The organism is Actinomadura sp. NBRC 104412 (assembly GCF_030269515.1).
GTDB lineage: Bacteria > Actinomycetota > Actinomycetes > Streptosporangiales > Streptosporangiaceae > Spirillospora.
The window spans coordinates 337,552-450,365 of the sequence record NZ_BSTM01000001.1; the positions used below are offsets into that span (position 1 = coordinate 337,552).

Below are 112,814 nucleotides of genomic sequence, written 5' to 3' on the forward strand. Positions count from 1 at the left end.
CCAGCCGAGGCGGACGGTGGCGGTGTCGCGTCCCTCCCCCACGTCCTGCTGGAGCGGCGGGTCGGGGGCGGGTTGGTCGCTGCGCTGCCACTGGTAGGCGATCCGGCCGGGCTCGCCGTTGGTCGTGATGGTCCCGGTCACCTCCACGTGCGCGTCGCACCCCGCCTTCGCCCGGTCGGCGCGGACGCTGACACCGGTGACGACCAGCTCGGCCGGACGGTCGCGCAGTACGGTCCAGGCGGCGGCGCCGCCGATGACGGCGAGGCTCAGCAGGATCGTGGCCAGCGACAGCGCGCGCCTTCTCCTGCGGCGGCGCCTGAGGGTGCGGGACGGCGGCGGCGTCCAGGTGGTCCGCCAGTCGCCGGGCAACGAGCCCTCGTCCTCGGGCTGCCCGGGGGTCGTCGGCTGCCCGGGGGTCGTCGGCTGCTCGGGGGTCGTCGGCTGCTCGGAGACGGCCGTGCCCGGCTGGGTCGTCCCGTCCTGAGGCGCCTGTCCGTGGGGTGTGCCCGTGGCCGGGGCCGTGTGCGCGGCCGGGAGGGGCAGGACGGGCCGGTCGATGCGGGTACGCACCATGTCGCCCGACGCGTTCACCCCAAGGAGTTCCAGCAGCCGTGCCGCGGAGGGCCGTTCGGCGGGATCCTTGCTCATCGCCGCCGCCACGGCCGCGCGCAACGTCCCGGTCAGCCCGGTGAGGTCCGGCGTGTCCTGCATGATCCGCATCGCCATGTCGGGCAGCGTGCCGCCGCCGAACGGCCGGTCGCCCGTGGCGGCGAAGAGCATCACGCCGCCCCACGCGAACACGTCGGACGCGGGAACCGGACGGCCTTGGAGCTGTTCGGGGGCCATGTAGGCGGGCGTTCCGAGGATCCGTCCGTCGCGGGTGAGGCGGGTCACGTCCGCGGCGCCCGCCACCCCGAAGTCGATGACCCTCGGCCCGACCCGCGACAGCAGCACGTTGGCCGGCTTGAGGTCGCGGTGGATGATCCCCGCGCCGTGGATGCCCACCAGCGCCGCCGCGACGCTGACCCCGAGCTGGTCCAGGTCGGCGCCGCGCAGCGGGCCGCCGGACCGCACCGCCTCCTCCAGGGTCCGGCCGTCGATGAACTCGGTGACCAGGTACGGCTCGGGGGCGTCCGGGTCGGCGGCGAGGACCTCCGCGGTGCAATATCTGGGGACCCGCATGGCGGCACCGGCCTCCCGCCTGAACCGCTGGCGGAACTCCTCGTCGGCGGCCAGCTCCTCCCGCACGACCTTGATGGCGACGAGCGCGCCGTCCCGGGCACGGCCGAGGAACACCCGGCCCATCCCGCCCTCGCCGAGCGAGCCCACCACCTCGTACGGGCCGAACGCCGCCGGGTCGCCCGGCTCCCGTGGCCAGGCCGCGGCCGGCAGGTCCCCTGCGCTCATCCGGCCTCGGCGGTCAAGGGCTGGACGGCCGACTCCACCTCCTGCTGCGGGGGCATGGTGGACGGAACCGGCTCGGGCTCGGGCTCGGCGGGCTTGGGCTGGGACGGCTCGGGCGCGGGCTCCTGCGGCTGCGGGTCCGGGCCTGACGGGGACGGCTTCGGCTTGGCCGTTCCCGTGTCCCCACCTGGGGCGGGTCCGGTCGCCGGGGCCTTGCCCGTCCCGTTCTCGGTACCGGAGCCGTCGCCTCCATCCGTGCCGGTGCCGGTGAGGGTGATCTCGACGGCGTGTCCGCCCTCGTCACTCGGGATGATCATTCTGGCGGAGTGGGCGCCCGCGCTCTTCGGGGAGAACGTCACCCGGTAGAAGCACGGACCGCTCGTGCCCTCGGGCGGGCAGTTCGTCAGCGTCACCGAGAACTGCCCGGCGCCGCCCTCGACCCGCATGGCCGCCTCGTTGTCGCAGATCAGCCACGGGTAGGAGAACTCGCGCTGGACCGAGCGTCCGACCGGCACCGCACCGAGACTCTCCGTGCGGCTGATCGGGACGCAGTCGGCGGGGACGGGGCCGGTCAGCGGGACGGTCACCGCGGTCGCCCCGTCCTGCGCCGGGATGACCAGGGCGCCGGTGGCCGTGGACCCGGCCGTCGCGGTGTAGGTGACGGTGACCGTGCAGGACGTCCCGGACGCGGGCGGGCAGGTGGTGGAGGAGATCTTGAACGCGGAGGCCGCGGGACCCGTGATCCGCATCCCGGACGCGGTGTAGCAGCCGCTCCACTGGATCGGGATCGTCTTCGACGCGGTGCCGCCCGTGGTCACCGGGCCGATCGTCTGCGCCGCCTGCGTCACCTCCGGGCAGGGCGGCGTCACGGGCGGGGGCGGCGGGGTGCCCGGAGCCGGACCCTCCGGTGCCCCGAAGGTCCCCGGGCTTTGCGATGGCTCCGCGCCCTGGGGCGTCTGCGTGGCCTGGGGCGGGCCGGTCGGCTGCGGCAGCTCGGTGGCCTGTGGCGGCTCCGTGGGCGACTCGGCCGGGGAAGCGGATGGGCTGGGCGTGGGCGTGCCCGACGGGGCCGTGACGGGAACGGTCGGCGCCGCCGACGGGCTCGGCTTGGTCAGGGCGATCGGATCGCGGGAATCGTCCCCCACACCGGCCAGGACGATCGCGGTGGTGGCGCCCGCGACCACGACGAACGCCGCCGCCCCGGACAGGATCTGGAGCTTGGAGAGGTTCTTCGCGGTGTGCCGTCCACCCCGCAGGAGGTTGCGGACGGTGCTGCGGCCCAACGCGCTGCCCGCGACCGCGCTGCCCGCCGTGCCGGTGGCCAGAGCCTGCGGGAACAGCGCCGCCAGCGCCAACGCGGCGCCCGCCAGCATGACCAGGGCACGGCGCTCCCAGTCCTCGCCGTACTCGGCCACCGCCGCCGCCTCCAGCTCGCGAAGGAACTCGGCGGCCGTCGCGGGACGGGCCTTGGGGTTCTTGGCCATCCCGTGCGCCACCAGCTCGCGCAGAGGCACGGGCACGGCCCCGATCGGCACCTGCGCGCTGGTGTGCTGCGCCATCAGCGCCATCGGGTTGTCCCCGGTGAACGGAGGCCCGCCCGCGACGCACTCGTAGAACACGCAGGTCGCCGCGTACACGTCGGTGGCGGGCGACGCCGGCGCCCCGGTCCACTGCTCGGGCGCCATGTACGCGGGCGTCCCGGTCAGCGAGCCCTGCCCGGCCGGGGTCGCCAGCCCGAAGTCGATCAGCTTGCTGGTGCCGTCACGGCGCACGATCACGTTCGAAGGCTTGTAGTCGCGATGCACGATGCCGACCTCGTGCGCCGCCGCCAGCCCCAGCAGGGACCCCTTCAGGACCAGCAACGCGGCCTCGGGTTCGAGAGAACCGTGCTCGCGCAGCAGCCTTTTCAGTGAGACGCCCTCGACCGCTTCCATGACCATCGCCACGCCGCCGGGGCCTTCGACGAGTTCGTATAAGCGGGCCACATGCTCGTCGTCGACCGCCGCCATGAGACGGGCCTCGTCACGGGTCGGCACGCGGTTCCCGTCCGCCGCCGCGTATTTGATCGCGACATAGCCGCGGGTGCCGTCGCGCCGGGCCAGCACCACCCGTCCCTGCGCCCCCGAGCCCAGCTCCCCGACCTCGGTGTACCCGTGCAGTCGCCAGCCGTTCATCCGATGTCCCCCTGCCCCGTGAAGGGTCGCGCCTGAACTCGCCGAATCGCTGGGAGCGGGCCATGGAGAGCCGCGAACAACGGCGATGACCAGTCCAGCGCCGTGGGGTTGGGCGGTCAACCCCGATGGGCAGGACTTCGAACCGACGACCGCTTTCGGCCGCCCGTGGTAACGGAATGTCCACCGCTTCGGTCGTGATCAATCACGCATTTTCGGCCACGCGATCATCACCGCGGGGTGCGCGCTGAAGCTCACGCCCTCACTCGTCGAGGGCGTGAGCTTTTCCTGGCGGATGGCCCGGGTCACCCTGTCGTGCACCTCACGCAGGCGATCGGGATCGACGTCGGCCCGGTCCACGAGCCGTTGGAGCAGCCGCTGGAGGGTGTGAAGCTGCCTCCGGTTGAACCCCTCGGTAACGGGCGCTACAGCCATCACACGGAGAAGGTCTTCACCGGAAAGGAGGTCGAAATCTTCACCCAACTGCTTCAGGACGAGGTCGCCGTACCGTTCACTCCGCCCTTCAATGAAGATGAAGGCATCTTTATATGTCTGAACCCTTTCCTCCACGTCCTCCACAGGAGCCAGAAGCAACTCCAGAAGGCTTTTAGCGGTATGTTCTATTCTAGAAGAAGAAGAGTCGAAAACAAACCCTCCACCGACCATCCCCGGGTCGATATATTTTAGATAGGGCAGCAAGGCCACCAGAAGATTGAGCTCCGAGGCTCTAAGGCCGAAGAGAACCTCTCGGGAGTACCCTCCCGCATCGACCGGGATCACCACATCCTTCTCTTCGCCCAGCAGCCGCGAGAGGAACGGATGCAGCGTTCTGACCCTGACACGACCGACATCATCCATACTCAGTGTCAGTAACTTGGTTTCGTCATCTCCCGGATACCCAGGTGTGAAGGTGCGTGTCAGCGATATCCATTCTTCGTCTCTGAACTGCGACTCCCACAGGTTGATGCACGAATTCCACCGGACGTGCGATTTGTTCGCGTCGCCGGTGCAAAACAATTCGTTTCCGGTCAGCGGCCGATCGGCCACGACAGCGCAGAGAAGGAGCAGGTTGGCGCTGTACACGGCGTATCCGCGCGGCGCGAGAGCATGGACGGGACGGTAGTCGCCGAAGGTGTTCCCGGTGCGGGTCTCCAGGGAGCCGGCGAAAAGCTCGCAGAGATACTTCAGCAAGAGATCCCTCTTGTCCGCGGGCACCCTCTTCGCGATCCCGTACCGCAAGAACGGGGCGATATTGGTCCGGGTGGTGAGCACCGCGAACGAAAGCAGCGCGTGCAGGAAGGCGTCATCGGGGCGGCGGTCCAACCGGTCACGCAGCCGCGCGAACTCCAGTTCCTCCGCGAACTGGGCCAGCTCACGGGCGACCAGGCGCGCCACCAAATACTCGCCGAACGTGGCATGCAGGAACTCGTAGGTCTTCAGGCGCTGTTCGTCGCGCAGCGCCTGCGCGCGGTGGACGAAGAAGAACCCGCCGATGACGCTTTCGGCCGCCGACAGGGAACGGCGGAAGTCGCCGGTCTCGCGAGCGGCCACGGGTGTGACCACCTTCAGCGCGTTCAGGTCATCGTTCAAATCCTCCTGAGTCACCCATTGGCGCCCCCTGTTGAACATCGCGAACGCGGTAACGGCGAGTTTGCGTAGTTCGTTCTCGATCAACCGGGTGAGCTCGGCGTCCTCCAGGTCCTTGTCGCCCTTCTGTACCTCCCGCTTGGCGAAGGAGACAAGGAGCCGTTCGTAGAGTTCGGCCTCGTCGAGGTGGCCGCCGGCCTGCCGGAGTGCGTTGGCGTCAGCGTCGTACAGCGCGAGCATGAGCAGCAAGAGGGGCTGGCTCGCCAGATCGGGGACGGCGCGCACGTCGTCGGGCGACAAGGGCTCAAGCCCATGGTCGGCGAAATACCGCTCGTTGCACCGGTTCCAGATCTCGGTCCAGTGGTCCACCTGTTCGGGGCTGAACGGTTCGAGGCGGAGCACCGGCGTCTCCTTCGGCACCCGCGCGCGGTCCGCAACGGCGGTGCGGCTGGTGACGATGACCGCCACCGGGCGTCCGCGTTCGGCCTGGCGCTCCTGGAAGTCGACGATCTTCTCCAGGTAGCCGTTCTGGCTCACGCCGGTCGCCTGGAGCAGTTCGTCGAAGCCGTCCATCATCACGACAGGAAGCGCGCCCTGGGCGACCTGCACGAGTTCGGGCCAGGGCATCGTCTCGTCCAGGGCGTCTCTGATCGCGTGCTCGATCTGCCCCAGCGGCTCGCTGTCGGCGGGGACGGTGCGCAGTTCGACCCTCAGCGGCAGGAAGTCGCCCGGTGGCAGCCGCGCGGCGAGCATCTTGGTCAGCACCGACTTGCCCGCGCCCGGCTGGCCGAGGATCAGCAGCGGCGCCTGCGTGGCCTGCGGCAGGGTCAGATACCCGGACAGGAAGTCGTTGAGGTCGTCGCGGCGCGCCACCTCTTCCCAGGCCGATTCGTCCGCGGGACGACGGTCGCCGCTCCCCGAGGGCAGCAATTTGAAGCCGGGGTTGACGTACGCCTGGCCGAGCATCGGGATCGCGAGGCCCTCGGGGACCTCGTCCGCGGAGACGATCTTCCGGGAGAGCGCGGCCCGGCTCTCGCGGATCAGGGCGTCGAGACGGTCGGACGGCGTGCGTCCCGAGGCGATCCGGACGAGCCGGTCCTGGAGGCCGGACAGGCTCTCCTGGAGGCGGCGCACGGTTTGGCGCGTGGCCTCGTGCTCGGAGAGGTTCACCCAGCATTCGACCTCGGGGAAATCCGCCACGAGCTGGCGGAAGTACTCCTCGTAGCGGCGGCGGGCGGCGGCGGGAAGCGTCTTTTCCAGCTCGTGTCTCACCAGACCCCGCTCCGTCGCGTTCCAGCGGCTCCACAGCTCAAGGCCGGAGACCAGCGAGATCAGATCGGCGGAGAAGCGCCGGTAGAACTCCTCGATCTGGACGAGCAGCGTTTCGTGCGGGTTCTGCGGGGAGGGCAGGGGAAGCTCGGCGGCGATCAATTGCTCCACCCAGTGGCCGATCGGGTCCCGGTTGACCAGCCTCTCCCGATCCCGCTCGTCCAGGGATCGGGCGACGCGGAGGTTCAGGTCCCCCAGGGCCTCGAAGTAGGAGGTGACCACCACGACGCCGTGCGCGGCGATGAGGCGGTCGGTCCGGTCGTACCTGGCCAGGCCCTTGACCCGGTCGCGCAGGTTCCTGATGAACGAGTCGGCCAGCCTGGACGCCTCCATGCGCGCGTCCAGCAGGTCGAACGAGCCCGTGCCCAACAGGGCGATGGCGGAGACCTTGTCGAGGAGGCCGGAGAGAGCGCTCTCGCCGCCGAGCAAGGCCACTGCGTTGCGGTAGCTGTACGTCCGGCGCACGCACGCGATGATACGGAGCCGCCGCACGTCCCGAAGCGGGCTTGCACGAAGCGGCCGGGCGGTCGCTGGGAAGCCGGGCAGGGCTCACCAGAGCGCGGCGAGCTTGGCGGCCGTGACGCGCAGCGCGGGGGCGAACGAGACGAGCCGTTCGGTCGGCACCATGAACGTCACCGTCGAGATGCTCACGCCGCCCGCGACGGCGCCGCCGCGGTCGAACACCGGCGCGCCGATGCAGCGGATGGTCTGCTCGTTCTCCTCGTCGTCGATGGCGTAGCCGCGTTCCCTGATGCGTGCCAGCTCCTCGTCCAGGCGGGCCCGGTCGGTGATGGTGCGGTCGGTCCTGGCGGGCATGCCGGCGCTGGCGAGGATCGCCGCCAGCTCCTGCTCGGGCAGGTGGGCCAGCACGCATTTGCCGATGGCGGTGCTGTGCAGCGGCAGCCGCATGCCCACCCGCGAGGCCATCCGGTACGGCTGGTCGGCCTCGACCTTGTGCACGTAGACGGCGTGGTCGCCGCCGCGCAGCGCGAGGTGGACGGTCTGACCGACCTCGGCGGACAGGTCCGCCAGGATCTCCCCGACGCCCGCGCCGCCGACCGCCCTGACCTCCTCGGCCAGCGCGAGCATGCGGGTGCCGGCGCGGTAGGTCCCGTCGCCCTCGTTCGCGATGAAGCCCAGCTCGTTGAGCGCGGCCAGGATGCGGTGCGCGCTGGCCTTGGGCACGCCCGAGTCGGCGGCGATGTCGGCCAGCCGCCGTGGACCGGTTCCGGCCACCGCGGCCTCCAGGACGTTCAGCGCCTTGCTCACCGCGTTGCCCGCCGAGGACGAGCGTCCGCCCCGCCGCTGCTCATCGGCATCGGAACCCGGGCGGTCATCGATCCGATCTTCGCCCATTGACAGCGTGCACCCCCAGACTTAATGTTCCGGTTGTTTTATAACACGAGATGCCGTTTCACGTAACAGAACGCAGCACGAGATAGCACGAAGCTTGGGGAGCCGATGTTGGGGAACCAGCCGACCGACGGGAGCCTGCCCGTCCACAACCCGGGGAACGGGGCGCTCCTGGGCGAGATGCCGGTCCTCACCGAGGAACAGGCGCGGCAGGCGGTCGAGGCGGCGCAGCGCGGGCGCCGCGCGATGGCCGCGACCCCGGCGCACGAGCGGGCCCGCATGCTGAACGCCGTCGCCGACGGCATCGAGCGGCGCGCCGCCGAGCTGGCCGTGACGCTGGCCGCCGAGAACGGCAAGCCGATCCGGCAGACCCGCGAGGAGGTCGCCGCCGCGATCCGGATCTTCCGCGGCTTCGCCGGCGAGGCGACCCGGATCTTCGGACGGCAGATCCCGCTGGACACCGTCCCCGGCCTGGAACGGCACCTGGCCGTCACCGTGCGGGAACCGCTCGGGGTGGTCGCGGCGATCGTCCCGTTCAACTACCCGGTCGAGCTGTACGCGCACAAGGCCGCGGCGGCGCTGGCCGCCGGCAACGCGGTGCTGGTCAAGCCGCCCGAGAAGTGCCCGCTCACGCTGATGGAGATCGCCGGGATCGTGACCGAGGCCGGTGTGCCCGCCGAGGCGCACCGGCTCGTGCCCGGCGGGCCGAAGCTGGCCCGGTTCCTGGCGTCCACGCCCGGCGTGCAGATGATCAGCCTCACCGGCAGCACCGCCGCCGGACGCGCCCTGTCCGAGCTGGCCGCCGGAACGCTCAAGCGCACGCACCTGGAGCTGGGCGGCAACGACGCCCTGATCGTGTGCGCGGACGCCGACGTGGAACGCGCCGCCGAGGCCGTGGTGCTGGGGCGGCTCGCCCGCGGCAACGGCCAGATCTGCTGCGCCGTCAAGCGGATCTACGCCGAGGACGGCGTGTACGACGCGTTCGCGCAGGCGCTGGAGGCGCGGGCGCGGGAACTGCTCCTCGGCGACCAGCTCGACGAGGCCACCGACGTCGGGCCGCTCATCACCGAGCCCGCCGCGATCGCGGTGGCCGAGGCGGTGGACGCGGCGGTCCGCGGCGGCGCCAAGCCCGTCGTCGGCGGCCCGCGCGACGGCGCGTTCGTCCCGCCGACCGTGCTGGTGGACGTCTCGCCGGAGGAGGAGGCGGTGGCCGAGGAGATCTTCGGCCCGGTCGCGCCGCTGCTGCGGGTCGGCGACCCGCTGGAGGCGGTGGAGCTGGCCAACGCGTCCCCGTACGGGTTGCAGGCCGCGATCTGGACCCGCGACGTGCAACGCGCGTTCGGCCTGGCGAGCCGTCTGGAGGTCGGCGGCGTGGTGATCAACGGCTCCACGGCGCTGCGCGCGGAGAACCTCCCGTTCGGCGGGCCCAAGCTGACGGGTGGGGCGCGGGAAGGGCTGCACGACACGCTCCTGGAGATGACCGAGCAGAAGACCATCATCGTCATGGACGCCCTGTCATGAGGCTGGAACTCAAAGGTCTGCGCAAGGGTTATGGCGGCGTCGAGGTGCTGCACGGCGTCGACCTGACCGTCGAGGGCGGCGAGGTGCTGGCGATCGCGGGCGCGAACGGCGCGGGCAAGTCCACCCTCATCAAGGTGCTGGCGGGGGCGGCGCCGCTGGACGGCGGGGAGATCGTCCTGGACGGTGAGCCGCTGCGGCTGCACAGCCCGCAGGACGCGCACGACCGCGGGTTCCGCACCGTCTATCAGGAGCTCAGCCTCGTCCCGCAGATGACGGTGACCGAGAACGTGCTGCTCGGCGCGCTGCCCACCACACGCGGCATGATCGACTGGGGCGCGGCGCACGCCCGTGTCCGGGCGCTGCTGGACGAGATCGGCTTCACCGACATCGACCCCCGCGCCACGGCCGGGAGGCTGTCGGTGGCGCGCCGGCAGATGGTCGAGATCGCCAAGGCGCTGGCCGGCGAGCCCCGGCTGCTCGTCCTGGACGAGCCGTCGGCGGTGCTGGCCGGGTCCGATCTGGACCGGCTGTTCGACCTGATCAGGGTGCTGCGGAAGCGCGGGGTCGCGGTGCTGTACGTCTCGCACCGGCTGGCCGAGGTGATGGAGATCGCCGACCGGATCACCGTGATCAAGGACGGCAGGGTGGTGGAGACCCTGGAACCCGCCCGTACCAGCGAGGACGAGATCATCACGCTGATGGCCGGGCGCCGGCTGGAGCAGATCTACCCCGACCGCGAGCCCGCGCCCGGCGCGCCGCTGCTGTCCGTGCGCGATCTCGGCCGGGACGGGGCGTTCGGCGGGGTGTCGTTCGACCTGGCCGCCGGCGAGATCGTCGGGATGTTCGGGCTGGTCGGCAGCGGCCGCAGCGAGGTCGCGCGCTGCCTGTTCGGCGCCGACCGCCCCGACACCGGGACGATCGAGCTGGACGGCAGGCCGGTCGGCTTCCGCACGCCGAGCGAGGCGATCGCGGCCGGGGTCGCGCTGGTCACCGAGGACCGCAAGGACACCGGACTGGTGCTCGGCATGAACGTCGCCGACAACGCCACCTTCGCCACGATGCGGCAGGTGAGCCGGCACGGCCTGCTGGACCCCGGCCGCAGGGACGGCACCGTGCGGCGGATGATCGAGCGGCTGGACATCCGCCCGCCGCGTCCGACGATGCCGGTCGGCCGGCTCAGCGGCGGCAACCAGCAGAAGGTCGTGCTTGCCAAGTGGCTGCTCACCCGGCCGCGCGTGCTGATCTTCGACGAGCCCACCCGGGGCGTCGACATGGCCACCCGCGTGGACATCTACCGGATGATCGACGAGCTCACCCGGGACGGCGTGGCCATCCTGCTGATCTCCTCCGACCTGGCCGAGGTGATCGGCGCCACCGACCGCGTGCTGGTGATGCGCGAGGGCCGGCTGGTCGCCGAGGTCCGCTCGGCCGACACCACCGAGGACGAGGTACTGGCGCATTCCGTGGGGGTGGCGGCATGAGTGAAGTGAAGACTGTGGCGGGCGCTCAGGATGAGGCGGGTGCCGCCGTGCGGAAGGGGCTGGGCGGGCGCGTCCCGTACGCCAACCTCGGGCTGGTCGCCGCGGCGCTGATGGTGATCGTGGTCTCGGGTGTCACCAACGACGCGTTCCTGACCGAGGGCAACCTCACCAACCTGCTGCGGCAGATGGTCACCACCGGGCTGCTGTCGCTGGGGATGCTGATCGTCATCCTCACCGGCGGGATCGACCTGTCGGTCGGTTCGGTGGTGGCGCTCACCGGCATCCTGTCGGCCGGGCTGGTGGAGGGGCTGCCGCTTCCGGTGGCGATCCTCGCCGCGATCTGCGTCGGCGTCCTGTGCGGGGCGATCAACGGCACGCTGATCGCCCGGTACTCGCTGGCGCCGTTCGTGGTGACGCTGGCGGCGATGACCACCTTCCGCGGGCTCACCTATGTCTACTCGCGGACGCCGATCACGCCGACGACGCCCGACTTCCTCACCCTCGGCGCGGAGAACCTCGGCCCGGTGCCGATCGCGACGATCATCACGCTGGTGCTGTTCGCGCTGGGCTGGGTGCTGATCAACCGGACGCCCGCGGGGCGGGCGCTGCTGGGCATCGGCGGCAACCGGGAGGCGGTGCGGCTCGCGGGCGTCAAGGTGCAGCGGCACATCGTGCTGGCGTACGCGCTGTCGGGGCTGTGCGCCGGGGTGGCCGGGGTGATCCTCGCGTCCCGCGTCGGCATCGCGCAGCCCAGCGTCGGCCAGGGCTTCGAGCTGGACGCCATCGCCGCGTGCGTGATCGGCGGCGCCAGCCTGGCCGGCGGTCGCGGCACCATCGGCGGCACGCTGGCCGGCGTGGTCCTGCTCGGCCTCATCGACAACCTGCTGAGCCTGTACGACGTGCAGAGCTACTGGCAGCAGGTGCTCAAGGGACTGATCATCGCGGTCGCCATCCTGGCCCGCCGTGGCGAGCGCCAGGAGACCTAGCGCCGCCCCCTATCCCACCCTTTCACCACCCCTGACCGGAGGAACGACCATGAGAAGAATCGTCGGCTGCGCGCTGGCGGGTGCGCTGGCCCTGACGTTCGCCGCGGGCTGCGGCGGCTCGGACGACGAGTCCGGTAGCGGCGCCAAGAAGCAGATCACCATCGGTGTCGCCAACTTCAGCCTCCAGGCCCCGTACTTCATCGCGATGTCCAAGGCCATCGAGACCGAGGCCAAGACCTACACCAACGTCAAGCTGATCACCACCGACGCGCAGGGCGACGCCAACAAGCTGACCAGCGACATCAACAACCTGCTCACGCAGAACGTCGACGGCGTCATCATCTCCGGCGGCCCGCTGAACGCCGCGCCCGCCGCGATGAACGCCATCAAGCAGAAGGACGTCCCGTCGGTCCTGGTGGACCGCAAGTTCGCCGGCGGCCAGTACACGAGCTGGATCGGCCCCAACAACACCCAGGGCGGGCAGAACGACGGTAAGTACATCGTCGACCGCCTCAAGGGCAACGGCACCCTGGCCATCATCAAGGGCGGCCCGGCCGACAACACCATCGGCCTCGACCGCACCAACGGGCTGAAGAGCGTGCTGAAGCAGTCGCCCGGCATCAAGGTGATCGAGGCGCCGGACTTCGGCGGCTGGAGCTCCGACGGCGGCCTGAAGGTGATGGAGAACCTGCTCGCCCGCAACAGCAAGATCGACGCGGTGTTCTGCGAGAACGACTCGATGTGCCTGGGCGCGCAGAAGGCCATCGGCGACGCCGGGCGCAGCGACGAGATGTTCCTGGTCGGCGTGGACGGCCAGAAGGAGGCGCTGCAGGCCATCAAGAACGGCACCAACTACGCCGCCACCGCGGTGAACAACGCCGACACCATCGGGCGCGCCGGGCTCAACCGGATGATGGCGATCCTCGGCGGTGCGACGCCCCAGAAGGACACGCCGCTGGAGGCCCCGGTGGTGACCAAGGACAACGTCGCGCAGTACCACAACCCACGGAGCCTTTTCTGAGCGGGGACAAGCCGGTCATCGTCGCCGTCGGCGAGGGGCTGCTGGAGGTCGGCGTGCGGGGCGACCTGCCGCCGGACTACCTCGGCCGCGGGTTCGGCGGGGACGTCGCCAACGTGGCGGTGATGGCCGCGCGGATGGGTGCCACCGCGCGGCTCCTCACCCGGGTGGGTGAGGACGCACCTGGCCGGCTGCTGATGGATTTCTGGCGGCGCGCCCGCGTCGACGTGGACCGGGTCACCGTCGACGCCTCGGCTCCCACGGGCGTGTACGTCAACGCGGTGCGGGCCGGTGAGCACCGCTTCCACTACTACAGGTCGAACTCGGCGGCGTCGCTGCTCGGAGAGGAGGACGTGGACGGGGGCCTGCTGGAGGGCGCCGACGCGCTGCACACCAGCGGCATCTCCCTGGCGATCTCGGGTTCGTCCGCCCGTGCCGCCGAACGGGCGGCGGACCTGGCCCGGGAGCGGGGCGTCACCGTGACGTTCTGCGTCAACCACCGGCCGTCGCTGCGGCCCGACCCGGAGCGCGGCCTGCGGTTCGCCCGCGCCGCCGACATCGTGGTCCTGTCCGGTGAGGACGCCCGCGCGCTGCTCGGGACGGGCGAACCGGACCGGGTCCGGGACGCGCTCGGGGACGGGCCGAGGGAGATCGTGCTGACCGACGGCGCGGCCGGCGCGCTCGTCCTGACCGACGGCGCGGAGCACCGGGTCGCCTCTCCCCCGGTGCGGGTCGTCGACACCGCCGGCGCCGGCGACGCGCTGACCGGGACGTACCTGGCCCGGCGGCTGGCCGGCGCCCGTCCCGCCGAGGCGCTGGAGACGGCCGTGATCGCGGCGGCGCTGTCCTGCCGGTATCCGGGGTGTGCGCGTTCGTATCCGACCGCCGACGAGGTCGCGCGAGTGGCCGCCACGGCATAACCCATCGAACCCACCACCCGCTGGGTCCGTCCGTCATGGCCGGACCCAGGGCGAAGCCTTGTCAGATTCTCCCGTTCACCCCCCAAGGAGGAGGATTCACATGCGCAAGCGCACCATTCCCATCCCGACAGGCCGACGCAGGACGGTGTGCGCCGCCCTCACCGTCGGCGTCCTGGGCGCCACAGCGCTGAGCGGCGCGATGCCGGCCAGCGCCGACCGCGGGGGGCACGGCCCGCATCCCGGCTGGAAGCTGCTCTACTCGGAGAACTTCACCAAGCCGCTGGGCGACGCGCCGTGGATCCGGGAAGCCTACGACGATCCGTTCGACACCGTCATGGACGACAACGGCGAGTGGTACCGCAACGACTACGGCCCGGTGTGGGAGCAGCAATTGAACTCCTTCGCCACGTACCGCAAGGAGTTCCGGGTCGGCAAGGACGGCTGGCTGACCGCGTCGCTGTCGGCCAGGGACTGGAACAAGGACGGCCGGATCGAGGCGCCGCCCTCCATCACCAACCGGACGCTGCCCAACGGCCGGAAGGTGGCGGAGATCAAGGTGCCCGACCACACCGGCGGCGCGATCTTCCGGCCGACCAACAAGCTGCCGGAGCGGTACCGGGTCGAGTACAAGCTCACCACCGTCGACTTCGGCGGCAAGCGCAACGGGACCATCGAGTACGACGGCCGGATCAACGGTTACAGCAAGGAAGGCTGCAAGACCCAGCACCCGTGGGGCGAGGGCTCCGACAGTCCGGGCTGGGAGGGCGACGCCTCGGCCCCGTACTGCGAATGGCAGGACGTGCGCGCGGGCCGGTACGGCTACAACGGATTCCACTACATGGCGATCGTCGACTTCGCCAATCCGGCACCGCGCAACAACCACTTCTGGCATTACCGCCGCAAGGTTCTGATGGACGGGTTCGCGCAGCATCCCGACCGGGTCGGCAACGGCACCGGCGGGCGGGTCTGCAACTCGAACACCGGCGAGTACTACAACTACCGCGACAGCAGTTTCAACACCGTCAACATGTGGATCAGCGGGCTGCCGAACTGGCGTCCCGGCAAGGGCGGCCTGGCCGGCAACTCGCAGTGGTTCATGACCAGTTGCTCGGGCGGCGTGGCCGAGCAGCAGCTCTCCTCGGCGGCCGAGCTCCAGCCCGAGCTGATGCCGAACACCGAGTACACCTTCGCGATCGAGCGTGACGCCACCGGCTACACGCTGGAGGCGGCCGGCAACTTCGCCCGGGTCGGTTACAAGAAGCTGCGCTTCCACCGCCCGTTCATCGTCGGCAACGCGCCGATCTGGCATTACAACCAGAAGCCCAGCGAGTACGACGGGCGGTTCAACAACACCCTCGTCCAGAACGACTACAACGGCACCCGGGAATGGCCCGACCAGTGGCCCGCCGGGTCCGGTTACCCCGACTACTTCGTCATCGGCGACCTCTACACCAACGTGTACGAGGGCAGCGCCAGCCTGACCGACATCCGTCTCTACGTCCCGAAGAAATAGGGAGCTGAAGAAACACCCATGAGAACGATGAGCAGAAGCCGGATGCGCGGCGCCTCGCTGGTGACCGCGCTGGCCCTGGCCGCGACCGGGGGGACCGCCGTCGCGCTGCCCGCGCCCGTGCTGGCCCAGGCGAAGCCGTCCGAGCACTCCGCCAAGCCGTCGCTGCGCGTCACCAAGGTCTCCGCGCGTGACGACAAGTCGATCGACATCACGTTCAACAAGGCGCTGGGCGACGACATCCGCCAGTTCACGGCCGCCAACACCGCGTACGCGGGCCAGTACATCACGCTGGACGGCCGGCCGCTGTCGCAGATCGCGGGCACCACGGTGCGCCCGGTCGACACCCCCGACCGGCGCACGCTGCGGGTCGTCCTGGGCGGCGACACCCGCCTGGAGGACCGCACCTACAAGATCCGGTTCGACGGCGGGCAGGACACGCTCGCCGACCTGTTCTTCCGCGCCGCCGACGGTGGTGTGCTGCCGGGGACGTCCACGGCGGAGATCCCCTTCCGCGGGACGGCCAGGGACGCCGCGCCCGTCGCGGTCTCGTCCGCCGCGATACGGGACGCCCGCACCGTCGAGGTCACCTTCGGCACCAGCATCTGGTCGGGCATGCCGCGCGGCGCCTACAGCCAGACCGACATCGCGCTGAAGGACGGCGACACGACCGTCCACCCGGTGTACGTGGAGCACGTGCCGGGCACCGACCAGCGCACCTACCGGCTGTTCTTCGGCGCCGACCTGGACCGGGACGCGGCGTACCGGCTGAGCCTGGCGCCCGCGCTGCGGCTGACCGGCAGCGCCGGCACGGCCGCCGAGGCGGTGGAGTCGGACGTCCGGGCGGGCGGGGGCGCGTACGCGCCCCCGCGGATCGCCGGGGCCACGGCCGGCGAGCAGGGCGACGAGATCACGATCCGCTTCACGCGGCGGATCGCCAAGGTGCGCAGCGGCGGCGAGGACCTGGCCGTCAAGGAGACGGTCACGGGCATCAGCGGCGCCACGCTCACCGACGACGAGGTGCGCGGCTTCCTGCGGTTCCCCGGCCTGACCACCGACCGGGGCGTTCCCTTCGCGCAGGCCCTGCGTTCGGACGCGGCGTACTTCCCCGACGCCACCACGCTCGTGGTGCGGCTGGACAGCGGCCACCGGCTCAAGCCGGGCGGCCACGGCTCCGTCGCGGTGACCAAGGGCGCGCTCATCGACGTCACGGGCGCGGCGAGCACGTCCACCGGCGACACCCGCGTCGCCATCCCGGGCCGGTTCAAGAAGCCCGGGGACGACTTCGACCCGAAGGCGCCCGACTACCTGAAGGTCGACACCCACGCCACCACCGTCTTCCAGCGGTACGACTACACGGTGAGCGAGGACGGCGTCTCGGTCCGGCGCGAGGGCGTCTTCGACAAGGTGGTCGGCCAGACCATCAAGACCGTCGTGGTGGAGAACAAGTACGTCAAGGCGACGTTCGCGCCCGGGTACGGCGCCCGGCTGCTCTCCATGATCTACAAGCCGACCGGGCACGACCTGTTCTACCTCAACCCGGTCGGCACCCCGTACGGCCACTCCAGCACGCCCCCCGGCACCCCGGGCAACTCGCCGTTCTACCAGAACTGGCTGATGGTGTGGGGCGGGGTGTTCCCGACGCTCACCGAGGCGGAGCACGGCAAGTACTGGAACGTGCCGTGGGACTTCAGCATCGACCGCCGCAAGAACAGGTTCGCCATCACCATGACGAACACCGACACGGTCGACTACCCGTACAAGCCGCCCCGGTACGTCTACGGCGCCACGGGCATCAAGACCTCGGTGACCTACGCGCTGGACGCCAGGCGGCCCACCGTCGACATGACGGTCAGCCTGCACAACCCGGGCGACCAGGACCGCAAGTTCGAGTACTGGACGTGCACCACGCTGGCGCCCGGCGAGGACACCTACGACGGCTCGCCCACCATGTCGATCGTGTCGCCGGTCAAGAAGATCTACCGGGACCCCGGCTACCGGTGGATGGAGGGCAAGGAGGAGCCGGCCGGGCAGCCCGGTGACGGCATGCTCAAGTTCGACAGGCTCAAGAAGATGTCCGAGTGGGACCGCAGCGGCATCGCCTACGGCCAGGACCTGGCCACGATGCCACAGGGCGACTGGTGGGGCGTGGTCAACCACGAGAACAGCGAGGGCGTCGTCCGCGTCGGCGACAACAAGAAGACGCCCGGCCTGAAGCTGTGGGAGTGGGGCCAGAACTCCTCGTTCGACACCAACCCGTACAGCAAGGGCAACTCCGCCCGCCCCTACATCGAGCTGTGGGCGGGAGCGTCCGACAAGTTCTTCAGCCCCGCCACGCTGAAGGCCGGGCAGACGCTCTCGTGGACCGAGACCTACCTGCCGACGATGGATTTGGGCGACATCACCAACGCCACCGCCCACGGCGCGGCAGACGTCAGGGTCGACGCGTCCGGGAACGTGCGCGGGCGGGTGTTCCCGACCGACATCGGGCAGCGCCTGCGCGCCACCCTGGTGGACGTCTCCACGGGCCGGACGATCGACACCGAGAGGTTCACCGCCGGCGCCCACACCGCGGTGAAGCTGGACGGCACAGTCGCCCCCGGCGGCCAGGCCAAGCTGATCCTCACCGACGACGATGGGAGGACGCTGCTGACGGCCCAATCCGGCCTGTGATGTGAGATCCGGTGGAGGGCGGCCCGGGGCGACCGGAGGGGCCGCCCTCCACGCATGTCAGCCCTCCTGGACGCCGGGGCGCCGGTCCTCGACCACGTAGGTCGCGCGGGTCGAGACCGGGGCTCCGGGCCTGGTGACGTACGGCAGCACGCGGAAGTCGCTCCTCCAGCGTTCCCGGTCGAGGTTCACCCGGATGTAGCCACGCTGGGCGTTGAAGAACTTCAGGTGCGGGTTGGCGGACAGGAACAGACGACCGAGGTCGTCGATGTCGGCTCCGTCGCCGCCGCTGGTGACGGACGTGCCGACGAACTCGGCCCCGACGGTGGGCGAGTCCGGGTCGTCGAAGTCCTCCTTCAGGTCGGCGGCGTAGTTCTGGTGGCGGTCGCCGCTGATGACGACGAGGTTGCGGGCACCGCCCTTGTGGGCGGCGGCCAGCACCTTGTTCCGGTCGGCCGCGTAGCCGTCCCAGGGGTCGAGCCACACGTCGGTGCGCTCGCTCGGGTCCCAGTCGGTCTGGGCCATCGGGACCTGGTTGCCGAGGATCTGCCAGCGGGCCCGCGACCTGGCCAGGCCCTTCAGCAGCCAGCGGCGCTGCTGCTCGCCCAGGATGGTGCGGGCCGCGTCGAACCGCTCGTCGCAGGAGTTGCTGCGGCCCGTCCCGTTGCCGTACGAGCACGCCTGGATGTCGCGGTGACCGCGCGTGTCGATCATGGTGAACTCGGCGAGCCGTCCGTAGGCGATCCGCCGGTGCAGCCGGATGTTCGGCCCGGCCGGCAACTGGGCGCGGCGCAGCGGCAGGTTTTCGTAGAACGCCTGGAAGGCGGCGGCCTTGCGGGCGGCGAACTCGGCCGGGTCGGGGTTGGGGTTCCGCCCGGCGATGACCGTGTCGGCCGCCCAGTCGTTCACCACCTCGTGGTCGTCCAGGGTGTGGATGAACGGGACCTGGGCGTGCGCCCTCTGGAGCGGCTGCTCGCTCTTGTAAAGGGAGTACTGGAGCCGGTAGCGGTCCAGCCCGAAGGTCTCGGTGCCGAACTGCGGCGGCACGGTCACCCCGCGCCGGTTGTTGTTGGTGATCTCGTACTCGTAGATGTAGTCGCCCAGGTGCACGATGAGGTCGAAGTCCTCGTCGACCATGTGGTCGAAGGCGGTGAAGTACCCGTCCTGCCATGCCTGGCAGGACGCGATGCCGAAGTTCAGCTCGCGCGGCAGCGACCCGGCGGCGGGCAGGGTGCGGGTGCGCCCGACCGGTGAGATCTCCCCCGCGGCGCGGAAGCGGTAGAAGTACTCGCGGCCGGGGGCGAGCCCGGAGATCTCGGGGTGGACGGAGTGCCCCAGGTCGGGGGTGGCGACGGCCGCGCCGCGCCGGACGACCTTCCTGAAGCGCTCGTCGCGCGCCACCTCGTACTCCACCTTGATCCGGCGGTCGGGCATCCCGGCCTTGCCGTCGGGGGCCAGCGGGTCGGGCGCGAGCCGCGTCCAGAGGACGAAGCCGTTGGGGGACGGGTCCCCGGAGGCGATGCCCAGCGAGAACAGGCCCGACTTACGCAGCGTGTAGGCGTGCGCGGCGGTTCCGCCGAGCGCGCCGGTGCCGAGCAGGACGGCGGCCGCGCCGGCCCCGCCCCAGCCCAGGAACCGGCGCCGCGACATCGGCTCAACGTGTAAGGACATGCGGACCTCCGTACATCTCAGGGTGGCCGCGGAGATCATAGCGTTGGCAATGCGAAAATTCACGGCTTGTCTTGGGAACATCGCACTGGTACATGTGAACTTTGGCCGAACTGCTCAGAAACGCCGGATCCGCTCCGGATCGACCGCAGCGCGCAACCCGCGCCCAGCGCCAGGAGGACGGCCATCGCGGCGGTCATCCTCCACAGCCCTGTGGACGAGGACGGCGCGGCGAAGTACACGCTGCCGAGCCCCGCGACGCTGATCACCCCGGCCAGCATCGGGCCCGTGGAGTTGAGCGCGGACAGGGCGGAGGCCAGGCGGGCGTCCACAAAGGACGAGACGCGGGCGATCAGCGGGCTGTACCCGGCGGCGTGTCCCGCCCCCGCCAGCAGGAGCAACGGGACGGAGCCGACACCGGGCCAGCCGCCCGACGCCCGCCACACCAGCAAAGACGCGCCGGCCGCGAACGCGACCGGGCCCGCGACGGGCAGCGCGTTCCCGACCGCTTCCGGAAAGCGGTTCCAGGTGAGGCTGAGCGACCCGAACCCCACGGCGTACGGGACGAACGCCAGGCCCGCCTCCAGCGGAGTGAAACCCAGGCCCGACTGGAGGTGCACCGTCAGGCACAGCAGGAAACCGGTGTAGCAGCCCATGATGATCCAGCAGGCGGCGAGCCCCGGTTTCACCCCGCGAGGCCGCAGCACCGCCAGGTCGAGCAGCGGATGGCGGTCTTGGTCGCCCCGCCGTTTCTCGTACCGGACGAACAGCGCGAGCAGCACCGCTCCGCAACCGAGCGAGACGCGCGCCCAGAGAGGCCATCCCGCGTCCGGGCCGAAGATCAGCGGGGTGGCGGTCGCGGCCATCGCCACCGTCAGCAGCCCCACGCCCGGCAGGTCGAGGCGCGGCCTGGCGTGCCCGCCGTCCGGGTCCTTCAGGACGCGGGATCCCGCGACGAGCAGCACCACACCGACCGGGAGGTTGATCAGGAAGGCAGGACGCCAGCCCAGGCCGAGGAGATCGGCGCCGACCACCAGGCCGCCCGCGAGTTGGCCCAGCGCGACGCCGAGCGCGAGGACCATGCTGTAGAGGCCGATCGCGCGGCGCCGCGCGGCCCCGTCCCAGGACGCCTGGATCAGTGCGAAGACCTGCGGGACCAGCATCGCCGCCCCGGTGGCCTGCGCGACGCGCGCCAGCACGAGGACGGGCGCGTTCGGCGCCAGCCCGCACAGCAAGGAGGCCGCGGTGAAGCCCGCGAGGCCGTACAGGAACGCGCGGCGGTGCCCGATCACGTCGCCGATCCGGGCGCAGGTGACCAGCAGCACCCCGGTCGTGAGCAGATAGCCCGACACGATGAGCTGGATCGCCGTGCCGCCCGCGTCGAGTTGCTCGCGGATCGCGGGCGCGGCCACCGACACGATCGAGCCGTCCATGGACGCCATCGCCTGCCCGGTGAGCAGCACGGCCAGCATCCGGGCCGAGCCCAGGGCGGAGGTTCGGGTGGTGGGCATGGGCCGCAGCATGCGGGCCGCGGCGCCGCCCGGTCTTGAAGAAATATGCGGATAGCCGTGGACAAGGGCATAGATAAGGTACGACTCGTGCGTTCAAGCCATGCCCTGATCACGACCCCGGAGGTGGCCGTCCACGAGGTCGTGTGCCGAGACGACCACACCGGCTGGTCCGAACCCGAACCCGCGGGCGGCGCCCAGATCGTCTTGGTGCGGCGGGGCCGGTTCAGGATGGACGCCGAGGGACGCACGCTCGCCGCCGACCCGACCACCGGCTACCTGCAAGGACCGGGCGCGATCCAGCGGTTCGCGCACCCCGCGGGCGGCGACGTGTGCACGTCGATCTCGCTGAAGGGGCACGCCCTCACCGCCGAGCCGTGGCTGGACGACGCGGTGCGGTCGCCCACGTCCCACGAGATCCGCGTGGACGCCCGCCTGGAGCTGGCGCACCGGCTCCTCCTCCGCGCCGATGCCGGTGGCGTGGACGAGGCGGTCCTCACCCTGCTCGACCTGGCCCTTCGCGGCCAGCGGCGCCGTACCCCGTCCCCCGGTCCAGGACGGGCGGAGCTGGCCCGGCTGGCGCGGGAGGCGATCGTGGCCGGCGAGCCCGGCAGCGACCGGCTGGTCCCGCTGGCCCGGTCGCTGGGGACCTCGCCGTCCCATCTGAGCCGGACGTTCCGCCACCACATCGGGATGAGCGTGACCCGGTATCGCAACCGGATTCGGATCAGCCGCGCCCTGCAACGCATCGAGGCGGGCGAGACCGACCTCGCCCGCCTCGCGTACGAGCTCGGCTTCAGCGACCAGGCCCATTTCACCCGGGTGCTGCGCGCCGAGCTCGGCCGGACTCCGGATCAGGTGCGTTCGCTGCTGGTGGGGGACGGGAAGGCGCGGCAGGCGTTGCGGCGGCCGAGGAGGTAGCCGATGACGCCGGCGGCCACGGCGACCGCGGCCGGGACGGCGGCGCGGCGCAGCAGCGGCAGGACGACCGTCGTGCCGACGTCCAGGGTCTGCTCGGTCTGCTCGGCGGGCGCGACGGCGCCGTCCCTGATCAGGGCTTCGAGGCGGGCGGTGAACTGGTCGATCAGCATGGTGCTGACCTCGGACAGGAGGCTGCGGCCGAACTGGGCGGCGCGGCCGCTGATCGCCAGTTCGGTGCTGACCTCCACGCGGGTGCCGCCGTCCTCGGGACGCAGGTGGGCGGTGACGGTCGCGGCGGCGGTGCCGCTGCCGCGCTCCTCGCGTCCGCGCGCCTCGATGACGCCCCGGTGGTCGATGTCGTCGTGTTCGACGAAGCGGGCGGTGCCGCGGTACTTGGCGGTGATGGGGCCGATCTTGGTGGACAGGCCGCCGCGGTACTCGCCGTCCACGACCTCGTCGAGGTGCGCGCCCGGCAGGCACGGGGCGATCCTGGGCAGGTCGGTCAGCAGGGTCCACGCCTCCTCGACGGGGAGGGGGACATGGAAGGCGTTCTCAAGTCGCATGCGGGTCGTCTCTCAGTGTGCGTCCGGCCAGTACGGCGCGGGGGTGAGGATGCGGCTGGTCATCTCGGCCACGATCGGGCCGTCCGCCTCGGACTCGGCCTTGACCCGCTTCCAGTCCGGGTCGGCCTGGAACGCGGCCCAGGCCGATTCCCGCGTCCGCTCGTCCGGGAAGCGCAGCAGGTAGACCAGGTGGCCGGGGTCGTCGGCGGCGTGCCAGAACCCGGTGACCTCCAGGCCGTGCCGGGCGAACAGGCCGAGGGTGTGGTCGGCGAAGCGGGCGTTCAGCGCGTCGGCCGAGCCGGGTGTGGCCTTGTACTCGCGCAGCTCGTAGATCATGACGCCTCCTGGGCGGCTTCGGTGTCGGGGACGGTGGCGCGCCGGTACGCCTCGGCGACCGCGCGGGCGAGCAGCGTACCGGCGACATCGCGGCGGTACGCGCCGGTGGCGTGCAGGTCGTCGCTCGGGTCGAGGGCGGCGCGCAGGGCGTCGGCGGCCTCGGCCAGGCGTTCTTCGGAGGGTGGCGCGCCGGTGAGTACGGCCTCGGCGGGGTCGGCGCGGTAGGGGGTGGGTGCCACCCCGGTGACCGCGATCCTCGCGTCGGTGATCGAGCCGTCGTCGGCGGCGGTGACCTGGGCGGCGACGCCGACCAGGGCGAAGTCGCCGCGGCGGCGGCTCACCTCCTCGAAGGCCGCTCCGGTGCGGGGCGCGGCGCGGGCGAAACGGATCTCGACCAGGAGCTCGTCCGGTTCGAGGGCCGTCATCAGGTTGGCCACGAAGAAGTCGCGGGCGGCGATCTCGCGACGGCCGCGCGGTCCGGCCGCGACGAAGACGGCGTCCAGGGCGCGGGCGGCGGCCGGCAGCTCGGCGGCCGGGTCGGCGTGCGCGAGGCTGCCGCCGACCGTGCCCCGGTTGCGGATCGGCGGGTGGGCGATGTTGGGGAACGCCGCCGCCAGCAGCGGGGCGTCCGCGGCCAGCCCGGGTGAACGCTCTGCCCGCGCCTGCCGCACCATCGCGCCCACGACCAGCTCCGACGAGGTACGCCGCAGCTCGCCCAGCGCGGCGATCCCGCCGAGGTCGATGACGTGCTCGGGGCGGGCCAGCCGGAAGTTCAGCAACGGGAGCAGGCTCTGCCCGCCCGCCAGCACCTTGGCCTCGGCGGAGTGCTCGGCGAGCAGCGCGATCGCCTCGCGGGTCGTGGACGGGCGGTGCAGCTCGAAGTCGACCGGCTTCATGTGAAGAGCTCCGCCGCGGTCCGGCCGAGGATGGCGGCGCGGTCCTCGTCCTTGAGGTCGGCCGCTGCGACGACCTCGCGCGGGGCCAGGTCCCCGATGGGGAACGGGTAGTCCGAGCCGAGCAGCACCCGGGCCGCGCCCGCCTTGGCCACCAGGAACTCCAGGGTCAGCGGGTCGAAGACGACGCTGTCGAAGTAGAGCCGGGCGAACGACTCCAGCGGGTCGGCCGTGGTGTCCGGGTGCAGCGCGTGGTTGCGTGTGAGGCGTCCCAGGACGTACGGGAGGGCGGCCCCGCCGTGCGCCACGACGATGCGGGCTCCCGGGAACCTGGCCGGGATGCCGGTGTAGAGGAGCCGGGCCAGCGTGACCGTGCTGTCCTCCAGCCGGGCCAGCCCGTTCACCAGGCCGAAGTCCTGGTAGCGAGCCCCGGCTCCGGCGAAGCCGGGATGCAGGAAGATCACGGCACCGGTGTCGTCGGCGGCCTCCCAGAACGGGGTGTAGGCGGGATCGTCCAGCTCCCGGCCGCCCGCCCGGGTGGCGATCATGATGCCGGGCAGCCCGGCGCGGCGGCAGGCCACCAGCGCGGCGGCGGCCCGCTCCGGGTCCTGCAGCGGAACGGTGCCGAGCGCGGTCAGCCGCTCGTCGGCCGCCGCGATCTCACCGACCGCCGAGGTGAGCAGCTCGGCCCAGGCGGCGCCCTCGGCGGCGGGCAGGTCGTACCCGAAGATGTCCAGCCAGCCGCCGATCACCTGGCGCTCCACGCCCTGCTCGTCCAGCCAGCCGAGACGCCGGTCCAGGTCGATCAGGCCGGGCGCGATCGGCCGGGTCGGCGTGCCGCCGGAGAACGCCACGGTGTACGTCGCCTCGTGCGGCCGGACCTCGACGCCGGGGAACCGCTCGCGCCCTGCGGCGAGGTCGTTCAGCAGCGCGCGCGGCGCGGCGTGCGCGTGGACGTCGATCACAGCGGTCATGCTTCTCCTCGGGATGTGGCCGTGGCCCGCAGCGCCGCCCACACGTCGCCGGGCTTGATCGGCAGCGAGTGGACGGGCGGCGCGCCCGCGGCGGTCAAAGCGTCGTTCACGGCTCCGGCGACGGCGGCCGGCGCGCCCATGTAGCCGGACTCGCCCGCGCCCTTCTGGCCGAGGGTCGTGTACGGCGAGGGCGTGCAGTGCTCGGTGTCGACGATCTGGGGCACCTCGTGCGTGCTGGGCAGGAGGTAGTCCATGAACGACTGGGTGAGCGGCTGCCCGTCCGGGTTGAAGGCGAACTGCTCGTACAGCGCGACGCCGATGCCGTGGGCGGTGCCGCCGTACACCATGCCGCGCACGACGTCCGGGTTGATGACCGTGCCGCAGTCGTGCGCGATGTAGTAGCGGTCCAGGTCGACCTTGCCGGTGCCGGGGTCGATGGACGCGAGCACCAGGTGCACCTCGAAGGAGTAGGTCGGGTAGAGCTGCACGGTGCCGTCCGGCTTGGCCAGCGTGCCCGATCGCGGCGTGTGCGCGACGTGGACGACCTCCAGGCCGGGCTGCATGCCGTCCGGCATGAGGTGCTGCTTGCGGTGCGCGATCGCGACGATCTCGTCCCAGCCCAGGCGCCGCTCGGGGGCGCCGCGGACGACGACGTCGCCGCGGTCGTAGTGGACCTCGTCCACAGCGACGCCGAGGTTGTGCGCGGCGATGGCGCGCAGCTTCCCCTTCAGCTCCTCGCTCGCGCCGCGGATGGCCCGGCCGAGCACGATGGTCATCCGGCTGCCGACCGGGCTCTGGGACGGCAGCCCGGTCAGGGAGTCGGCCCGCACCACCGCGATCGAGGAGGGGTCGCGGCCCAGCTCCTCGCCGACCAGCGTGGCCACCATCGTGTCGTGCGACTGCCCGGCGGAGGACAGCGCGACGATCGCGGTGACGGCGCCCTCGCCGTCCACCCGCAGCCGGCAGCCCTCGGGGAAGGTGGTCTTGTCGTTGGACGGGTTCATCACGTTCTCGAAGATCGCGTTGCCGCCGCCCGGTTCCAGGCAGGACGCGACCCCGATGCCGGCGAGCCGCCCGGCGGCGCGCAGCTCGTCCCGGCGCGCCTCCAGCGCGGGCAGCCCGGCCAGCGCGACGGCCTTGTCCATGACCGCCGGGTAGTCGCCGGAGTCGTACTCGGTGCCGCTGGGGATCCGGTACGGGAACTCCTCCGGCCGGATGAAGTTGCGGCGGCGCAGCTCGATGCGGTCCATGCCGAGGTCGCGGGCGGCCTGGTCGACGGCCGCCTCGATCGCGTAGTTCGTCGGGGACTGCCCGAAGCCGCGCACCGCGACCTGGCCGGTCTTGTTGGTGACCACGGCGGTGGCGTTGTAGGACACGCTCGGGATCCGGTACGGGCCGACGATCGCGCCGATCGGCTTGGCGAGCTGTAGCGGCGACCGTCCCGGGTAGGCGCCCTCGTCGTCGATCACGTCGATGCGGATGCAGGTGAAGACCCCGTCGGCGGTGTAGGACAGCTCCACGTCGAAGATGCGGTCGGGGCCGTGGAAGTCGCCGCCGTGCATGTTCTCGGCGCGGTCCTCGATCAGCTTGACCGGGGCGTCCAGCCGCCGCGCCAGGTACCCGACCAGCACGCCGTGCTTGATGCCGCGCTTGACGCCGTAGCTGCCGCCCACGTCCACGTCGAAATGCACGCGGACCTGGTTGGTGGGGATGCGCAGCGAGCGGGCCAGTTGCTCGGGGAACTGCGGCATCTGGATCGACGCCCACACGTCCAGGAGGTCGCGGTCCCGGTCCCATCGCGCGACGACGCCGAAGGTCTCCAGCGGCACGGTCGAGTTGCGGTTCCAGCGGGTGCGGACGCGGGACGTGCCGTCGGCGCGCGCCCGGTCACCGTCCACATCGCCCCAGCGGAACTCGCGGTGCGCCATGACGTTCGTGCCGTGCGCCTCATGGACGAGCGGAGCCCCGTCCTGCGCGGCCTGCTCGGGGTCGAGCACGGCGGGGAGCGGCTCGTAGTCGACGTACACCCGCTCGGCGCCGTCCTCGGCCTGCGCCCTGGACTCGGCGACCACGGCGGCGACCCACTCCCCCGCGTACCGGGTCTCCTCCACCGCCAGCGGACGCCATTGCACGTCCGGGACGTTGAGGTACTGGCGCAGCGGCTCGGTGTCCTTGGCCAGTTCCTCCCCGGTCAGGACGGCGACCACCCCGTCCACCTCCAGGGCCTCGGACACGTCGATCCCGGTGATGCGGGCATGCGCGTGCGGGCTGGTGACCAGGCCGACATGGAGCGTTCCCGGCGGGGTGATGTCGGCGACGTACCGTCCCCGCCCGGTCACGAACCGCCGGTCCTCCCGAATCCGCCCGGGCTTGGACACATACCTGTGGCCGCTCATCGGGGACCCGCCGCGGCGGCCTCGGCCGCCCGTTCGACGGCCTCGCGGATCTGGACGTAGCCGGTGCAGCGGCAGATGTTGCCGCCCAGCGCGTCGTCGATCTCCTCCCTGGACGGGTTCGGCCGCTCGTCCAGCAGCGCCTGCGCGGCCAGCACCATGCCGGGCGTGCAGTACCCGCACTGGAGGGCGTGGGCGTCGCAGAACGCCTGCTGCACCGGGCTCAGCCGGCCGTCCGGCTCGCCCACGCCCTCGATCGTCGTCACCGACCGCCCGTCGGCCTGCACCGCCAGGACGATGCACGAGCGCACCGGCTCGCCGTCCAGCAGCACGGTGCAGGCACCGCAGACGCCGTGCTCGCAGCCCAGATGCGTCCCGGTCAGGCCGAGCGTGTCGCGCAGCAGGTCGGCCAGGCTGGTCCTGGCCGCCGTGACACAGCGGCGCGGCTCGCCGTTGACGATCGGCTCGATCTCATGGCGGCTTCCCATTCAGCTCCCCCCGATGCGGTCGAGGAAGCCCTCGACCAGTCGCGTGAACTCCGCCGGGTTCTCCAGGTTGGACAGGTGCCCGGCCTCCGGGACGGTGCGCAGCTCGGCGCCCCGGATCCCGGCGGCGATGCGCTCCGACAGCGGGCGCGGCGTCTTGGCGTCCCGCTCGCCCCACAGGACGAGCGCCGGGGCCCGTACGGCGGCCAGCCGGTCGGTGATGCGGACGCCGAAGCAGCCCGCGCAGACGGCGGCGTAGCGGTCGGCGTCCATCCCGGCGATCGCCTTCCGCACGGCCTCGGCGCCGTCCGGCGGCGGCGTGCGGGTGAAGGTGTCGGCGACGTAGGAGTCGGCCAGCGCCGCCATGCCCTGCTCGCGCGCCCGCCCGGCCAGTGCCGCGATCCTGGCCTCCGTCACCGCGGGCTCCAGCTCGGTGAAGCCGTCCGCGACGACGATGCCCGAGACCCGTTCGGGACGGGACGAGGCGTAGGCGATCGCCTGGATGCCGCCCAGCGACACCCCGACCAGCGCGGCCCGGCCGACCCGCGCGTCGTCCAGCACCCGGTCGAGGTCATCGGCCCAGGCGGAGGGCCACTCGCCGTCCGCCGGCACGCGCTCGTCCCAGCCGGACGCGCCGTGCCCCCGGCTGTCGGGGACCAGCACCCGCCGGCGTTCCGACAGGACCGCCGCCTGCTGCCGCCACATGCGTCCGTCGGCGCCGAGGCTGTGCAGCAGCACCACCGCCTCGGCGGACCTGGGTCCCAGATCCAGATAGCTCAGGTCGGGATGGCCGCCCGTGGTACGCGGCTGGTTCACACGGCTCCCTTCTGCGTGTTCTCTACGGGCCCCGGGCTCTCCGGCGCCTCGGGTGTCATCGCGGTGAGGACGCGTTCCCGCAGCTTCTCCAGCTCCTCGGGCGACGGGTCGGCCGGGACGGCGACGTCGTCGGCGAGATGGCCGGGCGGGCGCATCACCAGGATCCGCTCGCCGAGCGTCAGCGCCTCGCCGAGCGAATGGGTGATCACCACTCCGGTCTTGCCGTTGGCGCGGACCAGCTCGACGAACTCGGCGCGCAGCGCGGTCGCGGTGATCTCGTCCAGCGCGGAGAACGACTCGTCGCACAGGATGATCTCCGGATCGACGGCGAACGCGCGGGCCAGCGACACCCGCTGCCGCTGGCCGCCCGACAGTTGGTGCGGGTAGGCGTCCTCGCGTCCCGCCAGGCCGAGCCGCGACAGCCAGTCGCGGGCACGCGCGTCCCAGTGCTCCTTGGGAATCCCGGCGAACTTCATGCCGACCTTCACGTTCTGGAGGGCGGTGCGCCAGGGCAGCAGCCGGGCGTCCTGGAACACCACGGCGATGCGCCGCCGGAACCAGTCGAACTCGGAGTGCGGGTCGTGGCCCTGCACCCTGACGGTGCCGTCGGTGGGCGGGAACAGCCCGAGGATCAGGTTGAACGTCGTGGACTTCCCGCAGCCGGTGACGCCCACGATGGAGACGATCTCGCCGCGGCGGATGCCGAAGCTGAGATCGCGCACCGCGTGATGCCCGGGGAAGACCTTGTTGACCCGGTCGAACTCGATGATCGTCGCGGACATCGGCGTCAGCCCTCCACTCTCGGGGCCGCGGCGGAGGTCGCCGGGCGGCCGCTCGCCTCGCTCGGGAGGCCCACCCGGGGCCGGTAGCGCAGCACCCAGGACTCCAGCAGCTCCACCACGGCCTGGATGATCAACATGCAGACGGCCAGCAGCAGCGTCCACGACACCACCGAGGCCATGTCGAACAGTTGCTGCGCCGACAGCAGCTGCGCGCCGACCCCCACGGTCGCGCCGACCAGCTCGGCGATCAGCACCATCCGGATCCCGAGCCCGAGGTTGACCTTCCACGCGGTGAAGACGCCGGGGGTGATGGCGGGCAGCGTGATCTCACGGAACAGCGCCCACCGGCCGGGCCGGAACGAGCGCGCCATGTCGCGCAGCTCCGCCGGGATCGCCCGGTAGGAGTCGTAGGTCTGCAACGCGAAGCCGGGCAGCGTCACCAGCACCATGACGAACCAGACCCGCAGCTCCACGTCCGCGAACCAGATCACCGCGATGATCACCCAGGACAGCGAGGGGATGCCCTGGACGAACCGGATCAGCGGGAGCAGGTAGCGGGCGGCCGCCGAGCTGGTGCCCATGGCCAGGCCCAGCGCCAGCCCGACCGCGAACGCCGCGGCCAGGCCGACGCCGACACGGGCCAGGGTGGTCAGCAGGTTCCGCAGCGACTCCCAACTGGTGAGGATGCTCCACATCTCCTGGGCGACGCTGGGAATGGTCGGCACGGTGTACTCGGCCGTGAACCGGGACGCGAGGGCCCAGATCCCCAGCAGTACCGCCACAAGGATCGGCAGGCTCGGGTCGCGGAACCGGCGCCACGGCGAAGGACGCTCCGCGACCGGCCCGGCGGCTCCGGGGCCGGACCCGGGCTTCGGTGAGGTGGAGACGGTGGTGGTGGCCATCAGAGCCCCCTGTGGACGACGGTGGACGGTGGGGTCTTCTCGAGGTATCCGGTCTCCCGGCCGGCCCGGAACACCGCGGCGATGCCGTCGGTGAGCGCGGAGGCGGGACGGACGCGCAGTCGCAGCCGCTGCTGGTTCCTGATCAGCCCCTCCAGGGTCTTCGCCTTGCCGTTCGGGGTGGTGACGGCGATGATCTTGGCCGCGGCGGCGGGGTTGGCGGTCGTCCAGGCGGCCGCGTCGGAGTAGACCCGGTACAGGCCGGCGACCACGTCCGGGTGCTTGTGCGCCCACTCGCGGTGCGCCGCCAGTCCGAGGTAGGGGATGGTGTCCGTGCCGAACGCGGCGCGCCAGCGCGACATGCCGATGTCGAGCGCGCGGATGCCCGGCTTCCTCGCCCGCAGCGAGGAGTAGGCGGGCTCCCAGATCTCGGTCGCGTCGGACCGTCCTATCAGGGCCATCGTGGACAGCCCGGCCGTGGTCTGGTTGAGCAGCTCGACCGCGCCGAGGTCCAGGCCCGCCTGCTGCGCGAACCAGGCGAACATGGCGTGGTTGGTCGTCCCCGTCGCCGCCGCCAGCCTGCGCCCGTGCAGGTCGGGCAGGGCGCGGATGTCCGGCTCGGACGTCACGACCGTGCAGAAGTAGTCGAAGAGGTTGAACAGGTAGGTGACGTCAACGCCCCGTTCGGTGCGCAGCGCCTCGGACAGCAGCGCCGCGCTGCCGCCGACCTGGTAGTGCCCGGACGCGAACTCGGTGTTGTAGTTGTCGGGCGTGGCGTAGGAGAAGGCGATCCGCAGGCCGTGCCGCAGGTCGATGCCCTGCTTTTTGATCACCGCGGGGAGGAAGGCGCCCAGGGACGGGGGCCGGAACGCGAGGACCTTGACCGTGAGCCGGCCGTCCGGGCCCTTGGTCACCCCTTCGGCGGAGCCGCACGCGGCCGTCGCCGCCGCGACGCCCAGCCCGAGGCCGCCCGCCAGCACCGCCCGCCGTGGGAGGGCGCTCATGGCGTGGCCACCGTCTCTTCTCCGGAGACCACCAGCGTGCCGGGGCCGCCCAGCGCCCGCGAGATCGCCACGGCGGTCTCGACCGTGCGGTCGCGCAGCGTGTCGAAGCGGTCGGGTCCGAACCGCTGCTCGGGCAGGCAGAGCCCCACGGACGCGACGACCCGCCCGGTGTGGTCGCGGATCGGGGCCGCGACACCGCCGACCTCGTCCCGGTAGCTGCCGTGGTTGACGGCGTACCCGAGCGAGCGGACGCCCGCCAGCAGCGCCTCCAGCTCGGCGGGGTCGGTCACCGAGTTGGCGGTGTAGGCGGGCAGCGGCCCGGCCAGCACCGAGGCGATCTCCTCGCGCGACTCGAAGGCCAGCAGCGCCCGGCCGGTCGCCACGCAGGTCGCCGGGCAGCGCCGCCCGACGTGCGACTTGGCCACCACCGGGTGCAGGCTCTCCAGCTTGTCGACGTAGACGACGTCGCCGTGGTCGTACACGGCCAGGTGCACGGTCTCGCCGGTGCCGGTGTTGAGCGCGGACAGGTGCGGGGACGCGACGGCGCGGAGGTCGAGGTTGGCCGCCCACAGGCTGCCCAGCTCGAAGCACCGCACGCCGGCCGAGTAGCGGGACGTGCGCGGATCCTGTGTCACGTAGCCGCGCGCCTGCAACGTCGTCAGCAGCCGGTGGATGGTCGCCTTGGGGCCGTCCACGCTCTCCACGATCTCGGCGAGCCCGCGCGGACCACCGGACCGGACGAGCAGTTCGAGGATGTCCAGCGCCCGTTCGAGCTGGCCGCTGCCACCCCCTTGGGGGGAATTGGACCGCTGTTCCATGTTCGGCATCAAAGTGGAACGTTAAACCAATGTCAAGACCTTAACCCGTTCTACCTGGGACGTGACGGTACGCGGGCATAGTGGTCCCCATGGGGTCCATGCGCCTTGAGCAAGCCGTCCGCCTGCCGGACGGGAGTTGGGTCCGCGGACGCGGCCTGCGGAACGAGCCGCCCTCCGGCCCGGCCCCCGAATGGGGCCTCTATCTGGGGACCGCGCGTCTGCGCAGCCGCCATGACAGCGCGCTGACCTGGCCGCACGAATGGATCGACTGGCCCGACTTCATGGTGCCGCGCGACCGGGACCACGCGGTCGCCCAGATTCGGGCCGTGCACGAGAAGGCGCGCGAGGGCCGTCTCGTCGAGGTCGCGTGCAACGGCGGTATCGGGCGCACCGGCACCGCGATCGCCTGCCTGGCCGTCCTGGCCGGAATCCCGCCCCGTGAGGCGGTGACCTGGGCGAGGACCAACTACCACCGCCGGGCGGTCGAGACACCGTGGCAGCGCAGATGGGTGTACCGCTTCCCCACCGGCTGACCGGAGCGGCGCTACACGCCGGAGGGAAGCGTCTCCAGCTCATCCTGGCCGGCGGCCTCCGGGTGGAGCGGCTCCACAGGTGACGTCCGGTGGAACCAGAACAGCGCGTCGTAGCGGTCGGCGAGCCTGGTCCTGACGTAGTTGTGGTAGTCGCGGGTCGGGTCGTACACGACGCCGATGGCGCGGTGCCCGTAGATGGCGTTGAGGAAGGACGCGTCGGGACGGTCGGTGAAGACGAACAGCCCGTGTTCCACGGTCGAGCGGTCGAACACGTCCTCCAGGGTGCCGGACACCGCCCTGGGCACGTTCATGGTCTCCATGGGCGCGCCCCAGCGGGGGGCGGCGATCACCTCGCCGGCGCCGCCGGCCAGCCCGACCACCACGACCCGGTCGCGGCCGTGCCGCTCCCGCGCGAGCCGGCCCAGGTTGATCATTCCGGCGGTCTCCATGCTGGTGGCCGCCGCGTCGCCGACATGGCTGTTGTGCGCCCACACCACGGCCTTCGAGCCGGGCCCGTGGTGGTCGAGCAGCCGGTCGAGCGTGTCGGCCATATGCGTGTCGCGGATGTTCCACGCCTGCGGGCCACCGACGATCATGGCCCGGTAGTACCGCTCGGCGTCCGCCGCGACCTCGGCGTTCTGGCGGGCGTTGAGGTCGCCCTCGGGGTCGGCGCCGACGAACCGGCGCATCCTGGTCAGCAGCGCCATCACCTCGACCTCGCAGTCCTCCGGGACGAGCCGTGCCGCGTACGCCTGCGGGTCCTCGCCGAACGGCTCGAAGCACCGGTAGGCGGCCACCGCCTGGTCCACCAGGTCGGGCCGGTGCTCCCGCAGGTGGGTGATGATGGCGCGCATCGACTCCCACAGGCTGTAGACGTCCAGGCCGTAGAACCCGACCGGGGTCTCCGCGGCACCCGTGTTGTGGTCGCGCAGCCAGCGGCAGAAGGTCAGCGTCTCGTGGTTGGCCCACATCCAGGCCGGCCAGCGGCGGTAGGCGTCCAGGGCGTCCCTCGGGTCGGCCGGCGCCCCCTCCTTCCCCGTGACGCTGGCGTGCACCTGCCAGGTGTCGGGCCAGTCGGCCTCGACCGCGACGAACGAGAAGCCCTTCTCCTCGATCAGCCGCCGGGTCAGGGCGGCCCGCCAGGCGTAGTACTCGTGGGTGCCGTGGCTGGCCTCGCCGATCAGGACGCAGCGGGCGTCACCGATACGCTCCATGAGCGGGTCGAGGTCGTCGTCGAACTCAAGCGGAAGTGCGGTCTCGCGGATGTCGTCGGCCTCGCTCAACGGTCCCCCTGGAGTGCCCCCGCACCGGGTGTCGCACGTCGGTGCGCTCTTTCGACCCGGCCCTTCCCACGCTGCGAAGTCCGATGCGGGCATGGGGCAAGCTTGACCCGCCCATGACAAATGTCATCGCGAGCCGACGACAACGGGCACTAACCCGCCCACCTGCCGCTTCCGTAGCGTCTCCGGCATGGACGACATCACCTTCACCGGGGTCTCCAAGAGCTACGGATCCGGGGTGCGCGCCGTGGACGAGCTCGACCTCACCATCGGCACCGGCCAGGCCGTCGCGCTGCTCGGCCCGAACGGCGCGGGGAAGAGCACCACGATCGCCATGCTGCTGGGCCTGACCCGCCCGTCCTCCGGGCGCATCCGCGTGTTCGGCGACCCGCCGGACGTCGCGGTCGCCCGGGGCAGGATCGGGGCGATGCTCCAGGACGGCGAGCCCGTACCCGGGCTGACCGTGGGCGAGACCGTCGGCTTCGTCCGGTCCCTGTACCCCGAGCCGCCGCCGCTGGCGCAGGTGCTGGAGATCGCCGGGCTCACCGACCTGACCGGGCGCCGCGCCGACCGGCTGTCGGGCGGCCAGGCGCAGCGGGTCCGGTTCGCCATGGCCATCGCGGGCGCGCCCCGCCTGCTGGTCCTGGACGAGCCGACCACCGCGATGGACGTGGAGTCGCGGCGCGCGTTCTGGACGGGCATCAGGGCGTACGCGGCGGAGGGCCGTACCGTCCTGTTCGCCACCCACTACATGGCCGAGGCGGACGAGAACGCGGACCGGATCGTGGTGATCGACCGGGGCAGGATCGCCGCCGACGGCACCGCCGCGCAGATCAAGGCGCGGGCCGGCGGCCGTACCGTCAGGTTCGCGCTCGGCGACCAGCCCTCGGCGGGGCTCGACCGGCTGCCCGGTGTGACCGACGTGCGGATCACCGGCGGGTCGGCCGTGCTGACCACCGACGACTCCGACGCCACCGTCGACGCCCTCTACCGCTCCACCACCCTGCGGATCGCCGACCTCGAGGTGACCGGGGCGGGCCTTGAGGCCGCCTTCCTCTCCCTCACCCGCTGACCCCGCTCTCCCCCGCTCCGCCGAACAGGAATCCGATCATGCTGCGTTACCTCCGCCTGGAGATCCTCCGCACGTTCCGGGACCGCCGGTACGTGTTCTTCACCCTCGCGTTCCCCGTCGCCCTGTACCTGCTCTGGTCGAACGTGTTCGCCGACGCCGACACCGACCCGGGCACCGGGCTGGGCGTGGACGCCTACATGCTGGTCGGGTTCGGCCTGTACGGCGGGATCGGCGCGACGCTGAGCGTCACCGCGCCCCGGCTGGCCCAGGAGCTGCGGACCGGCTGGCTGCGGCAGTTGCGGGGGCGCTGGCCGACGTGCGGGCGGCGGTGTCCGGATACCGGAGCCGCGACCTGGCCGAGGAGCTGGACTCGGCGCGCGCCGTGCTCACGGCGGCCGGGGTCGAGCCGACCGTGCGCACGTCCGGCACGCCGCTGCCGGAGACGGTGGACGGGCTGTTCGGCTGGGCCGTGCGGGAGGGCGTCACCAACGTCGTCCGGCACTCCCGCGCGTCCCACTGCAAGATCACCGTCGCCCGCGAGGGAGACCGCGCCACCCTGGAGATCCGGGACGACGGGACGCCGCCGGACACGTTCGTCCCCGGCAACGGGCTCACCGGGCTCTCCGAGCGGCTGGCCGGGGCCGGCGGCTCCGTCGACGCCGGCCCGCTGCCCGGCGGCGGCTTCCGCCTCGCCATACGGGCGCCCCTCACGGCGGGATCGCCCGGATGAGCGGGACGATCCGGGTGCTGCTGGCCGAGGACCAGGGCATGGTCAGGGGCGCGCTGGCGACGCTGCTCGGCCTGGAGGACGACATCGAGGTCGTGGCCGCGGTCCCCTCCGGACAGGAGGCGGTCGAGGCGGCACGGGCCCTCTCCCCCGACGTGGCGCTGCTGGACATCGAGATGCCGGGCATGGACGGGCTCACCGCCGCCGATCGGATCCGCGCGACCGTCCCGGGATGCCGGATCGTGATCCTGACGACCTTCGGCCGTCCCGGATACCTGCGCCGCGCCATGGAGGCGGGCGCGTCGGCGTTCCTGGTGAAGGACAGCCCCGCCGAGGAGCTGGCCGCCGCGATCCGCCGGGTGCTGGCGGGCGAGCGCGTGATCGACCCCGCGCTGGCCGCCGCCGCCCTCAGCGCCGGGCCGAACCCGCTGTCCCCGCGTGAACGCGAGGTGCTGGCCGCGTCCTCGGGCGGCGCCACGATCGGCGACATCGCGGGCCGTCTGCACCTTTCGGAGGGAACGGTGCGCAACTACCTCTCGTCCGCGATCAACAAGGTCGGCGCCCGCAACCGCATCGAGGCCGTCCGTACGGCCGAGAACCAGGGCTGGCTCTAGCGCGGGGGAGCGCAATTCGCTTGGGCCGTAAACGGCGAGTCCCTCATCATTGGGCGAATGAGACTGAGGCTCGCGCATGGCGTGGTGGCGGCTCCCGGGCTCGCCGCCTGGCTGCCGCACGCCTCGGGGACGCATGAGCGGCTGGCCGGCGACGGCGCGGCGCCGCCCGGCGCGGCCGTCGCGCTGGGGCCGTCCGGCGCGAGCGACGAGGAGGTCCGGAACGCCGTCACGGCCCTGCGCGTCCTGATCGCGGACGCCGGGATCGTCGCGGCCGGGGCGGGCGTCGACCTGGGCGCGGGCTTCCGCTCCGCGCGGCTCGACGGGGCGCGCGGCGACCAGCGCGACGCGGTGCTGGCCGCGCTCAAGGCGCTGGGCGTCGAGGGCGCCGGGCGGCTCGGCGACCGTGCCGGGTTCCTGGTGGCGCTGTTCGGTCCCGCGGTGACCAAGCGGGTCGGTGCCGCGGCGGCCCGCGCGGTCACCGAAGGCCGCTGGGCCGCGCTGCACCTGGCGTCCGCGTCCAGCGACATCCTGGGTCCCGAGCAGTTGGAGCGCGTCCTGGCGCTGGAGCTCCCCGAAGGGGTCGGGGACGCGGCCCTGATCGGAGGCGGCCGGCCGGCCGTGCTCGCCGTGAATTTGCGGCGCCTGCTGGCACCGGTCACCGGGCCCCGCCGCCTCGATCTGCTGCTGGACCTGTGGGACCGCGTCGCCGCGCACCACGCGAAGCTGATCAGGCGCGAGAGGCTCCTGGACTCCCAGAGCGGCCAGGACCGCCTGCCCTACCTGCGCAAGCGCCGGGAGCACTTCGAGGATCAGCTACTGCTGAGAGAGGTCACGTTCCACTACGGGCATGAGCCGTCGGTGCTGGAGGCGGCGCGCTGGGTACCGGAGGCGCCCTACTGGCTCTCGGTGCTGCACCGGCTGCTCAGGGACGCCTTGGCGGCCACCGTCCTGCTCCACACGGCGGTCGCGGTGGTCGATCACGGGCTTGCGGAGGGACTGGCGCGGTCCAAGGAGATCATCCGCGCGGCCGCCGACGAATGTTCCGACATCGACCTCGCCCGCGCCAGGGAGAAGGTGCCCGGGCTGACCCACCTGCCCGCCCGTCCGGGCTGCTACCTCAACGACCTCAGGCGGAAGCTGGACGAGCTGCCGTACGAGGACGGCGTCCCGGTCCTGAGCCGCAGAAACACGGCGTACGTCCAGCAGCGCCTCGCGCACGCCCGCGACTACGCGCTGCTCGCCATCGAGGGGATCGAGGAGCTGCTGAACGAGCGCGCGCACATCCCCGAGGCGTGGCTGCGCGACTGGGCCGCGAGCCACCTGACGGCTTGGCGCGAACGGATCGGATACTCCACGGTCCGCCCGCCCTCGGAATGGACGGACGTCCTCGCCTGGACACAGCACGTCCTCGGTGAGCGCGAGCCGCTCGCGACCCGGCTCGCCGAGCCCGCCGCCCCGGAGGCGGCCAAGGTCGAGGTGGTCGGTGACCTGCTGTGGTACGCCGACCTCGTGGACGCGCTCGCCATGCTGCACGGGCACGAGTCCGCCGGGATCACGACGGTGGCCGGGCAGAACCGGCTCGTCCACGACCCCGTGCCGTCCCTGGACGGCGTGGACGACCTGGCGCGGCGGCACGACTCCGTCACCTCGGCCGTGTCGGGCGCCGCCCAGCTCACCGCGCTCGGCGCCAGGGCCGCACGGGGCGTGCGGACCTGGACGGAGTTCGTGGAGAGCCTGCTCGCCGACGCCCGGCTCGCGGAGGCGACGGGCGGCGGTTTCCCGGTGCCGGAACCGCTGTCGGCCGTCGACGGGACGATCGTCCCGGGCACGGCCGACGTGCGGTTCACGCTGGCGAGGGACGCGCGCACCCTGGCCGAGTGGGCGAACTACATGGGCAACTGCATCGCCGGCGAGTACTACGTGGAAGCGGCCATGAAGGGCCGGTGCGCGCTCGCCGCGCTGACGGGCAAGGGCGGGCGCATCCTGGCCAACGTGGAGCTGGTCCCGGTACGGCCTGGCGACCAGGGCTGGCAGATCGCCGAGATGGCCGGGCGGTTCAACGCGCAGGCCGACCATGCCCTGAGGCAGCACCTCCACGACTGGGTCGCCACGATCCCCCACTCGGAACGGCCACCCGTCGGCGTCGAGAGCGAAGGCGCCGCGGAGGACGCGCCGTCGCACCGTCCCGCGCGGGCCGCACGCCGCGCCGCGCGGTCGCGGCTGCTGGAGGAGGCCGGACCCGTGCTGGCCGAGCTGGCGCGCCGCGCCTGGGCGGACGAGGTGAACGACGAGGCGGCCCGCGTCCTGGCCGCGCTCGCCCGCGGTGGACCGCGGGCCGAGGACGGGCCGGAACCCGAGGAGGCGCTGACCGCGCTGCGCCGCCTCGGTCCCGGGCCGCTGGCCGCCGCCTGCCGCGACGCGCTCGCGGGCGGCGCCGTCGACCTGGCCGACCTGTGGGACGTGACCGGGATCCGCCCGATGCGCACCGCGCTGGACGGTCTGAGCCCGTCGATCCACCACCGCTTCGAGCGGCTGTCCTTGCTCACCACCGACTCGCCGCTGCCCGGGTCGCTGCGCAGGCTCGCCCGGATGCCGCAGATCGCGCCCGCGTACTCGATGGGCCTGGTCGGGCTGCGCGTGCGCGCGGCGATCGGGCGGCTCGTGCTCGCCGGCGACGCGACCGTCGTGCGCTCGGTGGCCCGGCGCCCGGCGGTTCCGATGCTGTGCGCGCTGACCGTCCACATCACCTGCGCGGATCCCGCGATCGAGCTGGTCCCGCTGATGCCGCCGCGCGCCGTCACCGTGCCGGGCTTCCCCCCGTCCACGCTCGACGACCCGGACGGGCCCTGGCGGCGGGCGTTCCCCGAGGCGCGCGAGCTGGGCGCCGACACCGGGCTGTTCTGGGAGAGGATCGCCGAGAACGGGCTGCGCGTCCCCCCGTCCTGGGCGGCGGACAGCGGCGGCTGGCCGGTGCTGTGGGCCCGAGCCCAGCACCCGGGGACGGCACGAGGGGCCCGCCGATAGACGGCTCCGGGGCTCCGCCGATGCTCAGGACTTGCGGAACTCCTGCATCTTCGCCTTCACGCCCTGCTTGAGCACGCCCCAGCGGTTCTCGTCCCCCTCGGCGAGCGACCGGGCCGTGGCCTTCGCCTGCTCGAAGGTGGCGTGCGGCGGGATCGGCGGGACGTCGGGATCGCAGCGCACGTCGAGCAGCGCCGGCCGGTCGGCCGACAGCGCCCGCTCCCACGCGGACCCGATCTCCTTCGGCTTGTTGACCGACAGCGCCAGCATCCCGATGCTCTCGGCGAACGCGGCGTAGTCCATCTCCGGCAGCGTCTGCGACTGCTCGAACTTGGGCGCCCCCTGCATCGCCCGCATCTCCCAGGTGACCTGGTTGAGGTCGTTGTTGTGCAGGACGGCGACGACCAGCCGCGGATCCAGCCAGTCCTCCCAGTAATGCCTGATGGTCAGCAGCTCGGCCAGCCCGTTCATCTGCATGGCGCCGTCCCCGGCGAACACGATCACCGGCCGGTCCGGGTTGCCGATCTTCGCGCCGATCCCGTACGGGACGCCGCAGCCCATGGTGGCCAGCGTGCCCGACAAGGAGCCCCGCATGTTCCCGCGGAACCTGAGGTTGCGCGCGTACCAGTTCGCGGCCGACCCGGAGTCGGCGGTGACGATCGCGTCGTCGGGAAGCCGCCCGGACAGCTCGTGGAACAGCCGCATCGGGTTGATCGGGTCGGCGTCGACCATGGCCTCCCGCTCCACGGTCTCCCACCAGCGCGCGACCTTGTCCTCGACGCCCTCCCGCCAGGTCTGCGGCTCCTTGCGCTCCAGCAGCGGGATCAGCGCCCGCAACGTCGCCGCGGCGTCCCCCACCAGGTTCACCTCATAGGGGTAGCGCATCCCGATCTGCCGCGGGTTGCTGTCGACCTGCACGGCGCGCGCCTGCCCCAGCTCCGGCATGAACTGGGTGTACGGGAAGTTCGACCCGATCGTCAGCAGCGTGTCGCAGTCCATCATCAGCTCGTAGCTCGGCCGCGTGCCCAGCAGCCCGATCGCGCCCGTCACGTACGGCAGGTCGTCCGGCAGCACGTCCTTGCCCAGCAGCGCCTTTGCCACGCCCGCGCCCAGCATGTCGGCGACCCGCATGACCTCCTCGCGCGCTCCCCTGGCGCCCTGCCCGACCAGGATCGCCACCTTCTCGCCCGCGTTCAGGATCTCGGCGGCGCGGCGCAGCGCGCGGCTGTCCGGCGAGATCTCCGGCCAGTCGATGCCCAGGCTGGATGGCACCATCTTGAACTCGTGCCGGGGAGGGGTGTACTCCAGCTCCTGCACGTCCGCCGGAATGATCAGGGCGGTCGGCGCCTGCTCGGCCACCGCGACCCGGACCGCCCGGTCGAGCACGTTGGGCAACTGCTCGGGAACGTTCACGACCTGCACGTAGTCGCCGGCCACGTCCTTGAACAGCGACAGCAGGTCCACCTCCTGCTGGTACGACCCGCCCATCGCGCTGCGGTTGGTCTGCCCGACGATCGCCACCACCGGCACGTGGTCGAGCTTGGCGTCGTACAGCCCGTTCAGCAGGTGGATCGCGCCGGGGCCCGAGGTCGCCGTGCACACCCCGAGCCGCCCGGTGAACTTGGCGTACCCGACGGCCTCGAAGGCGCTCATCTCCTCGTGCCGCGCCTGCACGAAACGCGGCCGGTCCTGCGCGCGGCCCCAGGCGGCGAGCAGCCCGTTGATGCCGTCCCCGGGATATCCGAAGACCTGCTCGACCCCCCAGTCACGCAACCGTTCCAGGACGTGGTCCCCGACCGTGGTGGCAGCCATCGCGTCCCCCTTTCACGTGTCTCCCGCCTCGCCTACCCCCCAATCGGAGCCCGTACCATCCAGGCGTCCCGCACGGTGGCCCGCCCGAACGGCGTCGGGTATGAGTGAAGTCAGCGGCATCGCGCGCCCGGGAGGCGTCCGTGTGGGCACAGCCGAGATCCACAGCCGATCGTCAGTGGCCGAAGGGCACCTTTCTCAGGCGGCTTCCCCCACCGATGCGGAAACGCCTGCTCGATCAGGGAAGCCTGCGTTTCCTGCCGCCCCGGCGCGTTCTGATGCGGCAGGGGGAGGCCGGCACCTCCGTCTGGGTGCTGATCGACGCGCTGGTCAAGGTCAGCGCCGGGGTGGAGAACGGCACCGAGTCACTGCTGGCGGTACGGGTCAGCGGCGACCTGATCGGCGAGATGGCCGTCCTCACCGGGGCGGCGCGGTCGGCGACCGTCACCACGTGCGGGCGCGCGGTGGCCCGCCAGATCGCGGGCGGCGCGTTCGTCGCCTTCCTGCGGCGCCACCCGCAGGCCGCGCTGACGCTGAACCAGATGACGATCGAACGGCTGCGCTGGTCCAACCAGCGGCGGCTCGACTTCGCGGGATACGAGGTCGGCAGGTGCCTGGCCCGCGTCCTGCTGGCGCTCGCCGGGCGGCACGGCCACCCGTACGGGAGGGGCGTCGACCTCGGCGTCCCGCTGACGCAGGCCGAGCTCGGCGGCCTGGTCGGCGCCAAGGAGGACACCGTGCAGAAGGCGCTGCGGGCGCTCGCGGACCGGGGCTACATCGCCATGCCGAGACGGAGCCACTTCGTCATCACCGATCCCGGCGGTCTCGGCGAGTACGCCGACCTCCCGGACGAAAAAATCCGGCCGAAGCCGGATTAATCCGGCTTCGGTTCTCCGGTGGTCGCCGACGCTGGGCCGCAGAACGACGACCGGATCACCGGAGGCCACATGAGCGACACCCGCGTCCCCGACCACGCCGTTCCCGAATACCGCGTCCTGGTGGACGGCGACGTGGAGGACTACAGCACGCGCACCGACACCGAGCAGCGCACCGCGCAGGCCGCTCTCAAAAGAATTCTCGACGGCGCGGCGATGGCTGCCGGTCTGAACCCGCGCGCCTGGCTGCGGCAGTACAGCGGAGACGGCATCTACTCGGCGCTCCCGCTGGGCACCGACGTGACACGGCTGATGGACGCCTTCGTACGGCACCTCGACGCCAGGCTGAGCTCGTACAACCGCCTGCGCGCCGAGCCCGCCTGGACGCGCATCAGGCTGCGGATGGCCGTGCACATCGGGCCGATCCGCGTGGACGGGGCGACCGGCTGGACCGGCCGGCACGCCGTCCAGCCCGGGCGCCTGCGCGACTCCGCCCCGATACGGGCGGCGATGGCCGCCTTCCCCTACGCCGACCTCGGCGTCATCGTCTCCTCGGAGATCTACAACGACTACATCGCCCAGGGGCCAGGAGAACCGCGTCCCAACCTCTTCCGGCAGGTGCGCGTGATCGCGAAGAAGCAGGACTACACCGCCTATCTCTACGTCCCGGGCTTTGACGTGACCGGCCTTCGGGCACTGGCGGCGTACGACCCGCCCGACCGAACGGACCGAACGGACGACGCCCGGGGAACGGACAACGTCCGGGGACCGGCACCTACCGCCGACGCGCCGCTGCCGCCGTCCGGCATCCACGGGCGTAACGTCAACGTCGCCTACGGTGGCGGCGATGCCATCGGCGGCCACAAGGTCGGCAGGGACCTCAACCTCCACGGCGACCGCGGCCACGGAGGCCACCACGATGCCCGATGAGCGGGACCACCCGAAAGAGCCCGAGACCGCAGCCGACGACGGCACGCCCGACGAGGAGGAGCTGAAAGAACTCCCCGAGGCGGGGAACGCCGACATCCAGCGGATGAACGACCATGTCCGCGAGATCCGGAGGACGTTCATCTCCTCGGCCGACCGCCAGAACCTCGCCTACGGCGGCGGCGACGCCATCGGCGGCCACCAGATCGGCCGCGACCTGAACATCTTCATGGCCGGAGGCGAACGCGATCCCTTGCCAACGTCTCCATCACACAGAACTGGGCCGACATCAAGCGGAGGTTCGCCGGCACCCCCAGCAAGGAACGACTGATCCGGCTGCTGAAATCCGAGCCCGTCGTCGTCCTGCAAGGCCGATCGAGTACGGGACGTAAGACCGCGGCACTGGCGGCCCTGGCACACCGGCATTCCGAGCTGCACGAGATCGGTCCGGAGAGGACGCTCGCGCACTTGGACAAGGGGAAGCTGCACCACGGTCACGGCTACGTGTATGACGCCTCCTCACGCCTGAGCGGGACCGGACGCCTCACCGAGGTGGAGGCGTTCGCCTGCCGGGACGCGCTGGTCGCACGCAACGCCCGACTGGTCATCCTCGTGGGCCCTGACACCGACACCAGTGAGGTCGGCGGCATCGTGGTCCGGCACGTGCCTCCCGATGCGATGGACGTGCTGGAGCGCCACCTGTCCGATCGGTTGGAAGCGGAGGGAGTGGACGTCCGTTCCATCGTCGACCAGGTCACCGAGCGTCCGGAGACTCCCCGGGACGCCATGGAACTGGCGCGGGACCTCGCCGAAGGGAAACGGGCAGGACGGGACATCGAGGAGATCTGCCGGAATCGCGTCAAGCCGCTCCGGCGCCAGGCGCGCGAAGTGCTGCGCCAGCAGGACACCGACAAGGACCTGGCGCGCCGCGCCTTCGTCATCGCCGGCGCCGCGCTGAACGGGCTGCCCACCGTCGAGGTCTGCCGGGCCGCCTACGACCTGGCCAAGCGGCTCCACAAGCTGGAACGCGAGGGCAAGCGTTCCAAGCTGGCCCTGCCGCCCTTCGGCGCCATGCTGGGGGACTGGCTGGAACACGCCAGGGAGGAACGGCCGGAATTCATCGAGGAGATGGACCGCACGCTGTCCTTCCGGCATGGTTTCGCCACCTCCGTGCTCGACGCCGTCTGGCTCGACTACGTCGTCGCGCACAAGGCGCTACTCGACTGGCTCTCCGAACTGGCCAGGACGGGAAGCCCGGAGACGCGTCTCAAGGTGGCCCACACGCTCGCCCAATTCGCCGTCTACGACTTCACGTTCATTTACGACAACTGCATCCTCGAATGGTCTCGCAGCATGTACATGAGCCTGCACGTGACGACGGCCTGGACGCTGGAGGCGATCGTGCTCAAGTGCCCGTCGCGGCGCCCCGACGTCATCAGGAGCGTGCAGCCATGGGCCACAACCAAGGACCTGAGTCAAGCCGCCACCGCCGTCCGGCTGCTCGGCACGCGGTTCGGAACAGAGGCCACCGAAGACGCGATGCGCATACTGCAGAAAATCGCTGTGAACCATCGCCGTCGGCTCAGCGGCGCCATTCGGGGAACGGTGGTGGAACTGTTCCTGGACGGCTCCCCCGGCATCGTCGTCTCGAAACTGACCGGCTGGGTCCGCTTGGATCATCCCGTTCTCAGCGATCTCGCGGCCCGATGCCTGGCCGATCTCGCCTGGCTCGGACCCTCGGACCGTCCACCCCTGCTCACCTACTACAACGAGGATTCGACCCGGGCCGCCGACCTGTGGCGGGAGGTCCTGTCCTCTCGGTACTGCGACCAGAAGCCGTGGAACGCACTGCGCACTTGGGCGAAGAACGGGATCGACATCGGTGCGCTGCTCAGGGATCTGTACGCCGAGCCGGGTCTGCGTCCGCGGCTGCGCTTCTACCAATTGACACCACCGTTCCGATCCGAACAGGAGGCGACGGGATGACCAATCTGCGTACAGGCTGCAAATACCACAGCGAGCCTGTGGAACGTCTCCAGTTGTATCCGGGCATCGGCACGCGGCTCGTCCGCCTGCTGAGCCGGTCCCGCGACCGGTTCCGCGCGGTGCACTGGCCCGACAGTTTCGAGTTCCGCGTTCCGGCCAAGGGCGACGGCTATGACTTCTTCGTCGTCGTCAACTTCACCTGGTGCGTCACCGGCCACGCGTACGGCGAGAAGCTGATCTCCCGGGCGAGCGAGCATCGGGAGATCCTCAGGGATCGCGCGGCGGCCCGCCTCCGCGGAGTCTCCCGCGATTTCCCGCCCTACGAGGCGGGCGCGGCCGAAAAGACCTTCCACGGCACACTGGGTGAATTGTTCGCCGGCACCTGCCTGACCTATGCCTCCGGAACGGTCGACGATGGTGCCGCACGGCCCATCGAGCATTACACCCTGCTGCGCCTGGACAAGCCCGTCCGGAAAGCTCAGCGCGAAGCATGGAGTTCACGGCAGGAGGCGCACAACCGGCACGAGGAGGCGCGGATGCTGGCCGCCCAGCTCGGCGAGCAGCGCCTGCTGTGGCGGGAGTTCCTCAGCAACGGGCAGGCCGACTGGCTCACCCCCTACGCGATGGCGCTGGCCGAGAACCCCGAGGACGCCGCGAAAATCACCGAGAAGATGACCGGCGACCGGTACGACAAGGCCCGCGAACTGGCCACCCACATTGAGAAGCAGGTACGGGAGTACAACGCCCGTGACGCCTTCGACCTGATGGTGCAGAACGACCTGGTCTTGAGGCACCTACTGCGACTGATCGGCGTGCCCGGCCTACCGGAAGCCCCCTCCCCCTTCGCGGAACGCTGACGCGGGCCGGTCGTCACCTCAATCCGAGGTGTCGAGGTAGTGGGCGCGGCCGGCTCGTCGTAGCCCTCGACGCGGCGCCCGCCCAGTGCCTCGACGCGCGCCCGGTCGGAGGCCGGGTCGGGCGACGCGAGGTCGAAGTGGACGCGGTTCTTGCCGCTCTTGGGCGCGTCGGTCTTCTGGAAGACGAGGCCGGGCATCAGGCGGCGTCGGTGAGGCGCAACTCCATGAACAGCATGAAGGATTCGAGGCCGGACAATCCGGCCTCGTTGCCGTCGAACATCGGCCTGTCCGCGAAGCCCACGGACCGGTACAGGGCGTGCGCCTCGCGCATGAACGTCGCGGTCTCCAGGCGCGCCACCTCGTACCCGATGGTGCGCGCGTCCGCCAGCAGGATCTCCAGGATCGCGCGTCCGATCCCCTGGCCGCGGGCCTGTGGACGCACGTACATCCGCTTGATCTCGGCCACGGTCTCGTCGACGGGCTTCAGCGCGCCCACCCCGACGACCTCCGTGCCCGCGCCCGATGAGCAGGCGTCCGCGCGGGCCCAGCAGATGCGGCAGTTCCTAGGTGAACTCGCGGTGGTGCGCCGCCACGGCCGCCTCGGTGTCGTCGAACACCACTCCGTGGTCGGCGGCGAGCCGTTCCCCGATCCACAGCAGGTACTCCCGCAGTAGCTCTCCGGTCAGCGCCTCCGCCTGCGCCGGCGACCCCTCGAACCGTTGGATGTCGGCCATCGTCTTCTACTCCAATCTGGACCATTTCGACGGTACTCCAGAACGGAGTACGGTCAAGGGCGTGACCACATCCAGCCGACCCCGCCTGACCACGACCTCCTATGCGCTGCTCGGGCTGCTCGCCCTCCGGCCCTGGACGGCCTACGAGCTCACCCAGCAGATGCGGCGCAGCCTGCACTACGTCTGGCCGAAATCCGAGAGCCTGCTCTACACCGAACCCAAGAAACTGGTCGAAGCCGGGCTCGCCGACGTCACCCACCAGCGGCGCGGCGACCGGACCCGCGCCCAGTACCACATCACCCCCGAAGGCCGCCGCGCCCTGGAGGAGTGGCTGGACACCGAACCGGCCACTCCCCTGTTCGAGATCGAGGCCATGCTGCGGGTGATCTTCGCCGATCAGGGCACCCCCGAGCAGCTCGTACGGTCCCTGCGCTCGACCGCCGCCTGGGCCGAGGGCGAGCTGGCCCGCGCACGTCCCCAGGTCGAGACCTACCTCGACACGGGCGGGCCGTTCCCCGAGCGCCTGCACCTCATCGCGCTCATCGTGGGCTTCTACGGCGAGCTGTTCGACCTGATCCGCCGGTTCTTCGGTGAGGCCGCCGACCTCGCCGAGAAGTGGGACGCCACGACCGGCGTGCCCGCCGACGACCATCTGCGGGCCATGCTGGAACGCGCCGCGCGCCTCGCCGAGTCGGCGGACGCTGAGGGGGCATGAGCCTGCTCCCCGGACGCGCCATAGCGCCGATCATCGGCACATGGAACCTTGACGCGGGCGTCGTCGAACCCGACCCGGCGGTCTACGACGAGCCGTCCTCGCTGTACCGGGCTTGGACCAGCATGTCCCCCGCCGCCGTCCGGAAATAGAGGACGGAGCGACCCAAGCGGCGGCGTGCGACCACGCCCGCGTCCAGCAGGACCTTCAGGTGGCGCCCCACCGAGCCCAAGCCCCGCCCGGTCAGCGCCACCCCTTGCGTCGTGCCATCGCCGCGCTCGGGCTGCACTCCTCAGGCACGCTCGCCTTCCAGGGGGTGGCGGCCGCGCTCGCCGGAACGGCCGCGCTCGCCGGAACGGTCGCGCAGCGCACCTCGTCCGCCGCCGGGATGGTGGCGATGGCGGTCGCGTCCATCGCGGTCACGCCGGCCCTTCTGCGTACGGGCCGTCCCGAGCGGGCCGTACGGCCCGTCCCTGAATCCGGGCGGTTGTGAGCGTTCACCGCGTGGTGGCGTGCGCCGCCGCGTCCGTCCCCAAGGGCGAGTGCGGCGGCGCGAGGACGGCGGTTTCACCGATGGCGGCGTAACGCCACCGCAACACACTGACGGCGATCCGGTGAACCGGGTGGCTCCGCAGCGGAACGGGATCGAGCCCCCACCCGGCCCGGCGGCACACGGCAGGCGCGCGACCCGTCGCCGCTTGACCGTCAGTGGAAGGAGAACCATGCTCCGCAGGCAGTCCATCGCGCTGCTCGGTGCGGCCGCGGCCCTGGTCGCAGGGCTGTTCGCAGCGCCCCCCGCCAATGCCCAGAGCCCCTACGAACGGGGACCCGACCCCACGGAGGCCAGCGTCAGCGCCTCCCGCGGCCCGTTCAGCACCTCCCAGACCACCGTGTCCAGGCTGAGCGCCACCGGGTTCGGCGGCGGCGTCATCTACTACCCCAACAGCACCGCCGAGGGCACCTACGGCGGCATCGCGATCTCACCCGGCTTCACCGCCACCTGGTCCAGCCTGGACTGGCTCGGCCCGCGCCTGGCCTCGTTCGGCTTCGTGGTCATCGGCATCGAGACCAACACGCTGCTCGACCAGCCCGCCAGCCGAGGACAGCAACTGCTGGCCGCGCTCGACTACCTGACCCAGCGCAGCCCGAGCGCGGTCCGGGCACGGCTGGACCCGTCGCGCCTGGCCGTGGCCGGACACTCCATGGGCGGCGGCGGCACCCTGGAGGCGGCGGCGAACCGTCCCTCGCTTCAGGCGGCCATCCCGATCGCCCCGTGGAACCTGGACAAGACCTGGACCACGGTGCGCGTCCCCACGATGATCATTGGCGGTGAGTCCGACACCATCGCGCCGGTGAGCTCGCACTCGATCCCGTTCTACACGAGCCTGACCAGCGCGCCGGAGAAGGCGTACCTGGAGCTGAACAACGCCAGCCACTTCTTCCCGCAGACCCCCGACACGACCATGGCCAGGTCCATGATCAGCTGGATGAAGCGGTACATCGACGACGACACCCGCTACTCCCAGTTCCTCTGCCCCGCCCCGCGCTCGCTCGCGATCTCCGACTACCGGGACACCTGCCCCGCCTGACCACCCGAAGGGTGAACCCGGTGGCGGGCCGCGACCTGGCGCGGCCCGCCACCGGCATGCCCAGAGCCGCGCCGCCCCGGGCGTGCCGCGGGAGTCCTCTGCCGGCGATGGCCGGATTACTGGCGGTAGTTCTCCACCTGGTCGGCCGGGCGGATCTGGGCCTCGTCCGGGTCCTGCCCGGCGCCCCTGCGGGCACGCCGCTGACGCAGCAGGTCCCAGCACTGGTCGAGCGCGACCTCCAACTCGCGGAGGCGGCGGCGGTCGTCCGGGTCGGACGGCTCGCCGTGCGCGTGCTTCTCCCGCAACGCGCGCTCCTCCTCGACGAAGTCGCGGATGCTCCCCAGGATGTCCTTCTCGTCCATCTCTCTCCTCCCCCGGCCGACCCTACGCTGGGTCGTGGCGTGTTCGCCCCGATCTTCCCGTCGCCCTGGGGCGAACACGCCACGAGTCTGCCGCACCTCCCCGAGCGGGTCGCAACCCGGGGAGGTACGTGGTCCGAGTCGCCTCTGGAGGAGCAGGGTCAGAAGGCCATCACCGGGCCGCCCGTCCCGGTGTGGGATGCCGAACGCAGCGCGTGCTCGATCAGCCCGATCAGCACCTCCTTCGCCGAGCCCGGACGCCGCGCGTCGCACAGGATGATCGGCACCTGCGGGTCCACGTCCAGCGCGGTGCGGATCTCCGGCGCCTCGTACTGCTCGGCGCCGTCGAAGCAGTTCACCGCGACCACGAACGGGGTGCCGCGCCGCTCGAAGTAGTCGATCGACCCGAAGCTGGCGGGCAGCCTCCGGGTGTCGGCCAGCACCACCGCGCCGAGCGCGCCGCGCGACAGCTCGTTCCACATGAACCAGAAGCGTTCCTGGCCCGGCGTGCCGAACAGGTAGATCGCGACGCCGTCGCGCAGCGTGATGCGGCCGAAGTCCATCGCCACGGTCGTGGTCCGCTTGGCGGCCACGCCCTCGATGTCGTCCACGCCGATCGACACGTTGGTCATCGCCTCTTCGGTGCGCAGCGGGCGGATCTCGCTGACCGCCCCGACGAGGGTCGTCTTGCCGACGCCGAAGCCGCCGGCGACAAGGATCTTCAACGCCACCCGGGGGCCGTCGGCGGCCTCCGCGGAGGGGTCGGCGGGGGATTTAGAGCGCGCGTAGCTCATCGAGCACCCTTCTCAGGAGGTTCTGGTCGACCTGTGCGGTGGGCGGGCTCCACTGCTGCACGCCGAGCAGCCCCTGGTCCAGCAGGTCCCCGGCGAGCACGCGGACGACGCCGAGCGGCAGGTCCACCTCCGACGCCAGGTCCGCGATGGTGTGCGGCCGCCGGCACACCGCCAGCAGCCGTCGCTGCTCGCGGGACAACCGAGCCAGGTCGGCCACACGACCGGTCGCGACGATGATGGCCACGATGTCGAGCGGCTCGCCGGTCGGCACCGTGCGGCCACGCGTCATCGCGTATGGACGGACAATGGGCCCCGCGGCCTCGTCGATCCAGCGCTCCCTGCGCGGATCGTGGGGCCCACCGGCGGCTCTGGGGTCCATGCCCGGTCACCCTGATTCCGGCCCTGCGGTTCTCAGGCCCGTGGACAGCTGCCTGTGCACGCGCTTGACCAGCATCGTCATCTCGTAGGCCACCAGGCCCGCGTTGGCACCGATCTCGCTGATCAGCGCCAGGCAGCTGTTGGCCCCGGCGGGGACGACGAAGAACAGGCCCTTCTCCATCTCGATCATGGCCTGACGGATCTCGCCCGACTCCAGTTGCGGCTGGGCGCCGACCGCCAGGCTCCAGAACCCCGCGGCCATCGCCGCCAGGTACTCGGCGTCCTCACGGCCGACCTCCCGGGACGCGCCCATCACCAGGCCGTCCCGCGACAGCACCACGACCTTGCGCACCTGCGGGACCCGGTTGACCAGATCGTCCAGAAGCCAGCCCAGTTCCGCGGTGACATCCGGCTGGGTCATGACGGACTCCCTTCTCCGTTGTATGCGTGTCCGCCCGGTCCCTCGTCCTCTTCACGGCCGCGCAACCAGCCGGCCTGCAAGGAGGCGAACAGATCACGGGACGCCTCGGCGGCGCGGTCCTCTTCGGCCCACACGGGCGTGCCCTGGGGCGGGGTGGCGTCGTACGGCGGCGGCGGTCCGACGTCCCTGAGCTGCGGCGCCAGGTTCTCCTGCCGCACGCGGCGCGGCAGCGGCGACTTGCCCGACCCCGTGCCGAACGACTCCGGCGGGGTCGTCGGCTGCGGCACCCGAGGGATGCGGTCGCCCGGCCGCGGACCCGGCCGCGCCCACGACGTGTCCGGCATCGGCGGCGCCGTCTGTTCCGGGACGGGCGCCGACAGCTCGGCGTTGTTGCCGTTGCCGTTCTCGGCCGGCGCCGGGTTGCGCCACACCTCGACATCGATCGCCTGCGTGGGCTGCGCCCACCCGTTGCCGTTCCCGCCGGGCGGCACGGCGGCGCCGTCGTCGCCCCCGCCACCGCCGTTCAGCACGACGGGACGGCCGGTGACCTGGGGACGGGAGATCGTGGCGCGCTCGGTGTCGGGCTCGTCCTCGGGCGTGCCCACGTCCACGATCAGCTCGCGCGGCACCAGCACCACCGCGCTGACCCCGCCGTACAGCGAGGGCTGCAACGCGACCTTGATGCCGTGCCGGTGCGCGAGCCGGGACACCACGAACAGCCCCAGCCGGTCGCTGTCGGCCAGGTCGAACTCCGGCGGCCTGGCCAGCCGCTGGTTGAGCGCGTCCAGCTCGGCCTGGTCGAGGCCGATCCCGCGGTCCACGATGTCCACCGCGAACCCGTTCGCGCCCATCTCCCCGCGCACCAGCACCTCGGTGGGCGGCGGCGAGAACACCGTCGCGTTCTCGATCAGCTCGGCCAGCAGGTGGATGACGTCCGCCACCACCTCACCGATCACCGCGGCGTTCGCGGAGACGACGACCACCTCGACACGGGTGTAGTCCTCCACCTCCGACACCGCCGCGCGCAGCACGTCGTCCACGTGCACCGGACGGCTCCATCCCCGTCCCGGCGACGCACCGGACAGGATGACCAGGCCCTCCGCGTGCCGGCGCATGCGGGTGGTCAGATGGTCGAGCCGGAACAGGTCCTCCAGCGCCTTCGGATCGGACGTGCCGCGCTCCATCTCGTCCAACATGCCGAGCTGCCGGTGCAACAGCGACTGCGCGCGCCACGCCACGTTCAGGAACACCCGGCTGATGCCCTTGCGCAGATGCGCCTCACTGACGGCCGTCTCGATCGCCGTCCGCTGCACCCGAGTGAACGCGTCCCCGACCCGCGACACCTCGGTCGTCTTCCCGACCACCAACGGCGGCGCCTCTGCCTGCACGTCCACTTCCTCACCGCGCCGCAACCGGGCCACCACCCCGGGCAGCCGATCCTCGGCCAGGTTCAAAGCGGCCCGCTGCAACCACCGCAACTCCCGCGACAGACTCCGCGCGGCCATCAGTGAGAGCACGATCGACGCGATCACCGCGAGCAACCCGAACCCACCGGCGATGGCGAGCCGCATGACGACCCGTTCGCCGATCGGCTTGGCCAGATCGTTCAGCGCCAGGCTGGACTGCGTGACGGCCTGGCCCCATGCCTGCGAGAGGCGCGGGGTCGTGGCGGCCCAGTTCGCCGCCTCAGGGGGGATGCGGTTGTTCGGCGAGCGGGCGATCGCGACCTCCATCGCGCGGAAGTCGCGGTAGCCCTTCGATTCGACCACCTTGGTCAGGGGTGCCCGCACGTCCGCGTCCAGGTCGGCCATGCCCGCGTCGAACTCGCGGCGGCCGAGCGCCACCGACTGCGCGAAGGCCAGGTGCTCGGCCTGGCTCATCCGGCCGCCCTTGGCCAGCGCGGCGGTGACGATCGCGTCCTCGCGCAGCATGAACGCGCGGGCGTTGCCCACGCTGATCAGCGCGCGGCCCTGCTCGAAGATCTTCAGATCGTTGACGATCACCAGGCCGCTGAAGACCTTCACGATGGAGTCGAGGGTCAGGCTGTAACCGTCGATGATCTGGAGGGTCTGGACGGTGCCGGAGTCGACGCCGGCCCGCAGGCGGGGCAGCCCGTCCAGCAGTTTGATCGCCTCGGCCAGCCGCTGCATGCTCTTGGGATCGGCCGCCTCCCTGGCCTCGGAAGACATGGCCGACCTGCGGAACTGCGCCTGGGCGGCGTCCACCCGGGCCCGTTGCGCGGCCAGCTTCCTGCGCTCCTCGGAGTTGTCCCCGCCCTGCTCGCGGACGGCCAGCGCGACCACGCTCAGCTGCCGCTCCTCCTGCACCTGGTTCACCAGCAGCAGGCCGGGCAGGGTGATCTTCTCGTAGGCGCTGGAGTAGTCGTACTTGTCGAGCGCGGGCCCAAGAGTGTTGCTCGCCGCGAAAGCCCACAGCCCGATCAGCGAGAGCAGGGGAACGAGCAGCAGCGCGGTGATGCGGAGGCGGATCGAACGCCGACGTGGCATGCGGTCGTACGCATCATGGGCTTCGTAGCGCGGCGTGCTCTCCCGCGCCTGCGCTTGGGCGTGCACCTGATGGCTGTTGCGTGGTGCACGCTTCTTGCCGGCCTTCTTCATATGGGCCTGATGAGCGGCGGCCTGGCGGGCCACGGGCTCCCGGCGTCTGGCGGCCATCAGATCACGTCCTCGGATAGGTGCGGTTCGCTCCTGGCGGTTTCGGCTCGTTCCGACTCGTGCCGGCGGACGGCGGCTCTCACGGCGGTACCTCCTCGCCCTTGGGCCTGGTGGCCAGGTGCCGGAGGCGTTTGGAGATCAGTACGACGGCCTCGGCGTGGCCGCGCATGGCCTGCTCGCGGGTGGTGTACTGCCCGATGTCGGCATGCGTCGTCGTGTCGGAGACGATGGTCTGCCACAACAGGGGCCTTCCATTGGATGCCAAGCCCTGGTCGATCACGGTGAACCAGGTGGAGACCACGACCACCTGCGTGCCGACATGGATGACGTCCTGTGCGAGCAGGCGTCCCCTGATGTCGAGCAGGAGCCGCTGAGCCTCGTCGGACGTGGCAGGTCGCCCGTCTGCTCGGTACCAGTCAACGGTCATCACTTTCCCCCCTCGGCTCCGGCCGGTCGTCGCCGGCGGTTCGGACGAGGCGTACATCGGCATGCGTGTCCACACGCTCCGCCCACGCGGCGGACCGTCCAGGACAAGGGTCTTCAGATAGGGGTCGTCGATCAGGACCGCGGACTCGGCGGCGGTGGCCCTCCGCGCCGGTCGGCGATGGCGGTCAGGCCGTCCAGGCGACTGTCGGCGGCCAGGCCGTCAGCTCGCACCAGACCGCCTTCCCTGAATAGGTGAGGTCGGTTCCGTGACGGTCGGCGATCGCCGCCACCAGGAACCAGCCTCGGCCGGTCTCCTCCAGGAGATCGATCCGCCGCGCGCTGGGCGCGGCCGGGCTCGGGTCGTGAACCTCGATCCGCAACCGTTCACCGGCGCGCAGAATCACCAGGCGCAACGGGGCGCCGGAGGTCGAGGCGTGGCGTATGGCGTTGGTCACCAGCTCCGACACGAGGATCTCGGCGTCGTCACGGACGTCGGCGATGCCGCGGGCTCCGATGAGGTTCCGCACGAAGGCCCGGGCCCGCGGGACGGACTCGTGCGCGGCGGGCAGTGACAGCTCGCCGAGTGGTTCCTTGGTGAGGACGGCCGTCAGGGCCGCCGGCTCACCCATCCGCTCGATGGCGTGGTATTCGGCCGACATGGTTGACGTCTCCTCGGCTGGGGGGCGGCGACCCCGCACCCGCGCGGGCGGGGCGTCCGGGCGAGCGGGTCGCCGGCGAGGGATGCCGCGGCCGCATTAACGGACGGCGGCAAGGAAGTCGGGAAATGACGGATCGGGAAAAGGGAAAGCCGGGAGGGGAAGTGGGGAGTCATGGCGACTCCGGATCCTCGGCGTGTGCCGTGGCGCGTTCGCGCAGCAGCTTTGCCGTCTGTAGATAGCAGTCGTAGTTCTCGTATTCGAACCGGCGACCGCGCAGACAGGTGAGGTAGGGGCCGATGGGGCTGCCCTCGCGCAGGAAGGTCTCCTCGTCGAGGTCCCCGCGCAGGCGCTCGAGCGTGCGGTCGAACAGGTCGACCTTGGCGGCGGCGGCCATCGCGCGCTCCTCGAGCTGCGTGATGACGTCCTCCACCGGTATGTGATCCACCGCCTGGAGGATGACCAGCAGATCCTCGCGTATGACGGCGGGCTTGGCCGGGAGGGTCGCGAAGTGCTGGAGCTCCTTGATGCCCTCCGGGGTGACGGTGTAGACGCGCTTGTTCGGCCGGTCGTGCTGGATGACCTGCCGTCCCTTGATCAGCCCCTGCTTCTCGAGCCGCGCCAGCTCGGTGTACAGCTGCTGCGGGACCGCGTGCCAGAAGTTGGAGACGGCGATGTCGAAGATCTTGGCGAGCTGGTAACCGCTGTACTCACCATCGAGCAAGGCCGCGAGCACGGCGTGCCGAAGCGCCATCGTCACCCTCCCCCGCCGGTGTCCGGGTACCGGCGTCTGGGTACTCCCAGACCTTACTAGTCAAATCGCTGACTAGTAAGGGGCTTGAGGAAATTAGTTGAAATGTGAACGGCATTAACGGAAAGGAACGCAGTTAACCGAAAGCGGGCAGCCCGAAGACCGGGACAAGCCTCCCATAGCCGCCCACATAACGCCCCGCGGACAGCCGCGAGGGGCCGACCGCACAACGGCTGTACGGACGGCCCCTCGCGTTCGGTTCGGGACCCGGACGGGATCCACCGGACGGCGCGGTCGCCGCTTCACCCTCCCAGGCCGGCGACGCTCGGTTCGAGATCGCCGGCCAGCTGCTTGATCTTTCCGTCGAGGAACGCCTGCCGCGTCAGCCCGCGCTGGATCTTGCCGCTGGTCGTGCGGCGGACGGCGCCGGGACCCGACAGCACCACGCTGAGGGACGGCAGGCCGAACGCCCGCGCGACCATGTCCCGGGTGAACGAGGCCAGCTCGGCCAGCCCCATGTCCCGGGCGGCGGCCGGGATCACCTCCTGGACGATGATCACCCGCTCCTGCCCGGAGCCTCCCAGGGCATCCAGTGAGAAGGCCGCGGCGGTGCGGGTGGCCGGATGGGCGGACCGCGAGACCTCCTCCAGATCGTGGGCGTAGATGTTGTGCCCGTTGACGATGATCAGATCTTTGATCCGCCCGGTCACGTACAGCTCGCCGTCGGCTATGAAGCCGAGGTCCCCGGTCCGCAGATACGTGGGTCCGCCCGCCGCGGTCACGGCCTGGAAGGTCGCCTTGGTCTGGCGTGGCCGCCGCCAGTACCCCCGCGCCACGCTACCGCCGCTGACCCAGATCTCCCCGACCCGCCCGTCCGGCAACTCCGTGCGGGTGGCCGGATCGACGACGCGCACATCAAGGGTGACGGGACGGCCGCTGCTCACCAGCCGCCGCGTACCGTCCTCCGTAGCGCTCCTTCGCGGAACCGCCCTGTTCCGCGTCAGCGATTCGAAGTCGAACACACGCACCACCGGGCCCTGGCCGAGGGGCGCGGCCGAGATCAGCAGCGTCGTCTCGGCCATCCCGTAGCACGGCATCCACATCTCGCGGCGGAACCCGGCCGGGCCGAACCGCTCGACCATGCGATCCAGCGTCCCCGCCAGCACCGGCTCCGCCCCGTTCTTGACGATCAGCAGCGACGACAGGTCCAGCTCGGCCAGCTGGGCGTCGGTGACCCGGCGGAGCAGCAGCTCGTAGCCGAAGTTCGGACCCACGATGATGGTCGCCCGGTGCCGGGTGACCATCTCCAGCCACACCACCGGCCGCTTGATGAAGGTGATCGGCGACATCAGCACGTACCGGCCACCCATGTAGAGCGGGTGCAGGATCTGCCCCACCAGCCCCATGTCGTGGTAATGCGGAACCCAGCCGATCCCGACGGTGTGCGCGCCGCCCTCGATCCTGGCGTTGATCTCCTCCGCGTTGCGGAGCAGGTTGCCGTAGGTGACCTCCACTCCTTTGGGGTCGCTGGTCGAGCCGGAGGTGTACTGGAGGAACGCCGGCTCGTCGGGGTCGTAGCGCGGCATCGTCCAGCCGTCCGGATCGGCCTTCACGTCGACGTCGGTGGCCAGGCATCGGACCTCACCGTCCAGGCCGGACTCGGCGAGCCACTCCTCCACCTTCTCCCGGTGCGAGGAGTCGGTGAGGATCCACTGGATGTCGGCGTCGCGGATGATCCGATGTGTCCGCTCCGCGCGTCCCGCGTCCAACTCGGGGAAGGGCGCGGGGACGGCGATGACCTGACCGTACAGACATCCGACGAACGCCGAGATGAAGTCCAGCCCCGCCGGGTACAGGAGCAGCACCGCGCCGCGCCGGACGCCCAGGGCGTCCAGGTGCCCGGCCAGCGCGCGCGCCTTGCGGTCGAGATCGGCGAGCCCGAGCTCCTCCTCACGGTACTTGTGCCCCGGCCCCCTCTCCTCGGTCACGAAGGTGAAACCACGGCTGTTCCCGTAAGCGCGAACGTTGTCGCGCAGCACGGAGACGAAGGTGCGCTCGGCGGCCATGGCGTTCACCGCTCCGGCCGCTGGACGGAGTTCTCACCGTCGGCCAGCTCGACCAGCGAGAACCAGCGGCCCTCCTCGAAGCTCCGGAACATCGCGGACTCGAAGGGCCGCAGGTACTGCTCGGACAGGCCGGTGTCGGGGTGGGCGCGTTCCAGCAGCCGCTCCAGGCACAGCACCAGCCACGCGCCGTCGGCGAACGATCCGCCGAAGTAGGCGTGGTTGTGGATCCAGGTGAGCATGCACGAGATCATCGCGTGCAGCTCGCAGTACCGCTTGGCACGGCGCAGCGCCGCCGCCGAGGTGATGTCCTCCGGAGCGGCACGGACGGCCGCGTACAGCTCGGCACGCAGATCGCCGATCCGGGACACCAGTCTGGTCAGGTCCTCGGCGACGCCCGGCGCCGCGAAGACCCTGGCGGTGGTCAGCAGCGTCTCGACGGTCGCCTCATACCCGCGCCCGACCTCGTCATGGCCTTCGTTGGTGAGCTGCAACTTGCGGCCGTCCGGCTCCCACTCCGGTGGCGTACGGGTCCAGCAGAACAGCTCGTCCAGCAGCGCCTCGGCCGACTGGGCGTCAGCGGGTCCGGAGTCCGGCTGGTCCGCCACCAGGAACGGCAGCTGAGCCGCGACGTTGGCGAGGTTGACGTGTGTCGTCCCCTCGAAGATGCTCGCGATCGCGTGGTCGCGTTGCAGTTTCTGGAACACGCCGTGCGCCACGCCCTCGCGCAGGTAGCCCCGGGCGGCCAGCACCGTCCCGATGCTGGCCACGACCTCCTCACCCTGGATCGGGACGAAGTACTTGACCATGGACGACCACAGGCTGAGCCGCGACGGCGCGACCGTGAGCGCCCGCGCCACCGGAACGGTCATGCATTCGGCGATCAGCAGGTCGAGATGCGCCTTGATGAGATGGTCGCGGATCACCGGGATCTTGTAGATGTCCGCCCCGTACAGGGTCCGCTGCCGCGAGTACTCCATGCCGATCCGCACGACCGCGTCCATCGTCCCGATGGACAGGCCCGCGATGGCGATGCGCGTGATCTGGAGGGTCTTGAGCGTCTGCACGAGCCCGGCGCCGCGCCGCCCGATGACGCAGTCGGCCGGGAGCCGCGCGTTGTCGAAGCTGACCCCGCTGAGGTCGTGACCGCGCAGCCCCAGCGTGCGGACGGGGGGCAGGACGGACCAGGTGGCGGGATCGAGATCGTTCTTGTCGACCAGCACCAGGGAGAAGTCGCGGCTGCCCGTCTTGACATAGGTGGTGACGAAACGGCCGCGGGTGGCGTTGCCGACCGGCCACTTGGTGCCGGTGACGACAAGGTCGTCATCCTCGGCCTCGGCGCGCGCCTCGCAGGCCATCACGTCGCTGCCGTGGTCGGCCTCGGAGACGCCGAAACAGGCCAGGTCGCCGTTCAGGATGCCGTCCGCCACGGTCTTCTGCTGGCGGTTGTCGCCCCAGAGCCAGACCGGGTTCACGGCCAGCAGGCCCGACCCGTACATCACGGCGACGGTCAGGCTGCGGCGAGACATGCCGCGGGTGACGAAGAACAGCTCTTCCAGGCTGGCGAGCCGGCCCCCGAGGTGCAGTGGCACGAGGTACTCCGGGAATCCCCACGCGCGGGCGGTCTCCACGGCACCGGCCGGGAGCTCGTCGCGCTCCTCCGCCTCGACGATGGACTTGTAGGAGAAGGGGCCCGCGGCGTCGTCCATCGGGTCACCGAGATAGGCGTCCAGGTCGGCCGCGATCCGGTGCGCAGGAGAAAGCTCAACGCGGGCTGAGACTTGGCTGATCATTTTCTTTTCGCTTTCCTCTTCTTCGCATGCCGCTTCGCATGCCGCGACGTCCGGACGGTACGGCCCCGGGCGGGAGGATCGGGGCCGTACCGCTTCGGAGGGCGCCGTCCCCGGGGATGGACGGCGCCGTTCGTTCAGGCGGATGCCGCCAGTTCCTCCATGCGCCTGCCGACCGCGCGCGCGAGCGTCATCGCCGCGGGCAGCGGACGGACCATGACCGTCAGATCCGCGACCAGACCGTCACCGTTGAAGGTCAGCAGGTCGAGGCCCTGCACGGACTTCCCCATGACATGCGCGCTGAACAGCAGCGCCTGGGCGGGTGCCCCGCCCGGCGCGGTGCCGGCCAGATCATGGGTGTAGTGGAAGCCCTCAAAGGTCTCCATGAGCACGTGCAGGAGCGTGGTGACCGAATCCCTGCCGCGGTAAGGACGCACCATCACCGGACTGTGGAACTCGATGGCCGGATCCAGGGCACGGGTCACCGCGTCGAGGTCCATGGCCTCGACCGCGGCGCGAAACGTCCCAGGAACGATCACGACGGCCGCTCCCTCACATCGACCGCGACCGCGCTCGCGACCACCCCCCGCACGGCCTCCACCGCCGAGCCGTTGGCGGTGCCCGGCGCGTGGACCGCGCCGTTTCCGTTGGACGGGACGATGCCGTGCTCGATACGGGAGTCCAGTGCGTTGGCCAGGTCCTGCGCCCAGACGCGGTAGCCGGCCGGGGACGGGTGGAACCCGTCGGAGGCGAACAGTCCGGGATCGGCGGCCATGGCCGGGTCCATGGGAACGTGGAGCGCGCCGTAGGTGCGCGCCACCTCCCGCATGATCCGGTCCATCGCGCGGGCCCGTGCCCCCATCACGGTGCGCAACGGCTGCGGCAACGCGGGGAACCTGTGGACGGGCGGCATCCCGGCGACGATCACCTGGGCATGGTCGTACCTTCCGCGCAGCGCGGCGACGAGCGCGGTCAGATCCAGGGACCACGACCGCAGGGGGCGGCGGCGGATCAGATCGTTGATCCCGACCGTGATGACCACGATGTCCGGGCTCGCGCCGTTCAGCGCGGGGACGAGCTCGCGGAACACCTTGCGGGCCGTGGCGCCGTTCTTGCCGACGGCGGTCCAGGTCACGCCGCAGTCACGGCGGTCGCTGAGGGCGCCGGCGAGGTAGCCGGGCAGTGCCTCGGCATGCTGGGACGCGCCCACGCCCGCGGCCGTGGACTCGCCTATGACCACGACACGCAGAAGCGGGACCGCCCCGGGGATGATCCCCCGGTCGGCCCCGGAGGCGGGGTCGAGCCGCGGTGTGCGGCGGGCCGTCCGCCGGGCCTGAAGAAGAAGGAGGGGCGCGAACAACACCGACATCGTCCCGCGGGGGACGGCGGTGAAGGCGCGGATCGCGCGGCCCGATTCGCCGCGCCTGGTCCGAGCCCGACGAGTCGCCTGATGAGTCGAAGAGGTGTGATGCGTCGAAGAGCGCGATCCGTTGCCGTTGTAGGTGAGGTGGCCGTTGAACGTGTGGCCATTGAGCGTGGCGTTGCCGATGGGCGAGCCGCCGCTGAACGTGCCGGCCGAACCTTGATGACCGCTGCCGTCGGAGGCGCCGTTCGATGGCATGACGCCATTAACACCGCTCGACAGGGTGTTCGATCCATTGGTTCGGGTGGCACGGGTGAAGGAGAGTGGTCTCATCTCTACCCCATACTGTGACTAACCCGATTCAGGGCTATTCAGATTTTTGACTATCCAGTCTGTGCGGTTACCTGCTCCCCCAGGAGGCTCCTCGCGATATCGATGATCACCTCCGCGACATAGGCATGCCCGACGGAGTTGAGGTGGATACCGTCGATGGCCCACAGCGACGGATCCATGACGAGGGGCACCACGTCCGGCTCCATGAATTCCATTCCGAACGCGCGGGTGCCCCGGCGCAGTTCCGCATTGAAGAGTTGAATACGTTCGAGTATCCGCTTCCTGCGGAAGTTGGAGATGATAGATCGTTCCAGCAGCGGCGGGGCGTGGGGGACCGGCGCCGCGAGGCCCACCGCCCCGGCCGACCGGGCCCAGCCGAACACCTCTGCCAGGTGCGCGGCCACCTCCGCCGTCTCGAACCCGTTGATCGCGTCGTTCATCCCGCAGTTCAGGACCATCAGCCGTGGCCGCAGGGAGCGGACCACGGGCAGCTGCTCCGCCACCACCTGCGCGATCGTCGCCCCCGGTATGGCGGCGTTGACCATGCGCTCGGCGGGCAGCCCGAGGGCCTCGGCGAGCCGGCCGGCCCAGCCGCGCCAGCCACCGGACGGATAGGGATCGTCCCGGCCCTCGGCCACACTGTCACCCAGGACGACCAGCTCGACTCCCGCAAGGTCGGGCCGGACGGCCAGGGCGGCCGGTGCGACGTCCATCAGGCCACCAGTTCGAGCAGGTAGTCGGTGAGCGTGTCGACAGTGCCTCGGCGCCTGGCCTCGGCCACGTCCACCTCTACCTGCAGATGGTCCTCGATGTCGCTGATGATGCTGATGGCGTAGACGGAGTCCACGCCGTACCGGGCCAGCTCGACCGTGGGGTCGATGCTGTCCACCGGCTTGTCGAGATAGAACGCGATCCGCTCGAGCAGCCACGTTCGCAGCCCACTCCGCGATATCGTCTCCATCGTCTCCGTTTCGCTCACCGCGTTCCCCTTCTCTTGGGTGATCTTTTATCGCTCGATCCCCCGAGTCGCGCGATTCCCCGGCGCCGGCCGCAACGAAGATTACCGCCGCGACCGTATCAGATGACACACTGGGCTGTGAACTGCCCGGAACAATTTATTTTCCACGCTGTAAATTGAGTAAGTCCCATGGTAAATGGTCGGCACATAAGTCCTGGCACAGTGTGATCAACAGGTACGTCCAGCGTGCCCTGAGCGCGCGGGCAGTAGGTGTCCGGATTCCTGATCGTTAACGCTAGTAAACGCCGTTCACCTGGGTAAACGCCAGAAGGGGCGGGACAGGATCGATCATGCTGGACAGGCGGGACGTCCCGCGACGGCCGCGCATCGCCGTGCCGCCAGGGGTATTTGGGACAGGACCGAAGCCCCGGTTAGGAACCTTCGGCTGCACAGAACATGGACACGCTCCGCACGCATGACGGCGGGTTTTCGTCGCTCAAAGTGACGATCGGTGCGCTCTAGATCGTTCCAGACGGCCGGAGGTACAGGCATCTGACCTCCTGGTGAAAGAAACTCTCGTCCGCCTGCCCCGACGCCGCCGGAACCGCCCTACACGCCGGTCACCGTCTGGAGCAGGCCCCAAACGAAGTGCGCCACGTAGACGGGGCGGCCCTTGGCCTCGCCCTCCGCGCCGGCCGGACGGCCGCCCGGCCGGCCGTCCGGGACGGTGAAGGTGGCGTGCCAGCGGCTCGGCACCTCGCCCGCCTGGTGCCGCACGCCGTCGAAGCACCGGTCGAGATCCCCGACCACACAGGACCACGGCACCAGGTCGTCGACGTCCTTCAGCGGCGGCACCGGGACGCCTTCCGCGCGGACCAGCCATTCCTGGAGGATCGTCCCGTCGGGTGCGGTCAGCGTCTCGTACCGGAGGTCGGGCCAGAGCGAGAGGGGCCATCGCTCCAGTTGGCACACGATCCCGGCGAGCATCCGCTCCTCGACCTCGTCAGGTGGTCCGAGCACCGCCGCGAGCCTTGCCCGTCCATGCGCGAACCCCGGCGACCGCACCATGCGCTGCCAGCGGGCGTTCACCTCGCGCATCTCGGTACGCGAGGCGCCCAGCGACCGGGCCGCCTCCGCCACCAGGTCCGGCTGGTAGTCCGCCATCCGCCGGAGCAGGACAAGCTGGAACTCCCGCCTCGCGAACCCCTTCATGCGTCCATGCCTATCAGGAGAGCCGGGGCGCCCGAGCACGGAGCGCCCAGGGCGGGAGGCCGGGCCGGCGCGCCTGGCGATGGGGCGCGCAGAGGACTTTCCGCAGCGTGCCGTAAGGGGTTTGCGCGCATGCAAGCGGCGGTGACTGGATCGGGGGCGCCGCGTCACAGTTGAAGCGGTACGAGCGGAGCTTCGGCAAGGCTCGTGCGAGCCCGCCGCCCTTCCGATCTCCGGACACAGAGCACATGTTCGGTTACAGCCCAACACGTGGAACAGCCGCCGCAATGGATGCACTTGACACTTGGCCAGGATCCCCGGCGTTCCTCGCGGGCTCCTATGTCGAACCGTCCCCCGAACCCTCCCTCGAACTGGGTCCGCCTCCCGACCTGGGCAAGACCGCGTCCACGCGTTCCGCGGGCGTGCTGGGGGAGATCGACCTCGCCGCCACCCCGGCCGCGGTACGGCTGGCCCGCTCCTACATCCGGGAGCTGGTCGGCGAGTGCCTGGGTCCCGGGCCGGACATCCTGGACGACCTCGAACTGCTGACCTCCGAGTGCGTCACCAACTCGGTCACGCACGCGCGGCCCCGGCGGAACGGCACGGTCATGCTCTCGGTCCTGCACTCCGGGCGCACGGTACGGGTGGAGGTCACCGACGGCGGCCCGCGTACAGGGGTCAGGCATCCCTCGGAGGACCCGCTGCCCATCGACGGGCGGGGGCTGCGGCTGATCGAGGCGATCGCCATCGACCACGGGCGGAACCGCGACACCGCCGGTTCCGCGACGTTCTGGTTCGAGATGGCGATCACGGGTGACCGTCCCGACCCGGCGCTCGGATAACGGACGCACACCAATCCCTCCCGACGGCGGTACCGAGATGACCAGTCCGCAACGGCGGGCTCCCCTGCCCCTGGCGTTCGCGCCCAGGTCACACCAGGCGCCGAGCCTGACCGGGGGCTCGACGCGGCATCCGGCACTGACCGGCATACCGGGCGGATCATCCATTGGGCACTTGCCGGAGCGGTCGGCCCCTATACGATCGAAGTGCCAGTCAGGGCCTCCCGTAGGGCGAGTCATGCCACCCGACAGCGAGCCGAGATCTCTCTCAGAAATCGCCGGTGAACTTGGGCTGAACATGTCCGATGTCGCGATGTTCTCCGGATTGGACGAGAGCACCGTCTCTCGGCTGTGGGACAATCCCGGATGGCTGGACCGGATCAGCGGGCGTTCCCTGCAAAGCCTGATGTCCTCGATTCCGGGTATCGCCGAGTATTCCATGTCGCATTCCCTGCTGCGCCGCCGGGACATGCTCGTGACCGATCTCCACGACGAGGGCCTGACCGTCGACCTGACGGCCTTGGAAAAGGCTCCGGTCGCGCAGCAGTACGTACTGAACGCCCTGGAGGCGGCACTTCACATCATGCGGGGGAACGCGGGCCAGCAGGTGTCGTCCTATCTGGCGCGATTCTGGGGACGCGAACCGGACGCCGCATTGTCGGTGCTGTATTCGACCGAGCCGGGCGAGGGCCTGCTGGAGAACCCGCGGGCGCTGGTCGAATCGTCGGTCGACCTGGCACCGCGGCTGGGCCGCAAGACGTACTCGTTCCACTCGATCCTCGCGCTGAACATCCTGACGCACCAGGTCAGCAAGGTGACAAGGGTGCTGGACACCGACCTGGACCCGCAGGGGGCCGGACGGCAGGACGCGTTCATGATGCGCGGAGTGGTGATGGGCGCGCTGATCGGCTCGGACGATACCGAACTGGCCGAGAGGTACCATCGGAAACTGGAGCGGACCCCGATCTTCACGGCACTGGAGGAATGGTCGTTCCCCACGTACACGCGGGACAGCAGAATCACCTCCGACTTCACCCTTCCGAGTTCGCTGATGCTACGGAACACCGCACGTGAGGTCCTGCGTGAGATAGCGGCCTACAATGACGCCTATCTCTACTACCTCGTCACGACTTACATTCCACTGGGATTGCAGCGCGATCCCACGTTCGGTGGCCGGCTGGACGATCTGGTGTCGGCGCTGGAAAGGCGCGCCGCCGAGTGCGGGGAACGGCGGATCAGGGACGCCTGCGTGCGGCTGGTGAAAAGGCTCAGGGGCATGGCCTGAAGCATGCCGGAAAAGGTTGCTGGAGAGGTTGGTTGCCGGTGGACGACGCGACGCGCACGGCGCCACAGGACACGGGGTCGAACGACACAGGGCCGCAAGCATCAGGGCCGGACGACACCGCGCCGAGGAATCTGACGCGGGAGCGATGGGAGGCCAATGCGGAGTACTGGGTGAAGATCATCCGCGAGCGCCGCGACCGGTATCGCACCGAGCTGACCGACGAGGCCATGCTGGACGCGGTCGGCCCGTGCGCGGGGCTGCGGATCCTGGACGCGGGCTGCGGCGAGGGCTACCTCTCGCGCGAGCTGGCGTCCCGGGGCGCCGACGTCACCGGTGTGGACCTCGCCCAGGGCCTGATCGACGCGGCCGACGCCCATCCGCCGGTGGAAGGCGGCTCGGTCTCGTACCTCCGGGCCAGCGTGGACGAGCTGCCGTTCGGGGACGACCAGTTCGACCTGGTGGTCTGCAACCACCTGTTCAGCCATCTGCGGGACCCGAAGGACGCGATCGGCGAGTTCGCCCGGGTGCTCAAGAGCGGCGGGCGGCTGGTCGTGCTGACCCTGCATCCCTGCTTCTACGTCGAGAACTCCGAGCATGGCGCGATGACGAGCGTGCCGGCCGACCGCTACTTCCGGCCGCGCGGGATCGACCAGCGCTTCCTCGTGGACGGGCTGCGGTCGCCCGCGGAGATCACATCCTGGCTGCGTCCGCTGGAGTACTACTCTGGAACGCTCCGAGACGCCGGATTCGTCATCGCGGATCTGCGTGAACCCCACCCCAGCGCGGAGCGGCTGCGCGACGACCCGTGGTGGCGCGAGGGCTTCCCGACCGCCATCTTCATCCTGATCATCGCCGAGCTCCGCTGACCGCCGCCTCCTCGGCCCGCCCTCTTGGACGCGGCCTCCCGGACGTGACTGCGCGGGCGGATCCCGTCGGATCCCGCCCGCGCGGCTACGGCCTCAGATCAGCGGTTCTCCCTCCGCGCGTCCCTCACGTCCGACCGGGTCCGGTCGCGGTCGGCGGCCCGCCGTTCGTCCGCGAGACCGGCCGCGTCACGGGCCTCGGCCCCGGCCGGCTGCGCGATCCGCTCGTCCGCCGCGCCCGGACGGTCGGCGCCATGACCCTGCATGCGCAGCTTGTCCCCCGGCTTGGCGGAGCCGCCGCGGCCCGTCTTCGGCGCCGCCTTGCGGCTCGTGCCCTTGTTCTGCTTCGACATGCCGCTTCCCCTTCTCGGTGGTACGGGACCTTTCCCCTGAGACCGGCGCCCGGGGTGCTGAGGTCGTCCCCCTGAGTGAAAGGTCATCGACACCGGGACGATCCCCCGCGGCCACGCCCCTATGCCAACGAGATCACCAAGCTTCCCGCCGCACTGGGCAACACGTCAGGGCAGCCGGGGGTCGCTGCAGTCGGCGACGCCCGAGCGCTCGCGCAGGATGGCGAGGACGACCTCGCTCCACCGCAGGTTCTCCTGCTCGTGTCCCCGGCCGCGCATCAACGTGAGGTACGGGCCGACGCGCTCCACCGTGCGGAGATATTCGTCCTCGTCCCGTCCGGCGAGCATACGGGCCCGCAACCGGTCGTAGCGGGCCAGCTTGGCCCGCGACCACTCCATCCGCTCCTCGATCGCGGCGATGACGGACTCCGTATCGCCTGCGTCGACCGCCTGCACCTTGACCAGAAGGTCCTCACGGACGGACGGGGGACGGGTGGGCGCCGCGGTGAAGTCGCGCAGGGCGAGGCGACCGGACTCGGTGATGCGGAACATCCGCTTGTTGGGGCGGCGCTGTTGCTCGACGACCCGTGCGGTCAGCAGGCCCTCGCCCTCGAGCCGGTCGAGCTCGCGGTACAGCTGCTGCGGGGTCGCCGTCCAGAAGTTGGCCACCGAAGCGTCGAACCGTTTGGCCAGCTCATATCCGGACGCCTCCCCTTCGAGGAGAGCAGCGAGCACCGCGTATTTCAAAGACACCTGGACAAGGTACAGCAGTCGTACTAGCGTACGCACCTATTAAACAAGTTGATTATTAGAAGGAGTGGCCGAAGTGCATCCGTTGCGGCAGGCGGTCGAGAACGCGGCGCTGGAGACGGTGCCCGCGCTGCTGGCCGAGAACGTGACCTTCGTGAGCCCGGTGGTGTTCGCCCCCTACACCGGGCGCGGCATCGTGACCGCGATCCTGCGCGGCGCCTACGCCGTCTTCGACGACTTCCGCTACGTCAACGAGATCAGCGACGCGAACGGCCGTTACCACGCGCTGCTGTTCGAGGCCCGGGTCGGAGACCGGGAGATCCACGGTTGCGACTTCGTCCGCCACAATGAGCAGGGCCTGATCGACGAGTTCACCGTGATGGTGCGTCCGCTGTCGGCGGCCAAGGCGCTCGCCCGCGCCATGGAGGCCCGGTTCCCCAGCATCGAGCGCGAGGCCGGCGTGGTGTGACCCGCGCCCGGCGCAGGGCAAGACTCGACGAATTCATCCGCCAGAGGGCACAAAGCAGGCTTCGATGCCTGTGTGCCGTCTGGGATCTCCACTACGGTTCGGCCCCGAGAGTCCCTGTCGCCCGATCGCTATCCCTAGGAGCTCCCGCTCATGTTCGGAGACAGTCCGCTCGACCGCCGTACCCTGCTCCGGGGCGCCGCCACCGTCGGCGGTGGAACCCTGCTCGGCGTGGCCTCGACACCGTCCCCCGCACAGGCGGCACCGACCGTCTACACGCGCGCCGACTGGGGCGCGCGACCGCCGAAGTCCCCCGCCACCGTCCTCGACCAGGCACCCGACCACATCGTCGTCCACCACACCGCGTCCGCGAACACCACCGACTACTCGCTGGGCGCCGCTTTCGCGCTCTCGAGGTCCATCCAGAACCATCACATGGACTCGAACGGCTGGACCGACACCGGGCAACAGCTCACGATCAGCCGCGGCGGCCATCTGATGGAGGGCCGCAACCGCGGCCTGTCGGCCATCCAAGCGGGAGATCACGTGGTCGGCGCCCACACGGCGAACCACAACTCGCACACGATCGGCATCGAGAACGAGGGCATCTACATGACCGCGAATCCGACCGCGGCATTGTGGGAGAAGCTCGTTGAGACATGCGCGTGGCTCTGCGACGTCTACGGTCTCTCGCCGTCCGCGATCGTCGGCCACAGGGACTACAACGCCACCGCGTGCCCCGGAGACGTTCTGTACGCGAGGCTGCCTGAGCTTCGCAACGAGGTCGCGGCCATGCTGAACCTGGCCCAGACCCGCTATGCGACGCCCAGAGCGAGCGGCATGCCCGGTCCCCGCCACACCTTTGATCACGGGCCTGCGGTGGGCCCCGCGGACACCGTTCGCTGATACCGGCGCACACGCGCCCGCGCCGTACCGCAAAGAACTGGCGCGGGCGCTCGTGCGAAGAAGGTCGGGGGAAGAGGATTGCGCGAGGCGATCAGCGGCCGAGGGGTCAGTGGCAGGGGAGGGTTACGGTGCCCAGGTTGGTGAAGGTGGCTTCTATGGTGTCGCCTGGGGTGGTGGGGATGGCGTCGGTCAGGCCGCCGGTGAGGATGGTCCAGCCGGGTTCCAGGGAGAGGCCGCGGCGGGAGAGGGTGTTGGCGGCCAGGGCGAGGGCTTCGGCGGGGTGGCCTTGGACGGCGGCGCCGGTTGCGGTGTCGACGGTCGTGCCGTTGATCTTGAGGTGGCATCGTTCGGCGGCCAGGTCCAGGGTGTGGGGGTCGCGCCGGAGGTCGCCGGTGAGGTAGCGGGCGGAGGAGGCGTTGTCGGCCACCACGTCGGGGAGAGTGAATCTGAAATCGGTGTAGCGGCTGTCGATGACCTCCAGGCCCGCGGTCACCTCGGACACGGCCCGGAGGGCGGTGGCGGCGGTGATGCCGGGGCCGGTCAGGCGGCGGCCCAGGACGAAGACGATCTCCGGTTCCACGCGGGGGTGGATCAGGTCGCCGACGACCAGGGGCGCGCCGGGGGGCAGGGGCATGTCGTCGGTGAGCCAGGCGGTGAGCGGTGAGTCGATGCCCATGCGCCGTTGTTTGGGGCGTGAGGTGAGGCCCAGCTTGACCCCGGTGATGCGGCGGCCTTCGGCGATCTTGAGGCGCAGGCGTTCGTCCTGGATCCGGTAGGCGGTGTCCAGGTCGAGCGCGGGCCATTCGTCGGTGATCGGGCCTCGGTCGGTGCGGGCGGTCTCGGCTTCGAGCAGCACGGCCGCGGCGCGTTCGACGGTCCATTCGACGCTCACCAGGTCTCCTTTCCCCAGAGGATGATGCGCCATGGCGGGCGATGGCGCCAATACGGACGCATGTCCTGCGCAGGGCGGGTACAGCACAGCGGAGGACGAAGGAGGCGCTGTGGCCGATGAGCGTCTCACGATGGGCGTCGAGGAGGAGTTCCTGCTCGCCGACCCGGTTTCGGGGACGACCGTGCCCGCGGCCGGGAAGCTGCTGGCGAAGGTGGGTGAGCATCCTCACCAGGGTGGGTGTTACCACCGCGAGCTGCTCACCTCCCAGGTCGAGGCCGCGACCGGCGTGTGCGGGTCGCTGGACGAGCTACGCCGGCATATCCGGGACGCGCGGGACGCCCTCGCGGAGGCGGCGGCCGGTGAGGGGCTGTTGCTGCTGTCGACGGGGACGCCGGTGCTGCCCGGGGCGGTGCCCGTGTCGGACGAGGGTTCTCACTATCGGGCGGTCTCGGGGATCTACTCGGGCATGGTGGCCGACTACCAGGTCTGCGGCTGCCATGTGCATGTCGGGGTGGACGATCGTGAGACGGCGGTGGCGGTCGTCAACCATCTGCGGCCCTGGCTTCCGTCGCTGCTGGCGCTGTCGGCCAATTCCCCGTACGCCCAGGGGCGCGACAGCGGCTACGCGAGCTGGCGGATGATCGAGCAGTCGCGGTTCCCCGGCTCGGGGGTGCCGCCCGCCCTGACGGACGCCGCACACCATGATCGGGAGGTGGCGCGGCTCGTCGACTGCGGCGTCCTGGCCGATCACACGCAGTCGTTCTGGCTGGCGCGGCCCTCTCCGCGCTTGAAGACGGTGGAGGTGCGCGCGGCGGACGCCGTGCTGGGGGCCGAGGAGGCCGTCTTGCAGGCGGCGCTGACCCGTGCGCTCGTCCGCACCGCGTTGAGCGACTTGGACAGGGGACGCGAGGCCCGGCGCGTGGACGGGGCGTTGTGCGCTGCCGCCGTGTGGAACGCGGCGCGGTACGGCTTGGAAGGGCCCGCGGTCGATCCGTTCGAGGAGCGGCAGGTTCCCGCGCGGCGGCTGCTGGACGATCTGATGCGCCATGTCGCCCCGGCGTTGGAGGAGGCCGGGGACCTGACGGAGACCTCGGCGCTGCTGGCCGGGGTGGCGCGTACCGGATCGGGCGCGGCACGTCAGCGCCGGGAGGCCGCGCTCGGCGGACCACCGGCCGTGATCGCCATGCTCGCCCGGAGGACCTCCCGCCACGCCCCGGCAGAAGGAGAGAAGGCATGACCCACAGCGCGACCACGGCCCCGCCTCTCGACGCCGCCCCACGGCTGCCGGAGCCACGCGGGCCGATGTCGGACGCCGTCATCACGATGCTGGCCCGGGATCCGTCGCACGGGTGGGCCAGCGAATCGCCGGCTCGCCGGTCCGACCCCTTCGGCGACGATCTGCACCTCGCCCTGCACCTGTGTTACGAGCTGCATTACCAGGGCTTTGCCGGCGTCCACCCCGACTGGGAGTGGGACCCGCGCCTCATCGAGCTGCGCGGCGACATGGAACGCACGTTCCTGGAGGCGCTCCGCGAGCACGTACCCGGGGGCGACGACGTCGATCACGTCCTGGAGGAGCTGCTGACGGAGCCGCCCGGCGCGGGCGCCGTGCCGAGGCATCTGCGCCGGGCGGGCGAGCGGTGGCAGTTGCGCGAGTACGTGGCGCACCGGTCGATCTACCACCTGAAGGAGGCCGACCCGCACGCCTGGGTGGTGCCGCGCCTGCGGGGGCGCGCCAAGGCGGCCTTGGTCGCGGTGGAGTTCGACGAGTTCGGCGGTGGACGGGCCGAACGGATGCATTCCCGCCTGTTCGCCGATCTGATGGAGGAGGTCGGGCTGGATCCGTCCTACGGGGCCTACGTGGACGACGCGCCCGCCCCCATGCTCGCCATCACCAACATGATGTCGATGTTCGGGCTGCACCGGGCCCTGCGCGGCGCGCTGGTCGGGCATTTCGCCGCCGCCGAGATCACCACCGCCCCGAGCGCCCGGCGGTTCGCGCGGGCGCTGCGCCATCTCGGGGTCGGTGAACGCGGCGTCAGGTTCTACACCGAGCATGTCGAGGCCGACGCCGTCCACGAGCAGGTGCTACGCCATGACGTGGTCGGCGGCCTGCTGGAGTCGGAGCCGGGACTGGCCGCGGACGTAGTACTGGGCGTCCAGGCCACCGCGCTGCTGGAGGACCGGTTCGAGGATCACGTTCTGGGCTGCTGGCAGGCGGATCCGCCGCGCACGTCGCTCCGCCGGTGGCTGGTGTCGCAGAACGGGTAGCTGCCGCTGCGGCGGCACATGCACAGCGCCACCATGAAACGGTCGGAGGTCACCGTGCCGCCGTCCTCCAAGACGACCTCGACCGGCCCCTCCACCAGGAGGGGCCCGCCGGGCACCGGCCGCACCCTCCGCCGGTCAGGACGCGGCTGCACGGTCGGCGGTGGCGATGCGGTCGGCACGGATGACCACCAGTTCCTCATGGCGCTGACCAGGACGGATGAGGCCGTGCCGCTCCATGGCCGCGGCTTTGGAGAGCATCACGGGACCGAACGGCTCGGGCCGCCGCGCGACCACCGACGCCCGCAGCCCGGCCCGGCGCAGTGCGCGCAGGCTGGCCTCCGGCCCGCTGAACTCCGAGTGGACGAGCAGGAGCGTCCCGTCCGGCTCCAGGTGGCGGGGGGCCTGGGCGCAGATCCGGTCGAGGATCAGCCTTCCGCCGTGTCCCCCGTCCCAGGTGCGGGCGCCGCGGAGCCGGTGGGCCGGGCGCGGCGCGCCACCCGCGACGTACGGGGGGTTGGCCAGGATGACCCCGAAGGTCTCCCCCGCGACCGGCGCGAACAGGTCGCCGCGCAGCACCCGCAGGCGCAGCCCGCGGAGCGTCGCGTTGAGACGGGCGGCCATGACGGCGCGCGCGGAGATGTCGATCGCGGTCACCTGGGACGCTCCGCCCCGCGCCGCCGCCAGGGCGACCGCACCCGTCCCGGTGCCCACGTCCAGGACGCGGGCTCCGGCGAGCACATCGGCGCGTTCGGCGGCCTCGCACAGTAACGACGTGTCACCTTGGGGCGGGTAGACGCCCAGGGGCCTCATCAGCAGCATGGGGATCCATTACCGCGACAAATACGGACGAAACATCCAGCCCAGGCGCCCACCCGGCGTCTAGTGCGCGCTCGACTCCGCCCACAGGTTGATGCCCGCCTCGACCGCGTCCCGGTCGATGGCGTCCAGCTCCTCCTGGGTGAAGGCGAGGTTGTCCACGCTGGCCAGGCTGTTCTCCAGTTGCGCGACGCTGCTGGCGCCGATCAGCACCGAGGTGACCCGCTCGTCACGCAGCGCCCACGCCAGCGCCATCTGGGCCAGCGACTGGCCGCGCGAGCGCGCGATCTCGTTGAGGGCACGCACATGCGCGAGCGTCTCGGGGGTCAGGAAGTCGGGCGACAGCGACTTGCCCTGGCTGGCCCGCGAGCCCTCCGGAATTCCGTCCAGGTACCGGTCGGTCAGCATCCCCTGGGCCAGCGGCGAGAACGCGATGCAGCCCACGCCGAGCCGTTCCAGCGTGTCCAGCAGCCTGCCCTCGATCCACCGGTTCAGCATCGAGTACGAGGGCTGGTGGATCAGCATCGGCGTCCCCATCTCGCGCAGGATCGCCACCGCCTCGGCGGTGCGCTCCGGCGAGTACGACGAGATGCCCGCGTACAGCGCCTTGCCGGACCGGACGGCCTGGTCGAGCGCCCCCATCGTCTCCTCAAGCGGCGTCTCGGGGTCGAACCGGTGGCTGTAGAAGATGTCGACGTAGTCCAGGCCCATCCTGGCCAGCGACTGGTCGAGGCTGGCGAGCAGGTACTTGCGCGAGCCCCAGTCCCCGTACGGCCCCGGCCACATGTCGTACCCGGCCTTGGTCGAGATGATCAGCTCGTCCCGGTAGGGCCTGAGGTCCTCGCGGAGGATCCGGCCGAAGTTGAGCTCCGCGCTCCCGTACGGGGGCCCGTAGTTGTTGGCCAGGTCGAAGTGGGTGACGCCCAGATCGAACGCCCGCCTGAGCACGGCCCGCTGTACCTCGATCGGGCGGTCGTCCCCGAAGTTGTGCCACAGCCCCAGCGACACGGCCGGCAGCTTCACACCGCTGCGCCCGCAGCGGCGGTACGGGAGGCGGTCATAACGATCATCAGCGGCGAGATAGGTCATGATCCGAGTCTGGCAGGTGATCGGAGGGCATGCCCAACCATGCAGATCACGTTCGGCCACGGCGTGATCACCAAGCGCAGGAAACACAGTCTTTTCCGGGGGGAAACAGGATCTTCACCGATGCGGCGGACCTTGATCCACAACTGGATCGAGGAGGGACCTATGGCGCCGACGCCGCCGACCGACGAGGAGATCGACACCTTCATCCGCACCAGGCTCAGGATGATCGGGGTGGACCTCTCGGTACTGCCCGACGACGACCCGTCCGCGCCCGCCGACCAGCGGCGGGCCATCGCCGCCTGCCGGAGCGCGCTCGCCGATGTCGCGCCGGTCACCGCGTACACACTGGACGCGCAGCGGTACGCGCCGATCCTGTACCCGGCACCGCACTCGGAGTGGACGGGGTTCGGCGATGACGCGTGAGACCACGCCGGTGACCACGGCGACCGAGGAGAACCCGGTCGCGCTCGCGGACGAGGGTCCCGCGCGGCGCAGGTTCCTCGCGTACATGGGGTCGCTCACCGCCGCCGCGGCGGCCGGGACGGCGGTGGTCGCGGCGTCCACGGGTCCCGCGCACGCCGACCCGAACCCGAAGCCCCTGACCGGGCCGCTGCCGGGCGCGGAGGATGCCAAGCTCGGCAGCGACCTCACCGAGCTGACCGTCGCGGAGGCGGCGACGCTGATACGGGCGCGCAAGCTCAGCCCCGTCGACCTGGTGGACGCCTACCTCGCGCGCATCGAGAAGCACGAGCCGACCTATCAGGCGTTCAACACGGTGCTGGCCGACGCCGCCCGCAAGCGCGCGCGTGAGCTGGCGAAGGAGCCCGCGCACAACGCGCTGCACGGCATCCCGCTCGGGATCAAGGACAACTACTACACCCAGGGCGTGAAGACGACCGCCAACTCGTTGCTCTTCAAGGACTTCGTCCCGGACTACGACGCGACGTGTGTGGCGCGGCTGAAGGCGAACGGCGGCATCGTGCTCGGCAAGACGCAGATGGGCCCGCTGGCGACCACCCGCGCGACCGACCCGTTCGGCGTCGTGACGTCCGTGAACGCGTGGACGCCCGACGATCCGCGGACCAACCCGGGCGGCTCGTCCACCGGTTCGGCCACCGCCGTCGCGGGACGGCTGGTCACGTCCTCGATCGGCACCCAGACCGGCGGGTCGATCACCAACCCCTCCAACGCGCAGAACCTGACCGGGCTCAAGCCGACGCTGGGCCGGTGCAGCGTGTACGGGGTGATCCCGCTGACCTACACCCGCGACCACACCGGGCCGCTGGCCAGGGACGCGGTCGACGCCGCGATCATGCTTCAGGCGCTGGCGGGCGCGGACCCGCACGATCCCCGCACCGGCGGCGTGCCGCGCCCGCCGGACTACCTCCGCGCCACCCGCGTCGAGCGGCGCGGCGGGCGCGTCAAGCCGCCGTTCGCGCTGCGGCTGGGCGTGCTGCCCGGCTACACCAGCGGGACGTCCGCGACCGCCAGGGCACGGGCCGCGATGCTGGACGAGATGGCGAACGCCGGGGTCCGGATCAAGGAGGTGAGCCTGCCGGACGAGTGGGACTTCCTCACCGGCTCGTCCATCACCACCGCCAGCGCCGCCGAGCGCTGCGAGACGTTCATGGAGTTCCTGCGCCGGGACGTGCGGGGCTTCGGGGTGTCCCTGAACAGTTGGCTGCGCTCGCTGTTCGTGCCGGGCCACGACTACGTCACCTGGCTGCGGCTGCGCATGCTGCTGCTCGAAAAGATCCTCTTCGAGCTGTTCCGGGACGTGAACCTGGTGGTCCAGACCTCGGTCACCCCGTTCGACCTGGTCGGCTGCCCGCTGATCGGCTTCCCGATCGGGTTCTCGCAGAACGCCGACGGGCTGGACGTGCCCATCGGCGCCCTGGTCGGCGGGCTCCCGTACGGCGAGGAGCGGCTGCTCGGCCTGGCCGCCACGTACCAGGCGACCACGGACTGGCACAAGCGGCGCCCGCCCGAGCCGTCCGCCGCGAGCGCCCGCATCGCCGCGGCGCGGCGTCCACGGGTCACCGCGGAGGAGGTCGTGGCCGCCGGCCTGCTGTGACGGCGGAGCCGGTCAGGGCCGTCCCCGGCACATGGGGGGACGGGACGGCCCCGACCGGCGGGCCGGCCGCTATTGCGCGGCCAGCGCCTCGGTGGGGGCGAGGCGGGACGCGCGGATCGCCGGATACAGGCCCGCCAGCGCGCCGATGACGAGCGTTGCCACGATCCCGCCCAGCACCGCCCACGCCGGCACCACGGTCGGCCAGCCCTGGGACCGCGCGTACACGAAGGTGACCAGCGTCCCGATGAACGCGCCGCCCGCGCCCCCGAGTGCGGACAGCAGCAGGGACTCGGCCAGGAACTGGGTGCGGATCTGCCCCCTGGTGGCGCCCAGCGAGCGGCGCAGCCCGATCTCCGCGCGCCGTTCCAGCACGGAGATCACCATCGTGTTGGCCACCCCGACCCCGCCGACCAGCAGCGCCACCGCGCCCAGGCCGAGCAGCAACTGGGTGAACGCCTCACCGGCGGCCTGCTGGGCCTCCAGCGCCTCCGACGGGCGCGACACCTCGACCTCGTTGGGCGCCTCCGGGTTGGCGGTCGCGCCCAGCACCTCGCTGACCGCCTCGACGCTCGCCTCCTCCGAGCGCGTGTAGATCGTGGTCGGGTGCCCGTCGAAGGACAGCTCCGCCTCCGCCACCGGCCAGCCCACCAGCGCCGCGCTGTCGAGTTCGGGCGCCAGCGGGGCCGGCTCCAGGATGCCGATCACGGTGAACCAGCGCCCGCCGATGAAGACCTGGGTGTCGGGGCCCGCCCGGCCGATCCCCAGCCGCTCGGCCGCCTTGCTGCCCAGCACCGTCGTGGGGAACCTGCCGGTCGCCTCGTTCAACCAGGAACCGCTGGCCAGCCGTGCCCCCGTCGCGTCCCGCAGGGTGGTGCGGGCGGCGTACGCGGAGATCCCGCCGGTGTCGGTCTCGGGCACCTTGTCGCTCCGGTACACCTTGGCGCCGTCCACCAGCCCGATCGCCGAGGCCGTCCGGACGGGCCCGATCCTGGCCACCATCGCCTCGGACTGGTCGGGTAGCTGCGCCTCCTCCCCCGTCATGGTGTTGCCGGGCTTCACCGTCAGCAGGTTGGTGCCGAGGGACGCCAGCGTCCTGTCCAGGTCGGCGCGCGACGACGAGGAGATGCCGACGACGGCCACCATCGCGGCGATCCCGATCGCGATGCCGAGCGCGGACAGGAACGCCCGCGTCGGACGGGTCCGCAGCCCCACCGCGCCCACCTTGAGCACGTCCCGCGGCCACATCCGCGCCGGCCGCGGCGGCACCGGTCCCTCAGTGACCGTCATGGCCCGCTCCCACCGGGACGAGGGCGCCGGTGTCGTCCACGATCAGGCCGTCCCTCATCCGGACCTGCCGGGGCAGCGATGCGGCGATCTCCCGGTCGTGGGTGATGACGACGACGGTGGTGCCGGCCGCGTTGAGGTCGCGCAGCAGCGCCATCACGCCCGCGCCCGACACCGAGTCCAGCGCGCCGGTGGGCTCGTCGGCGAGCAGCAGCCGCGGGTCGCCCGCCACCGCCCGCGCGATCGCGACGCGCTGCTTCTCCCCGCCGGACAGCTCGTGCGGCTCGTGGTCCAGCCGGTGCCCGAGGCCCACCCGTTCCAGCGCGGCCACGGCGCGGCGGCGCCGCTCGGCGGCCCGCATCCCCGTGTAGAGGAGGCCGTCGGCCACGTTGTCCAGCGCCGGGGTCCCCGCGGCAAGGTGGAACTGCTGGAAGACGAACCCGATCAGGCTCGCCCGCAGCGCCGACAGCCTCCCGTCCGGGAGCTTCCCCACGTCGTGCCCGGCGATCCGCACCGTGCCGGACGTGGGACGGTCGAGGGTGCCCAGCACGTTGAGCATCGTGGACTTGCCCGAGCCGGACGGGCCCACGATCGCGACCAGTTCCCCGGCCTCGATGTCCAGCGACACCCCGCCCAGGGCGGTGACGCCGCCCTGGTACACCTTCGTCACGTCCCGCAGGGCGATCACTTCGGCACCCCCACGACGGTGCCTTCGGTGATGCCGTCGCCGGAGATCTCGACCCGTCCGCCGGCGAACAGCCCGGTCTCCACCGGGACGTAGGACGAACGCCCGCCGGAGACGACCTCGACGCCGAAGCCGCCCTCGCGCAGCGCGAGCAGCGCGGTGACCGGGACGGTCAGCACGTTCTCCCGCGTCTCGGCGGTGAACGCGACGTCCACCGAGGCCAGCTCCAGATCCTTGGCCGCCTTCTCGGCCTCCTTCCCGGTCAGCCAGATCACCACCTCGATCTTGGTGGTGGGCTCGTCGTCCGGGCCCTCGCCCTGCTCGATCACCGTGGACACCTCGTCGATCCGGGCGGTGACGGTCCGCTCGCCGGGCAGCGTGACCTCGACCCGGGCGCCCTTCTCCGCGAGCCGCCGGTCGGAGGTCTCCAGCTCCACCGTGACCGCCTTGGCGGTGCCGGTGTAGGTGAGCACCTTCGAGCCGGGCTGCACGGGATCGCCCTCGGCGGCGTCGACGCCGTCCACCCGGATCGCGCCGGGCGCGAACACCACGCGGCCGAGCTCGACCGACCCGGTCTGCGGGAGCCCGCGGTCGTCCTGCCACTCCCTCACGGCCGCGGCGGTGTCGGAGGTGTACTCGTCGTCGACGGTGAACCCGTCGTAGCCGAGCGCGCTGAGGTTCTTCTCCAACTGCTTCACGTCCGCGCCCTCGGTGCCCACCCGCATCGGGCGGTACGCGGGCTTGGCCCCGTACATCAGCACCACCGGGTCGTCGTCCACGTAGTACAGCGGCTTGCCGCGCGAGATGGTGGAACCGCTCTCGGGCAGGGCGGTGAGGGTGCCCCGCAGCCTGCTGGAGGCGGTGGTCGCCGGGCCGTAGCCCAGCTCGCCGTCGGCCTCCTCGGTGTCCTTGAGCGTCTGCTTGGTCACCTGAGCGGTGTTCGGCGGCAGCCCGGTCGCGGCGGCGCCGCCGTCCGAGCCGCCACCGCCCAGGCCCAGCGTCGCGACCACGGCGACGCCGCCCGCCGCGACGACCGCGGCGGCGGCGAGCACCCCCCTGCGGCGGGAACGCCGCCTGCGCCGCCTGCGCGGCTCCTCGGGCGGCGGCCCCGGTTCGGACCGCTCCGCGTTCTCCACGACGGCCTCGCTGGTCACTTGCCGTCTCCTCCGGGGGCGCCGCCGCGCGGGCCGCCACCGGGACCGCCCGGACCCCCGCCGAGGATGTCCTGGCAGGTCTTCTGCGCGGTCTCCAGGTCCGGGTCCTCGGCGACATCGCCCCGAATCCTGATCAACCCGGGCTGGTTGGGGTCGGGGTCGGGGAACTTCTCCACGCCGTTCTTCCGCATGCATTCGGCGTGCCGCTGGGCGCGTTCGCTCATCGCCTGGGCCCGCTGGGGGTCCTGGTCGGCCTGCGGGCTGTACTCGCGGCACGCCTGCGTCGCCTTGTCCATCGTCTCCTTGGAGACGCCCTGGCCCGGCTTGACCTGCACCTTGATCTTGCCGTCGACCGGGTCCTCCATCGGGACGCCGTTCTTACGCATGCACTCGGCGAACTTCAGGCCCCTGTCCTGGGGGCTCAGGCTCGCGGCGGCCTTGGCCTTCGAGCCCGCCTTCCCGCCTCCGGCCGACGCGATCCCGCCGCCGTCCTCGTCGCCGCCGCAGCCTGCCAGCGATAGGGCCAGCACCAGCGGCAGCGCCGCCAGCGCACCCCGTGCCATCGGTTTCATCGTGGTCTTCCCCTCGTACGGGTGTTCCGACGGGAAGGGATGCAACCCGGCGGCCCGTTTCCCCCGCGTTTCCTTGGCCGGGCGGCCATTTCTTATGGGGAGGAAACATGCGAACGGCGATCCTCGACACCGGCGCACATGGGGAAAGGAACCGAACGCATGCGAGTGCTTGTAGTGGAGGACGAGCCGTTGCTCGCCGACGCGATCGCCGAGTGGCTGCGGGACGAGGCGCACGCGGTGGACATCGCTTACGACGGCGCCACCGCCAGGGAACGGGTCGCTGTGAACGACTACGACGTGGTCGTGCTGGACCGCAACCTGCCGGTCGTCCCCGGCGACGAGGTGTGCCGCGAGATCGCCGCGGACGCGCCGACCACCCGGGTGCTGATGCTGACCGCCGCCGCGGAGATCACCGACCGGGTGGACGGCCTCGCGCTCGGCGCCGACGACTACCTCACCAAGCCGTTCGCGTTCCCCGAGCTGGCCGCCCGCGTCCTGGCGCTGGGCCGCCGCTCCCGCCCGGCCGCGCCGCCGGTGCTGCGCCGCGCCGGCATCACCCTGGACCCGGCGCGCCGTGAGGTGTTCCGGGACGGCCGGTACGTCCCGCTGCCCAAGCAGCAGTTCGCCGTCCTGCGCGAGCTGCTGCTGGCCGAAGGCGCCGTTGTCTCGGCCGAGCAGTTGCTGGAGAAGGCGTGGGACGAGCACGCCGACCCGTTCACGGGGGCCGTCCGGCTCACCATCCTCAAGCTGCGCCGCAAGCTCGGCGACCCGCCGATCGTCGAGACCGTCACGGGAGTGGGGTACCGCATCCCATGACACGGCGTTCCATGACACGGTCCATCAGGCCGTCGGCCCTGCTGCCGCACCGGATGCCGCTGCGCGCCCGGCTGACCCTGACCTACGCCGTGCTGTTCATGCTGGCCGGAGTGGTGCTGCTCGGGCTCACCTACCTCCTGTTCAACCAGCAGATCCGGACGACCACCACCAACAAGGTCATCGCCCGCATCGGAGGGCCGCCGACCGGCACCCCGTCCCCGGGACAGGTCACGCCGAGACAGGCCACGCCTCCGCCGCTGCCGTCGAAGAACGAGCTGTTCGCGATGACCAAGGACGGCGAGGTGCTCTCCGGGCCCAAGGCCGAGGAGTGGATGCGCGAGCAGCGGCAGGAGCTGCGCGACGCCGCGACCACCTCGCTGATCACGCAGGGCGCCATCGCGCTGCTGGTGGTCGGCGGCGTGGCGACCGGGCTCGGCTGGCTGATCGCCGGGCAGATGCTGGCGCCGCTGCACCGGGTCACCGAGACCGCGCGGCGGATCGCCGAGGCGCCCGCCGCCGACAAGGGCCTGCACGAGCGGATCGCGCTGCGCGGCCCGGACGACGAGGTCAAGGAGCTGGCCGACACCTTCGACACGATGCTGGAACGGCTCGACCGGTCCTTCGACGGCCAGCGCCGCTTCGTCGCCAACGCCTCGCACGAGCTGCGCACCCCGCTGACGGTGAGCCGCGCGCTGGTCGAGATGGCCATGCACCGTCCCTCGGCGTCCCCGGACGTCAAGCGGCTGGGCGAGAACCTGCTGGAGATCAACCTCCGGCACGAACGGCTGATCACGGGCCTGCTGCTGCTGGCCGGCTCGGAACGCGAGATCACCGATCCGGCGCCGGTCGACCTCGCCGACGTGGTGGGGCATGTCGCGGCGCACACGTCCCTGGAGGCGTCCCGCGCCGGGATCACCGTGCACGAGGAGGCGGGCGAGGCGGTCACCTCCGGCGACGCGATGCTGCTCGAACGGCTCGTGCAGAACCTGGTGGAGAACGGCATCCGGCACAACACCGGTGAGGGCGGCTGGGTGCGGGTGACCAGCCGGACCCGGGAGCGCGGCGACCTGGTCGAGCTGGTGGTCACCAACTCCGGCCCCCAGGTGGCGCCGTACGAGGTCCCGGCTCTGTTCGAGCCGTTCCGCCGCCTCGGCCCCGACCGGGTCGTCACCGCGAAGGGCGCGGGGCTCGGCCTGTCGATCGTCCGCTCGGTCGCCCGCGCCCACGGCGGCGAGGTCACCGCCCGTCCCCGCAAGGAGGGCGGCCTGGAGGTCAGGGTGACCCTCCCGGCCTGCCCCGACGAGTACGCCACCGAGACCCTCGACCAGCAACGCCTCACAGTCTGACCACGCGCCCCCAGGTCGGCGGTCCGGGGACGCGGAGAGTCCGTCACCCAGGCCACAGAGCAGTCGGCCCGGAGAAAAGGGAAGTCGAGCCAGACATTCTGCCCGTGCGGGGTGATGGTGACTCCGTACCGGCTGCGGTCGGGTTCGCCCCATGCCGTCCAGAGCCGGTAGGCGCTGTTAACCGCCGGCCAGTGCCCCGTCTGGGTTAGTCGAAGGTGAAGTTCGGGGGGAGGGACTTGGCGTGGAAAAGCCTGGTGGGGACGGCGTCGGCCAGGGCCTTGTAGCCGGTCTGGTTCAGGTGCAGGTGGTCGCCGGTGTCGTAGGCGGGCAGCAGCCGGCGTGGGTCGGCGGGGTCGCGGGCCACGCGGTCGAAGTCGATGACGGCGTCGAAGCGGCCGCTGGTGCGGATCCAGGCGTTGACGGCCTGGCGGGCGGCCTCGCGATGGCCGTCGGGGTCGTCGTATCCCTCGTTGCCGCCGAACGGGGTGATCGTGGCCCCGTACACCCGGATGCCCTGCGCGTGCGCGCGGACGATGATCTGGTCGTAGGCGGCGATCAGGTCGTCGGTCACCCGCTTCTGCGCGGCGGGCGTGGCCTCGGCGGTGCCGATGTCGTTGACGCCCTCGAAGACGACGAGCCAGCGGACGCCGGTCGTGGCGAGCGCGTCCCGGTCCAGGCGGGCCAGCACGTTCGGGCCGAGCCCGTCGTTGAGGACGCGGTTGCCGCCCGCCGCCTGGTTCAGGACGGAGACGCCGGACGTGGACGGGTGGGACTGGAGCCTGTCCAGCAGCCGGTCCGGCCAGCGGTCGTTCCCGTTGGTGGTGGAGCCGCGCCCGTCGGTGAGCGAGTCGCCCAGCATGACGGCCGCGGCGGTGGTGGTCCTCGTCCAGGTCTCGACGCCGCTGAGGAAGTACCAGTGGTCGGTGGGCGTCGCGCCGGGCAGGTCGGTGTCCGCGACGTGGTCGCCGGCCAGCAGGTAGGAGGTCGTCCGCGAGCCGGGGTGGGACGTGATGTCGGTGGACGCCTGGCCGTCCGCCAGGTAGATCGTCACCGTGAGGACGGAGCGGGGGGCCACCGGGAAGCCGATCGGGTCCGACACCATCTGCGCGCCGACCGGGATGCTCACCGAGGGCCGTCCGTGGAACGTCACCGGGCGGGACGTGCCGGGCTCGATGGCGCTGACGCCCGCCCTGCCCCCGGCGGGCAGCGCCACCGCGACCTTGGTGATGGGCAGCGCGGCGCCGCCGAACGCGTTGGAGAACCGCAGCCGCAGGTGCGGGCCGCCGGCCGCGACCCGGATCGTCTGCCGCAGCGTGGCGTCGTCCAGGACGCCGTCCTCCTCGGTGAACGGCGGCGGCGGCATGTTGTGAGGCTCGGTCAGCTGGGGCATGGACACCCAGCTACCGATCCAGTGGCCGACACTTTTCGGCCCGGTCCGACCGCCGGGCGCCCCGAGACTTTCGGCGCCGGTGGCGCTGATCGTGGACGATGTCGCGACGAGCGCGCCCAGGAGAAGAAGGACAGCGGTCAGCACGGGTTGGAAGCGTCTCACCACGGGCTCCCTCATCGAAAAGTTTCGGCTGACTTTCGGAAATATCAGGGGGAACGTACGCCGTGTTGATCAGGCCGTCAAGGCCGGGCCTCAGGGCAGGATCCGCCGGACGGCGCGGACCTTGCGCTTCGGTGCGGGCTCGTTCAGCCGGAGGCCGACGGCGGCGAAGAGCGCGTCGGCCCCGGCCCGTCCCGTCTCCTCGGCGGTCGGCGCGGAGCCGCTCTCGCCGTCCGGGTCGTAGCGCAGATCGGCGATGTCGCCGAGGATCTCCGCTCCCATCCCGCTCAGGGCGGACAGGTCCTCCCGGTTCCATTCCGCGACCGTGGGACGCCACTCGGGCGGGATCACGATCTTGCCGCCGCGCTCCTCCCGGGTCTGGAACCGCTCGGTCACCGCGTCCCGCAGCCTGTCGGCGTCCCGTTGCTTCCAGCGGTTCTCGTTCAGCAGGCGGTTCAGCGACGCCAGCACCAGCGTCTCCGGCGCGGTCAGACCGGCGTGCGCGCGATGCCACTCCTGCGTGGGCTCCGCCTGCGCGAGCTGCGGCAGCCCGAGCGCCTCCACGAAGCGATGCCACAGCACCTCCGGGGGCCTGCCCGGGGTGGTCACCGCGCGCACCCGGTTCACCCCGGCCGCGGACCAGCGCCGCACCAGCCCGCTTAGGACGAACGCGCGCCACAGATGCGAGTCGGGGTCGCTCTCGATGTAGTCCGGTCCCCGCTCGCGCCATTCGGCGAGGCTTTCCAGGTAGCGCTCGAAGCCGGTGTACTTGCCGTTCCGCACGTGCTGCTGCCACAACGACGGCAGGGAACGCCCCAGGCTCCGCGCCGTGACCAGCACCTCGACGTCATCGCAGCCGAGCGCGTCCAAGAGCCGGCCGATCGCGGGCGCCCGGATCACCGACAGCGCCTCCGCCGACAGCAGCACCGTCCCCGGCCATGTCGCCACCTGGTCCGCCAGGGCCTGCCACGCGGCCGCCTTGTTCGCCGCGCGCCGCTTCGACACCCAAGGGAACTCCGTTCCGAGCAGGCCGTAGCTCGACCACTCGTGGTTCGGCACGGTGCGCTTGCCCTTGCCCCAGTCCAGGGACACGGGGTAGCAGAACCCCGCCTCGGCCAGCACGTCCCGGTTGTCGTACAGCATGTGCTGCAGGAAGGTCGTACCCGACTTCTGCAGCCCGATATGCAAAATGATCTTTGATGCCACGGCACACTCCCTCGCGCCGTCCATCATGGAATGGGGAACGGGCGCAGGCGGCCCTGCCAGGGCAAACATTGAGCAAGGAGACGGGCACTCTTCCGGCGGCGTCCCGCCGGCCGGGCCGGTCAGGGGGTCAGCGCGTCCATCGTGATCTCGGCGATGGACTCCAGCACGGCCGGGCCGGCCCCGCCCTGCCCGGAGACCCGCATGCCCGCGACCGCCGCGTTGACGAAGCGGCTCAGTTCCCCGGCGTCCCGCTTGGAGGTGATGCTCCCGTCCCGTTGCCCCGCCTCCACCGCGCTCCGCAGGGCGTCGAGGCGGCGCGCGGTGTCCCGCTCCAGCATCGCCGCGACCGCCGCGTCACGTCCGGCAAGCCCGACGATGCTGTTCACGGCCAGGCAGCCCGGACTGCGCCCACCGGCCGCCCGGCAGTCCGCGTCCTCCTCGACGATCATCCGGAGCACCGCGCGCACCCGCTCCGCGCCCGTCCGTCCGGCATCGCGCAGGACGGCCACCTGCGCACCGGTCATGGCGTCGAGATACCGGCCGAGCGAGCGCTCGAACAGGTCGTGCTTGCTCCTGAACGTGTTGTAGATGCTGCTGCGCCCCAGCCCCGTGGCGGCGCACAGATCCTCCGTGGACGTGGCCTCGTACCCCTTCTCCCAGAACGTGAGCATCGCCGCGTCCAGGGCCCGCCCCTCGTCGAAACCCCTAGGCCGCCCCATGCGCGCCACCGTAACGTTCTGAACCGACCGGTTCAATACGCTTGCGGCCAGGTGCCACGGCCGTGCGGGCGAGGAGGCGGCCGTGCTGGAACCTCTCGTTCTCACCGGGCTCCCGGCGCAGCCGGCCGATCTCCATGAACCCGGCCTCGGCCGCCAGGCCCGCGACATGGTCGAGGGAGAGCCGGTAGGCGACGGCGACCTTGTGGTCGAACGGCTCGGCCGCATGGGACGAGTCGTCGCCGGTCGCGAAGAACCCGACGAGCAGATGGCCTCCCGGCGCCAGCACCCGGGCGAACTCCGCGAAGATCACCGGCAGCTCCTCCGGAGGCGTGTGGATGATGGAGTACCAGGCCAGGACGCCGCCCAGCGTCCCGTCCGCGAGGTCGAGCGCGAGCATCGAACCCTCGTCGAACCGCAGGTCCGGGTACTCCCGGCGGGCCAGCTCGACCATCGCCGGCGACGCGTCCACCCCGAAGGCGGTCAGGCCGAGGGACGCCAGGCGCGCCGTGACGCCCCCAGGGCCGCACCCGAGGTCGGCCACGGGCCCGCCGCCCGCCTCGCGCACGGAATCGGCGAACGCGGCGACCATGGCGCGATCCAGCGGATGGACGTCGACCGAGTCACGGAACAGCTCGGCGTAGAGGGGGGCGACGGCGTCGTACGCCGCCCGGGTGGTGTCCAGGGAGGAAGGCTCGATCACGATCGACGACCCTAGCCCCTGGCCAAGTGGAGACCTCCGGGCAACCGGGATCATGTCCGGCCCGTCCCAATGAGAACGGGGAGGTCGGGTATGCGGTGGAAAGCCTGGTCCGGGTATCGCGGCGGCAACGCCATCGGTTGTCTGGTGGCGTGCGGTCCGGCCTTCGTGGTGGCCACGTCGGTCTTCGAGGAACTCGGCCTCGCGCTGGATGGGTGGCCGTTCGCCGCGGTCTCGCTTCTCATCCTGGCCGCGGGGATCCTGCTGGCCGTGAACTGCCTGCGTCTGGGCGTCGACCTGCACCGAGGCCAGGTCGTCGTGCACGGCTTCATCAAGACGACCCGGATTCCGGCGGCGGCCGTGGTCGAGGTGGACGTCTACCGGTCCAGGATCGCCTGGCGGAAGCCCGACGGGAGACGCAGGTCCACCCGTGTCCTGGCGTTCGACACGCCGCTGCGGCACACCGAGAGGCAGCGCCGGCACAACGAGCGGACGATGGAGGAGATCCAGGCCCGCCTGCTCGGGTCCCGGGGGTACTGATCGCCGGAGCCCGCCGCTCGAACCCGGAGGGCCTCCGGTTCGTATCTCCTCTCGGTGCCCTTGCCTTGGAGGTACGGAGTGGCCGGTTCCATCGATCTGTTGCGGCAGAACGCGCACAGTCCGTCGTTCTTCGCGCTCAACCGTGCCGACAGCGGGCACGGGGCCGACCTCGTCGACTTCTGCATCCCCTGCAACCCGTACTTCCCGACGCCGGAGATGTTCGGGCGGTTGCGCGACAACCTGGAGACGATCCTCAAGTACTACCCCAGCGACGCCGACACGATCACCGCCGAGCTGTGCTCGACGCTGGGGCTGAACCCGCAGACGGTGGCGATGGGCAACGGCTCCACGGAGCTGATCACCTGGATCGACCACCTGCTGGTGCGGGAGAGCCTGTGCACGCCGATCCCCACGTTCGGGCGGTGGACGGACCAGCCGATGGAGACCGGCAAGCGGGTCGACATGTTTCCGCTGCCCGAGAGCCGGGACTTCGCGCTCGACCTGGAGTCGTTCATCCGGTTCCTGCGGGAACGGCGGTCGCGGGTTGCGGTGATCTGCAACCCGAACAACCCGGACGGCGGTTACGTCCCGCGCCAGGACGTGCTGCGGATGCTGGACGCGCTGGTCGACCTCGACCTCGTGGTCGTGGACGAGTCGTTCATCGACTTCGTGGACGCCGAGCCGGTGACCAGCGTCGCGGCCGAGGCGGCGATCCGTCCCAACGTGATCGTGCTGAAGAGCCTGGGCAAGAACTTCGGCCTGCACGGCATCCGGTTCGGCTACCTCGTCGCCAACCCGGCCCTGGCGGGACGGATCAGGCGTGCCCTGCCGAAGTGGAACCTCAACTCGTTCGCCGAGATCGTCGTGTTCCTGCTGAAGGAGCACCGCGCCGAGTACCGGACCAGCCTGGCCCGCCTCGCGATGGACCGCAGGTCGATGGCGCGGCAGCTCGCCGCCATGCCCGGGCTGAAGGTGTTCGCGTCCCAGGGCAACTTCATCCTGGTCCGGCTCCCGGACGAGGTGGACGGGGTGCGGCTGCGCGACTTCCTGATCAGCGAGCACGGCGTGTTCGTCCGCGAGTGCGGCAACAAGCTGGGCAGCACCAGCCGGTTCCTGCGGCTGGTGGTGCGCCCGCCGCAGGACGTCCACCGCCTGCTGAACGGGCTGAGCGCGTACCTGTACGGGACGGAGAAGGCGCACCTCATCAGCACCATGCCCCCGCCGGATCTGCACGGCGAGGACCAGCAGCCGTACTACTACCAGGGGCAACACGCCCAGCACTCCGCCCAGCCCCAAACCCAGGCCCCGGTCGAAACCCTCTACCACTCCCGCGCCGGATAACCGCGGCTTCCCCGAGAATTCCCGAGCTCTTACGTGTCACTTTGCGTATGCTATTGATCACGGAGAGCGAGCTTCGACGTGTTCCCGATGCGCCGCTCGTCCGTGAGCGCAGCTCAGAACCGACCGAGATGGGGGATCTCACATGTCGCTGGCTCGCAACGCCCTCAGGCCGCTCACCGCCCTGCCACTGGTGTTCGCGCTGGTCCTCGCCGCGTCCGGCGCCGCCGGCACGGGCGTCGCGGCGGCGGACGGCCCGGACACGCCGAGGGGGGTGAAGGCCAGGATCGAGGCCCTGCCATGGCCGGTGCTCGAGAGAGGCGTCACGCACTGGAGGGTCTGGTCGGTCAAGAGGATCCTCGGCGTCCCCACCAGCAGCCAGGGGGACGTCTACAACGACGCCCTGCACAGGGCGATCACCAAGTACCAGGAGGGCAAGGACCTGGCCGAGCGGAACCGGATCGGCACGGAGACCTGGGAGAACCTTCGCTACACCGTCGGTGTGGTGCGTCCGGGCGCCACCGGAGGCAAGGTCTTCGCCGTGCAGCGCGCCCTGCGGCACAACGGTCACCCGGGGCTGGCCGTGGACGGCATCTACGGGACCAGGACCGAGCAGGCCGTCCGGCAGTTCCAGAGGAGGGTCGGCATCCACGTCGACGGCGTCACCGGCAGGTTCACCTTCCGGGCGCTGATCTGCATGGGCACCTGACAGCGGAACGAGGGACATGTCCGTCTTCTCGGGGCCCGGCGCGGGAAAGGCGCCGGGTCCCGATCATGCATAGATCACGAGCAGATCACGAGCAATACGGTCCGGTGACCACTTCGCGCGGGATGACCAGGCTTATCGCGATACTAGCGGCGCGCCGTTCAACGCGGGCGCAGGACCTTTCCATGGAGTCCTCATCATCGACTAAAGACCGGCGAGCACCTGAATAGTCCGGCGCGTGCGGCGGGTAGGCGTTTTCACGGCTACCTACAGGTGGCCGACACACGCGATCACGGACATCGGAGGGTGTTTCATGGACATTCCAGCGCGGCGGCCGGGCGCCTGCCCGTCGAAGTCTTCAGGCCGGGAGCCGCAGACCCGCCATAAACGCACACGGCGGATGGCGCCGCAGGCCGCCACCTGTCTGCTCGCGGCGACGATCTTAGTCACGGTTCCGGCGGGTCACGCGCAGGCCGCGCCGCCCGAACCGGCCGACCCGTCCACCCCGTCCTCGCACGCACGGCCGCGGATCAAGCCGCCGGTGCGCTGGCCAGCGCGACCGCGGATCGACGCCGCGACCCGGGTCAAGGTCAAGGCGTACAAGAAATACCGCCGCAAGGTGGCCCGGCAGAAAAAGCGCGCGGCGATCGCCACCTCGTACGCGCGCCGGCAGATCGGCAAGCCCTACCAGTGGGGTGCCGAGGGGCCGAATTCCTACGACTGCTCGGGCCTGGTGATGCGGTCCTGGCAAAAGGCGGGTGTCCACCTTCCACGGGTCTCCTACGCGCAATACCGGGCCGTTCCCCGAAAGGTGAGCATACGCAAATTGCGCCCGGGGGATCTGGTGTTCTTCAACGGCCGCGGCCATGTCGGGATGGCCCTGTCCAGGAACCGGTTCATCCATGCGCCCAGCAGGGGGAAGACCATTCGCATCGACCGGTTCAACGACTATCGCAGGCGGACGTTCGCCGGTGCCGTGCGGCCCGGCGCGCCCCAGCCGAGGAAGTTCCCGTCGTCCATCGCCGAGCTCGCCCACGACCTCGACCAGTACGGCCTCCTCTCCAGGAAGCGGGGAAAGGCGGAGCACGGCAAGCCCACCGGCAAGCGCGGAAAGGCGGCGCCCGCCAAGCGGACGGACGCCAAGCCGACGGACGCCAAGCGGAAGAGGGTGCTCTCGCCCACCCCGCCGCCCGCGCCGGAGCCGAGGCCGAAGACCTCCGGTGGTCACAAGCCGAAGATCTCCGGACAGGCGCCGGACGCCGACCACACCCCGTCCCGGCCGGACGAGGTTCCCGACGAGGCACTGCCGGAGACCACCTTCGACAGGGAAGACGCGGAAGGAACATCGGGGGACGACTGACAGTTACGACTGATCCGACCGCGCACGTGCAACGGCGGCCGTCCGGGCGAACCACGCTCAGGATGGCCGCCGCTCTATACCCGCTTGCCCGCCCATGCCCGCCTGAGCCCGCCCATGCCCGCCTATGCCCGGCGGGCGCCGCGAGTGACCGCGCCATCACACTCCCTGCCCCACTAGTCCACTTCCATCACTGTTGCCCTGTTTGTACTTTCATGTTCGGATAGCGGGGACCGGCAACGACCTCGACCCCCGGCAGCGGAGGTTCGGATGCGCGCATCCTTGCGCAGGGAGACGCTGGAAGGTTTCGTCCTCGGGGACGTGCTCCGCTCGCAGGCGCGGGCCCACCGGACGGAGCCGTTCCTGAGATTCCGGGACGGCGACGTCAGCTACGGAGAGGTGGACACGACGGCCGACCGGATGGCGCGGGGACTGGCGGCGCTCGGCGTCGGCCGCGGCCACCACGTCGGCGTGATGCTCCCCAACTGCGCCGACATCGTCCACCTGGTGTTCGCGCTGGCCCGGCTCGGCGCGGTGGCGGTGCCCATCAACATCGACTACCGGAGCGAACTGCTGCGGCACGTGCTGGCCACCTCGGACACGCGCTGGCTGATCGTGGACGCGCCGTACGCCGACCGGATCCCCGCGATCGCGGACCGGCTGCCCGGCCTGGGCCTGGTCATCGTCCGGGACGGGGCGGCGTCCGGGGTGCCGATGGGCGCGCTCGGCAAGCCCGCAGTCGAGATGTCGACGCTGCTGGCGCGGGAGAACGGCGACGGCGAGGTGAACGCCGGGGTCCGGTTCTCCGACCTCCAGGCGATCATGTACACGTCCGGGACCACGGGCCCGTCCAAGGGCGCGATGGTGCCGCACGCGCTGGCGCTGACCTGCGCGTACGACTCGCTGAACTATCTCGACCGATGGGGCAAGACGATCTACTGCCCGCTGCCGCTGTTCCATGCCGCGGCGCTGTGGGACGGGATGCTGTCGGCGCTGCTGGGCGGCGGCTCCATCGCGATCGTGGAACGTTTCAGCGCGTCCCGGTTCTGGGACGACGTGCGCCGCTTCGACGCGCGGGTCACGATGAGCGTGTTCTCGATGATCCCGATCCTGCTGAACCAGCCGCCGTCCCCGCGGGACCGCGACCATCCCATGGAGACCTTCTACATGGGCAAGTCCAGCCTCGACGAGCCGCTGCGCGAGCGGTTCGGCGTGCGGTCGGTGGAGACCTACACCAGCACCGAGGCGGGCATCGCCACCGGCAGTCCGTACGGCGAGTGGCGCACGGGCTCGTGCGGCACCGCGCACGAGGAGCGCTTCCACGTGGCGGTCGTGGACGAACACGACCGCGAGCTGGGACCCGGGGAACCCGGTGAGCTGGTGCTCCGCCCGAAACAGCCGTTCGTGCTCACCACCGGCTACTACGGCGCGTGGGAGGCGACGGCGCACTGTTTCCGGAACATGTGGTTTCACACCGGAGATCGGGTATGGCGGGATGACGATGGTTACTACTACTTCCTCGACCGGATGAAGGACGCGATCCGGCGGCGCGGCGAGAACATCTCCGCGTTCGACCTGGAGTCCGAGATCAACCTGCATCCGGCGGTGCTGGAGTGCGCCGCGATCGGCGTCCCCTCGGAGCTGGAGGACGAGGACATCAAGGTGAGCGTCGTGGTGCGGCCCGGCGCCGGCCCCCTGGACCCGGCCGAGCTGATCGCCTACTGCGAGGAGCGGCTGCCGCGCTCGATGGTGCCCCGCTACGTGGAGCTCGTCGACGCCCTGCCCCGCACCCCCACCGACAAGGTCGCCAAGTACAAGCTGCGCGAAGAGGGCGAGAACGGCCTGACCGCGACGACCTGGGACCGCGAGGCGGCCCAGAAGGACCCCGCATGAACTGGGACGACACCCCCGAGCAGGCGGCCTTCCGCGAGGAGGTGCGGGCGTTCGTGCGCGAACGGTTCCCCGCCTCGTACCGTCCCGACCTCGACGGGGAGCAGAGCCTGGAACCGGAGGACGTGCGCGGCTACAACTGGGCCGAGGACCGTGTCAGCGACGACCCGGACCGCCGCGAGGGCGCCCGCGCGTGGGCGGCGGCGCTGGCCGAGCGCGGCTGGATCGCGCCGCACTGGCCGCGGGAGTACGGCGGCGCCGGGCTGTCGGCGATGGAGGAGTTCATCCTCCAGGAAGAGCTGATGCGGGCCCGCGTCCCGACGGTCAACGGCATCGGCGCGTTCCTGCTCGGCCCGACCCTGCTCGTCCACGGGACGGACGAGCAGAAGACCGCGCACCTGCCCGGCATCGCGCGCGGCGAGGTGACGTGGGCGCAGGGCTTCTCCGAGCCGGGCGCGGGCTCCGACCTCGCCTCCCTGCGCACCCGCGCCGTCCGCGACGGCGACGTGTACGTGGTGGACGGCCAGAAGGTGTGGACGTCACTCGGCCAGTACGCGGACTGGCTGTTCGTCCTCGTCCGCACCGATCCGGACGCCGAGCCCAGGCACCGGGGCATCACCTTCCTGCTCGTCGAGGCATCGGCGCCCGGCGTGACGATCCGTCCCATCACCGACCTGCGCGGCGCCACCCCGTACTGCGAGATCTTCTTCGAGGGCGTGCGGGTGCCGGTGGCGAACCGGGTCGGCGAGGAGAACCGCGGCTGGTACGTGGCGATGACCGCGCTCGGGTTCGAGCGGGCGGGGATCGGCGCCACCATCAAGTACGAGCAGGCGCTGCACGACCTCGTCCGGTACCTGCGTTCGGACGAGGGCCGCCGGTTCGCGCGGGCCGACGGGTCGTACCGGCGCGAGATCGCCCGAAGGCTCACCGAGATCCGGGTGCTGTACAACCTGGCCCGGTACACCGTCTCCAAGCAGGAGGCCGGGGAGGAACCGGGCTTCGAGGCGTCGGTCAACCAGCTCTTCAGCGCCGAGCTGCACCAGCGGCTCGCCCGCACCGGTGCGAAGGCGTTCGGGCGGTCGGGGTCGCTGTGGTCACGTGGCGACGGCTCACCCCTCAACGCCACGTTCACCCACATGCGACGCGACGCGATCGCCGCGACCTTCCTCGGCGGCGCGTCCGAGATCCAGCGCAACGTGATAGCCACCCGCGGCCTCGACCTGCCGCGCGGCTGAGAACACCCCGAGGAGGACCTCTCTCATGCCCGGGAACGCCTACGGCTCCTACGAGACCGTCGACCTGCACATCGAGGATCGGGTGGCCTGGCTGACGCTGAACCGGCCGGACAAGCTGAACGCCCTCACGCCCACCACCATGGCGGAGCTGCGCGACATCTTCACCAAGGTCGACGACGACGAGGACGTGTGCGTGCTCGTGCTGCGCGGCGCGGGCGAGCGCGCGTTCTGCGCCGGCATGGACCTGAAGTGGTCGGAGTCGCTCACCAAGAAGGACCGGGTCGAGCAGGGCCGGCTCGGTGAGAAGACGTTCGCGATGATGGAGCGGCTGTCCATCCCCGTGATCGCCGCCGTGCACGGGTACGCGGTCGGCGGCGGCCTGGAGCTGGCGCTGGCGGCCGACTTCATCGTGGCCGCCGACAACGCCAAGGTCGGGCTCGTCGAGATCACGCTGTCCGCGCGTCCCCCGTACCGGCCCAAGATGACCGAGGACGGCGACCCCGACCAGCCCGAGTTCGGCGGCAACGCGCCCGGGTGGGGCGGCGTCAAGCGGCTGCCCGAGCGGATCGGCAAGGCGCGCGCCAAGCAGCTCCTGTTCACCGGCGCCCGGATCGACGCCGCCAAGGCCAAGGAGTTCGGCCTGGTCAACGAGGTGTTCCCGGCCGAGGAGTTCGACAAGCGGGTGGGAGAGCTGGCCGAGCGCGTCGCCGCGATGAACCGCTACAACCTGCGCCTGGTCAAGGAGCTGGTGACCTACGGCTACGACTGGATCGAGCCGCACCCGAGCTGAGGGGTTCCAGGGAGGGATCGTGCACTTCTATCGGATCGACCATGTCGCGCAGGTGACGCCCGATCTGGACGGGCAGGTGGCGTTGCTGGAGGGGCTGTTCGGCTTCACGCCGGTCCGGACGTGGGACAGCGCGGAGGAGGGGACGCGCGGCGTCCGCCTGGAGATCCCCGGGAGCTGGGGGCAGGCGTGGGAGGTGCTCGCGCCGTCCGGTGACGGCTCCGCGCTCCAGGTCTGGCTGGACGAGCACGGCGGGCGCGCCGGGCTGCACCACATCGGCGCGGAGGTGCCCGACCTCGGCGCCGTACGCGCCGAGCTGAAGACGCGGGGCCTCAAGCCCATCGCGGGAGGGGGCGGCCGGTGGCTGGAGGCGTCCCTGTCCCCGCCCGAACGCGGACCCGGCGTCCTGTTCCGCATGCGCGGCCCCGGAGCGCTCGGAATGTGCGGGGACGAGGACGCACGCCCGGCCGCGCCCACGTCCGGCGGCGGCGCGTCGCTGGGCATCGTCGGGCTCGACCATGTCTGCCAGGCGTTCCCCGACCGCGACGAGCTGGCCCGCTGGTACGCCGACCTCGCCGGGTTCGTGCCGGTGTGGCGGACGCCGCTGGAGGAGCATCCCGACATGGCCGACCTGGTGATGAACATCCCCGGGTCCGCGATCTGCTGGGAGATCATCATGCCGCGCGGCGAGGACTCCTTCATCGAGCGGTTCTGGGACCGCAACGGGGCCGCCGCGCACCACGTCACCTTCGAGGTCGCCGACTGGGACAGGGCCATGGCCGCCTGCGCCGAGCACGACACCCCGACGTTCGACGAGGAGGAGGGCGTCACGGACGGCGCATCCTGGCGCCACACGTTCATCCACCCCAAGCACACCGGCGGCGTCCTCGTCCAACTGTTCTGGGAGGAGCGGCCGGGGGTGTGGGTGCGCTCCGACAAGATCCCGGCGGACATCCCGGTGGCGGAGACGAGCGGGACCTGACATGGACCTCACCCTCACCGAGGACCAGGAGCTGATCGCCTCCACCGCCCGTGAGCTGCTGGAGTCGCGTGCCGCCACGGCGGGCGCGCGGGCGATGGAGGACGACCCGGCCGGGTACTCCGCCGCGCTCTGGAAGGAGATGGTCGATCTCGGCTGGACCGGGCTGGCCGTGCCGGAGGAGCACGGCGGGGTCGGTGGCGGCTTCCTGGAGGTGTGCCTGCTGTTCGAGCAGCTCGGCCACGCGCTCGTCCCCAGCCCGCTGCCGGTGACCGTCGCCTGCTGTGCCCTGCCCATCGCCCGGTACGGCACGGACGCGCAGAAGGCCGAATGGCTCGGCGCCATCGCCAGGGGAAGCGTCATGACGTGCACGCCTCCGGCCTGGGACCGTCCGGGCTCGGGCGTGGCCTCCGGCGTGCGGGTCGAGTCCGCCGAGGACGGGTTCACGCTCGACGGCGGGGCGCTGTTCGTCCCCTTCGCCGCGTCCGCCGAATCCGCGCTGGTCACCGCCGACCTGGACGGCGAACCCCGGGCCTTCCTGGTGGACGCCGACGCCCCCGGGCTCACGATCGAACCGTCGGACACGATCGGCCTCGACCGGCCCTGCCGCCTGGTCTTCTCCGGCGTCCACGTCCCGCACGCCCGCGCCCTGGGCACCGACCGGGGCGCCGCGGACGCCATCGCCTCCTACGGCGCCGCCGCGCTGTGCGCGGAGATGGTCGGCGCGGCCCAGCGCGTGCTCGACCTCACCCTCGCCTACGCCACGGAACGCGAGCAGTTCGGCAGGCCGATCGGCGCGTTCCAGGCCGTCCAGCACCACTGCGCCGACATGGCGATCGACGTCCTCGGCTCCCGGTTCATCGCCTACGAGGCCATCTGGCGCCTCTCGGCCGGCCGGGACGCCACCGAAGAGGTCTCGATGGCCAAGGCATGGGTCAGCGAAGCCTACGAGCGCGTGTGCGCCCTGGGCCACCAGGTGCACGGCGCGATCGGTTTCACCAAGGAGCACGACCTGCACCTCTACTCCCGGCACGCCATGGCCTCGGCCCTGGCGTTCGGCGACGGCGACCACCACCTCGACCGCCTGTCCGGCCGCCTGGGCCTGCCCTGAGGCCCGCGTCCCCAAGGGATCCCCAGACGGAACGGGCCGGATTAAGATCGGGAGCGGTGCGCCGTACCACAGAATGGGCCGAACATGCGGGAACCGCTGGAGCCGTCCGATCCCGAGGTCATCGGCCGTTTCCGGCTGACCGCCAGGATCGGGCGCGGCGGGATGGGCACCGTCTACCTCGGCGAGGCCCCGGACGAGCCGCCGGTCGCCATCAAGCTGATCAACCCCCAGTTCGCCGCCGTCCCCGAGTTCCGGGCCAGGTTCCGCCGGGAGATCGCCGCCGCCCGCCGGGTCAGGTCGCACTCCACCGCCCCGGTGGTGGAGGCGTCGCTGGACGGGGACCCGATGTATGTGGCGATCGAGTTCATCGACGGCCCGGACCTGGAGTCGGCCGTCGCCGAGCGCGGCCCGCTACGCGGCTCGTCGCTTGAGCAGCTCGCGGTCGGGGTGGCCACGGCGCTGCGGGCCATCCACGAGGCCGGGCTGGTGCACCGCGACCTCAAGCCGTCCAACGTGCTGCTGTCGCCGACCGGGCCCCGGGTCATCGACTTCGGCATCTCGCGGGCCCGGGACGAACTGACCAGGATCACCGCCTCCGGGCAGGTCGTGGGCACTCCCGCGTACATCGCGCCCGAGCTGATCGATGGCCGCCCGCTGACCCCGGCCGCGGACGTCTTCTCCTGGGGCGGCGTGATCGCGTTCGCCGGCACCGGGCGGATGCCGTTCGACGGCCGCAGCGTCCACGAGGTGCTCAACAAGGTCGGCTCGGGCGCGCCGGACCTGGACGGCCTGGACCCGCTGGTGCGGAACGTGGTGGAGCGGGCGCTGAGCAAGGTGCCCGAGCAGCGGCCGACCGTCGCGGAGCTGCTGAGCGAGTTCTCCGTCGGCATCAGCGACACCAAGCGATTCCCCGAGACTCCACCACCGGCTCCGGCTCCGGCTCCGGCTTCCGCGCCGCCGACACCACCGCCGACGCCTCCGCCGACCCCTCCGCCGACACCATCGACGACCCCTCCGCCGACCCCTCCGCCGACGCCGTGGACCACGCATTCGCCTGTAGCGCCCCCACGGCCGTACGGTTCCCGCGCGATCCGGCTGCTCACCATGCTGATCGCCGGGCTGCTGCCGGTGGCGCTGGTGGCGTGGGGTTTATCGCGTTCCCCCGCCATGTTCAAGGACATCCAGCGGAGCCTGGACGAGCGCAGTAAGACGCCCGCCAAGGCGGGCACCCCGACCGCGGTGGCGAGCGTCGGCACGTTCTTCATCGGCACGTGGCGCGGCAGGCTCACCGAGGAGGACGGCACCGAGTACGTGGGCGTCTTGAAGATCCACAAGGGCAGGACCGGTCAGAAGGTCGGCACGTCCCACTACGTCGAGCCCAACTGCCTGGGCGAGCTACGGCTGGTCAGCGCGACCTCCACCAGGCTGCGGTTGAAGCAGGACACCGTTCGCGGGCTGCACGTCTGCCCCGGTGGCTTCATCACGCTGACCCGCAAGAGCGGCGCGCTCGACTACTCATGGGACGGCCAACTGGGCACCCCCGCCAAGGGCCGCCTGAAGCGCATCGACTGACCACCGGCTCCCGGTGCTCACCCGCCCGACTTGAACTCGGCGATGTCCTGGCCCATCGCGATCTCCTCGCCGTCCTCGACGAGGAACCTGGTGAGGGTCCCGGCGGCCTCGGCCTTCAGCTCGTTGAAGGTCTTCATCACCTCGACCAGGCAGATCGTCTGACCGGCCGCCACCTCGGCGCCCTCCTCGACGAACGGGTCGGCGTCCGGCGCGGGACGGCGGTAGAAGACACCGGGCATCGTCGCCTTGATCGTTTCCATGGGTTCTCCTCGCGGCGTTCGGGTGGTCACGCGGTCAGGACGGCGCGCACCCCGGCGAGGCGGCGGGCGCGGTCGCGCCGCGCGGCCAGCGCCTCGTCCAGGCCGACCGGGACGAACGACACCCGGTCCCCCGTCTTGGCCTGCGCGATCCGGTCCCGGTCCACCGAGATGACCGTGCCGATGGTGGCGTAGCCGCCGCCGGTCACCGCGTCGTTGAGCAGGACGATCGGCTCGTCCCCGCCCGGCACCTGGATCGAGCCGACGGGGTAGCCGAGGTCCACCACGTTCGCCGGGTCGCCGCCCGCGCCGAACGGCTGCTCGCGCTCGACGAAGTCCAGCGTGCCGCCGCGCAGCCGGTAGCCGACGCGGTCGGCGTCCTTGGTGACCTTCCAGATCGTGCCGAGGAAGGAGTCGAGCGCCGCCTCGGTGAGCCGGTACGAGCACAGCCCGACCACCGTCCGCAACGGCATGACCTCGGGGAACTCGGGCCGCAGTGGTCCCGGCACCGACGCGCCCACGGGAGGTCCGGGCGCGTCGGTGCCGGCCTTGCCGACCGGGAGCCGGTCCCCGTCGGCGAGCTTGCGTCCCTCGAACCCGCCCAGGCCGGTGAGGGTGTAGGTGGAACGCGAGCCGAGCTTCTCCGGGACGTCGATGCCGCCGCTCACCGCGATGTAGAGCCGCGCCCCCGCCGTGATCATCGAGAACGACAGGACGTCACCGGCGCGCACCGCCAGCGTCCGCCAGGACGGCACCACCTCCCCGTTCACCGCGACCGGCGCTTCGGCGCCGGTGACCGCGACCAGCCGGTCGTCGGTGAACTCCAGTTCCGGGCCGATGTAGGTGGCCTCCAGCGCCGCCGCCCCGTCCGGGTTGCCCACCAGCAGGTTCGCGACCCGGTAGGAGTACTGGTCCATCGCCCCGGAGGGCGGCATGCCGATCTCGTAGTACCCGTCACGCCCCGTGTCCTGGACCGTGGTGTAGAGACCGCCCTTGCGCACCAGGATCGTGCTCATCCGTACAGCACCTCCAGCAGGTCGCTGGTGACCGCGTCCGGGTCGCCCAGGAACTCGGCGGGACGGAACTCGTACTCGCGGATGCGGTACCGGAACGTGCCGTCCTCCACCTCGCTCCTGATCCGGTCGAACTCGTTCCGGTCGATCGAGCGGTAACGGAAGATGTCGCCCGCCCGCGGGAACACGATGCCGTCCTGGAAGTCGGGCAGGCGCTGCGCGACGTCGAGGACGGGCGCGGGCGCGATGCCGAAGAGCTGGTAGCCGCCCGCGCCCCGGACGGGGTAGACGACCGAGAACGCGCCGCCGAACCCGAACGCCCGCTCCGGCGTGTCGGTGCGGGGACGCACGTACTTGGGCACCTCGATCTGCCGTTCCCTGGGCACCATCTGGTAGCAGAACGGCAGGCCGGGGACGAACCCGAGCATGGTCACGAAGTACGGCGCGCCGGACAGGGCGTCGATCAGCTCCGGCACCCCGGCGTACCCGTTGATCCGGGCGGCGTACTCCAGGTCGGTGGCGCCGGGGTCCTGGTGGCGGTCGCGGAAGCGCATCAGCGTCTCCCGCGTCCACGGGTCGTCGTACAGGACGGGCACGTCCACGACGCGCGTCGGCAGCACCCGGTCGGAGGTGAGCGCGGTGGCCGACTCCTCCAGCGCGCGCAGCTCCTTCACCAGCTCGGCGGGGTGCAGCACGTCAGGGTCGACGCGGATCATGTAGGAGGCGTTGGACGGGCAGATGTCGATGACGCCGTCCAGACCGCGCTCGCGCAGCGCCGCGGTGATCGTCATGGCCTTGATGTTGGCCTCCAGGCTCATCGCCTGGTCCATCTCGACGAAGACGAACTCGTCGCCTCCGTACTCGTAGCGCGCCGGCGGCAGCGCCAGCTCAGCCGTGTCCGTCCGGCTCACCCGCCACACCTCGCATCCCGGCATCCCGGCGTTTCGGCATCCCGGCGACTCGGCCGTCAGCCCGGTCCACCACACCCTGGCCGGACGGCGCGGGCCGGGCTATTGGCCCGTTCGGACAGGTCGGCGCCGCCGGTTGGCCGACTTGGCGCATTGCCGGTGCCCGGCGCCCGTCCCACCGTGGACGCATGAAGACCTTGATCGACCTGAACGCCGACGCCGGCGAGAGCTTCGGCCGCTGGCGGCTGGGCGACGACGAGCATCTGCTGCCGCTGGTCAGCTCGGTGAACGTGGCGTGCGGCTGGCATGCGGGCGACCCGGCGACGATGCGGCGGTCGGTCGAGCTGGCCAAGGCGGGCGGGACGGCGCTCGGCGCCCATCCGGGGCTGCCCGACCTGGTCGGGTTCGGGCGCCGGCCCATGGCGCTGTCCCCGTCGGACGCCGCGGACGCCTGCCTCTACCAGTACGGGGCGCTGCGCGGCTTCGCCGACTCCCTGGGCGTCCCGATCACGCATGTGAAGCCGCACGGTTCGCTGTACGGGCTGACGATGCGCGACCCGGACGTGGCCGACGCCATCGCGGACGCGGTCGCCTCGCTGGGCGGCGACCTGATCACGGTGCTGCTCGCCGGGCCCACCGCCGATCGGGTCGCGGCGCGCGGCGTCCGCGTCGCCCGCGAGGCGTTCGCGGACCTGGAGTACGACGACGAGGGCGAGATCATCATCGAGCCGGACCCCCGCGTCAAGGACGTCGCCGCCTGCGTGGACAAGGCGGTCGGCATCCTGAACGGCACCGTGACGACGGTCGGGGGCAAGCGGGTCGCGGTGGACGCCGACACGATCTGCGTCCACGGCGACCGCCCGAACGCGGTGGAGATCGCCACGGCCATCAGGGAGCGTTTCGCCGCGGAGGGCGTCACCATCGCGCCCATGGCCGAGGTGCTCAGCCGCCGCTGACCACCCTTTCCAGGTTCGCCGGGTCGAGCATGAACTCGGCGTGCCGGTCCAGCGCCTCGGCCTGGCCGAGGTCCACCTCGCGGAACCGGACGGTGTCCCGGCCCGGGCACAGTTGCCCGACCTTCCACAGCGCCGCGTGCACGATCGTGGCGATCACCGTGAAGCCGCCCGAGGTGGCGCCGTCCGGGCCGAGGATCGTGGGCAGGTCGCCATTCACGATGATCCCGCCCACCGGGTAGCCGCCGTCCAGCACGTTGGACGGGTGCGCGCCCGCCACCCCGCCGTCCGGCCGCGTCCAGGTGAAGTGGTGCGGGTTGAGCCGGACGTAGAGCCGGTCGGAGTTGAGGTTGACCCGCCAGCGGGAGGTGACGAAGTCGCGCCAGTCGGAGGGCGTGAGGTAGCCGGGGACGGCGTGCGGGCCCCGCATCACCTCGATCTCCCAGTGCCGGTGGTAGCCGGGGCGCAACCCCTGCGGCAGCCGCAGCCTGGGTGTGCCCTCCACGTCGCACGCGCCCACGGGCACGGCGTCGCCGCGCACCAGCGCCCGCCCGTCCAGGCCGCCGAAGCCGGCGCCGGTGTGCAGGGCGCGGGATCCCAGCACCGGCGGGACGTCGATCCCGCCGGACACCGCCAGGTAGAGCCGGAACCCGGGGCCCTTCAGCGTGCCCGCGGCCAGTACGTCGCCCGGCCGCACGTCCACGGCCTCCCACATCGGCACCGGCGCACCGTTGATGGTGACCTCGGCGCCGTCCGCGCCGCACACCGCCACCCGCCCGCGCAGGTGCGCGCGGGCGGCGAACCGCCCCATCGGGATCTCCAGCGCCGCGTCGCCCGGGGCGTTGCCCACCAGCACGTTGGCCGCCCGGAACGCGAGATGGTCGACGGGTCCCGACGGGAAGATGCCCTTGGCCTGAAGGCCGATCCTGCCCGGATGGTCCTGGACGGTGGTCCGCACCCCGGGGTCAAGGATCTCCAGCACCGCGCCGGTCACGCTCGTCCTCCACCTGGTAGCTGTAGCGGTCCTCCAGGGCCAGCCGCCGGATCTCCTCCAGCTCGTCCTCCTCCACCCGGGTGAACGACACCCGGTCGCCCGGGCCGATCAGGAACGGGTCGTCGCGGAACGCCCGGTTGCGGCCGAGGATGTCGTAGATCGGCAGCGTCCGCCCGAACAGTTGGTAGCTGCCCGGCGCGTCCACCGGGAAGATCGCCACGCAGGGGCCGCCCATGCCGACCGCGCCCTCGGGCGTCCACGTCCGCGCCGGGTTGTACTTGGGCACCGACAGCGCGGTCGGCGCGCGCATCGAGAACATGAACGGCAGTCCCGGCGCGAACCCGGTGAACGCCGTCCACCACTCGGTGCCGAGGATCGCCTCGTACAGGGCCTCCCGGTCCGGCAGGCCGTTGTGCTCCACGATGTAGCCGATGTTGCCGCCGCTCCCGGTGTACGGGGCGTCCGCCCTGATCGTGGCGGCGTACCGTTCGATGGCGCGCCGGGTCGCGGAGTGGTCGAACGCGATCGGCAGGACGATCCGGCGGCTGCGCGTGGGCGGCGAGGACCCGCCGGGCACCCGGGCGTGCAGCTCCCGCAACCGCTCGATCAGCGCGTCCCTGCGGGTCCGCGCCGGATCGAACCGGACGAGGATGGACCGGAACCCGGGCGCGGCCTCCACCAGCCCCGGCGGCGGGTCGGCGGTCAGCGCGTCCAGCGCCCGCAGGACGAAGAAGTTGACCCGCAGGTCGAGTTCCTCGCCGTCGCCGTACTCGACCAGGACGTACCGGTCCCCGGCGGGCCGGTAGGCCGCAGCGGGACGCGCCGTCATGCCTGCGCCTCCCTGAGCCGGAGCGCGAGCCACAGCTCGGCGCGCGCCGTGGGGTCGTCGAGGTCCGTGCCGAGCAGCTCGGTGATCCGGCCGAGCCGGTACCGCAGGGTGTGCCGGTGGATCCCGAGCGCGGTGGCGGACGCGTCGATGTGGCCGTTGTTGGCGAGGAACACCCGCAGCGTCGAGATCAGGTCGAGTCGGGACCGCCCGGCGTGCCGCTCCAGCGGTTCCAGCAGCGTGTCCGCCCAGCCCCGCGCGCCCGGCGTGTCGAGCTGGGCCAGCAGCCCGGCGGTGGCGACGTCCCTGGCCAGGACGAGCCGCCCCGGACCCGAGTCCTTGGCGCCGCTCAGGAACACCGACCGGGCGCGGCGCAGCCCGTCCGCGAGGCCGGTCAGCGGGACGCCCTCGGTGACGGCGCCACGCGAGCGCGGCACCTGGTGCAGCACCTCCTCAAGCGCCTGCGCGTCCCCCTCGGCGACCGGGATCAGCACCACCACGCTGTGCCGGTCGAACGGCACGACCAGCGCGCTGACCTGGCCGAGCGCCGGATGCCCCTCGGCCGCCCGCAGCAGGTCGGGCACGCGCGCCGGGTCGGTCCCCAGCATCGCCACCCGGAACGGCTCGGCCGGGAGCGCCACGCCCAGGGTCTGCGCCGTGGACTCGGCGAGCCCCGGATGCTCGCCCGCGGCCAGCCGCAGCACGGCCAGCCTGGCGCGGCGGTGCGCCGCCAGCGTCTCGTCCCGGAACGTCAGCTCCAGCGACAGCAGACCGGCGGCGCTGGTGAGGACGCCACGCTCGGCCGGGCTCAGCCGTTGCGGGCGCCCGGCGACCAGATGTCCCGCCACGGTGCCGTCCCGCCTGATCGGCAGTACCGCCACCTGGTCGTTCCCCAGGTCGAGGTACGCGGTGTGCAGGGGCGATTGGAGACCGAGGCGTTCCACGTCCAGGCGGAGCCGCGCGGCGTGGCGGCGCGCCTCCGGCGGGGAGCAGTGCCATGCGGCGCGGGACTCGTCCAACACCAGGCACCAGCAGTCCAGCGCGCGGGCGAGCGCGTCCAGGACGGCACGTGTCCCACCCAATGACAACGCGGCCCCGATCAGCTCACGATGGGCGTCTAGGGACTCGGCAGCCACCCCCACAACCTAGAGCAATAGGCGCAATGGCTATAAATGCCTTCTACGCGCCGCCTTCTATGACGTTCCATGCGCCGTGCGGGAAGTGGAGTAGGGCGATATGCCACAGGTCAGCGCATTCTCGGCAGGGCAGTTGCTCCAGCTGGTCCGGCAGGGACAGGCCCGCACCCGCAGGGACCTCATGGAGCTCACCGGAATGGCCAGGTCCACGGTCGCGCAGCGGGTCGATCAGCTCGTCACCGCCGGATACCTGAGGGAGGGCGGCGTGGACGTCTCCACCGGGGGGCGGCGTCCCAACCTGCTGCGGATCGACGAGGGCTCGGCCGTGGTGCTGGCCGCGCACCTGGGCGCCACGCACGGCCGCGCCGCCGTCGTCGACCTGGCCGGTCGCACCCTTGCCGAGACCGCCGGCCGGCTCAACGTCGCCGACGGCGCGGAACCCACCCTGGCCTGGGCCGCGTCCCGGTTCCACACGCTGCTGGCCGAGGCGGGACGGTCGATGGCGGAGGTCTGCGGGGTCGGCATCGGTCTGCCCTGCCCGATCGACCGGCGGACCGGACGGGTGATCCCCACCCCGATCCTGGCGTCCTGGCGCGACCTCGACGTCGTCTCGGCGCTGTCCGCCCGGTTCCCCGGGCCGGTCCTGGCCGACAACGACGCGAACATGATGGCGCTCGGCGAGTTCACCGCGATCGACGACGACTCGTCGACCGTGGTGCTGGTCAAGGTGGGAACGGGCATCGGCGCCGGGATCGTCGAGGAGGGCCGGGTGCTGCACGGGGCGGGCGGGGCGGCGGGCGAGATCGGGCACATCAGGCTGCGCGGGCACGACGAGGTCGCCTGCGTGTGCGGGGCGCACGGCTGCCTGGCCGCCGTCGCGTCGGGCGCGGCGCTGGCCCGCGAGCTGGCCCGCACCGACCCTTCGGTACGGGAGACCGCCGACGTGGTCCGGCTGGTCAGGGCCGGGAACGCCGACGCGGTCCGGCTGACCCGCCAGGCCGGGCGGGTGCTCGGCGAGGTCCTGGCGACCCTGGTGAGCGTGACGAACCCCGGCGTGCTCGTCGTCTCCGGCGGGCTGGCCCGTACCGGGGAGCATCTGCTCGCGGGCATTCGCGAGGTCGTCTACCAGGTCGCCCAGTACCGCTCCACCCGCGGTCTCCGCATCACCGAGGGCCTGCTCGGCGAGCGGGCCGGAGTGATCGGGGCCGCCTCCATGGTGATCGACCGGGTACTCGCCGCGGAGGCCGTGGACGCCCGCATCACCGCGGGCCGCCGGGCCCCGGGATAGCCCCGGTCACCTGGCGATCGGGCCACTGCTGGAATATTTCACGGCCAGGTATGTTACCTAGATGTTACGTACAGGTTACGGGCACTTGCCTTGCGGAGGTCTCGGACCCGCGAGACTATGTCCTGCGTCGCGGACGAAGTGTCCGTCCCCGCGGACGAAGTAGGAGTTTCGTGACTGCAACCCCTTCGGCCGACCTCCCTCACCTAGGCCGGCAGCAGACTCGCGACGACGGCCACGCCTCCGGCGCGCTCACGCAGCATCGCGCGCTCACCGAGGTCGAGACCGCGGCCAGGGCCGCGCATGCCCTCCGCGGCAACGATCGGGGACGCCTCACCGTCGCAGCGCCGGGCCTCTACCCCCACATGTGGAGCTGGGACGCCGCGTTCATCGCCATCGGCCTGGCCCAGCTCTCCACCGATCGGGCCCTCACCGAGCTGGAGACCCTGCTCGCCGCCCAGTGGCGCAACGGCATGATCCCCCACATCGTCTTCGCCGACGGGGACGCCTCCTACGAACCCGGACCCAAGCGCTGGGCCTGCTGCGACGTCTCCCCGCACGCCCCCAGCGGCCCCGCGACCAGCGGCCTCATGCAACCGCCCGTCCACGGGATCGCCGTGCGCCGCATCCTCGACGCCGCCCGCCGCGCCGGGGCCGCCGAGGCCCGCGCCGCCGCCGACCGGATCCGCGCCATGTGGCCCGCGCTGCTGGCCTGGCACCGCTACCTGGCCGAGAACCGCGACCCCGACCACACCGGCCTGCTGACGATCTACCACGGCTGGGAGAGCGGACTGGACAACTCCCCCCGCTGGGACGTCCCGTACCGCTCCGTCGTCCCGGCCCCCGCGTTCGTCCCGTTCCGCCGCGCCGACGTCCAGGCCCTCGACTCCCTGGAAGGCCACGAGCCCCCGCATTCCACCGGGGTCGAGGACCAGCGCCCCACCGATGGGGACTACGCCCGCTACCAGTGGCTGATCGAGGAGCTGCGGCAGGCCCGCTACGACGACACGCGCGCCCGCGAGACCCTCAGCTTCCTGGTCGCCGACGTCTTCGCCAGCGCGATCTTCGCCGCCGCGTCCGAGGAGCTGGCCACCGTCGCCGACGAGCTCGACCTGCCCGGCGCGGACGAGCTGATCGGCTACGCCGACCGCTTCCGCCGCGGCGTCGCGGCCACCACCGACGAGGACGGCTTCGCCGCCGACCGCGACCTGCGCACCGGACTGCCCCTGCGCACCAAGACCATCGCGGGCTTCGCGGCGCTGCTCTCGGGGGGCCTTCCGCCGCGGACCCGCCGCCGCCTGGTCGACACCCTGTTCTCGTCCGACTGGTGCGGCAATCCGGGCCTGGCCACCGCCGTTCCGCCCAGCACCAGCCCGTCGTCCCCGTCCTTCGACCCGGCCCGGTACTGGCGCGGCCCCCAGTGGCCGCCCATGAACTGGCTGCTGATCTGGGGCCTGCGCCGCTCCGGCGAAGCCGAGGCCGCCGCCGTCCTGCGCGCCTCCACCCTGGACCAGCTTTCCGACGGCGTGTTCGCCGAGTACTACCACCCCTTCACCGGCGACCCCCTGGGCGCCCGCCCCCAGTCCTGGACCGCCGCCGTGGCCCTGGACCTCGTCCTCAACGCCTGACCGCACGAGCCTCCAGGTCAGGTCGCTGTCGATGCCCACTTGGTGGGCCTCATGCTCATGGACTCGCGGGTGGGTCGGTGGTCGCGGCCGCTTTGTGCAGGGCTTCTATCACGTGGTGGGCGGTGGGTGGGAGCGGGGCCGGGAGGTGGGCGACCATGAGCCGGCGGCGTTCCTCGGGGCCTCCCCTTACCGGGAGGACACGTACGCCCGGCGGGGCGGCGGCGGACATGACGGCGGGGATGGTGGTCAGCCCGCAGCCGGCGGCCACCAGGTTGAGCTTGGTGAGCCAGTCGCGGGCGGTGTGGACGATGTCGTGGCGCCCGTCCAGGCCGGGCCAGACGCCGAGTTGAGGACCGTCGGGGGACGAGCGGCCGGCGATCCATTGCCGGTCGTGCAGAGCATCGAAGGGGACGGAGTCGGCGGCGGCCAGCGGGTGGGTCGAGGGAACGGCGACGCGGAGTTCGCGTTCGGTGAGGGTCTGGAGGACCAGGGCGGGGGTCTCGGTGTCGGGGGCCCGGAACGGGGGTTCGGAGGCGAGGATCGCCAGGTCCAGGCTGCCGGCGCGGAGGGCTCGGACCAGGGCGGGGGTGCCGCCGTCGCGGGTGAGGACGGTGATGCCCGGGTGGGTGCGGCGCAGGGCGGCGAGCGCGCGGGGCAGGAGCACGGCGCCCGCGCTGGGGAAGGCGCCGAGGCGCACGGTCCCGGCTTGGGCGGGCAGGCCGCGCAGTTCGCGGTCGGCGGCATCGATCTCGGCCAGGACGGCGGCGGCATGCCGGAGGATCACCCGTCCGGCGCGGGTGGGGCGGACGCCCTCGCGGCGGCGTTCGAAGACGGGTGCACCCGCGGCCCGTTCCACGGCGGCGACCTGGCGTGACACCGCGGACTGCGTGTAGCCGAGCGAGGCGGCGGCCGCGCTGAAGGTGCCGCGCTCGGCCACCTCGCGGACGACGCGCAACCCGGCCAGCGACACATCGGTGAAGCCCATGACGTTTACGCATGTCACGGTTGACTAATTCTCGTTGGACGCATGGGTCGGGGACTGCCTAGCGTCAAGGCATGACTTCATCGAAGGTCGCTCTGGTCACGGGCGCCAACCAGGGGATCGGATACGCGCTGGTCGAGGAGCTCGCCCGGAGGTGGCGCGAGGAGGATGTGGTCCTGCTGACCGGGCGTGATCCGTCACGGGTGCGGGAGGCGGCGGCCCGGGTCGGTGGCCGTGCCAGGGTCGAGGGCCGGCGGCTCGATGTGACGGACGCCGGGGCGATCGCGAAACTGGCGGACGAGCTGGGCGAACGGCATGGCGGGGTGGACGTGGTGATCTCCAACGCGGGTGCGCGGATCACCCCGGACCGGCCGCAGGAGGAGCAGATCGACGAGTTCGTGGCCGTGGCGAACGGGGGCGCGCACGCGATGCTGCGGTCGTTCGGGCCGGTGCTCCGGGCGGGAGGCCGGCTGATCGTGGTGGCCAGCTCGCTGGGGACGCTCGGCCACCTGGACGAGAGGGTGCATCCGCTGTTCGACGACCTGTCGCTGGAGGGTGTCGAGGCGCTGACCGAGTCCTGGCGCACGGCCGTCCACCAGGGGACGGCGCAGCAGAGGGGGTGGCCGCAGTGGATCAACATCCCGTCGAAGGTGCTGCAGGTGGCCGCGGTCCGGGCGGTGGCACGCGAACGGCGGGACGCCGATCTGCGGGACGGGACGCTGGTCGCGGCGGTCTGCCCCGGACTGGTCGACACCGAGGCGTCGCGGCCCTGGTTCAGCGACTTCAGCAGGGCCTGGACGCCCGCGCAGGCGGCGGAGCGGCTGCTCGACTTCGTCCTGGCCGAGCCGGTCGACCCCGCCATGTACGGGGAGCTGGTCCGTACCGGGACGGTGCTGCCCTGGCGAGGCCGGCCGTATGTGCCCGCACACCGCGGCAACGGCTCAGAAGATCGCCTCGGTGAGTGACCAGACGGCCAGGGCCGCCATCACGGCGCCGCCGACGCGCTGGACGACACGCAGCGGGACGCGGTCGGCGATGAAGCGTCCCGCGACCAGCGCCAGGGCGGACACCGACATCAGCGCCGGCAGCGCGCCCAGCGCGACCGGCAGCGGCCCCCGGGTGGCGGCGAGGTTGGCGGTGGTGATCTGCGTGAGATCGCCCCACTCGCTGATGAACACGACGGTGAACGCGGTGACGTAGGTGCGCCAGAAGCCGGTGATCCGCGGGGCCCTGCCACCGGCCTCCTCGGCGTCCTCGTCCCCGTCCCCGCCGCCGCGCAGCAGCGTGTAGGCGCCGAACGCGAACAGCACCGCCGCGACGACATGGACGAGCGGCTTGGGGAGCAGGGCGAACGCGCTGCCCGCCGCGACGGCCACCACCACGTGGACCAGGAAGGCACTGGACGTGCCGAGCCAGACCCACGGCGCCCGCATCCGCGTGCCCATCGCCAGCGAGGCGAACATGGTCTTGTCGGGAAGCTCCGCCAGGAAGATCACGGCGAAGGCGGTGGCGAACGTCGCCACATCGAAGGACAGGTCAGGCGCCAGGTCGAACGGCAGGTCAAGCGACATGGTGGGTGCTCGTGCCCTCTTCGGTTCAGGGCCGGGCCTCGACGGCCCGCTCGGCGCGCCACCCGGGGCGGGAGGGGAGGACCGCTCGGCCCGGCGTCTCGGAGCGCCCCGAGCCGTTCCGCACGTCCGGTTCCGGACGTCCTGGGAACGGCTGGGCACGCCTTCTGCCAGGCCGAAGGTCTCGTCCACCGCGGGACCCGTCCGGGACGGGCCTCCCACGGCCTGAGGGCCGGGCTCACGCCAGCATGTCGACCACTCAGCGGATCGGGACTACTCCCCTTCGCCGCCACCACTGTACCGGAGAGCCCGTCCGCCCCACGCGACCCTGCTCACCAGGGCCCGGACCTCGGCGCGGCGCCGCCAGGCGATCAGGGCGAAGATCACGCCGTAGCCGATGGGCATCAGCGACCAGACGGGCTCCAGCACCAGGATCTGGGTGAGCGCGGCACCGGCCATCAGGCCGATCAGCCCGGCCGCCGCCCCCGCCAGCCGGGGGATCACCAGGCCGATCGCCCCCGCCGCCTCGACCACCCCCGTGAAGTAGCGGAGCCAGTCGCCCCAGCCGATCTTGGCGAAGGTCTCGATCGCGTAGGGGTCGCCGGCGAACTTCGGCAGCGCCGAGCCGAACAGAAGGCGCCGAGCAGGATCTGCGCCGTCCACATGGCCACGGTCACGCCGCGGCGGCGGCCGGTGTCGGTGGTGGCGGTGGTGGCGGTCCGGGTGCGGGCGTTGTCGTGGGTGTAGGTGGTCATCGTTCCGTCCTCTCGTCGCGCTCTCTTTCGCTCTCACCCGGGCGTCGAACGGACGGGGGACGGATCGACAGCGCGCCGGAAATTCTTCAAGATTCTTTTCATGGGCGACTCCGCGACGGTGCCGGTGCTCCTGGACTGCGACCCCGGCCACGACGACATGTTCGCGATCCTGCTGGCCGCGGCGCATCCGGCGATCGACCTGCTGGCGGTGACGACGGTGGCGGGCAACGGGCCGCTGGAGGCGGTCACCCGCAACGCGCTGGCGATCTGCACGCTCGCCGGGCTGGACGGGACGGTGGTCGCGGCGGGCGCCGACCGGGCGCTGAACGGCGGCCGGCACACCGCGCCCGGCATCCACGGGGAGAGCGCCCTGGACGGTGCCGCGCTGCCCGACCCCGCGATCCCGCTCGCGGACGAGGACGCGGTGACGCTGATGGCGCGGCTGCTGGAGGAGTCGGAACGCCCGGTCACGATCGCGGCGACCGGGCCGCTGACCAACGTCGCGACGCTGCTGGACGCCCGTCCCGACCTGAGGGGGCGGATCGAGCGGATCGTGTTCATGGGCGGCAGCGCCGGACGGGGCAATACCACGCCGGTCGCCGAGTTCAACGTCTACGTCGACCCCGAGGCCGCCGACCGGGTCCTGCGCAGCGGGCTTCCGCTGCTGATGTGCGGCCTGGACGTCACGCACCAGGCGCTCGCGGTGCCGGAGGTCTTCCGGCGGCTCCGCGCGATCGGCGGCGCGCTGCCGTCCACGCTGGAGGCGCTGCTGCGGTTCTACGGCGGCGCGTACGAGAAGGTCTTCGGGATGCCGGACCCGCCCGTCCACGACCCCGTGGCGATCGCCGCCATCGCCGACCCGGACGTGGTCGCGTGCGTGGACGTCGCGGTGACCGTGGAGCTCAAGGGCGAGCACACGCGCGGCGCCACCGTGGTCGACCTGCACCGGGTGACCGGCGCCGAGCCGAACGCACGGGTCGCGATGGAACTGGATCGCGGGCGTTTCTGGGACCTGATGCTGGATGCGATCACGACGCTCGCCCGGTGAGCGGCGGCCGGGCGCCCACCGTGGCGACCGCGCTCGCGGCGGCCGTGAGCGCGGCGCGGGCGCACTCGTCCAGCGGGCGACCGGGGACCCAGGCGGTCAGGAACCCGGCGCAGAAGGCGTCCCCCGCGCCGGTCGGATCGACGACCTCGGCCGGCACGCTCGGCAGGCGCAGCCGGGACCCGGCGTCCGCCGACGCGGTGTCCCTTGACGCCGTGCCCTTTGACGCCGTGTTTCTCGACGCTGTGTCCCGTGAAGCGATGAGCGCCCCGTCCGCGCCGAGCTTGAGCGCGACGACCGGGTAGTCGCCGAGCAGGGACGTGGCCACGGCGTCCGCCGAGCGCGCGCCCGTCAGCAGGCGCCCCTCGGCGAGGTTGGGGAAGATCAGGCGGGCTCCGCGCGCCCAGGCGCGGAACGCCTCGGGGCCGCTGTCCCGCAGGAACGCGGCCGAGCACGGGTCGACGGACGTGGCCACGCCGCGTTCCCGCGCCCGCCGCATCAGGTCGCCCACGGCCGCGCCCACCCCCGGATGGAACAGCGAGTAGCCGGACACGTGGAGCAGGCCGGCGCCGTCCAGGAGGTCGTCGGGCAGGTCGGCGCGGGTGAGGTTCAGGTTGGCGCCGCGGTCGGTGAACATGTCGCGGCGGCCGCCCTTGGCCAGCACCACGATCCGGCCGGTGGGCGTGCCCGGATCGGCGACCAGCCGGGCGTCCACCCCGGCGGCCTCCAGCGCGGCGGAGTGCGCGGCGATGTCGTCCGCGCCGGCCCGGCCGGCGAACCGCACCCGCGCGCCCAGCGCGCCGAGCCAGGCGGCCTGGTTGGCGCCGGAACCGCCGGGGGACGCGGTGATGGTGGACGGGGTGTCGCTGTCGGCGGCGACGGGGGCGCGGGGCCGCACCACGATGTCGTTGATCACGTCGCCGACCACGAGGATCATCCGGACCGGGCCCGCGCGATCCGTCCGGCCAGCGCCGCGTTCGACCGGACGGCGCGGACGTTGGCCTCAAGGCTGGCCCCCGAGGACGCCCGGTGGAAGTGGCCCAGTAGGAACGGCGTGACCGCCTTGCCCTGAAGGCCCAGGCGGCCGGCCTCGGCCAGCGCCTCGCCCAGGATCCGGTCGTGCAGGGCCGGGTCGAGCTGTTCCCCGGGCGGCAGCGGGTTGGCGACGATGATCGCCGAGGAGAGGCCGAGGTCGTCGGCGGCGGTCATCATGCGGGCCACCGTGGCGGGGTCGTCGGCCCGCCAGTCCACGGTGTGCCCGGACTCGGTGAGGTAGAAGCCGGGGAACCGGCCGGTCCCGTAGCCGACGACGGTCACCCCGAGGCTTTCCAGGCGTTCCAGCGTGGCCGCCACGTCCAGGATCGACTTCACCCCCGCGCACACCACGGTGATCGGGGTACGGGCGAGCGTGTGCAGGTCGGCGGACTCGTCGAAGGTGTCCGACGCGCCACGGTGGACGCCGCCGAGCCCGCCCGTCGCGAACACCCGGACACCGGCGCGGCGCGCGAGGAACGCGGTCGCGGCGACCGTGGTCGCGGCGTCGGCGCCGGTCGCCATGGCGGCGGGGAGGTCGCGCACGCTCGCCTTGGCGACGCCGTCACCGTCCGCCATGCGCTCCAGCGCGGACCGGTCCATGCCGACCACCGGCCGCCCGTCCACCACCCCGACGGTCGCGGGGACGACACCGGCGCGGCGCAGCTCGGCCTCCAGTTCCAGCGCCACCTCCAGGTTGCGAGGGCGCGGCAGCCCGTGCGCGATGATCGTCGATTCCAGCGCGACCACGGGGCGCCCGGCGGCCAGCGCGTCGGCCACCTCGTCGGACATGCGGATGGGCGTGCCGGCCAGGGCCTCGTGTCTCGGGGACCTCACGCACCGTACGCTAGCGCGTCGTGTCGTCCCGGGCGCCCGTCGCCTCGCGCAGAGCGGTGACGACCGCGGCCAGTTGCGCGATGAGGCCGGACACGCTGGACGGGTCGGTGGGGCCCACGTTGATCGACCGGAGCTCGGTGGGGGCGGGAAGCCTCTCCACGATCCCCGGCAGTTTGTTGATCAGTTCTGCCTGGACGCTGGCGGGGGTCCGCTCGTTCTCGATGGCGGCCTGGGCGCGGTCGCGTTCCAGTTTCATCAGGGCCTGCTCGTGGGCGGCCTCCGCACGGGCGCGCGCCACCGCCAGCTCGCCCTCGACTTTGAGCTGGTCGAGCTCGCGTTCCCGCTCGATCCGGAGGCGGCCCGTCTCGGCCTCCTCGGCGTGCCGCTCGCGTTCCATCCGGAGGGCGTGCCGGGTGGTCTCGGTCTCCAGCTCCGCGACCTCGCGGGCGTCCTCCTGCCGGCGCCGGGTGCGGCGGAGCTGTTCGGCGGCCTCGGTGTCGAACCGCTCGGCCTCGTGGCGGGCGCGCAG

Annotated in this window: 110 protein-coding genes and 1 pseudogene (2 of these 111 only partly in view); 48 read left to right on the plus strand and 63 right to left on the minus strand. The window is 71.5% G+C overall.

What is annotated here, in order from left to right; all coding sequences use genetic code 11:
- The 4 genes from QSK21_RS01575 to QSK21_RS01590 form a co-directional block, all read right to left on the minus strand.
- Positions 1-1,407, minus strand: the 5' portion of a protein-coding gene (locus QSK21_RS01575) for a serine/threonine-protein kinase (RefSeq protein ID WP_285693018.1). The gene continues 105 nt to the left of window position 1, outside the view; 1,407 of the gene's 1,512 nt are visible here — the first part of the coding sequence; it begins with the start codon at positions 1,405-1,407; the stop codon falls past the left edge of the window.
- On the minus strand, positions 1,404-3,578 hold the full coding sequence (locus QSK21_RS01580; protein WP_285693020.1) for a serine/threonine-protein kinase: 2,175 nt from the start codon (positions 3,576-3,578) through the stop codon (positions 1,404-1,406). The genes QSK21_RS01575 and QSK21_RS01580 overlap by 4 nt, the downstream gene beginning before the upstream one ends.
- Positions 3,579-3,776: 198 nt before the next feature.
- The gene (locus QSK21_RS01585) at positions 3,777-6,956 is read right to left on the minus strand and encodes an NACHT domain-containing protein (RefSeq protein WP_285693021.1); all 3,180 of its coding nucleotides are present in this window, start codon (positions 6,954-6,956) and stop codon (positions 3,777-3,779) included.
- Positions 6,957-7,040: 84 nt separating this feature from the next.
- Positions 7,041-7,847, minus strand: coding sequence for an IclR family transcriptional regulator (locus QSK21_RS01590; protein ID WP_285693023.1), 807 nt, complete (start codon positions 7,845-7,847; stop codon positions 7,041-7,043).
- Positions 7,848-7,952: 105 nt separating this feature from the next.
- On the opposite strand from QSK21_RS01590, the gene QSK21_RS01595 reads away from it, so the two are divergent.
- From QSK21_RS01595 to QSK21_RS01625, 7 genes are all read left to right on the plus strand, one after another.
- On the plus strand, positions 7,953-9,365 hold the full coding sequence (locus QSK21_RS01595) for an aldehyde dehydrogenase family protein (RefSeq protein ID WP_285693025.1): 1,413 nt from the start codon (positions 7,953-7,955) through the stop codon (positions 9,363-9,365).
- A complete protein-coding gene (locus tag QSK21_RS01600) occupies positions 9,362-10,846 on the plus strand; it encodes a sugar ABC transporter ATP-binding protein (protein WP_285693027.1) in 1,485 nt (494 codons plus the stop codon). Before QSK21_RS01595 ends, QSK21_RS01600 begins: the two co-directional genes overlap by 4 nt.
- Complete coding sequence (locus QSK21_RS01605) at positions 10,843-11,832, plus strand: ABC transporter permease (RefSeq protein ID WP_285693028.1); 990 nt, start codon at positions 10,843-10,845, stop codon at positions 11,830-11,832. Before QSK21_RS01600 ends, QSK21_RS01605 begins: the two co-directional genes overlap by 4 nt.
- Before the next feature lie 49 nt (positions 11,833-11,881).
- The gene (locus tag QSK21_RS01610) at positions 11,882-12,853 is read left to right on the plus strand and encodes a substrate-binding domain-containing protein (protein ID WP_285693030.1); all 972 of its coding nucleotides are present in this window, start codon (positions 11,882-11,884) and stop codon (positions 12,851-12,853) included.
- A 53-nt stretch (positions 12,854-12,906) separates the two neighbouring features.
- Positions 12,907-13,770: a sugar kinase gene (locus QSK21_RS01615; RefSeq protein ID WP_285693032.1), complete on the plus strand. Its 864-nt coding sequence runs from the start codon at positions 12,907-12,909 to the stop codon at positions 13,768-13,770.
- A 100-nt stretch (positions 13,771-13,870) separates the two neighbouring features.
- Positions 13,871-15,283, plus strand: coding sequence for a hypothetical protein (locus QSK21_RS01620; protein ID WP_285693033.1), 1,413 nt, complete (start codon positions 13,871-13,873; stop codon positions 15,281-15,283).
- Between the two features lie 18 nt (positions 15,284-15,301).
- Positions 15,302-17,953 carry a DUF5107 domain-containing protein gene (locus QSK21_RS01625; protein WP_285693035.1) on the plus strand — a complete coding sequence of 884 codons (2,652 nt, stop codon included), beginning with the start codon at positions 15,302-15,304 and terminating at the stop codon, positions 17,951-17,953.
- Between the two features lie 57 nt (positions 17,954-18,010).
- Here the strand turns inward: QSK21_RS01625 and QSK21_RS01630 are convergent, their stop codons facing one another.
- Positions 18,011-19,621: an alkaline phosphatase D family protein gene (locus tag QSK21_RS01630; protein WP_285693037.1), complete on the minus strand. Its 1,611-nt coding sequence runs from the start codon at positions 19,619-19,621 to the stop codon at positions 18,011-18,013.
- Between the two features lie 59 nt (positions 19,622-19,680).
- Positions 19,681-21,129 carry an MFS transporter gene (locus QSK21_RS01635; RefSeq protein WP_285693039.1) on the minus strand — a complete coding sequence of 483 codons (1,449 nt, stop codon included), beginning with the start codon at positions 21,127-21,129 and terminating at the stop codon, positions 19,681-19,683.
- 87 nt (positions 21,130-21,216) lie between these two features.
- Between QSK21_RS01635 and QSK21_RS01640 the strand changes: the two genes are divergently transcribed.
- Entirely contained in the window at positions 21,217-22,047 is an 831-nt protein-coding gene (locus QSK21_RS01640) for a helix-turn-helix transcriptional regulator (RefSeq protein WP_285693041.1), read from the plus strand.
- Here the strand turns inward: QSK21_RS01640 and QSK21_RS01645 are convergent.
- Genes QSK21_RS01645 through QSK21_RS01695 form a run of 11 tightly spaced genes read right to left on the minus strand, consistent with a single transcriptional unit; the run spans position 21,981 to position 32,010 of the window.
- Entirely contained in the window at positions 21,981-22,610 is a 630-nt protein-coding gene (locus QSK21_RS01645) for an SRPBCC family protein (RefSeq protein WP_285693042.1), read from the minus strand. The genes QSK21_RS01640 and QSK21_RS01645 overlap by 67 nt on opposite strands.
- Positions 22,611-22,622: 12 nt before the next feature.
- Positions 22,623-22,946, minus strand: a complete 324-nt coding sequence (locus tag QSK21_RS01650) for an NIPSNAP family protein (RefSeq protein ID WP_285693044.1) — start codon at positions 22,944-22,946, stop codon at positions 22,623-22,625.
- A complete protein-coding gene (locus QSK21_RS01655) occupies positions 22,943-23,842 on the minus strand; it encodes an FAD binding domain-containing protein (protein WP_285693046.1) in 900 nt (299 codons plus the stop codon). The genes QSK21_RS01650 and QSK21_RS01655 overlap by 4 nt, the downstream gene beginning before the upstream one ends.
- A complete protein-coding gene (locus tag QSK21_RS01660) occupies positions 23,839-24,813 on the minus strand; it encodes an amidohydrolase family protein (protein WP_285693047.1) in 975 nt (324 codons plus the stop codon). The genes QSK21_RS01655 and QSK21_RS01660 overlap by 4 nt, the downstream gene beginning before the upstream one ends.
- Positions 24,810-27,152, minus strand: coding sequence for a xanthine dehydrogenase family protein molybdopterin-binding subunit (locus tag QSK21_RS01665; protein WP_285693049.1), 2,343 nt, complete (start codon positions 27,150-27,152; stop codon positions 24,810-24,812). Before QSK21_RS01665 ends, QSK21_RS01660 begins: the two co-directional genes overlap by 4 nt.
- Positions 27,153-27,205: 53 nt before the next feature.
- Positions 27,206-27,694, minus strand: a complete 489-nt coding sequence (locus tag QSK21_RS01670; RefSeq protein ID WP_285693052.1) for a (2Fe-2S)-binding protein — start codon at positions 27,692-27,694, stop codon at positions 27,206-27,208.
- Entirely contained in the window at positions 27,695-28,507 is an 813-nt protein-coding gene (locus tag QSK21_RS01675) for an alpha/beta fold hydrolase (protein ID WP_285693053.1), read from the minus strand.
- Positions 28,504-29,289 carry an ABC transporter ATP-binding protein gene (locus tag QSK21_RS01680; RefSeq protein WP_285693054.1) on the minus strand — a complete coding sequence of 262 codons (786 nt, stop codon included), beginning with the start codon at positions 29,287-29,289 and terminating at the stop codon, positions 28,504-28,506. The genes QSK21_RS01675 and QSK21_RS01680 overlap by 4 nt, the downstream gene beginning before the upstream one ends.
- A gap of 5 nt (positions 29,290-29,294) precedes the next feature.
- A complete protein-coding gene (locus QSK21_RS01685; RefSeq protein WP_285693055.1) occupies positions 29,295-30,191 on the minus strand; it encodes an ABC transporter permease in 897 nt (298 codons plus the stop codon).
- Positions 30,191-31,192, minus strand: coding sequence for an ABC transporter substrate-binding protein (locus QSK21_RS01690; protein ID WP_285693056.1), 1,002 nt, complete (start codon positions 31,190-31,192; stop codon positions 30,191-30,193). Before QSK21_RS01690 ends, QSK21_RS01685 begins: the two co-directional genes overlap by 1 nt.
- Positions 31,189-32,010 (minus strand): IclR family transcriptional regulator, encoded by an 822-nt coding sequence (locus tag QSK21_RS01695; RefSeq protein WP_285693057.1) that lies wholly within the window; start codon positions 32,008-32,010, stop codon positions 31,189-31,191. The genes QSK21_RS01690 and QSK21_RS01695 overlap by 4 nt, the downstream gene beginning before the upstream one ends.
- 98 nt (positions 32,011-32,108) lie before the next feature.
- Between QSK21_RS01695 and QSK21_RS01700 the strand changes: the two genes are divergently transcribed.
- The gene (locus QSK21_RS01700) at positions 32,109-32,543 is read left to right on the plus strand and encodes a protein-tyrosine phosphatase family protein (protein WP_285693058.1); all 435 of its coding nucleotides are present in this window, start codon (positions 32,109-32,111) and stop codon (positions 32,541-32,543) included.
- Positions 32,544-32,554: 11 nt separating this feature from the next.
- Here the strand turns inward: QSK21_RS01700 and QSK21_RS01705 are convergent, their stop codons facing one another.
- Positions 32,555-33,826: an erythromycin esterase family protein gene (locus tag QSK21_RS01705; RefSeq protein ID WP_285693059.1), complete on the minus strand. Its 1,272-nt coding sequence runs from the start codon at positions 33,824-33,826 to the stop codon at positions 32,555-32,557.
- A 187-nt stretch (positions 33,827-34,013) separates the two neighbouring features.
- On the opposite strand from QSK21_RS01705, the gene QSK21_RS01710 reads away from it, so the two are divergent.
- The 4 genes from QSK21_RS01710 to QSK21_RS01725 all read left to right on the plus strand — a co-directional run bounded on the left by QSK21_RS01710 (position 34,014) and on the right by QSK21_RS01725 (position 39,260).
- On the plus strand, positions 34,014-34,895 hold the full coding sequence (locus QSK21_RS01710) for an ABC transporter ATP-binding protein (protein ID WP_285693061.1): 882 nt from the start codon (positions 34,014-34,016) through the stop codon (positions 34,893-34,895).
- Positions 34,896-35,211: 316 nt separating this feature from the next.
- Entirely contained in the window at positions 35,212-35,625 is a 414-nt protein-coding gene (locus QSK21_RS01715) for a sensor histidine kinase (protein ID WP_285693062.1), read from the plus strand.
- The gene (locus QSK21_RS01720; RefSeq protein WP_285693064.1) at positions 35,622-36,236 is read left to right on the plus strand and encodes a response regulator transcription factor; all 615 of its coding nucleotides are present in this window, start codon (positions 35,622-35,624) and stop codon (positions 36,234-36,236) included. The genes QSK21_RS01715 and QSK21_RS01720 overlap by 4 nt, the downstream gene beginning before the upstream one ends.
- Before the next feature lie 57 nt (positions 36,237-36,293).
- Positions 36,294-39,260, plus strand: a complete 2,967-nt coding sequence (locus tag QSK21_RS01725) for a hypothetical protein (protein WP_285693066.1) — start codon at positions 36,294-36,296, stop codon at positions 39,258-39,260.
- Positions 39,261-39,284: 24 nt separating this feature from the next.
- Here QSK21_RS01725 and QSK21_RS01730 read toward each other — a convergent pair whose 3' ends face one another.
- The gene (locus QSK21_RS01730) at positions 39,285-41,069 is read right to left on the minus strand and encodes a thiamine pyrophosphate-requiring protein (protein WP_285693068.1); all 1,785 of its coding nucleotides are present in this window, start codon (positions 41,067-41,069) and stop codon (positions 39,285-39,287) included.
- A gap of 215 nt (positions 41,070-41,284) precedes the next feature.
- On the opposite strand from QSK21_RS01730, the gene QSK21_RS01735 reads away from it, so the two are divergent.
- The 5 genes from QSK21_RS01735 to QSK21_RS01755 all read left to right on the plus strand — a co-directional run bounded on the left by QSK21_RS01735 (position 41,285) and on the right by QSK21_RS01755 (position 45,711).
- A complete protein-coding gene (locus QSK21_RS01735) occupies positions 41,285-41,944 on the plus strand; it encodes a Crp/Fnr family transcriptional regulator (protein WP_285693070.1) in 660 nt (219 codons plus the stop codon).
- Positions 41,945-41,962: 18 nt separating this feature from the next.
- Positions 41,963-42,871 (plus strand): hypothetical protein, encoded by a 909-nt coding sequence (locus tag QSK21_RS01740; protein WP_285693071.1) that lies wholly within the window; start codon positions 41,963-41,965, stop codon positions 42,869-42,871.
- Positions 42,861-43,199: a hypothetical protein gene (locus tag QSK21_RS01745; protein WP_285693073.1), complete on the plus strand. Its 339-nt coding sequence runs from the start codon at positions 42,861-42,863 to the stop codon at positions 43,197-43,199. Before QSK21_RS01740 ends, QSK21_RS01745 begins: the two co-directional genes overlap by 11 nt.
- Before the next feature lie 137 nt (positions 43,200-43,336).
- Positions 43,337-44,854, plus strand: a complete 1,518-nt coding sequence (locus tag QSK21_RS01750) for a hypothetical protein (RefSeq protein ID WP_285693075.1) — start codon at positions 43,337-43,339, stop codon at positions 44,852-44,854.
- Positions 44,851-45,711, plus strand: a complete 861-nt coding sequence (locus QSK21_RS01755) for a hypothetical protein (protein WP_285693077.1) — start codon at positions 44,851-44,853, stop codon at positions 45,709-45,711. The genes QSK21_RS01750 and QSK21_RS01755 overlap by 4 nt, the downstream gene beginning before the upstream one ends.
- A 104-nt stretch (positions 45,712-45,815) precedes the next feature.
- Here the strand turns inward: QSK21_RS01755 and QSK21_RS36035 are convergent.
- The 3 genes and pseudogenes from QSK21_RS36035 to QSK21_RS01765 form a co-directional block, all read right to left on the minus strand.
- A pseudogene (locus QSK21_RS36035) lies at positions 45,816-45,908 on the minus strand (VOC family protein); the annotation flags it as partial.
- A complete protein-coding gene (locus QSK21_RS01760; protein WP_285693321.1) occupies positions 45,908-46,264 on the minus strand; it encodes a GNAT family N-acetyltransferase in 357 nt (118 codons plus the stop codon). The gene QSK21_RS01760 and the pseudogene QSK21_RS36035, both read right to left, overlap by 1 nt.
- A 10-nt stretch (positions 46,265-46,274) precedes the next feature.
- Positions 46,275-46,445: a hypothetical protein gene (locus tag QSK21_RS01765; protein ID WP_285693078.1), complete on the minus strand. Its 171-nt coding sequence runs from the start codon at positions 46,443-46,445 to the stop codon at positions 46,275-46,277.
- A gap of 61 nt (positions 46,446-46,506) precedes the next feature.
- On the opposite strand from QSK21_RS01765, the gene QSK21_RS01770 reads away from it, so the two are divergent.
- The 4 genes from QSK21_RS01770 to QSK21_RS01785 all read left to right on the plus strand — a co-directional run bounded on the left by QSK21_RS01770 (position 46,507) and on the right by QSK21_RS01785 (position 48,746).
- A complete protein-coding gene (locus QSK21_RS01770) occupies positions 46,507-47,160 on the plus strand; it encodes a PadR family transcriptional regulator (RefSeq protein ID WP_285693080.1) in 654 nt (217 codons plus the stop codon).
- A complete protein-coding gene (locus tag QSK21_RS01775) occupies positions 47,157-47,309 on the plus strand; it encodes a hypothetical protein (RefSeq protein ID WP_285693082.1) in 153 nt (50 codons plus the stop codon). The genes QSK21_RS01770 and QSK21_RS01775 overlap by 4 nt, the downstream gene beginning before the upstream one ends.
- 104 nt (positions 47,310-47,413) lie before the next feature.
- On the plus strand, positions 47,414-47,650 hold the full coding sequence (locus tag QSK21_RS01780) for a hypothetical protein (RefSeq protein WP_285693084.1): 237 nt from the start codon (positions 47,414-47,416) through the stop codon (positions 47,648-47,650).
- 229 nt (positions 47,651-47,879) lie between these two features.
- Positions 47,880-48,746, plus strand: a complete 867-nt coding sequence (locus QSK21_RS01785; protein WP_285693086.1) for an alpha/beta hydrolase family protein — start codon at positions 47,880-47,882, stop codon at positions 48,744-48,746.
- 116 nt (positions 48,747-48,862) lie between these two features.
- Here QSK21_RS01785 and QSK21_RS01790 read toward each other — a convergent pair whose 3' ends face one another.
- From QSK21_RS01790 to QSK21_RS01860, 15 genes are all read right to left on the minus strand, one after another.
- Entirely contained in the window at positions 48,863-49,108 is a 246-nt protein-coding gene (locus QSK21_RS01790) for a DUF2630 family protein (RefSeq protein WP_285693087.1), read from the minus strand.
- 158 nt (positions 49,109-49,266) lie between these two features.
- Positions 49,267-49,899 carry a GTP-binding protein gene (locus QSK21_RS01795; protein WP_285693089.1) on the minus strand — a complete coding sequence of 211 codons (633 nt, stop codon included), beginning with the start codon at positions 49,897-49,899 and terminating at the stop codon, positions 49,267-49,269.
- Positions 49,880-50,278 carry a DUF742 domain-containing protein gene (locus tag QSK21_RS01800; RefSeq protein ID WP_285693091.1) on the minus strand — a complete coding sequence of 133 codons (399 nt, stop codon included), beginning with the start codon at positions 50,276-50,278 and terminating at the stop codon, positions 49,880-49,882. The genes QSK21_RS01795 and QSK21_RS01800 overlap by 20 nt, the downstream gene beginning before the upstream one ends.
- A 6-nt stretch (positions 50,279-50,284) precedes the next feature.
- On the minus strand, positions 50,285-50,698 hold the full coding sequence (locus QSK21_RS01805) for a roadblock/LC7 domain-containing protein (RefSeq protein ID WP_285693093.1): 414 nt from the start codon (positions 50,696-50,698) through the stop codon (positions 50,285-50,287).
- Positions 50,695-53,373 (minus strand): sensor histidine kinase, encoded by a 2,679-nt coding sequence (locus QSK21_RS01810; protein ID WP_285693095.1) that lies wholly within the window; start codon positions 53,371-53,373, stop codon positions 50,695-50,697. Before QSK21_RS01810 ends, QSK21_RS01805 begins: the two co-directional genes overlap by 4 nt.
- A 79-nt stretch (positions 53,374-53,452) precedes the next feature.
- Complete coding sequence (locus QSK21_RS01815) at positions 53,453-53,800, minus strand: hypothetical protein (RefSeq protein ID WP_285693097.1); 348 nt, start codon at positions 53,798-53,800, stop codon at positions 53,453-53,455.
- Positions 53,801-53,984: 184 nt separating this feature from the next.
- A complete protein-coding gene (locus QSK21_RS01820; protein ID WP_285693098.1) occupies positions 53,985-54,458 on the minus strand; it encodes an ATP-binding protein in 474 nt (157 codons plus the stop codon).
- A gap of 169 nt (positions 54,459-54,627) precedes the next feature.
- The gene (locus tag QSK21_RS01825; protein WP_285693100.1) at positions 54,628-55,209 is read right to left on the minus strand and encodes a PadR family transcriptional regulator; all 582 of its coding nucleotides are present in this window, start codon (positions 55,207-55,209) and stop codon (positions 54,628-54,630) included.
- A gap of 299 nt (positions 55,210-55,508) precedes the next feature.
- A complete protein-coding gene (locus QSK21_RS01830) occupies positions 55,509-57,272 on the minus strand; it encodes a fatty acyl-AMP ligase (RefSeq protein WP_285693102.1) in 1,764 nt (587 codons plus the stop codon).
- A gap of 5 nt (positions 57,273-57,277) precedes the next feature.
- Entirely contained in the window at positions 57,278-59,062 is a 1,785-nt protein-coding gene (locus QSK21_RS01835) for an acyl-CoA dehydrogenase family protein (protein ID WP_285693104.1), read from the minus strand.
- 134 nt (positions 59,063-59,196) lie between these two features.
- Positions 59,197-59,598 carry a nuclear transport factor 2-like protein gene (locus tag QSK21_RS01840; RefSeq protein ID WP_285693105.1) on the minus strand — a complete coding sequence of 134 codons (402 nt, stop codon included), beginning with the start codon at positions 59,596-59,598 and terminating at the stop codon, positions 59,197-59,199.
- Positions 59,595-60,419 carry an SGNH/GDSL hydrolase family protein gene (locus QSK21_RS01845; protein WP_285693108.1) on the minus strand — a complete coding sequence of 275 codons (825 nt, stop codon included), beginning with the start codon at positions 60,417-60,419 and terminating at the stop codon, positions 59,595-59,597. The genes QSK21_RS01840 and QSK21_RS01845 overlap by 4 nt, the downstream gene beginning before the upstream one ends.
- A gap of 386 nt (positions 60,420-60,805) precedes the next feature.
- On the minus strand, positions 60,806-61,468 hold the full coding sequence (locus QSK21_RS01850) for an SGNH/GDSL hydrolase family protein (protein WP_285693110.1): 663 nt from the start codon (positions 61,466-61,468) through the stop codon (positions 60,806-60,808).
- Positions 61,468-61,734 carry an acyl carrier protein gene (locus QSK21_RS01855; RefSeq protein ID WP_285693111.1) on the minus strand — a complete coding sequence of 89 codons (267 nt, stop codon included), beginning with the start codon at positions 61,732-61,734 and terminating at the stop codon, positions 61,468-61,470. The genes QSK21_RS01850 and QSK21_RS01855 overlap by 1 nt, the downstream gene beginning before the upstream one ends.
- A gap of 588 nt (positions 61,735-62,322) precedes the next feature.
- A complete protein-coding gene (locus QSK21_RS01860) occupies positions 62,323-62,925 on the minus strand; it encodes a hypothetical protein (protein ID WP_285693113.1) in 603 nt (200 codons plus the stop codon).
- A 284-nt stretch (positions 62,926-63,209) separates the two neighbouring features.
- On the opposite strand from QSK21_RS01860, the gene QSK21_RS01865 reads away from it, so the two are divergent.
- The 3 genes from QSK21_RS01865 (at position 63,210) to QSK21_RS01875 (ending at position 65,912) form a co-directional block, all read left to right on the plus strand.
- Positions 63,210-63,764, plus strand: coding sequence for an ATP-binding protein (locus tag QSK21_RS01865; RefSeq protein WP_285693115.1), 555 nt, complete (start codon positions 63,210-63,212; stop codon positions 63,762-63,764).
- Between the two features lie 310 nt (positions 63,765-64,074).
- Entirely contained in the window at positions 64,075-65,046 is a 972-nt protein-coding gene (locus QSK21_RS01870; protein WP_285693116.1) for a hypothetical protein, read from the plus strand.
- A 38-nt stretch (positions 65,047-65,084) separates the two neighbouring features.
- Positions 65,085-65,912 carry a class I SAM-dependent methyltransferase gene (locus tag QSK21_RS01875; protein WP_285693117.1) on the plus strand — a complete coding sequence of 276 codons (828 nt, stop codon included), beginning with the start codon at positions 65,085-65,087 and terminating at the stop codon, positions 65,910-65,912.
- 98 nt (positions 65,913-66,010) lie between these two features.
- On the opposite strand, the gene QSK21_RS01880 is transcribed toward QSK21_RS01875, so the two are convergent.
- The gene (locus QSK21_RS01880) at positions 66,011-66,262 is read right to left on the minus strand and encodes a hypothetical protein (protein WP_285693118.1); all 252 of its coding nucleotides are present in this window, start codon (positions 66,260-66,262) and stop codon (positions 66,011-66,013) included.
- Positions 66,263-66,427: 165 nt separating this feature from the next.
- The gene (locus tag QSK21_RS01885) at positions 66,428-67,012 is read right to left on the minus strand and encodes a PadR family transcriptional regulator (RefSeq protein ID WP_285693119.1); all 585 of its coding nucleotides are present in this window, start codon (positions 67,010-67,012) and stop codon (positions 66,428-66,430) included.
- 73 nt (positions 67,013-67,085) lie between these two features.
- Between QSK21_RS01885 and QSK21_RS01890 the strand changes: the two genes are divergently transcribed.
- Positions 67,086-67,478 carry a nuclear transport factor 2 family protein gene (locus tag QSK21_RS01890; protein ID WP_285693121.1) on the plus strand — a complete coding sequence of 131 codons (393 nt, stop codon included), beginning with the start codon at positions 67,086-67,088 and terminating at the stop codon, positions 67,476-67,478.
- Between the two features lie 150 nt (positions 67,479-67,628).
- Complete coding sequence (locus tag QSK21_RS01895) at positions 67,629-68,381, plus strand: peptidoglycan recognition protein family protein (RefSeq protein WP_285693122.1); 753 nt, start codon at positions 67,629-67,631, stop codon at positions 68,379-68,381.
- 106 nt (positions 68,382-68,487) lie between these two features.
- Here QSK21_RS01895 and QSK21_RS01900 read toward each other — a convergent pair whose 3' ends face one another.
- Positions 68,488-69,273, minus strand: coding sequence for a 2-keto-4-pentenoate hydratase (locus QSK21_RS01900; protein ID WP_285693124.1), 786 nt, complete (start codon positions 69,271-69,273; stop codon positions 68,488-68,490).
- 109 nt (positions 69,274-69,382) lie between these two features.
- On the opposite strand from QSK21_RS01900, the gene QSK21_RS01905 reads away from it, so the two are divergent.
- Entirely contained in the window at positions 69,383-70,510 is a 1,128-nt protein-coding gene (locus QSK21_RS01905) for a carboxylate-amine ligase (protein WP_285693126.1), read from the plus strand.
- Entirely contained in the window at positions 70,507-71,544 is a 1,038-nt protein-coding gene (locus QSK21_RS01910) for an iron-containing redox enzyme family protein (protein ID WP_285693128.1), read from the plus strand. Before QSK21_RS01905 ends, QSK21_RS01910 begins: the two co-directional genes overlap by 4 nt.
- Here QSK21_RS01910 and QSK21_RS01915 read toward each other — a convergent pair.
- The 3 genes from QSK21_RS01915 to mgrA are packed head-to-tail and all read right to left on the minus strand — an operon-like array spanning position 71,469 to position 73,449.
- Positions 71,469-71,744, minus strand: a complete 276-nt coding sequence (locus tag QSK21_RS01915) for a CDGSH iron-sulfur domain-containing protein (RefSeq protein WP_285693130.1) — start codon at positions 71,742-71,744, stop codon at positions 71,469-71,471. The genes QSK21_RS01910 and QSK21_RS01915 overlap by 76 nt on opposite strands.
- Positions 71,680-72,363 carry a HemK2/MTQ2 family protein methyltransferase gene (locus QSK21_RS01920; RefSeq protein ID WP_285693132.1) on the minus strand — a complete coding sequence of 228 codons (684 nt, stop codon included), beginning with the start codon at positions 72,361-72,363 and terminating at the stop codon, positions 71,680-71,682. Before QSK21_RS01920 ends, QSK21_RS01915 begins: the two co-directional genes overlap by 65 nt.
- Before the next feature lie 60 nt (positions 72,364-72,423).
- Positions 72,424-73,449 (minus strand): L-glyceraldehyde 3-phosphate reductase, encoded by a 1,026-nt coding sequence (gene mgrA, locus QSK21_RS01925; RefSeq protein WP_285693133.1) that lies wholly within the window; start codon positions 73,447-73,449, stop codon positions 72,424-72,426.
- A gap of 120 nt (positions 73,450-73,569) precedes the next feature.
- Here mgrA and QSK21_RS01930 point away from each other — a divergent pair, with 120 nt between their 5' ends.
- Together QSK21_RS01930 and QSK21_RS01935 are read left to right on the plus strand one after the other, a co-directional pair.
- Positions 73,570-73,872 (plus strand): hypothetical protein, encoded by a 303-nt coding sequence (locus QSK21_RS01930; RefSeq protein ID WP_285693135.1) that lies wholly within the window; start codon positions 73,570-73,572, stop codon positions 73,870-73,872.
- A complete protein-coding gene (locus QSK21_RS01935; protein ID WP_285693137.1) occupies positions 73,862-75,523 on the plus strand; it encodes an amidase in 1,662 nt (553 codons plus the stop codon). The genes QSK21_RS01930 and QSK21_RS01935 overlap by 11 nt, the downstream gene beginning before the upstream one ends.
- 69 nt (positions 75,524-75,592) lie before the next feature.
- Here the strand turns inward: QSK21_RS01935 and QSK21_RS01940 are convergent, their stop codons facing one another.
- Genes QSK21_RS01940 through QSK21_RS01955 form a run of 4 tightly spaced genes read right to left on the minus strand, consistent with a single transcriptional unit; the run spans position 75,593 to position 79,209 of the window.
- Positions 75,593-76,810, minus strand: coding sequence for an ABC transporter permease (locus tag QSK21_RS01940; protein WP_285693138.1), 1,218 nt, complete (start codon positions 76,808-76,810; stop codon positions 75,593-75,595).
- The gene (locus tag QSK21_RS01945) at positions 76,797-77,495 is read right to left on the minus strand and encodes an ABC transporter ATP-binding protein (RefSeq protein ID WP_285693140.1); all 699 of its coding nucleotides are present in this window, start codon (positions 77,493-77,495) and stop codon (positions 76,797-76,799) included. The genes QSK21_RS01940 and QSK21_RS01945 overlap by 14 nt, the downstream gene beginning before the upstream one ends.
- Complete coding sequence (locus tag QSK21_RS01950; RefSeq protein ID WP_285693142.1) at positions 77,492-78,646, minus strand: peptidoglycan-binding protein; 1,155 nt, start codon at positions 78,644-78,646, stop codon at positions 77,492-77,494. The genes QSK21_RS01945 and QSK21_RS01950 overlap by 4 nt, the downstream gene beginning before the upstream one ends.
- Positions 78,643-79,209, minus strand: a complete 567-nt coding sequence (locus tag QSK21_RS01955) for a hypothetical protein (protein WP_285693144.1) — start codon at positions 79,207-79,209, stop codon at positions 78,643-78,645. Before QSK21_RS01955 ends, QSK21_RS01950 begins: the two co-directional genes overlap by 4 nt.
- Positions 79,210-79,377: 168 nt before the next feature.
- On the opposite strand from QSK21_RS01955, the gene QSK21_RS01960 reads away from it, so the two are divergent.
- A complete protein-coding gene (locus QSK21_RS01960) occupies positions 79,378-80,034 on the plus strand; it encodes a response regulator transcription factor (protein ID WP_285693145.1) in 657 nt (218 codons plus the stop codon).
- 11 nt (positions 80,035-80,045) lie between these two features.
- The gene (locus tag QSK21_RS01965) at positions 80,046-81,380 is read left to right on the plus strand and encodes a sensor histidine kinase (RefSeq protein ID WP_285693147.1); all 1,335 of its coding nucleotides are present in this window, start codon (positions 80,046-80,048) and stop codon (positions 81,378-81,380) included.
- 205 nt (positions 81,381-81,585) lie between these two features.
- Here the strand turns inward: QSK21_RS01965 and QSK21_RS01970 are convergent, their stop codons facing one another.
- The 4 genes from QSK21_RS01970 to QSK21_RS01985 form a co-directional block, all read right to left on the minus strand.
- Positions 81,586-82,770, minus strand: coding sequence for an SGNH/GDSL hydrolase family protein (locus tag QSK21_RS01970; protein ID WP_285693148.1), 1,185 nt, complete (start codon positions 82,768-82,770; stop codon positions 81,586-81,588).
- A gap of 252 nt (positions 82,771-83,022) precedes the next feature.
- A complete protein-coding gene (locus tag QSK21_RS01975) occupies positions 83,023-84,135 on the minus strand; it encodes a hypothetical protein (protein WP_285693150.1) in 1,113 nt (370 codons plus the stop codon).
- A gap of 119 nt (positions 84,136-84,254) precedes the next feature.
- Entirely contained in the window at positions 84,255-84,854 is a 600-nt protein-coding gene (locus tag QSK21_RS01980; protein WP_285693152.1) for a TetR/AcrR family transcriptional regulator, read from the minus strand.
- A complete protein-coding gene (locus tag QSK21_RS01985; RefSeq protein WP_285693155.1) occupies positions 84,841-85,554 on the minus strand; it encodes a class I SAM-dependent methyltransferase in 714 nt (237 codons plus the stop codon). The genes QSK21_RS01980 and QSK21_RS01985 overlap by 14 nt, the downstream gene beginning before the upstream one ends.
- A gap of 90 nt (positions 85,555-85,644) precedes the next feature.
- Between QSK21_RS01985 and QSK21_RS01990 the strand changes: the two genes are divergently transcribed.
- From QSK21_RS01990 to QSK21_RS02035, 10 genes are all read left to right on the plus strand, one after another.
- Complete coding sequence (locus QSK21_RS01990; RefSeq protein ID WP_285693156.1) at positions 85,645-86,091, plus strand: hypothetical protein; 447 nt, start codon at positions 85,645-85,647, stop codon at positions 86,089-86,091.
- Positions 86,092-86,169: 78 nt separating this feature from the next.
- Positions 86,170-87,432, plus strand: coding sequence for a pyridoxal phosphate-dependent aminotransferase (locus tag QSK21_RS01995; RefSeq protein ID WP_285693158.1), 1,263 nt, complete (start codon positions 86,170-86,172; stop codon positions 87,430-87,432).
- A gap of 142 nt (positions 87,433-87,574) precedes the next feature.
- A complete protein-coding gene (locus tag QSK21_RS02000; RefSeq protein ID WP_285693161.1) occupies positions 87,575-88,138 on the plus strand; it encodes a peptidoglycan-binding domain-containing protein in 564 nt (187 codons plus the stop codon).
- 310 nt (positions 88,139-88,448) lie between these two features.
- A complete protein-coding gene (locus QSK21_RS02005) occupies positions 88,449-89,495 on the plus strand; it encodes a C40 family peptidase (RefSeq protein ID WP_285693163.1) in 1,047 nt (348 codons plus the stop codon).
- 267 nt (positions 89,496-89,762) lie between these two features.
- Positions 89,763-91,385 (plus strand): AMP-binding protein, encoded by a 1,623-nt coding sequence (locus tag QSK21_RS02010; protein WP_285693165.1) that lies wholly within the window; start codon positions 89,763-89,765, stop codon positions 91,383-91,385.
- Positions 91,382-92,617: an acyl-CoA dehydrogenase family protein gene (locus QSK21_RS02015; protein ID WP_285693167.1), complete on the plus strand. Its 1,236-nt coding sequence runs from the start codon at positions 91,382-91,384 to the stop codon at positions 92,615-92,617. The genes QSK21_RS02010 and QSK21_RS02015 overlap by 4 nt, the downstream gene beginning before the upstream one ends.
- A gap of 25 nt (positions 92,618-92,642) precedes the next feature.
- Positions 92,643-93,407: an enoyl-CoA hydratase/isomerase family protein gene (locus tag QSK21_RS02020; protein WP_285693170.1), complete on the plus strand. Its 765-nt coding sequence runs from the start codon at positions 92,643-92,645 to the stop codon at positions 93,405-93,407.
- A 19-nt stretch (positions 93,408-93,426) separates the two neighbouring features.
- Positions 93,427-94,386 (plus strand): VOC family protein, encoded by a 960-nt coding sequence (locus QSK21_RS02025; protein WP_285693172.1) that lies wholly within the window; start codon positions 93,427-93,429, stop codon positions 94,384-94,386.
- Between the two features lies 1 nt (position 94,387).
- On the plus strand, positions 94,388-95,494 hold the full coding sequence (locus QSK21_RS02030; RefSeq protein WP_285693175.1) for an acyl-CoA dehydrogenase family protein: 1,107 nt from the start codon (positions 94,388-94,390) through the stop codon (positions 95,492-95,494).
- 84 nt (positions 95,495-95,578) lie between these two features.
- A complete protein-coding gene (locus QSK21_RS02035; RefSeq protein WP_285693177.1) occupies positions 95,579-97,066 on the plus strand; it encodes a serine/threonine-protein kinase in 1,488 nt (495 codons plus the stop codon).
- Positions 97,067-97,083: 17 nt separating this feature from the next.
- On the opposite strand, the gene QSK21_RS02040 is transcribed toward QSK21_RS02035, so the two are convergent.
- From QSK21_RS02040 to QSK21_RS02050, 3 genes are read right to left on the minus strand one after another with little or no spacing between them, the layout of a single operon-like run.
- Complete coding sequence (locus QSK21_RS02040) at positions 97,084-97,326, minus strand: acetyl-CoA carboxylase (protein WP_285693179.1); 243 nt, start codon at positions 97,324-97,326, stop codon at positions 97,084-97,086.
- A gap of 26 nt (positions 97,327-97,352) precedes the next feature.
- A complete protein-coding gene (locus tag QSK21_RS02045; protein WP_285693181.1) occupies positions 97,353-98,339 on the minus strand; it encodes a 5-oxoprolinase subunit C family protein in 987 nt (328 codons plus the stop codon).
- Positions 98,336-99,247, minus strand: a complete 912-nt coding sequence (locus tag QSK21_RS02050) for a 5-oxoprolinase subunit B family protein (protein ID WP_285693183.1) — start codon at positions 99,245-99,247, stop codon at positions 98,336-98,338. Before QSK21_RS02050 ends, QSK21_RS02045 begins: the two co-directional genes overlap by 4 nt.
- 185 nt (positions 99,248-99,432) lie before the next feature.
- Between QSK21_RS02050 and QSK21_RS02055 the strand changes: the two genes are divergently transcribed.
- Entirely contained in the window at positions 99,433-100,200 is a 768-nt protein-coding gene (locus QSK21_RS02055) for a LamB/YcsF family protein (RefSeq protein WP_285693185.1), read from the plus strand.
- Here QSK21_RS02055 and QSK21_RS02060 read toward each other — a convergent pair.
- The 3 genes from QSK21_RS02060 to QSK21_RS02070 are packed head-to-tail and all read right to left on the minus strand — an operon-like array spanning position 100,187 to position 103,153.
- Positions 100,187-101,191 (minus strand): 5-oxoprolinase subunit C family protein, encoded by a 1,005-nt coding sequence (locus QSK21_RS02060; RefSeq protein WP_285693188.1) that lies wholly within the window; start codon positions 101,189-101,191, stop codon positions 100,187-100,189. The two genes, QSK21_RS02055 and QSK21_RS02060, sit on opposite strands and share 14 nt — an antisense overlap.
- Positions 101,163-102,020 carry a 5-oxoprolinase subunit B family protein gene (locus QSK21_RS02065; RefSeq protein ID WP_285693189.1) on the minus strand — a complete coding sequence of 286 codons (858 nt, stop codon included), beginning with the start codon at positions 102,018-102,020 and terminating at the stop codon, positions 101,163-101,165. Before QSK21_RS02065 ends, QSK21_RS02060 begins: the two co-directional genes overlap by 29 nt.
- Complete coding sequence (locus QSK21_RS02070; RefSeq protein ID WP_285693192.1) at positions 102,017-103,153, minus strand: PucR family transcriptional regulator; 1,137 nt, start codon at positions 103,151-103,153, stop codon at positions 102,017-102,019. The genes QSK21_RS02065 and QSK21_RS02070 overlap by 4 nt, the downstream gene beginning before the upstream one ends.
- A 100-nt stretch (positions 103,154-103,253) precedes the next feature.
- On the opposite strand from QSK21_RS02070, the gene QSK21_RS02075 reads away from it, so the two are divergent.
- Positions 103,254-104,441, plus strand: a complete 1,188-nt coding sequence (locus QSK21_RS02075; RefSeq protein ID WP_285693193.1) for an ROK family protein — start codon at positions 103,254-103,256, stop codon at positions 104,439-104,441.
- Positions 104,442-104,611: 170 nt separating this feature from the next.
- Complete coding sequence (ggh, locus tag QSK21_RS02080; protein ID WP_285693195.1) at positions 104,612-106,066, plus strand: glucosylglycerate hydrolase; 1,455 nt, start codon at positions 104,612-104,614, stop codon at positions 106,064-106,066.
- 55 nt (positions 106,067-106,121) lie between these two features.
- Here the strand turns inward: ggh and QSK21_RS02085 are convergent, their stop codons facing one another.
- Positions 106,122-107,069 (minus strand): LysR family transcriptional regulator, encoded by a 948-nt coding sequence (locus QSK21_RS02085; protein WP_285693197.1) that lies wholly within the window; start codon positions 107,067-107,069, stop codon positions 106,122-106,124.
- Between the two features lie 53 nt (positions 107,070-107,122).
- Between QSK21_RS02085 and QSK21_RS02090 the strand changes: the two genes are divergently transcribed.
- The gene (locus QSK21_RS02090; RefSeq protein WP_285693199.1) at positions 107,123-108,013 is read left to right on the plus strand and encodes an SDR family NAD(P)-dependent oxidoreductase; all 891 of its coding nucleotides are present in this window, start codon (positions 107,123-107,125) and stop codon (positions 108,011-108,013) included.
- Here QSK21_RS02090 and QSK21_RS02095 read toward each other — a convergent pair.
- A complete protein-coding gene (locus tag QSK21_RS02095) occupies positions 107,990-108,619 on the minus strand; it encodes a TMEM165/GDT1 family protein (protein WP_285693201.1) in 630 nt (209 codons plus the stop codon). The genes QSK21_RS02090 and QSK21_RS02095 overlap by 24 nt on opposite strands.
- A gap of 270 nt (positions 108,620-108,889) precedes the next feature.
- Positions 108,890-109,279, minus strand: a complete 390-nt coding sequence (locus QSK21_RS02100; protein ID WP_285693203.1) for a DoxX family protein — start codon at positions 109,277-109,279, stop codon at positions 108,890-108,892.
- A gap of 192 nt (positions 109,280-109,471) precedes the next feature.
- On the opposite strand from QSK21_RS02100, the gene QSK21_RS02105 reads away from it, so the two are divergent.
- The gene (locus QSK21_RS02105; protein ID WP_285693205.1) at positions 109,472-110,419 is read left to right on the plus strand and encodes a nucleoside hydrolase; all 948 of its coding nucleotides are present in this window, start codon (positions 109,472-109,474) and stop codon (positions 110,417-110,419) included.
- On the opposite strand, the gene QSK21_RS02110 is transcribed toward QSK21_RS02105, so the two are convergent.
- The 3 genes in view from QSK21_RS02110 to QSK21_RS02120 are tightly spaced (at most 10 nt apart) and all read right to left on the minus strand, a layout consistent with a single transcriptional unit that may run on beyond the window.
- The gene (locus tag QSK21_RS02110) at positions 110,400-111,344 is read right to left on the minus strand and encodes a carbohydrate kinase family protein (RefSeq protein WP_285693207.1); all 945 of its coding nucleotides are present in this window, start codon (positions 111,342-111,344) and stop codon (positions 110,400-110,402) included. The genes QSK21_RS02105 and QSK21_RS02110 overlap by 20 nt on opposite strands.
- A gap of 5 nt (positions 111,345-111,349) precedes the next feature.
- On the minus strand, positions 111,350-112,285 hold the full coding sequence (locus QSK21_RS02115) for a pseudouridine-5'-phosphate glycosidase (RefSeq protein ID WP_285693208.1): 936 nt from the start codon (positions 112,283-112,285) through the stop codon (positions 111,350-111,352).
- A gap of 10 nt (positions 112,286-112,295) precedes the next feature.
- On the minus strand, positions 112,296-112,814 hold the end of the coding sequence (locus QSK21_RS02120) for an SPFH domain-containing protein (RefSeq protein WP_285693211.1). The gene runs 987 nt beyond the window's last position; 519 of the gene's 1,506 nt are visible here — the last part of the coding sequence; its start codon lies off the right edge, out of view; the stop codon is at positions 112,296-112,298.

Coding starts and splice junctions, on each gene's coding strand:
- QSK21_RS01580 (WP_285693020.1), bottom strand. CDS start 3,578: ATGAACGGCTGGCGACTGCACGGGTACACCGAGGTCGGGGAGCTGGGC.
- QSK21_RS01590 (WP_285693023.1), bottom strand. CDS start 7,847: ATGGGCGAAGATCGGATCGATGACCGCCCGGGTTCCGATGCCGATGAG.
- QSK21_RS01595 (WP_285693025.1), top strand. CDS start 7,953: ATGTTGGGGAACCAGCCGACCGACGGGAGCCTGCCCGTCCACAACCCG.
- QSK21_RS01600 (WP_285693027.1), top strand. CDS start 9,362: ATGAGGCTGGAACTCAAAGGTCTGCGCAAGGGTTATGGCGGCGTCGAG.
- QSK21_RS01605 (WP_285693028.1), top strand. CDS start 10,843: ATGAGTGAAGTGAAGACTGTGGCGGGCGCTCAGGATGAGGCGGGTGCC.
- QSK21_RS01610 (WP_285693030.1), top strand. CDS start 11,882: ATGAGAAGAATCGTCGGCTGCGCGCTGGCGGGTGCGCTGGCCCTGACG.
- QSK21_RS01620 (WP_285693033.1), top strand. CDS start 13,871: ATGCGCAAGCGCACCATTCCCATCCCGACAGGCCGACGCAGGACGGTG.
- QSK21_RS01625 (WP_285693035.1), top strand. CDS start 15,302: ATGAGAACGATGAGCAGAAGCCGGATGCGCGGCGCCTCGCTGGTGACC.
- QSK21_RS01630 (WP_285693037.1), bottom strand. CDS start 19,621: ATGTCCTTACACGTTGAGCCGATGTCGCGGCGCCGGTTCCTGGGCTGG.
- QSK21_RS01635 (WP_285693039.1), bottom strand. CDS start 21,129: ATGCCCACCACCCGAACCTCCGCCCTGGGCTCGGCCCGGATGCTGGCC.
- QSK21_RS01645 (WP_285693042.1), bottom strand. CDS start 22,610: ATGCGACTTGAGAACGCCTTCCATGTCCCCCTCCCCGTCGAGGAGGCG.
- QSK21_RS01650 (WP_285693044.1), bottom strand. CDS start 22,946: ATGATCTACGAGCTGCGCGAGTACAAGGCCACACCCGGCTCGGCCGAC.
- QSK21_RS01655 (WP_285693046.1), bottom strand. CDS start 23,842: ATGAAGCCGGTCGACTTCGAGCTGCACCGCCCGTCCACGACCCGCGAG.
- QSK21_RS01660 (WP_285693047.1), bottom strand. CDS start 24,813: ATGACCGCTGTGATCGACGTCCACGCGCACGCCGCGCCGCGCGCGCTG.
- QSK21_RS01670 (WP_285693052.1), bottom strand. CDS start 27,694: ATGGGAAGCCGCCATGAGATCGAGCCGATCGTCAACGGCGAGCCGCGC.
- QSK21_RS01680 (WP_285693054.1), bottom strand. CDS start 29,289: ATGTCCGCGACGATCATCGAGTTCGACCGGGTCAACAAGGTCTTCCCC.
- QSK21_RS01685 (WP_285693055.1), bottom strand. CDS start 30,191: ATGGCCACCACCACCGTCTCCACCTCACCGAAGCCCGGGTCCGGCCCC.
- QSK21_RS01690 (WP_285693056.1), bottom strand. CDS start 31,192: ATGAGCGCCCTCCCACGGCGGGCGGTGCTGGCGGGCGGCCTCGGGCTG.
- QSK21_RS01695 (WP_285693057.1), bottom strand. CDS start 32,010: ATGGAACAGCGGTCCAATTCCCCCCAAGGGGGTGGCAGCGGCCAGCTC.
- QSK21_RS01700 (WP_285693058.1), top strand. CDS start 32,109: ATGCGCCTTGAGCAAGCCGTCCGCCTGCCGGACGGGAGTTGGGTCCGC.
- QSK21_RS01710 (WP_285693061.1), top strand. CDS start 34,014: ATGGACGACATCACCTTCACCGGGGTCTCCAAGAGCTACGGATCCGGG.
- QSK21_RS01720 (WP_285693064.1), top strand. CDS start 35,622: ATGAGCGGGACGATCCGGGTGCTGCTGGCCGAGGACCAGGGCATGGTC.
- QSK21_RS01725 (WP_285693066.1), top strand. CDS start 36,294: ATGAGACTGAGGCTCGCGCATGGCGTGGTGGCGGCTCCCGGGCTCGCC.
- QSK21_RS01730 (WP_285693068.1), bottom strand. CDS start 41,069: ATGGCTGCCACCACGGTCGGGGACCACGTCCTGGAACGGTTGCGTGAC.
- QSK21_RS01735 (WP_285693070.1), top strand. CDS start 41,285: ATGCGGAAACGCCTGCTCGATCAGGGAAGCCTGCGTTTCCTGCCGCCC.
- QSK21_RS01745 (WP_285693073.1), top strand. CDS start 42,861: ATGCCCGATGAGCGGGACCACCCGAAAGAGCCCGAGACCGCAGCCGAC.
- QSK21_RS01755 (WP_285693077.1), top strand. CDS start 44,851: ATGACCAATCTGCGTACAGGCTGCAAATACCACAGCGAGCCTGTGGAA.
- QSK21_RS01765 (WP_285693078.1), bottom strand. CDS start 46,445: ATGGCCGACATCCAACGGTTCGAGGGGTCGCCGGCGCAGGCGGAGGCG.
- QSK21_RS01775 (WP_285693082.1), top strand. CDS start 47,157: ATGAGCCTGCTCCCCGGACGCGCCATAGCGCCGATCATCGGCACATGG.
- QSK21_RS01785 (WP_285693086.1), top strand. CDS start 47,880: ATGCTCCGCAGGCAGTCCATCGCGCTGCTCGGTGCGGCCGCGGCCCTG.
- QSK21_RS01790 (WP_285693087.1), bottom strand. CDS start 49,108: ATGGACGAGAAGGACATCCTGGGGAGCATCCGCGACTTCGTCGAGGAG.
- QSK21_RS01795 (WP_285693089.1), bottom strand. CDS start 49,899: ATGAGCTACGCGCGCTCTAAATCCCCCGCCGACCCCTCCGCGGAGGCC.
- QSK21_RS01800 (WP_285693091.1), bottom strand. CDS start 50,278: ATGGACCCCAGAGCCGCCGGTGGGCCCCACGATCCGCGCAGGGAGCGC.
- QSK21_RS01805 (WP_285693093.1), bottom strand. CDS start 50,698: ATGACCCAGCCGGATGTCACCGCGGAACTGGGCTGGCTTCTGGACGAT.
- QSK21_RS01810 (WP_285693095.1), bottom strand. CDS start 53,373: ATGGCCGCCAGACGCCGGGAGCCCGTGGCCCGCCAGGCCGCCGCTCAT.
- QSK21_RS01815 (WP_285693097.1), bottom strand. CDS start 53,800: ATGACCGTTGACTGGTACCGAGCAGACGGGCGACCTGCCACGTCCGAC.
- QSK21_RS01820 (WP_285693098.1), bottom strand. CDS start 54,458: ATGTCGGCCGAATACCACGCCATCGAGCGGATGGGTGAGCCGGCGGCC.
- QSK21_RS01825 (WP_285693100.1), bottom strand. CDS start 55,209: ATGGCGCTTCGGCACGCCGTGCTCGCGGCCTTGCTCGATGGTGAGTAC.
- QSK21_RS01830 (WP_285693102.1), bottom strand. CDS start 57,272: ATGGCCGCCGAGCGCACCTTCGTCTCCGTGCTGCGCGACAACGTTCGC.
- QSK21_RS01835 (WP_285693104.1), bottom strand. CDS start 59,062: ATGATCAGCCAAGTCTCAGCCCGCGTTGAGCTTTCTCCTGCGCACCGG.
- QSK21_RS01850 (WP_285693110.1), bottom strand. CDS start 61,468: ATGGACGTCGCACCGGCCGCCCTGGCCGTCCGGCCCGACCTTGCGGGA.
- QSK21_RS01860 (WP_285693113.1), bottom strand. CDS start 62,925: ATGAAGGGGTTCGCGAGGCGGGAGTTCCAGCTTGTCCTGCTCCGGCGG.
- QSK21_RS01865 (WP_285693115.1), top strand. CDS start 63,210: ATGGATGCACTTGACACTTGGCCAGGATCCCCGGCGTTCCTCGCGGGC.
- QSK21_RS01870 (WP_285693116.1), top strand. CDS start 64,075: ATGTTCTCCGGATTGGACGAGAGCACCGTCTCTCGGCTGTGGGACAAT.
- QSK21_RS01880 (WP_285693118.1), bottom strand. CDS start 66,262: ATGTCGAAGCAGAACAAGGGCACGAGCCGCAAGGCGGCGCCGAAGACG.
- QSK21_RS01895 (WP_285693122.1), top strand. CDS start 67,629: ATGTTCGGAGACAGTCCGCTCGACCGCCGTACCCTGCTCCGGGGCGCC.
- QSK21_RS01910 (WP_285693128.1), top strand. CDS start 70,507: ATGACCCACAGCGCGACCACGGCCCCGCCTCTCGACGCCGCCCCACGG.
- QSK21_RS01915 (WP_285693130.1), bottom strand. CDS start 71,744: ATGAGGAACTGGTGGTCATCCGTGCCGACCGCATCGCCACCGCCGACC.
- QSK21_RS01920 (WP_285693132.1), bottom strand. CDS start 72,363: ATGCTGCTGATGAGGCCCCTGGGCGTCTACCCGCCCCAAGGTGACACG.
- mgrA (WP_285693133.1), bottom strand. CDS start 73,449: ATGACCTATCTCGCCGCTGATGATCGTTATGACCGCCTCCCGTACCGC.
- QSK21_RS01930 (WP_285693135.1), top strand. CDS start 73,570: ATGCGGCGGACCTTGATCCACAACTGGATCGAGGAGGGACCTATGGCG.
- QSK21_RS01935 (WP_285693137.1), top strand. CDS start 73,862: ATGACGCGTGAGACCACGCCGGTGACCACGGCGACCGAGGAGAACCCG.
- QSK21_RS01940 (WP_285693138.1), bottom strand. CDS start 76,810: ATGACGGTCACTGAGGGACCGGTGCCGCCGCGGCCGGCGCGGATGTGG.
- QSK21_RS01955 (WP_285693144.1), bottom strand. CDS start 79,209: ATGGCACGGGGTGCGCTGGCGGCGCTGCCGCTGGTGCTGGCCCTATCG.
- QSK21_RS01960 (WP_285693145.1), top strand. CDS start 79,378: ATGCGAGTGCTTGTAGTGGAGGACGAGCCGTTGCTCGCCGACGCGATC.
- QSK21_RS01965 (WP_285693147.1), top strand. CDS start 80,046: ATGACACGGTCCATCAGGCCGTCGGCCCTGCTGCCGCACCGGATGCCG.
- QSK21_RS01970 (WP_285693148.1), bottom strand. CDS start 82,770: ATGCCCCAGCTGACCGAGCCTCACAACATGCCGCCGCCGCCGTTCACC.
- QSK21_RS01980 (WP_285693152.1), bottom strand. CDS start 84,854: ATGGGGCGGCCTAGGGGTTTCGACGAGGGGCGGGCCCTGGACGCGGCG.
- QSK21_RS01990 (WP_285693156.1), top strand. CDS start 85,645: ATGCGGTGGAAAGCCTGGTCCGGGTATCGCGGCGGCAACGCCATCGGT.
- QSK21_RS02000 (WP_285693161.1), top strand. CDS start 87,575: ATGTCGCTGGCTCGCAACGCCCTCAGGCCGCTCACCGCCCTGCCACTG.
- QSK21_RS02005 (WP_285693163.1), top strand. CDS start 88,449: ATGGACATTCCAGCGCGGCGGCCGGGCGCCTGCCCGTCGAAGTCTTCA.
- QSK21_RS02010 (WP_285693165.1), top strand. CDS start 89,763: ATGCGCGCATCCTTGCGCAGGGAGACGCTGGAAGGTTTCGTCCTCGGG.
- QSK21_RS02015 (WP_285693167.1), top strand. CDS start 91,382: ATGAACTGGGACGACACCCCCGAGCAGGCGGCCTTCCGCGAGGAGGTG.
- QSK21_RS02020 (WP_285693170.1), top strand. CDS start 92,643: ATGCCCGGGAACGCCTACGGCTCCTACGAGACCGTCGACCTGCACATC.
- QSK21_RS02030 (WP_285693175.1), top strand. CDS start 94,388: ATGGACCTCACCCTCACCGAGGACCAGGAGCTGATCGCCTCCACCGCC.
- QSK21_RS02035 (WP_285693177.1), top strand. CDS start 95,579: ATGCGGGAACCGCTGGAGCCGTCCGATCCCGAGGTCATCGGCCGTTTC.
- QSK21_RS02040 (WP_285693179.1), bottom strand. CDS start 97,326: ATGGAAACGATCAAGGCGACGATGCCCGGTGTCTTCTACCGCCGTCCC.
- QSK21_RS02045 (WP_285693181.1), bottom strand. CDS start 98,339: ATGAGCACGATCCTGGTGCGCAAGGGCGGTCTCTACACCACGGTCCAG.
- QSK21_RS02055 (WP_285693185.1), top strand. CDS start 99,433: ATGAAGACCTTGATCGACCTGAACGCCGACGCCGGCGAGAGCTTCGGC.
- QSK21_RS02065 (WP_285693189.1), bottom strand. CDS start 102,020: ATGACGGCGCGTCCCGCTGCGGCCTACCGGCCCGCCGGGGACCGGTAC.
- QSK21_RS02075 (WP_285693193.1), top strand. CDS start 103,254: ATGCCACAGGTCAGCGCATTCTCGGCAGGGCAGTTGCTCCAGCTGGTC.
- QSK21_RS02090 (WP_285693199.1), top strand. CDS start 107,123: ATGACTTCATCGAAGGTCGCTCTGGTCACGGGCGCCAACCAGGGGATC.
- QSK21_RS02095 (WP_285693201.1), bottom strand. CDS start 108,619: ATGTCGCTTGACCTGCCGTTCGACCTGGCGCCTGACCTGTCCTTCGAT.
- QSK21_RS02105 (WP_285693205.1), top strand. CDS start 109,472: ATGGGCGACTCCGCGACGGTGCCGGTGCTCCTGGACTGCGACCCCGGC.